Genomic DNA, 115,343 nt, shown 5'->3' on the forward strand with positions numbered 1-115,343 from the left:
GGAGGCCATCGACCCGCTGCCGGAGTCGCTGCGCGAGGGGCGCGGACTCGTCCCGCTGCCGGAGGCCCTGCTCAAGATCCACCGGCCGCACACCAAGAACGACATCGAAGAGGCCCGTGCCCGTCTCAAGTGGGACGAGGCGTTCGTCCTCCAAGTCGCCCTCGCCCGGCGCCGGTTCGCGGACACCCAGCTGACCGCCGTCGCGCGCGTGCCGCAGCCCGACGGCCTCCTCACAGCCTTCGACGCGAAGCTCCCGTTCACGCTCACCGACGGCCAGCGGAAGGTCTCCAAGGAGATCTTCGACGACCTGGCCACCGAGCATCCGATGCACCGGCTGCTCCAGGGAGAGGTCGGCTCGGGCAAGACGATGGTCGCCCTGCGCGCCATGCTCGCCGTCGTCGACGCGGGCGGGCAGGCCGCGATGCTGGCGCCCACGGAGGTCCTCGCCCAGCAGCACCACCGCTCGATCACCGAGATGATGGGCGAGCTGGCCGAGGGCGGCATGCTCGGCGGCGCCGAGCACTCCACCAAGGTGGTGCTGCTCACCGGCTCCATGGGCACCGCCGCGCGCAAGCAGGCGCTGCTCGACCTCGTCACCGGTGAGGCCGGCATCGTCATCGGCACCCACGCGCTGATCGAGGACAAGGTGCAGTTCCACGACCTGGGCCTGGTCGTCGTGGACGAACAGCACCGGTTCGGTGTCGAGCAGCGCGACGCCCTGCGCTCCAAGGGCAAGCAGCCGCCGCACCTGCTCGTCATGACCGCGACGCCGATCCCGCGCACGGTCGCGATGACCGTCTTCGGCGACCTGGAGACGTCGGTCCTCGACCAGCTGCCGGCCGGACGTTCGCCCATCGCCAGCCACGTCGTGCCCGCCGCCGACAAGCCGCACTTCCTGGCGCGCGCGTGGGAGCGCGTACGCGAGGAGGTGGGCAACGGGCATCAGGCGTACGTCGTCTGTCCGCGCATCGGGGACGACGAGGACGAGAAGAAGAGCAAGACCAAGAAGAAGACCGCGGAGGACGAGGCCGAGAAGCGGCCTCCGCTCGCCGTGCTGGAGGTCGCGGAGGAGCTGGCGCGCGGGCCGCTCCAGGGGCTCAAGGTCGAGGTGCTGCACGGGCGGATGCACCCCGACGACAAGGATGCGGTGATGCGGCGGTTCGCCGCGGGCGAGACGGATGTGCTCGTCGCCACGACCGTCATCGAGGTCGGGGTGAACGTGCCCAACGCGACGGCGATGGTGATCATGGACGCCGACCGGTTCGGGGTCTCGCAGCTGCACCAGCTGCGCGGGCGCGTGGGGCGTGGTTCCGCGGCGGGGCTGTGTCTGCTGGTCACCGAGATGCCCGAGGCGAGTCCTGCGCGGGCGCGGCTCGGGGCCGTCGCCTCCACGCTCGACGGGTTCGAGCTGTCGCGGATCGACCTGGAGCAGCGGCGGGAGGGAGATGTGCTGGGGCAGGCGCAGTCCGGTGTGCGGTCCTCCTTGCGGATGCTGGCCGTGATCGAGGACGAGGAGATCATCGGGGAGGCGCGGGAGGAGGCGACCCGGGTGGTGGCCGCTGATCCGGACCTGGAGCGGTTGCCGGGGTTGCGTACGGCGTTGGACGCGTTGCTGGATGCGGAGCGGGAGCAGTACCTGGACAAGGGGTGAGCCCGGGCCGGCTCAGGGCGGGAACGGCTTTGGCCGGGGCCGGGGCCGGGGCCGGGGGCCGAGGCCGGGGCGGGGGCCGAGGTCGGGGCCGAGGTCGGGGCCGACTGGAGCGCTCGCCCCGCGCCGGGGGCCGCCTTGCCCACCCTGCCGCCCTTGGCGGCAGATTGCCCAAGGCGGGACGTGGCGGGGCGGCGGCTTGCCAAAGCGGTGGGGTCGGACAGTTGCCCGCGGCGCTGGCCCCGTGGTCGCCTGAGGCAGGCGGTGGGGCGGGCCGTTGCCCGCGGCGGTGGGCCCGGTGGTTGCCTGAGGCGGGTGGGGGGCGGGTGGTGGGTTGCTCAGTTTGCTTCGTTGCCCAGGGCGGCGGTCGTGCGCGCCCCCTGAGAGACTGGACCCCTACGAGTCAGTTCAGCCCCTCTGTGACAAGGACCGAGAACCGAGATGACCCGCGTGATCGCCGGGAAGGCCGGCGGACGCCGTCTGGCCGTGCCGCCGGGGAACGGCACCCGCCCCACCTCCGACCGGGCGCGCGAGGGCCTCTTCTCCACCTGGCAGGCGCTGCTCGGCACCCTCGACGGCACTCGCGTCGCCGACCTCTACGCGGGCTCCGGAGCCGTCGGCCTGGAGGCGCTCTCGCGCGGCTCCGCGCACGCGCTGCTCGTCGAGGCCGACGCCCGCGCGGCCCGCACGATCCGCGAGAACATCAAGGCCCTCGGCCTGCCCGGAGCGGAGGCACGTACCGGAAAAGCGGAACAAGTCGTCACCGGAGAGCCGCCGGCCACCCCCTACGACCTGGTCTTTCTCGACCCTCCGTACGCGGTCTCGGACGACGATCTTCGGGAGATCCTGCTCACACTCCGCACTCAGGGCTGGCTCGCGGACGAAGCGCTCGTCACCGTGGAGCGCAGCACCAGAGGCGGCGAATTCCGGTGGCCTGACGGTTTCGAGGGACTGAGGTCCCGTCGTTACGGCGAGGGCACGTTTTGGTACGGTCGCGCCGCCTTGAACACCACCCTCACGTGCGACGACGCACGATGACCGGACCGGAGAGCGAGGGACTTCCCGTGCGCCGCGCAGTCTGTCCGGGGTCGTTCGACCCCATCACCAACGGACACCTCGACATCATCGCCCGAGCCTCCAAGCTGTACGACGTGGTGCACGTCGCGGTGATGATCAACAAGTCCAAGCAGGGACTGTTCACCGTCGACGAGCGCATCGAGCTGATCCGCGAGGTCACCGCGGACTTCGGCAACGTGGAGGTGGAGTCCTTCCACGGCCTCCTCGTCGACTTCTGCAAGCAGCGCGACATCCCGGCCATCGTGAAGGGCCTGCGTGCCGTCAGCGACTTCGACTACGAGCTGCAGATGGCCCAGATGAACAACGGCCTCTCGGGGGTGGAGACCCTCTTCGTCCCCACCAACCCCACCTACAGCTTCCTGTCCTCCTCGCTCGTCAAGGAGGTCGCGGCCTGGGGCGGCGACGTGTCGCACCTGGTCCCGCCGCAGGTGCACGCGGCGCTGACCGAGCGCCTCCCCAAGAAGTGAAGCGCCCCCGGCCGCCCCTCAAGAAGTGACACGCACACACCAGTTGGGCATACAGTCGTCCCGTCCGTCTCCAACCCCCCTCACATCACTGTGAGCAGACGAGAGAGTGGCGAGCACACGGTGGACGTGCAGAAGAAGCTCGACGAGATCGTCGCCGCGGTCGGTAACGCCCGATCCATGCCCATGTCGGCCTCGTGCGTGGTCAACCGCGCCGACCTTCTCTCGATGCTCGAAGAGGTGCGCCAGGCGCTGCCCGGCTCCCTGGCCCAGGCTCAGGAGCTGATCGGCGGCCGGGAGCAGATGGTCGAGCAGGCCCGCGCCGAGGCCGAGCGGATCATCGAGACCGCGCACGCCGAGCGCGGCACCCTGATCTCCGACACGGAGATCGCCCGCCGCTCGCAGAACGAGGCTGACCGGATCCTCGCCGAGGCCCGTCAGGAGGCCGAGGAGGTGCGCGCGGAGGCCGACGACTACGTCGACTCCAAGCTCGCCAACTTCGAGGTCGTCCTCACCAAGACCCTCGGCTCCGTCGGCCGCGGCCGCGAGAAGCTGCTCGGCACCGGGCCCGGCGTCGACGAGCAGGGCTACGTGGACCCCGAACTGGACGACGCCCCCGAGCGCAGCCACGACCCCGAGACGCTGCGCCGCGACGCCGACGCGTACGTGGACACCAAGCTGGGCGCCTTCGAAGCGGTCCTCGCCAAGACGCTGGAGGCCGTCGGCAAGGGCCGCCAGAAGCTGCACGGCCGCATCGCCAGCGACGACCTGGGCCTGCTGCCCGGCGCGGACGGCGAGCCCCAGGCGCACACCAGCGACGCCGACTACCTGGCCGGACTCGCAGAGATCGGCAGCCAGGACGCCCAGGCCCACCAGGCGGCGTCCCAGGAGCCGGAGGCCCCGCAGATCCCGCAGATCCCGGCCCAGCAGCCCGTGTACGCGCAGGAAGCGCCGCAGCACGATCCCTACGCGGCGTACCAGCAGCCCTACGGCCAGCAGGACCCGTACGCGGCGCAGCAGCAGGATCCGTACGCGGCGTACCAGCAGCAGGACCCGTACGCGGCCCAGCAGCAGGATCCGTACGCGGCGCAGCAGCAGGCCGCCTACGGGTACGGCTATCCGCAGGACCCGCAGCAGCCCCAGGCCGCCGCACCCGCCGGTGCGCTCGACGAGACCAGCCTCTTCGACACCAGCATGATCAGCATGGATCAGGTGCGCGACTACGAACGGCAGTACGACCAGGGCCGCTGACCCGGTGCCGCAAGGGCTCCCGGGGGAGCGGGCCCAAGGTGGCCGGGACCGGATTGGGCCGAGAGTGAAACGTCCAGTATCCTGGCTCTTCGGTCGCGCGTACACGTGCGTTCCGAGCTGCCCGGAATAGCCGGAGCGGCTGCTCCCCACCGGAGCTTCTTCGCAAGCTTCGTAGATCGAAAGCAGGACCAGCCCTGAACACCCACCTCGACCACCGCAACCCCCTCGTGTTCGACACACACGAGTTGGGTCGGCGTCCTGGTGCCATGCAGCGGCTGTCCCGCACGATCGACGCTCCCAAGGACCTCGGTATCCAGGGAGTCATCGAGGTGCCGGAAGGCGCCCCGGTGGAGCTCGAGCTCCGTCTGGAGTCGGTCATGGAAGGGGTGCTTGTCACAGGCACCGCCCGTGCATCGGCCAAGGGGGAGTGCGTAAGGTGTCTGGAGCCGCTCGACCTCGAGGTCGACGCGGACTTCCAGGAGATGTTCTCGTACCCTGACGCCGACGACCGGGGCCGTCCCAAGGACGACGCCGGCGACGACGCCGAGGACGACGAGGACAGGCTCTTTCTCGAGGACGGCCTGTTCGACCTCGAGCCGGTGCTGCGTGATGCGGTGGTGCTCGCACTGCCGATGCAGCCGGTGTGCCAGGAGGACTGCGAGGGTCTGTGCTCCGAATGCGGAGTGCGGCTCTCGGACGAGCCCGGCCACCACCATGACGCCGTCGACATCCGTTGGGCGGCTTTGCAGGGACTCGCTGGCACCATCCAGGACGGCGAGAAGGACGAGATGAGCGGCGCCGAAGCGGAAGCGGGCGTCGACGAGAAGCAGGAGAAGTAGCCGTGGCTGTTCCGAAGCGGAAGATGTCGCGCAGCAACACGCGCCACCGCCGGTCGCAGTGGAAGGCTGCGGTCACCCCCCTGGTTGCGTGCGAGCGCTGCCACGAGCCCAAGCAGCAGCACATTGCGTGCCCGTCTTGCGGCACCTACAACAAGCGCCAGGTCCTCGAGGTCTGAGCGGCTGGTGAGAGGCACAGTGGCTAGCCATAAATCGGCGGATGACGCCAAGAAAAAGGCGGACACCACAGCCTCGTCCCACACGCTTCTGGAAGGGCGGCTCGGGTACAAGCTCGAGTCCGCCCTTCTGGTGCGTGCGCTGACGCATCGCTCGTACGCGTACGAGAACGGCGGACTGCCGACCAACGAGCGGCTGGAGTTCCTCGGGGACTCCGTGCTCGGTCTGGTCGTCACCGACACCCTCTATCGCACCCACCCCGACCTGCCCGAGGGCCAGCTGGCCAAGCTGCGGGCCGCGGTGGTCAATTCGCGTGCGCTTGCGGAGGTCAGTCGCGGGCTCGACCTGGGTTCCTTCATCCGGCTCGGCCGGGGTGAAGAGGGCACGGGCGGCCGGGACAAGGCGTCCATCCTCGCCGACACCCTTGAAGCGGTGATCGGCGCTGTGTATCTGGATCAGGGTCTGGACGCGGCGGGCGAACTCGTCCACCGTCTCTTCGACCCGTTGATCGAGAAGTCCTCGAATCTGGGTGCCGGCCTGGACTGGAAGACCAGTCTCCAGGAGCTCACGGCGACCGAGGGGCTCGGTGTTCCCGAGTACCTGGTCTCCGAGACCGGTCCCGACCACGAGAAGACCTTCACTGCTGCCGCCCGCGTCGGAGGCGTCTCGTACGGCACCGGCACCGGCCGCAGCAAGAAGGAAGCGGAGCAGCAGGCCGCGGAGTCCGCATGGCGCTCGATTCGCGCCGCCGCGGACGAGCGGGCCAAGGCTGCCGCGTCCGAGGGGGCCGGCGCCGACGGCGCCCCCGGGGCGTAGCCCTTCGTTTCCTGGCGCCCGCCCCCATCGATTCCGGTGGGGGCGGGCGTTTTTTCGCACGTCGGCCGCGCCCTGTCGTGGCGCGGTACTCTCGCCGCAGCCAAGAGATCCGGAGGACCCCGTGCCCGAGCTGCCCGAAGTCGAAGTCGTGCGACGTGGGCTCGCGCGGTGGGTGGCGCAGCGGACCGTCGCCGACGTCGAGGTGCTGCACCCGCGCGCGGTGCGCCGGCATCTCGCGGGCGGCGAGGATTTCGCGCACCGGCTCAAGGGAGAGCGGATCGGAGAGCCGAGCCGCCGCGGCAAGTACCTCTGGCTGCCGCTGGAGACGGCGCACACCGCCGTGCTCGCGCACCTCGGGATGAGCGGGCAGCTCCTGGTGCAGCCGCACGACGCCCCGGACGAGAAACATCTGCGCATCCGGGTCGGGTTCGCCGACGACCTCGGTACGGAACTGCGCTTCGTCGACCAGCGCACCTTCGGCGGTCTGTCGCTGCACGACACCGACAGCGCGGGGCTGCCGGACGTCATCGCGCACATCGCCCGTGACCCGCTCGACCCGCTCTTCGACGATGCCGCGTTCCACGACGCGCTGCGCCGCAAGCGCACCACCATCAAGCGCGCCCTGCTCGACCAGTCGCTCATCAGCGGGGTCGGCAACATCTATGCGGACGAGGCGCTGTGGCGCGCGCGGCTGCACTACGAGCGTCCCACGGCCACGTTCACGCGCCCGCGCACGGCCGAACTCCTCGGCCACGTCAGGGACGTGATGAACGCGGCGCTGGCGGTCGGCGGGACGAGTTTCGACTCCCTGTACGTGAACGTGAACGGGGAGTCCGGCTACTTCGACCGGTCCCTCGACGCGTACGGGCGTGAGGGCGAGCCCTGCCGACGGTGCGCCACACCGATGCGGCGCCGCGCCTGGATGAACCGGTCCAGCTACTTCTGCCCGCGCTGTCAGCGGGTCCCGCGCGTCTCGTCGTAACGCTCGCGCGCCACCAGGACGTCGTCCATGCTGCCCTCCACGAAGTGGATGAGCGTCAGCAGGCGTTCGGCCACCTCACGCCCCAGCGGCGTCAGTTCGTAGTCCACGCGCGGCGGGTTCGTCGGCTGCGCCTCGCGGTGCACCAGACCGTCGCGCTCCAGCGCGTGCAGCGTCTGCGACAGCATCTTCTCGCTCACGCCGTCCACGCGACGGCGCAGCTCGTTGAAGCGGAACGTGCCCTCGTGCAGCGCTCCGAGCGTGAGCGCGCCCCAGCGTCCCGTCACGTGCTCCAGCGTGCCGCGCGAGGGACATGCCTTGGCGAACACGTTGTAGGGGAGGTCGGCGGCTACGGCGCTGTCGGTGTCGGTCGTGGTCATGCCCCCAGAGTACTCCCGTGCAGCGCGCACCCATGGATTGCGCTAACTAGAAGTTAGTGCTTTCCTTAAGTCACTGTTTCCGACCTGGGGTGTCGCCCCGAGGAGTGCATTTCCATGGCCACGCATGCCGTCACGCCTGTTGTCTCCATCGCCTACCACTCGGGTTACGGCCACACCGCCGTGATCGCTGAGGCCGTCCGTGCCGGTGCCGTGCAGGCCGGGGCCGAGGCGCGCCTGATCGACGTCGACGGGATATCGGAGGAGGAGTGGGCGCAGCTCGACGCCTCGGACGCCATCGTCTTCGGATCGCCGACCTACATGGGTACGGCGTCGGGCGCCTTCCACGTGTTCGCGGAGGCTTCGTCGAAGCGCTGGTTCGGGCATGCCTGGCGCGACAAGCTCGCCGCCGGATTCACCAACTCGGCGTCCAAGAGCGGCGACAAGCTGCACACCCTGCAGTTCTTCCAGACGCTCGCCGCGCAGCACGGCATGACCTGGGTCAACCTCGGTCTGCACCCGGGCTGGAACGCCAGCACGGCGTCCGAGAACGACCTCAACCGCCTCGGCTTCTTCTCCGGCGCCGCCGCGCAGAGCAACAACGACCAGGGCCCCGAGGGTGTCCACAAGGCCGACATCGCCACGGCCGAGCACCTGGGGCGCCGGGTCGCCGAGACGGCGCGGGTGTTCGTCGCGGGGCGCGCCGCGGCCTGACCCGGCCCGCCCCCCGTACCGCTCCCGCTAGTAGCCGAAGTCCTGCGTCCACCACGGGCCGCCGGAACCGAAGTGCACACCGACGCCGAGGGTCTTGAAGTCGCAGTTGAGGATGTTCGCCTTGTGGCCCGCGCTGTTCATCCACGCGTCCATGACGGACTGGGCGTTGGCCTGGCCGCGGGCGATGTTCTCGCCGCCGAGGTCCGAGATGCCGGCCTTCTTGGCGCGGTCCCAGGGCGTCGCGCCGTCCGGGTCCGTGTGGTCGAAGAAGTCCCGCGCGGCCATGTCCTGGCTGAAGTCGCCCGCCAGCGCGGCCAGTCCGCTGTCCGCGGTCACGGGGGAGCAGCCGACCTTGGCGCGCTCCTGATTGACGAGGGCGAGGATCTGGGAGGCGGCGGCGCTCTCGTCCGAGGTGGTCGTGGCAGAACCGGCCGCGGGGGCCTTGGTCCTGGCGGGGGCGGACGCCGACGGGGTCGCGCTCCTCGTCTTCGTACCGTTGCCGGCGCTCTGCGTCTTCGCCGGGGCCGGGGTCTTGGAGGGCTCCGCGGACGGCGCGGCCGACGCGGACTTCGAGGGTGAGGCGGACGGCGAGGCCGAGCGCTGCTCGTCGCGGCTCGCGGCGGACTCCGAGGCACGGTCCTCGACCGCGCCGTCCGTGCCGCCCTGTGCCTCGATGCTGGGGGAGTCGGCGGCCTGCACCTTGTTGCCGCTGTCGCCGCCGAGCTTGAAGGAGTCGCCGCCCGGGATCAGCCCCGAGGCCACCGCGACCGCGCCGATCGCCACGGCGGCGGAGGCGCCGAGCAGCCCGGTGCGCAGCGGGACACCGTCGCGCTTCTTGCGGCGGTGGGGGCGCCCGCGCTGCGGGTCACCGGCCCCGCCGGCCGGCGAGATCGAGCCGTACAGGGCGGTGACGGTCTCGTCCTGCGAAGCGTCGTACGACGACAGGGGCGTGCGCGGGTACGAAGACGTCGGCGCGTCCATGGGCGTCGAGACGTACGCGGCGTGGGCGGAATGTGAGGGGTACGGGGAGGTCTGCTCCTCGTGCGCCCACGAATGATCAACGCCGTACTGTGCGCCGTATCCTTCGGTGTACCCGTCCTCGGAGTGATGTTCCGGGGTGCCCGCGGCGCGGCCTGTGGCGGCGCGGCCGGCGGCGGAGCGTCGGTGGCGTCCCATGTCCTGGCCTTCCTGATCTTCGCGGTCGTCAATGTGACTCACCCATACGGGTGAGGCTCATCGGTCCGCGACGGTACCCCAGAACGCAAGAGGACGAAGTGCTCCGAGTGCAATTGGCCGGTTAGCGTGCAGCCATGAATGAAGATGTGCGGCTGGTCGCGTGGGTGCGCGGACGCGTCCAACGTGTGGGTTTTCGCTGGTTCACGCGGGCCCGGGCCCTGGAGATCGGGTCCCTGAGTGGTTTTGCTCTCAATTTGGAGGACGGCCGCGTTCAAGTGGTCGCGGAGGGCCCCCGCGCGGCATGCCAGCAATTGCTCGACTGGCTGCACGGCGACGACACACCCGGACGCGTCGACGGAGTCACCGAGATCTGGGACACACCCCGCGGCGGCTACGACGGATTTGCCATTCGCTGAAACGTCTCCGCAGGCCGGGTCCCGCACCCGGCGCGCAGAGATGCCGCGGGCAACTGCTCCGGGCAGAAATGCCCTGGTGGTTGCCAACGCGGGGGAGTCGTGGGAGGCTCCCAGGGTACGGATGATCTCTACGCCCCCGGGGCCCCGAAGGTTAGGCCACGCCGCAAGATCCGCGGCGCAGAGCCCCCGGGTTGCCCGCCAATACGGGGCGTGATCGTGTTGACCGTCAAACTTTTTGGTGAGACTCTGGAAGCCCCGCGCACCTTAGCTGTTTGGCATGTGAGAACGGCCAGCAAGACAAGAAGTGCCAAGCACCGCGGGTGCGTTTTCCCTCACGACCCTCACGACCCACCATCGCTTCGGTCGGTCACTCAGTGTGGAGGACCATCCATCATGGCAAAGGCGCTTCTCGGTTACGTCGGCGGCAGCGACCCGCGACTCCTCGCCGAGATGCGACGGCTCCAGCAGCGTGTCCAGGACCTGGAATCCGAGCTTGTCCGGATCCAGGCGGAGAACGACGCGCTCGCGGCTGCCGCTTCTCACGACGCTCTCATCGAGGTCGACGTACCCCAGGCGGAGCCTGCGCTCACCTGATCACGCGGCAACGACGCACGTGATCGGCTGCTCGTAACCACCGCTTGAAGAGCAACGCTCCAGATAGGCACCAGATATGCAAGGGACGCTTCGGCGTCCCTTCTTTCTGCCCGTTCCGTTCCGCTTTCCGGGGCTCCCACTCCCGGGCTGCTCCGGCCTCTACGCCCCCGCGCACCGAAGCCCGTTCTTAACGTCTGATGTGCCCTGCACATTCATGGGTGAAACCGTGGGTTCATGGAGTGAGACAGGGGCGCCCGGTAGAGTCCGACGGCGTGCACCTCAAGGCTCTGACCCTGCGCGGGTTCAAATCGTTCGCCTCGGCCACCACGCTGCGGTTCGAGCCGGGCATCACCTGTGTCGTGGGTCCCAACGGCTCGGGGAAGTCCAACGTTGTCGACGCCCTGACCTGGGTGATGGGCGAGCACAGCGCCAAGTCGCTGCGCGGCGGCAAGATGGAGGACGTGATCTTCGCGGGCACCACCGGGCGCCCGCCGCTCGGCCGCGCCGAGGTCTCCCTCACGATCGACAACTCCGACGGCGCGCTGCCCATCGCGTACGCCGAGGTCACCATCACGCGGATCATGTTCCGCAACGGCGGCAGCGAATACCAGATCAACGGCGACACGTGCCGGCTCCTCGACATCCAGGAGCTGCTCTCCGACTCCGGCATCGGCCGCGAGATGCACGTCATCGTCGGGCAGGGCCAGCTCGACTCCGTCCTGCACGCCGACCCCATGGGCCGCCGCGCCTTCATCGAGGAGGCCGCGGGCGTCCTCAAGCACCGCAAGCGCAAGGAGAAGGCGCTGCGGAAGCTGGACGCGATGCAGGTCAACCTCTCCCGCGTACAGGACCTGACCGACGAGCTGCGGCGGCAGTTGAAGCCGCTGGGCCGACAGGCCGCCGTCGCCCGCCGGGCCGCCGTCATCCAGGCCGATCTGCGCGACGCGCGGCTGCGGCTGCTTGCCGACGATCTCGTACGGCTGCGGGAGGCGCTCAGCGCCGAGGTCGCCGACGAGGCCGAACTGAAGCGGCGCAAGGAGACCGCGGAGGAGGAGCTGAAGAAGGCGCTGCTGCGCGAGGGGCACCTGGAGGACGAAGTACGGCAGCTGACGCCCCGGCTGCAGCGGGCGCAGCAGACCTGGGTGGAGCTGTCGCAGCTCGCCGAGCGGGTGCGCGGCACGATCTCGCTCGCCGACGCGCGCGTGAAGAGCGCCACCTCCGCCCCGGCCGAGGAGCGGCGCGGCCGCGACCCCGAGGACCTGGAGCGCGAGGCGGCCCGGGTGCGTGAGCAGGAGGCCGAGCTGGAGGCCGCCCTCGAAGCGGCACAGATCGCCCTGGAGGAGACGGTCGCCCACCGCGCCGAGCTGGAACGCGAGCTGGCCGTCGAGGAGCGGCGCCTGAAGGACGTCGCGCGGGCCATCGCCGACCGCAGGGAAGGGCTCGCCCGGCTGCAGGGGCAGGTCAACGCCGCCCGGTCCCGGGCCGCCTCCGCGCAGGCCGAGATCGACCGGCTCGCCTCCGCGCGGGACGAGGCACAGCAGCGGGCCGTCGCCGCGCAGGAGGAGTACGAGCAGCTCAAGGCCGAGGTCGACGGGCTCGACGCCGGTGACGAGGAGCTCGTGGAGCAGCTGGAGGGCGCCAAGGAGGCGCTGCGCGAGGCCGAGTCCGCGCTGTCGGCCGCCCGGGAGGCCGCCACCTCCGCCGAGCGCAAGCGGGCCGCGGTCGCCGCCCGGCACGAGGCGCTCGCCCTCGGGCTGCGCCGCAAGGACGGCACGGGCGCGCTGCTCGGAGCGAAGGAGCGGCTGAACGGGCTGCTCGGTCCCGCCGCCGAGCTGCTGTCGGTGGCGCCGGGGTTCGAGGTGCCGGTCGCGGCCGCGTTCGGGGCCGCGGCCGACGCCATCGCCGTCACCTCGCCGAGCGCCGCTGCCGAAGCGATTCGCCTGCTGCGCAAGCAGGACGCGGGGCGCGCGGCCCTGCTCCTGGCGACGGAGACCGACCCGGCGCAGGAGGCGGCACGGCCGGGCAGCCCGCCGTACGCCGCCGAACTGGTGCGCGGACCGGCCGAGCTGATGCCGGCCGTCCGCAGGCTGCTGCGCGACATCGTGGTCGTGGGGACGCTGGAGGACGCCGAGGACCTCGTCTACGCGCGGCCCGAGCTGACCGCCGTGACCGCCGAGGGCGATCTGCTCGGCGCGCACTTCGCGCACGGCGGGTCCGCCGGGGCGCCCAGCCTCCTCGAAGTACAGGCATCCGTCGACGAGGCGGCGGCCGAGCTGGAGCAACTGGCCGCCCAGTGCGAGGAGTTGGCCGAGATCCAGTACACGGCCGGCGAGCGGCGCAAGGAATGCGCCGCGCTCGTCGAGGAGCTGGGGCAGCGCCAGCGCGCCATAGAGCGCGAGCGCTCGGGGCGGGCCCAGCAGCTCGGGCGGCTCGCCGGGCAGGCGCGCGGCGCCGTGGGCGAGGCCGAGCGCAGCGCGGCGGCCGCGGCCAAGGCGCAGGACGCGCTGGAGAAGGCCGCCATGGACGCCGAGGAGCTGGCCGAGCGGCTCGCCGTCGCCGAGGAGCAAGCCCCCTTCGGGGACGGAGGGGACGAGGAGCCGGACACCTCGGTACGCGACCGGCTGGGCGCCGACGGGGCCAACGCGCGCCAGACCGAGATGGAGGCGCGCCTCCAGGTGCGTACGCACGAGGAGCGGGTGAAGGGGCTCGCGGGACGGGCCGACTCGCTCGACCGGGCGGCCCGCGCCGAACGCGAGGCACGCGCGCGTGCCGAGCGGCAGCGGGCCCGTCTCCAGTACGAGGCCGCGGTCGCCGAGGCCGTGGCGTCCGGCGCCCGGCAGCTGCTCGCGCACGTCGAGGTGTCCATCGCGCGCGCCGACGAGGAGCGGGCCCTCGCCGAGCAGGCCAAGGCCGTACGGGAGCAGGAACTGGTCGCCGAGCGGACCCGTGGCCGCGATCTCAAGGCGGAACTCGACAAGCTGACTGATTCGGTTCACCGAGGCGAGGTACTAGGAGCGGAGAAGCGGCTGCGGATCGAGCAGCTGGAGACCAAGGCGCTGGAGGAACTCGGTGTCGAACCGGCGGGGCTCGTCGCGGACTACGGTCCCGACCGGCCCGTGCCGCCCTCGCTCCCCGCCGAGGGCGAGGAGCTGCCGGAGGACCCGGAGCACCCGCGCAACCAGCCGCGGCCGTTCGTCCGTTCGGAGCAGGAGAAGCGCCTGAAGTCCGCCGAGCGCGCCTACCAGCAGCTCGGCAAGGTCAATCCCCTTGCGCTGGAGGAGTTCGCGGCACTGGAGGAGCGCCACAAGTTCCTCAGTGAGCAGCTGGAGGACCTGAAGAAGACCCGCACCGACCTGCTTCAAGTGGTGAAGGAGGTCGACGAGCGCGTCGAGCAGGTCTTCACCGAGGCGTACCGGGACACCGCGAGGGAGTTCGAGGGCGTCTTCGGCCGGCTGTTCCCGGGGGGTGAGGGACGGCTGATCCTGACCGATCCCGACAACATGCTCACCACGGGCGTGGACGTCGAGGCACGGCCGCCGGGCAAGAAGGTCAAGCGGCTCAGCCTGCTCTCCGGCGGTGAGCGGTCGCTGACCGCCGTGGCGCTGCTCGTCTCCATCTTCAAGGCGCGGCCCAGCCCGTTCTACGTGATGGACGAGGTCGAGGCAGCCCTCGACGACACCAACCTGCAGCGGCTCATCCGCATCATGCAGGAGCTGCAGGAGGCCTCGCAGCTCATCGTGATCACGCACCAGAAGCGCACGATGGAGGTCGCCGACGCGCTGTACGGCGTCTCCATGCAGGGCGACGGGGTGTCGAAGGTGATCAGCCAGCGCCTCAGGTAGCTCCCGAGCGGGCTCCGGCGCGGTGGTCGACGTGCGTCAGCCGCATCTATCAATCTTCAAGAGTTGAACTCAAGGCGACACTCTCATGCGCAAAAACTAGAGGAGCCCCGCCTATTGACTTCGAAACTTGAACACATAGTCTCTGCAGCGTTGCTTTTACCTTCAGGTGGTGGGCGTCGTGAAGTTGTGCGCCACTGGAAGGGCTCGCCCCCACCCCCGGCAGCGAAGCCGGTGGCCCGAGGAGTACACGTGACCGACACAGCGCCACCTCAGTCCGGAGCCCGGCAAGCTCAGCCCGAGCACCTGGGGCATGTCATCTTCATCGCGGCGGCCGCGGCGATGGGCGGTTTCCTGTTCGGCTACGACAGTTCCGTGATCAACGGCGCTGTCGAGGCCATCCGCGACCGGTACGACATCGGTTCCGCCGCGCTCGCGCAGGTCATCGCCATCGCGCTGATCGGCTGTGCCATCGGTGCCGCGACCGCGGGACGGATCGCGGACCGTATCGGCCGTATCCGCTGCATGCAGATCGCGGCGGTCCTGTTCACCGTCAGCGCCGTGGGTTCGGCGCTGCCGTTCGCGCTGTGGGACCTGGCGTTCTGGCGGATCGTGGGTGGTTTCGCGATCGGTATGGCGTCGGTGATCGGCCCGGCCTACATCGCCGAGGTCGCCCCGCCCGCCTACCGCGGCCGGCTCGGCTCCTTCCAGCAGGCCGCGATCGTCGTCGGCATCGCCATCTCCCAGCTCGTCAACTGGGGTCTGCTGAACGCCGCGGGCGGTGACCAGCGCGGCCAGCTGATGGGCCTGGAGGCCTGGCAGGTCATGCTCGGCGTGATGGTCATCCCGGCCGCCCTGTACGGGCTGCTGTCCTTCGCGATCCCCGAGTCGCCGCGCTACCTGATCTCCGCCGGCAAGGTCGACAGGGCCAAGGAGGTCCTCGAAGAGGTCGAGGGCAAGGAGATCAACCTCGACGCGCGCGTGGCCGAGATCGAGCACGCCATGCGCAGCGAGCACAAGTCCACGTTCAAGGACCTGCTGGGCGGCAGCTTCTTCTTCAAGCCGATCGTCTGGATCGGTATCGGCCTCTCCGTCTTCCAGCAGTTCGTCGGCATCAACGTCGCGTTCTACTACTCCTCGACGCTGTGGCAGTCGGTCGGTGTCGACCCGACGGACTCGTTCTTCTACTCGTTCACGACGTCGATCATCAACATCATCGGTACCGTCGTCGCGATGATCTTCGTGGACCGGATCGGCCGCAAGCCGCTGGCCCTGATCGGTTCGGTCGGCATGGTGATCGGTCTGGCCCTGGAGGCCTGGGCGTTCAGCTACGACCTGGTGGACGGCAAGCTGCCGAGCACCCAGGGCTGGGTCGCCCTGGTCGCGGCGCACTTCTTCGTCTTCTTCTTCGCCATGTCGTGGGGTGTCGTCGTCTGGGTCTTCCTCGGCGAGATGTTCCCGAACAACATCCGCGCCGCGGCGCTCGGCGTGGCCGCCTCGGCCCAGTGGCTGGCCAACTGGGCGATCACCGCGAGCTTCCCGTCGCTGTCCGACTGGAACCTCTCCGCGACGTACATCATCTACACCGTCTTCGCCGCGCTCTCCATCCCCTTCGTGCTCAAGTTCGTCAAGGAGACCAAGGGCAAGGCACTGGAGGAGATGGGCTGACCCGCCCGAACTCCCCGCAGGACCCGGGGAGACGGCCTTCAGACCCCGCTGTCGTCTCCCCGATGACCCCGCCGCCCCCTCCCGCGAGGGGGCGGCGTCGTCGTTCCCCGGGACGCACCGGATCACGACGCCGCCACCGTTCCCGAGGCCGCCCGAGAAGATCACGTGGTCAGCCGGGGGACAGCGCGGGCAGTACCTGCTCCGCGAAGAGCCTGAGGCTGCGCCAGCCCTCCTCCACCGGCATCCCGCCCGACAAGGGGTGCAGTACGTAGTTGTCGAGGCCCTGCGCCACGCACTGCTCGGGCGTGAGGATCCGGTAGACGCCCTCGGCACGCAGCTCCTCGACCGTCGAGGCCCCGGACTTCACCGCCGACTTGATGTCCCCGGACTGCCAGGACGCGTACGTCCGCGCCTCGTGCAGGAAGTGCTCGCCGTACGCGGCCCAGGTGCGGTCCGGGTCCTCGGAGAGGTGGAGGAGCGGGGTGGTCTCGGCGGGCATCATGGTCCAGCCCTCGGTCCCGTACTCGATGAGCTTCTCCTTGTAGTACGCCTCCAGTTCGGGCAGGTGCGCGCTCGGGAAGAGGGGCAGACCGAGGCGGGCCGCACGGCGTGCGGCCGCCTGCGAGGAGCCGCCGACCAGGAGGAGGGGGTGGGGGCGGGTGAGCGGGCGCGGGGTGACCCGGACCGTGCGGCCCCGGTAGCTGAACTCCTCGCCGGTCCACGCCTGCAGAAGCGTTTCGAGCAGCTCGTCCTGGAGCCTGCCGCGCCGCTTCCACTCCACGTCGAACTGCGCGTACTCCTCGGGGCGGTAGCCGATCCCCGCCACCGTCACGAGCCGGCCGCCGCTGACGAGGTCGAGCACGGCGATGTCCTCGGCCAGGCGCAGCGGGTCGTGCAGCGGGCCGATGATGGCGGAGACGGTGACCGCGATGCGGCGGGTGGCGCCGAAGACCGCGCCCGCGAAGGTGAACGGGGACGGCAGCCAGTTGTTGGCGACGCCGTGGTGCTCCTCGGTCTGCACGGTGTCGATGCCGCGCTCGTCGGCGTACGCCGCCATCTCCACGGCCGCCCGGTAGCGGACGCTGAGCGACTCGGGCGAGCCGACGGGATCGACCAGGTTGAACCGTACGACGGAGACGGGCATGGAAAAGTCCCCCTTCACGCTGGCTCGGGATCGGGCTCGGGTGAAGGGGGACGGTAGCTGACGGAGCGTCAGACCGCTATGGCCTCGGGCTCCTGGGGCTCCGCGGCCGGAGCCTTCGTGGTGTCCGCCGGCTTCGGCAGCGCCAGGTACAGCAGGCCGGAGACGACGATCGTGACGACCCAGCCGAGGCCGTACTCACCGATGAAGTTGTTCGTGGCGAGCGGTCCGGTGAACCAGTCCGACGACGTGAACAGCAGGCCCGCGCCGAGGCCGACCGCCCAGGCGATCACGGCCGCGGGGGAGAAGCCGCCCTTGTACCAGTAGGCGCTGGTGCGGGTGGTGTCGAGCATGGCCGCGCCGTCGTAGTGCCTGCGCGTGAACATGTCCGCGCCGAAGACGCCGACCCAGGCGGAGAAGGCGACCGCGAGCAGCGACAGGAAGGCGATGAACGAGCCCATGAAGCTGGTCGCGACCAGCATCAGAATCGCGCCGAAGACCAGCGAGATGAGGGCGTTGATCGAGACGGCCCAGTGGCGCGGGATCTTGAAGCCGAGCGTCTGCGCGGTGAAGCCGGCCGAGTACATCGACATCGCGTTGATCAGCAGCATGCCGACCAGCGAGATCAGCAGGTACGGCACCGCGATCCAGGTCGGCAGCAGCTCGCCCAGGAAGGAGACCGGGTCGGAGGCCGAGGCCAGGTCCGGCGTGGAGACCGCCATGACGGCGCCCATCAGGACCATCGGGAGCACGACGATGCCCGCGCCGCCGATCGAGGTGCCGACGATCGCCTTGGAGGAGGCGGTGCGCGGCAGGTAGCGGGTGAAGTCGGGGGAGGACGGGATCCAGCTGACGCCGCCGGCGGCGATCATGCCGATGCCCGCGACCATCAGGGACGTCGAGCCGGCGGGCTGGTCGAAGACCTTCGACCAGTCGGTGTTGATGATCAGGTAGACCAGGACGAGCACCGAGAAGAGGCCGAAGAGGTACGTCGCGTACTTGTTGCACTTCTGCACGGCGTTGATGCCGAGGCCCGAGATCGCGAACGTGGCGACCACGAACGCGAACAGGGTGACGATCACCAGGGCGTTGTTCTTGCTGATGCCGAACAGGATGTCCAGGATGGTCAGGACCGCGTACGCACCCGTGACCGCGTTGATCGTCTCCCAGCCCCAGCGGGCGACCCAGATCAGCGAACCGGGCAGCAGGTTGCCGCGCTGGCCGAAGACCGCGCGGGACAGGGCCATGCCGGGAGCGCCGCCGCGCTTGCCCGCGATGCCGATCAGGCCGACCAGGCCGTACGACACGATGGGCGCCGCGATCGCGACGACGATCGCCTGCCAGAAGTTGAGCTTGTAGGCCACGACGAGGCTCGCGCCCATCGTGAGCAGCAGCACGCTGATGTTCGCGCCGACCCACGTCGGGAAGAGATCGCGGGTCTTGGCGGTGCGCTCGGAATCGGGAACGGGCTCGAGGCCGCGCGTTTCCAGTGCGCCTTCGGATTCGGCGGTCTTGGTCATAGCGGTGGGGTTCCGTGCCTCTCGCTCGGCTCAGACGTGGGGGACGGGAGAGCCGGTGGGGGTGGGGGCCTGTCGGACCTGCGGGGGTCCTGGTGGTGCCGGTCGTGTCGATCGCGTTGGACTCTACGCGCGTTGATGCAACCTCTTCCATCGTACTTTAGTCCGAGTCATACCCTCCAGTGACCTTTGTCCTTTGGAGGAAGCAACGAGAACGGCCCCGGCCGGGTCCCATGGCTGATACTGGACGAGTTATGGAAATCGTCATCCTTGCTGTAGTCATCGCCGTGGTCGTGATCGGCGCGGTCAGCGGGCTGGTGGTCAGCGGACGCAAGAAGAAGCAGCTTCCGCCGGCCCCTCCGTCGACGCCCGACATCACCGCCGCCCCGCCCGCCGAGCCGCATGTCGGCGACGAGGCCGAGACGCCGCGCGACGAAGCGCGGCGCACGATCGAGGAGGTGGATCTCCCGCTCGTCGAACCGTCGGCCTCGGCCCCGGTCGTCGTCGAGGAACCGCCGGCCCCGGCCGCTCCCGAGATCGAGGTCCCGGAGCCGACCGCGGGCCGCCTGGTGCGGCTGCGCGCCCGCCTCTCCCGCTCGCAGAACGCGCTCGGCAAGGGGCTGCTCACGCTCCTGTCGCGCGAGCACCTGGACGAGGACACCTGGGAGGAGATCGAGGACACCCTCCTCACCGCCGACGTCGGCGTCCAGCCCACCCAGGAGCTGGTCGAGAACCTGCGCGAGCGCGTGAAGGTGCTCGGCACCCGCACCCCCGAGGAACTGCGCGGCCTGCTCCGCGAGGAGCTGCTCAAGCTGCTCGTCCCCGAGTTCGACCGGTCCGTGAAGACGGACGGGAACATCGACGGGGCCACTCCGGGCATCGTCATGGTCGTCGGGGTCAACGGCACCGGCAAGACCACCACCACCGGCAAGCTCGCGCGCGTGCTCGTCGCCGACGGCAAGAACGTGGTGCTCGGCGCAGCAGATACGTTCCGCGCGGCCGCCGCCGACCAGCTGCAGACGTGGGGCGAGCGCGTCGGCGCCCGCACCGTGCGCGGCCCCGAGGGCGGCGACCCGGCGTCCATCGCCTTCGACGCCGTCAAGGAGGGCATCGAGGAGGGCGCGGACGTCGTCCTCATCGACACCGCGGGCCGGCTGCACACCAAGACCGGCCTGATGGACGAGCTCGGCAAGGTCAAGCGCGTCGTCGAGAAGCACGCCCCGCTCGACGAGGTGCTGCTCGTCCTCGACGCGACGACCGGGCAGAACGGCCTGGTTCAGGCCCGCGTCTTCGCCGAGGTCGTCGACATCAGCGGCATCGTGCTGACCAAGCTCGACGGCACGGCCAAGGGCGGCATCGTCATCGCCGTCCAGCGTGAGCTGGGCGTCCCGGTGAAGCTCGTGGGCCTGGGCGAGGGTCCCGACGACCTCGCGCCGTTCGAGCCCGAGGCATTCGTGGACGCGCTGATCGGGGACTGACACCGACGGCGACGCCGACAACGAAGAGTGCGGGGAACCTCCGGGTTCCCCGCACTTCGCTGTTTCGGTGGGCCTGCTCCGGGTGCGGCTATGCGCAGGGCGACCGGTGCGCCACGTACGCCAGGGCGCCGAGCAGCAGGCGTGCCTGCGGCGGCTGGGTCGCCGTGTCCAGGGACGGGGCGCGCAGCCACGTCGCGGGGCCGAGGCCCGCGCGGTCCGACGGTGGGGCCGTGATGTGGTCGCCGGGCCCGAGCGCGTGCAGGTCGAGCGAGGCGTCGTCCCAGCCCATGCGGTAGAGCAGCGTCGGGAGTTCGGCCGCGGCGCTGGGCGCCACGAAGAAGTGGGCGCGGCCCTCGGGGGTGGCGATCACCGGGCCGAGCGGGAGGCCCATGCGCTCCAGGCGGATCAGGGCGCGGCGGCCCGCCGCCTCCGGGACGTCCAGGATGTCGAAGGCGCGGCCCACGGGGAGCAGCACCGCGGCGCCGGGGAAGTGGCCCCAGGCCTCGGTCACCTCGTTCAGCGTCGCGCCGGCCGGGACCAGGGCCGTCGGGTCGAGCGGGTGGGCGCCCGGCGCCGGGCACTCCGCCTTGCCGCAGGAGCACACGCCGCCCGTGGCGCGGGCTCCCGGAATCACGTCCCAGCCCCACAGGCCCGTGAACTCCGCCACCGTGGTGCAGTCCGACGTACGGCCGGACGCGCGGCCGCGGCGCCGTGTGCCGGAGCGCATCTCGCGAATGCCGCCGATCGTGAAGCCCATGCCCCCTCCAACAGGTCCCGCGCGCCGGTGGTTACGCGGCGGCATCGGATCGTTACCCGATGTGCGCGCCGCCCGGTCGTGACGGCGCCGGGCCGCTCCGAGGGTGGTGCGCTCCGGTGTCGCGCGCCCCGGCGTGCTCCGCTCCGCCTACTTCCGGCTGTCCTATGTCAAGTGAATCGTGTGTGGCCCTCCCTGAGTTCATTCGAAGGGGTGGCGAATGGTGGCGTTTCAGGGTTCGCCCTCGCGGGAGGGGTGATCGTAGGATTACTTTCAGTGCACGGACCCTGTGGGTGCATGCACTCGTGGGTATGCCGGAGGCAACTCGGATTCCCGTTCGAGGAGTGACAACTGGCGGACGGGAAGCAGTAGTTGACGGCATTCTGGTAGGGCTTGCGGACACAGTGACCCGCACGGGGCTCGCTGACGAAGAGTGAGAGCGGCCGACAGGACTTGGGCGTTGAGCGTCTTGGGCAGCACGGATCGCGTAGATGGCTTCAGGGATGGGGGCGTTCCAGTGGGCGGCAGCGGTGGCAGCGTGACGAACGCTGAGAAGCGCCCGAATGAACTGCTCAACTCGTGGTTCATGCGCAGCGGCTGGTCGAAGGGCGAGCTGGCGCGTCAAGTGAACCGTCGGGCACGGCAGTTGGGTGCGAACCACATCTCGACCGACACCTCGCGGGTGCGGCGCTGGCTCGACGGGGAGAACCCGCGCGAGCCGATCCCCAGAATCCTCAGCGAGCTCTTCTCCGAGCGCTTCGGCTGCGTCGTCGCCGTCGAGGACCTGGGCCTGCGCGCCGCGCACCAGGCGCCCTCGGTCTCCGGCGTGGACCTCCCGTGGACCGGGCCGCAGACCGTCGCGCTCATCGGCGAGTTCTCGCGCAGCGACCTGATGCTGGCCCGCCGCGGCTTCCTCGGCAGCTCCCTCGCCCTCGCCGCGGGCCCGTCCCTCATCGAGCCGATGCAGCGCTGGCTGGTGCCGACGCCGGGCGCGGCCGCCCCGCCCGACCAGGACGCCGCGGCCCAGCGCCGGGGGAACAGGCTCTCGAAGCCGGAGCTGGACCTCCTGGAGTCCACCACCGTCATGTTCCGCCAGTGGGACGCCCAGTGCGGCGGCGGCCTGCGCCGCAAGGCGGTCGTGGGCCAGCTGCACGAGGTCACCGACCTCCTCCAGGAGCCGCAGCCCGAGTCCACCACCAGGCGCCTGTTCAAGGTCGCCGCCGAACTGGCGGAGCTGGCCGGGTGGATGAGCTACGACGTGGGCCTGCAGCCCACCGCCCAGAAGTACTTCGTGCTCGCCCTGCACGCCGCCAAGGAAGCGGGCGACAAGCCGCTGGGCTCGTACGTTCTCAGCAGCATGAGCCGGCAGATGATCCACCTCGGCCGCCCCGAGGACGCGCTCGAACTCATCCATCTCGCCCAGTACGGCAGCCGTGACTGCGCCAGCCCGCGCACCCAGGCCATGCTGTATGCGATGGAGGCCCGCGCGTACGCGAACATGGGGCAGCCCGGCAAGTGCAAGCGCGCCGTGCGGATGGCCGAGGACACCTTCACCGACGCCGACGACTGGGACGAGCCGGACCCCGACTGGATCCGCTTCTTCTCCGAGGCCGAACTGCACGGCGAGAACAGCCACTCGTTCCGCGATCTCGCCTATGTGGCCGGGCGCAGCCCCGCCTACGCGTCGATGGCCGAGCCCCTGATGCAGCGGGCCGTCGAGCTCTTCGGCAAGGACGCCGAGCACCAGCGTTCCTACGCGCTGAACCTGATCGGGATGGCCACCGTGCACCTCCTGCAGAAGGAGCCGGAGCAGGCGACCGTGATGGCCAAGGAGGCCCTCTCCATCGCCCGGAAGGTGCGCTCCGAGCGGGTCAACACCCGCATCCGCAAGACCGCGGACACCGCTGTCCGTGACTTCGGGGACCTCGCCGAGGTCATCGATCTGACCGACCAGCTCGCCGTCCATCTGCCCGAGACCGCCGAAGCGGCGGTCTGAAGCACGCTCGGACCCCGGCCGCGGCCGCCCCGTCCCGACACAGTCAGACTCGGCTCCCCCACGCCAGGTCATCGCGGACGGACGGTCGCGGTCGGCTGCTGTCCGGACGATCACCGTCGTCCGGTTGCGCCACGATAACGATCGGGCAACCCGCCATCCGGCAGTTCATGGACGCGTAACACCCACGACCTCTTCGTCACTGCGGCGAAACATCGAGGGGCACCCACGGAAACCGCGCTGCGCCAATGTCTTGGCGCATAACCGGCCCACCCCTCATGACGACCGCTTCAGGCTTCGCCCGCACGGGGCCGTACCAACGACGAGGAGACGCCGATGGCACCAGCCGCCATCACGCTCGCCGCGGAAGCTCCCAAGCTCTCCGCCGCGAACACAGGCTTCATGCTGATCTGTTCCGCCCTGGTGATGCTCATGACGCCGGGCCTGGCCTTCTTCTACGGAGGCATGGTCCGGGTGAAGTCCACCCTGAACATGCTGATGATGAGCTTCATCAGCCTCGGGATCATCACGATCCTGTGGGTGCTGTTCGGCTTCTCCGTCGCGTTCGGCACCGATCACGGCTCGCTCTTCGGCTGGGAGAACGACTTCCTCGGCCTCAGCGGCATCGGCAAGACCGAACTGTGGCCCGGGTACACCATCCCGATCTACGTCTTCGCCGTCTTCCAGCTGATGTTCGCGATCATCACGCCCGCCCTGATAAGCGGTGCCCTCGCGGACCGGGTGAAGTTCACGGCCTGGTCGCTGTTCATCGCGCTGTGGGCCACGATTGTCTACTTCCCGGTCGCGCACTGGGTGTGGGGGACCGGCGGCTGGGCCTTCGACCTCGGCGTGATCGACTTCGCCGGCGGTACGGCCGTGCACATCAACGCCGGCGCCGCGGCCCTCGGCGTGATCCTCGTCATCGGTAAGCGCGTCGGCTTCAAGAAGGACCCGATGCGGCCGCACTCGCTGCCGTGGACGATGCTCGGCGCCGGTCTGCTGTGGTTCGGCTGGTTCGGGTTCAACGCCGGCTCCTGGCTCGGCAACGACGACGGCGTCGGCGCGCTGATGTTCGTCAACACGCAGGTCGCCACCGCCGCCGCCATGATCGCCTGGCTCATCTACGAGAAGCTGCGCCACGGCGCGTTCACCTCGCTCGGCGCCGCCTCCGGTGCCGTCGCCGGTCTCGTCGCGATCACCCCGTCCGGCGGCTCCTGCTCGCCGCTCGGCGCGATCGCCATCGGCGCCATCGCCGGTGTGCTGTGCGCCATGGCCGTGGGCCTGAAGTACAAGTTCGGCTACGACGACTCGCTCGACGTCGTCGGTGTCCACCTGGTCGGCGGCGTCGTCGGCTCCCTGCTCATCGGCTTCTTCGCCACGGGCGGCGGTCAGTCCGACGCGGCCGGCCTGTTCTACGGCGACCACACGCTCGACCAGTTCTGGAAGCAGTGCGCCGGTGTCGGCGGTGTCCTCGCCTACTCGCTGATCGCCTCCGCGATCCTCGCCTTCCTCATCGACAAGACGATGGGCATGCGGGTCAGCGAGGACGACGAGGTCACCGGGATCGACCAGACCGAGCACGCCGAGACCGCATACGACTTCAGCGGGGCCGGCGGCGGAGCGGCGGCCCGCACGGCGGTTCCCGCCCCGGTCGCCACTGCTGCCACGGACACGAAGAAGGTCGACGCATGAAGCTCATCACCGCGGTCGTCAAGCCGCACCGGCTCGACGAGATCAAGGAAGCCCTCCAGGCCTTCGGCGTCCAGGGCCTGACCGTGACCGAGGCCAGCGGCTACGGCCGCCAGCGCGGACACACCGAGGTCTACCGTGGGGCCGAGTACACCGTCGACCTGGTGCCCAAGATCCGGATCGAGGTCCTGGTCGAGGACGACGACGCCGAGCAGCTGATCGACGTCGTCGTGAAGGCGGCGCGGACCGGCAAGATCGGTGACGGCAAGGTCTGGGCGGTCCCCGTCGAGACGGCCGTACGGGTCAGGACCGGCGAGCGCGGACCCGACGCGCTGTAACCGAACTGACCGGCAGAGGACGGGAGTCGCTGGGTGACGAGTGTGAACGACGTACGGACCGAGGCATCGGACGACCAGCCCAGCGGCTACGCGGCGGCCCGGCTGCGCCTTCTCCAAGGAGAGGCGCAGTCCGGGCCGCCGCGCCGTTCGGCCCTGGCGGAGCTCACCGACGACTGGCTCACCGACCTGTTCGGCACGGGGACGGCCGGGGTCTCCCTCATCGCCGTCGGCGGATACGGACGCGGTGAGCTGTCCCCGCGCAGCGACCTCGATCTGCTCCTGCTGCACGACGGCACCGCGGACCCCGGCGAGATCGCCTCCCTCGCCGACCGCATCTGGTACCCCGTCTGGGACCTGGGGCTCGCCCTCGACCACTCGGTGCGCACCCCGGCCGAGGCCCGCAAGACCGCGGGCGACGACCTCAAGGTGCACCTGGGCCTGCTCGACGCCCGGCACATCGCGGGCGACCTCGGCCTGACGGCGGGCCTGCGCACCGCGGTCCTCGCCGACTGGCGCAACCAGGCGCCCAAGCGGCTCCCCGAGCTGCGCGAGATGTGCGAGGAACGGGCCGAGCGGCAGGGCGAGTTGCAGTACCTGCTCGAACCCGATCTGAAGGAGGCGCGCGGCGGCCTGCGGGACGCGACCGCGCTGCGGGCCGTCGCCGCGTCCTGGCTGGCGGACGCGCCCCGCGAGGGCCTCGCCGACGCGCGGCGCCGGCTCCTCGACGTACGCGACGCCCTGCACCTGACGACCGGCCGGGCCACCGACCGGCTCGCCCTCCAGGAGCAGGACCAGGTCGCCGCGGAACTCGGTCTGCTGGACGCCGACACCCTGCTGCGCCAGGTCTACGAGGCCGCGCGCACCATCTCGTACGCCAGCGATGTCACCTGGCGCGAGGTGAGCCGGGTGCTCAAGTCCCGTGCGGTGCGGCCCCGGCTGCGCGCGATGCTGGGCGGCGGGAAGTCCGCGCCCGTGGAGCGCTCGCCGCTCGCCGAGGGCGTCGTCGAGATGGACGGCGAGGCCGTGCTGGCGCTCGCCGCGAAGCCCGAGCGCGACCCGGTGCTCCCGCTGCGCGCCGCCGCCGCTGCCGCCCAGGCCGGACTGCCGCTGTCGCTGCACGCGGTGCGCCGGATGGCCGCCGCGGCCCGCCCGCTGCCCACGCCCTGGCCCGCCGAGGCCCGCGAACAGCTGGTGACGCTGCTCGGCGCAGGGCGCCCGACCGTGGAGGTCTGGGAGGCGCTGGAGGCCGAGGGGCTCATCACGCGGCTGCTGCCGGACTGGGAGCGGGTGCGGTGCCGGCCGCAGCGCAACGCCGTACACACCTGGACCGTCGACCGGCACCTGGTCGAAACCGCCGTCCAGGCAAGCGAGTTGACGCGCCGCGTGGGCCGGCCCGACCTGCTCCTCGTGGCGGCGCTGCTGCACGACATCGGCAAGGGATGGCCCGGCGACCACTCGGTCGCGGGCGAGATCATCACGCGGGACGTGGCCGCGCGGATCGGCTTCGACCGCGGCGATGTGGCCGTGCTCTCCACCGTCGTACGCCATCACCTGCTGCTCATCGAGACCGCGACGCGCCGCGACCTGGAGGACCCGGCGACCGTGCGGGCCGTCGCGGACGCGGTCGGTTCGGTGGGCACCCTGGAACTGCTGCACGCGCTCACCGAGGCGGACGCGCTGGCCACCGGGCCCGCCGCCTGGTCGTCCTGGCGCGGCTCGCTCGTCGCCGACCTGGTCAAACGGGTCTCGGCGGTGCTCGCCGGGGACGAACCCGCCGCCGAGGAGGCGGCTGCCGCGGCCGAGCCCACGGCGGAGCAGGAACGGCTGGCCGTGGAGGCGTTCCGCACCGGCGGGCCCGTGCTCGCGCTGCGGGCGCAGACCGAGGCCGCCGCCGACCCGTCCGACGAGCCCGAGCCGCTCGGCGTGGAACTCCTGATCGCCGTACCGGACCAGCCGGGCGTGCTGCCCGCCGTGGCCGGGGTCCTGGCGATGCACCGGCTGACCGTGCGCACCGCCGAGCTGCGGTCGCTGTCGCTGCCGGAGGGCGTGGCGGGCGCCGTCCTGCTGCTGAACTGGCGGGTCGCCGCCGAGTACGGCTCCCTGCCGCAGGCCGCCCGGCTGCGCGCCGATCTCGTCCGCGCCCTCGACGGGTCGCTCGACATCGCGGCCCGGCTCGCCGAGCGGGACGCCGCCTATCCGCGGCGGCGCGGCGTGGTGGCGCCGCCGGCCCGGGTCGCCGTGGCCTCGGCCGGATCCCGGCGCGCGACTGTGATCGAGGTGCGGGCCCAGGACGCGCCGGGGCTGCTGTTCCGGATCGGGCGGGCGCTGGAGGCGTCCGGCGTGCGGGTGCGCTCCGCGCACGTGTCGACGCTGGGGGCCAACGCGGTGGACGCGTTCTATGTCACCGGGCCCGAAGGGGCGCCGCTGCCTTCCGAGGAGGCGGTGTCCGTGGCCAAGGGGTTGGAGGGGGCGCTGCGCTCTTAGCGCCTTTGGGAACGGGGGCGCGCGAAGGGTGGCGTGCGCCGCCGGAGGCGAGTTGCCCGCGCTCCGCGGCGGTGCCGTGAATCGATACGGTCCCGCGCCCCTGGCGGGGCCCTTCCGACCAGGCCGCTGACCATGTCCCCGGGGCCCGATACCCTGGAGGGCGACCTGTCCCTAAGCCCACCGACCCGAGGATTCGCGACCGCCGTGTTCGACACTCTTTCCGATCGCCTCGCAGCGACATTCAAGAACCTCCGCGGCAAAGGCCGGCTGAGCGAAGCGGACATCGACGCCACGGCCCGCGAGATCCGTATCGCGCTGCTCGAGGCCGACGTCGCCCTGCCCGTCGTCCGCGCCTTCATCAAGCAGGTCAAGGAGCGCGCCACCGGCGTCGAGGTCTCCCAGGCGCTGAACCCCGCCCAGCAGGTCATCAAGATCGTCAACGAGGAGCTCATCGGCATCCTCGGCGGCGAGACCCGCAGGCTGCGGTTCGCCAAGACCGGCCCGACCGTGATCATGCTCGCCGGTCTGCAGGGTGCCGGTAAGACCACCCTCGCCGGAAAGCTCGGTCTGTGGCTCAAGAGCCAGGGGCACTCGCCGCTGCTCGTCGCCTGTGACCTCCAGCGCCCGAACGCCGTGAACCAGCTGAGCGTCGTCGCCGAGCGCGCCGGCGTCGGCGTCTACGCGCCCCAGCCGGGCAACGGCGTGGGCGACCCGGTCCAGGTCGCCAAGGACTCCATCGAGTACGCCAAGTCCAAGGTGTACGACGTGGTCATCGTCGACACCGCCGGCCGTCTCGGCATCGACCAGGAGCTGATGCAGCAGGCCGCGGACATCCGCGACGCCGTCAGCCCCGACGAGGTCCTCTTCGTCGTCGACGCCATGATCGGTCAGGACGCGGTCAACACGGCCGAGGCGTTCCGCGACGGCGTCGGCTTCGACGGCGTGGTGCTCTCCAAGCTCGACGGTGACGCCCGTGGTGGTGCCGCCCTGTCGATCGCGCACGTCACCGGCCGCCAGATCATGTTCGCCTCGAACGGCGAGAAGCTGGACGACTTCGACGCGTTCCACCCGGACCGCATGGCGTCCCGCATCCTCGGCATGGGCGACATGCTCACGCTGATCGAGAAGGCCGAGCAGACCTTCTCGCAGCAGGAGGCCGAGAAGATGGCCTCCAAGCTGGCCTCCAAGAAGGGCCAGGACTTCACGCTCGACGACTTCCTGGCCCAGATGGAGCAGGTCAGGAAGATGGGCTCGATCTCGAAGCTGCTCGGGATGCTCCCGGGCATGAACCAGATCAAGGACCAGATCAACAACCTCGACGAGCGCGACGTCGACCGCACTGCCGCCATCATCAAGTCGATGACCCCGGCCGAGCGCCAGGAGCCGACGATCATCAACGGCTCGCGCCGGGCCCGTATCGCCAAGGGTTCCGGTGTCGAGGTCAGCGCGGTCAAGAACCTGGTCGAGCGGTTCTTCGAGGCCCGCAAGATGATGTCCCGCATGGCCCAGGGCGGCGGGATGCCGGGGATGCCCGGGATGCCGGGCATGGGCGGCGGTGCGGGGCGCACGAAGAAGCAGCCCAAGAAGGCCAAGGGCAAGCAGCGCTCCGGCAACCCGATGAAGCGCAAGCAGCAGGAGCAGGAGGAGGCCGCCCGCCGCGCGGCCGCCGCCGAGTCCGGTGGCGCGCTCGGCCTGCCCGGTGCGGGCCAGCAGCAGGCCAAGGACTTCGAGCTCCCCGACGAGTTCAAGAAGTTCATGGGCTGACCTGCGAGGACACGCCTGTCGTAGGCGGCTGAAGGGCCCGGAACCGGTTCGGTTCCGGGCCCTTCGCACTGCTCTTCCCGGGTGGCGAGGATGTCCGATCTGTGCGCTGATGGGCCCAAGGATCAAGGGACATCGGCAGTCTGCGGCAGGAGGACAGAGGCGTGGCGAACCCGGTACCCCCGCGCGATCGGACCGATCAGCCCTGGCGCTCGGAAGGGGCACCGCCCCCGCCGCCCTCGCAGCCGCCCAAGCGCCGGATGCCCGGCGGCTGGGGGAGCCTGATCCTGACGGCCCTGGTCGTCTACCTCATCGCCAACCTGGTCCTGTCCTTCTTCAACCGGGGCGACGAGCCGACGATCTCGTACACCGAGTTCAGCAAGCAGGTCGCCAACGACAACGTCACCAAGATCTACGCCAAGGGCGACGCGATCCAGGGCCAGCTCAAGAAGGAGCAGCCCACCCCGGACGACAGCGACAGCAGCAGCAAGAACTACACGAAGTTCACGACGCAGCGCCCGTCCTTCGCGGACGACGACCTCTGGGCGAACCTGGAGAAGCACGACGTCGTCGTCACGGCCGAACCGGTCGTCCAGGAGCGCAGCTTCCTCGCCAATCTGCTCATCTCGCTCGCCCCGATGCTGCTCCTCGTAGTGCTGTGGATCTTCATCGCGCGGCGGATGAGCCAGGGCATGGGCGGCGGCGCGGGCGGCATGCTCGGCCGCAAACAGCCGCCGAAACCGGTCGAGCTGGAACCCGGCAAGAAGCGCACGACGTTCGAGGACGTCGCCGGTATCGACGAGGTCGCGGGCGAGCTGGGCGACGTCGTGGACTTCCTGAAGAACCCCGACGAGTACCGCAAGATGGGCGCCAAGATGCCGCGCGGCGTGCTGCTCGCGGGCCCGCCCGGAACCGGTAAGACGCTGCTCGCGCGGGCGGTCGCGGGGGAGGCGGGCGTCCCGTTCTTCTCGGCCTCGGCCTCCGAGTTCATCGAGATGATCGTCGGCGTCGGCGCCTCGCGTGTGCGCGAACTGTTCGCCGAGGCCCGCAAGGTCGCGCCCTCGATCATCTTCATCGACGAGATCGACACCATCGGCCGGGCCCGCGGCGGCGGCTCCGGCATGGGCGGCCACGACGAGCGCGAGCAGACCCTGAACCAGATCCTCACCGAGATGGACGGCTTCTCCGGTTCCGAGGGCGTCATCGTCATCGCCGCCACCAACCGCGCCGACGTCCTCGACCCGGCGCTGACCCGGCCCGGCCGCTTCGACCGGATCGTCAATGTCTCGCCGCCCGACCGCGGCGGCCGCGAGGCGATCCTCAAGATCCACACGCGGGCGATCCCGCTCGCCGACGACGTGGACCTCGCGCAGGTGGCCCGTACGACACCGGGCATGACCGGCGCCGAACTCTCCAACCTCGCCAACGAGGCCGCCCTGCTCGCCGTCAAGCGCAAGCAGCAGGAGGTCACGCAGACCGATCTCTCCGAGGCGCTGGAGAAGGTCCAGCTGGGCGCCGAACGGCCGCTCGTCATGCCCGACGAGGAGCGCCGGCGCACCGCGTACCACGAGAGCGGGCACGCCCTGCTCGGCATGCTGCAGCCCGGCGCCGACCCGGTCCGCAAGATCACCATCGTGCCGCGCGGCCGCGCCCTCGGCGTCACGCTGTCCACGCCGGACTCCGACAAGTACGCGTACACGGAGGAGTACCTGCGCGGCCGCATCATCGGCGCCCTCGGCGGTATGGCGGCCGAGCAGGTCGTCTACGGGGTCATCACGACCGGAGCCGAGAACGACCTGGAGCAGGTGACGAACATCGCCCGCGGCATGGTCGGCCGCTGGGGCATGAGCGAGAAGGTCGGCCGTCTGTCGGCGCTGCCGAACGACGCCCAGCAGGCGTACGGACTCTCCGCCGCCCCCGACACCCTGGACACGATCGACGGCGAGATGCGCCGCATCGTGGACGAGTGCTACGACGAGGCGTGCCGCAAACTGCGCGACCACCGCGACCAGTTGGACGCACTGGCGGCCGCGCTCCTGGAGAACGAGACCCTGGAGGAGGCGGACGCCTACCGGGTCGCCGGCGTCACCCGGCTCACCAAGGACTGACCCGGCCGGCCCCGCCGCCGGTCAGACGGTGCGGGCGATCAGGTACCGGAACACATTGGGCATCCACACCGTGCCGTCCTGGCGCAGATACGGCTGCAGTGCCTCCGTCACCTCCTTGTCGACCTGCGTCGGATCCGTGGCGCCCACCGCCGCGTCGAACAGCCCGGTGGACAGCAGTCCCTTGACCGCGCTCTCCGTGTCCGCGTAGCCGAAGGGGCATGCCACCCGGCCCGAGCCGTCGGGGCGCAGCCCGGCCCGGTGGGCGACCTCCTCCAGGTCGTCGCGCAGCGCGGGCCGCCAGCTGCCCGCACTGCGCAGCGGGTCGGCCAGCTTGGTGGCCACGCGCAGGACGGACGACGTGGTGCAGCGCTCAGGCGGACCCCATCCGACGAGCACCACGGCGGCGCCCCGCTCGGCGAGCGGCGCGGCGCTCTCCAGGAGTGAGGAGAGCCCCTCCGCGTCACCGGCCGTGCAACCGATCGGCTGGAAGGCGGTGATGATGTCGTACGGGGTGGCGTCGGGCCCGGCCACGACGGCGTCGTCGCTGCCGTCGGTGAGCCGGACGGATGCGGTACGCGCCCGGGGGCGCTGCCCCTCCAAGGCGTCGGGCAGCAGACGCTCACGGGCGAGGGCGAGCCGCTCCGGTTCGACGGCCTCGACCCCGGTCACGGCCGCCCCGCGGGACGCGGCCATGAGCAGGGCGAGACCGGAACCGCAGCCGAGGCCCAGCAGACGGGTGCCGGGACCGACCTCGAGCCGCTCGTACACCGCTTCGTAGAGCGGGACCAGCATCCGTTCCTGGATCTCCGCCCAGTCACGCGCGCGTGCGCACAGGTCCGCGCGCGGCACGGACGCCGCGTGAGGAAGGTGTCGCTGCACGAGCGTAGGTGTCATCGAAAGTTCCCCAATTCACCGAGAGATGCCGAGAGTTGTCGCCGATGCGTATGGACCGTGTTCGCGCGCTCCTCGCACTCCCCCCGTATGCCAGAAAACTCCGCATCGTCCGCCGCGTCTAGGGGGTGTCGGGCAGGCGTACGCACAATGCGCGCGTGCCCCGTCGTGCGCCCCCCTGGGGTCATATGACGCGTGCACGCGGGGGCATACGGGCGAAAAGGATTCGAGTACTCCGCAGCCCGCGCCCTAGCATGCGCGCCATGGCCAAAGCCCCTGTACTCACGCCCCAGGCGGAAGATTTCCCGCGCTGGTACCAGGACCTGATCTCCAAGGCCGAACTGGCCGACAACGGGCCGGTGCGCGGCACGATGGTGATCCGACCGTACGGCTACGGCCTGTGGGAGCGGATGCAGCAGGACATGGACGCGCGTATCAAGGAGACGGGCACGCAGAACGCGTACTTCCCGCTCCTGATCCCGCAGTCGTACCTGGTGAAGGAGGCCGACCACGTCGAGGGCTTCGCGCCCGAGCTGGCCGTGGTCACCCACGGCGGCGGCAAGGAGCTGGAGGAGCCGGCCGTCGTCCGCCCCACCTCCGAGATGATCATCAACGCCTCCTTCGCGAAGTGGGTGCAGAGCTACCGAGATCTGCCGCTGCTCATCAACCAGTGGGCCAACGTGGTCCGCTGGGAACTGCGGCCGCGGCTCTTCCTGCGCACGACGGAATTCCTCTGGCAGGAGGGGCACACGGCGCACGCGACCTACGAGGAGGCGCGCGACTTCGCGGCGCGCATCCACCGGCACGTGTACGCGGACTTCATGGAGAACGTTCTCGCCATGGACGTCCTCCTGGGACGCAAGACGCCCAAGGAGCGCTTCGCGGGCGCCATCAACACCCTCACGCTGGAAGGGATGATGGGCGACGGCAAGGCCCTCCAGATGGGGACCAGCCATGAACTCGGCCAGAATTTCGCCAAGGCGTTCGGCACGCAGTACTTGTCGAAGGAGGGCAAGCAGGAGCTCGTCTGGCAGACCTCCTGGGGCTCGACGACCCGCATGATCGGCGCCCTGGTGATGATGCACGGCGACGACAACGGCCTCAGGGTCCCGCCGCGCCTCGCCCCCACCCAGGTCGTCGTGCTCGCCATCAAGGACGACGAGGCGGTGCTCGCCAAGGTGCGTGAGATCGGTGCCGCGCTCAAGGCGGCCGGGATCCGGGTCCAGGTCGACGACCGCACGGACACCCCCTTCGGGAGGCGGGCCGTCGACTGGGAGCTCAAGGGCGTCCCCGTCCGCGTGGAGATCGGCCCGCGCGACCTGGAGAGCGGCACCGCGATGCTGGCCCGGCGCATCCCCGGCGGCAAGGAGCCGGTCGCGATCGACGCGCTCGCCGGACTGCTGCCGGGCCTCCTCGAAGAGGACCAGGCCCTCCTCCTGAAGCAGTCGCGCGACCGCCGCACGTCCCGGACCAGCGACGTCGCCACCGTCGACGAGGCCGTCGAGGCGACCGCGGCCGGCGGCTGGGCGCGCATCCCGTGGGCCACGCTCGGCGAGGCGGGGGAGGCGCGGCTCGCCGAGCACGCGGTGTCCGTACGGTGTCTGCTCGCCGCGGACGGGTCGGTGCCGGAGGCCGACGACGCACCCGGTAACGTCGCCGTCGTGGCGCGCGCCTACTGAGGCCGAATGTGACCCTTGTACATCTGACGCCCCGGCGCGCGGTCCCGTCTACGCGCCGGGGCGTACGTGTTACTACGCACCACCTTGGTGTGAGCTGTGAGGCTTCTCCGCAGATCAGCGCACCCGCCCTCGTCAGGACGCATCAGCGGCAACTGACTGGTACGTGCAAATTATTTGGGATGCCCCGGAATAGGAACACGGAGGCACCCCGGCTCGTTGTCACGACGTGAGCACGACACCACCTGTTCTCGCCGCAGAGCTGGCAGGGGCGTGGGCCGACATTCAGCGGCACCACCCCGAACTGCCGGATCTTGCCGCGCCCGAATCCCTGATCGGGGAGTCGTCGTCCGCCTGCGGACACGAGCTCTCCTTCGAGCGACTCCTCCATGAGGCAGTCCACGGCATCGCAGCCGCGCGCGGAATCCGCGACACCTCGCGCGCCGGCCGGTACCACAACCGCAGATTCCTCGCCATCGCCGAGGAGCTCGGCCTCGACCATCCCGACGAGCCGCACCCCAGCAGCGGCTTCTCGCTGGTCACGCTGAACTCCGAGGCGAAGCAGCGCTACCGGCAGACGATCGAGCGGCTCCAGCGCGCGCTGAAGGCGCACACGGTGGCGACGGCCGCGGACACCAAGCGCAGCTTCCGCGGCCCGGCCGCGCGGCACGGCTCCTCCGGGGGCGGCGTCCGCGTCAAGGCCGTCTGCGACTGCGGCCGCAATGTCCGCGTCGTGCCCTCGGTGCTCGCCCAGGCGCCGATCGTGTGCGGTGGGTGCGGCAAGCCGTTCCGCATCCCGGAGGTCGTCGGCGCCGCCGCGAGCTGACCTCCTGGTAGGGCGGTCGGACGCGGGTTCGGCCGCCCCGTCGGGGTGTGGCACAATGGCTAGCTGTACTCGACAGTCGCACAGGACCCCTCTCTCCTCCGGCTGACGCGTCCATCGGGCACTCGGGTACCGCAACCCCACGCGGCAATCTCGCCGTGCCCACCCACGTCAAGACCAGGAGACACCACTCCCGTGGCAGTCAAGATCAAGCTGAAGCGTCTGGGCAAGATCCGTTCGCCTCACTACCGCATCGTCGTCGCCGACTCCCGTACCCGCCGTGACGGCCGGGCCATCGAGGAGATCGGTCTGTACCACCCGGTGCAGAACCCCTCGCGCATCGAGGTCGACTCGGAGCGCGCGCAGTACTGGCTGGGTGTCGGCGCGCAGCCGACCGAGCCGGTTCTCGCCATCCTGAAGCTCACCGGTGACTGGCAGAAGCACAAGGGTCTGCCGGCCCCGGAGCCGCTGAAGGTCGCCGAGCCGAAGGCCGCCCGCCCCTCCTTCGAGGCGCTGGCCACGGCCGACGAGCCCAAGGGTGAGGCCATCACCCAGAAGAAGAAGGCTGAGAAGAAGGACGAGGCCGCTGAGGCTGCGTCCGAGTCGACCGAGGCCTGAGCATGCTCGAGGAGGCTCTTGAGCACCTCGTGAAGGGCATTGTCGACAACCCCGACGATGTGCAGGTCGCCTCGCGCAACCTGCGCCGTGGGCGCGTGCTGGAGGTCCGGGTCCACCCCGACGACCTCGGCAAGGTGATCGGCCGCAACGGCCGCACCGCGCGTGCTCTGCGTACCGTCGTGGGCGCCATCGGCGGCCGCGGTGTCCGCGTCGACCTCGTCGACGTGGACCAGGTCCGCTGACAAAGTTGAACACCGGCTCGGGCCGGGGAGGGCCTCAGGGCCGTCCCCGGCCTTAGTCGTATGACAGGAGACACTGCACGTGCAGCTGGTAGTAGGGCGCATCGGCCGCGCCCACGGCATCAAGGGTGAAGTGACCATCGAGGTGCGCACCGACGAGCCGGAGCTGCGGCTCGGCCCCGGCGCCGTCCTCGCGACCGACCCCGCCGCCACGGGACCGCTCACCATCGAGACCGGCCGGGTGCACTCCGGCCGGCTGCTGCTGCGCTTCGAGGGCGTACGCGACCGGACCGCGGCCGAGGCGCTGCGCAACACCCTGCTGATCGCCGAGGTCGACCCGAACGAACTCCCCGAGGAAGAGGACGAGTTCTACGACCACCAGCTCATGGACCTCGACATCGTCACCACCGACGGCACCGAGGTCGGGCGCATCACGGAGATCTCGCACCTGCCCTCGCAGGACCTGTTCATCGTGGAGCGGCCCGACGGCAGCGAGGTCATGATCCCGTTCGTCGAGGAGATCGTCGTCGAGATCGACCTCGAGGAGCAGAAGGCCGTCATCGACCCGCCGCCCGGCCTCATCGACGACCGCGCCGAGACCGTCTCCTCCCGCGAGGACTCCGGGAAGGCCGACGACTGATGCGCCTCGATGTCGTCACGATCTTCCCCGAGTACCTGGAACCGCTGAACGTCTCGCTCGTCGGCAAGGCACGCGCGCGTGGTCAACTCGACGTCCACGTGCACGACTTGCGGCAGTGGACGCACGACCGGCACAACACGGTCGACGACACCCCCTACGGCGGCGGCCCCGGCATGGTCATGAAGACCGACCCGTGGGGCGACTGCCTCGACGACGTCCTCGCCGACGGGTACGAGGACGGGGCGCACGGCCCCGTCCTGGTCGTTCCCACGCCCTCCGGGCGCCCCTTCACCCAGGAACTCGCCGTCGAGCTCTCCGAGCGCCCCTGGCTGGTCTTCACGCCCGCGCGCTACGAGGGCATCGACCGGCGCGTCATCGACGAGTACGCGACCCGTATGCCGGTCTACGAGGTCTCCATCGGGGACTACGTGCTCGCGGGCGGGGAGGCCGCCGTTCTGGTCGTCACGGAGGCCGTGGCCCGCCTGCTGCCGGGTGTCCTCGGCAACGCGGCCTCGCACCAGGACGACTCCTTCGCGCCCGGCGCCATGGCGAACCTCCTCGAAGGGCCCGTCTACACCAAGCCGCCCGAGTGGCGCGGCCGGGACATCCCCGAGGTGCTGCTCAGCGGCCACCACGGCAAGATCGCCCGCTGGCGCAGGGACGAGGCGCTGCGCCGCACCACCCGCAACCGGCCCGACCTGATCGAGCGCACCGACCCCAAGGCCTTCGACAAGAAGGACCGCGAAATGCTCTCGATCCTGGGCTGGGGTCCGGGCCCCGACGGCCGATTTGGGCCCATGGCCCCGGCCATGGAAGAATAGGCCGCTGCTGTACGTCCAACCTGCGCCCCTGCCACAGGGGGACATGACGCAGGCCCGACGCGATCAGCTACCGAAACTCATCACTTATCTCCCGCCGATGACCTGTGGCATGGGCGAAGAAAGCAGACGATCATGTCTCACCTGCTCGACTCCGTCGACTCCGCGTCGCTGCGCAGCGACATCCCGGCCTTCCGCCCGGGTGACACCGTCAACGTCCACGTCCGCGTCATCGAGGGCAACCGCTCCCGTGTGCAGCAGTTCAAGGGCGTAGTCATCCGCCGCCAGGGCGCCGGTGTCCGCGAGACCTTCACGGTCCGCAAGGTCTCCTTCTCCGTCGGCGTCGAGCGCACCTTCCCGGTGCACACCCCGATCGTCGAGAAGATCGAGCTCGTCACCAAGGGTGACGTCCGTCGCGCCAAGCTGTACTACCTGCGCGAGCTGCGCGGCAAGGCTGCGAAGATCAAGGAGAAGCGCGAGAACTGATCTCGCGTTCGGAGTCACAGCGCCGCCGGATAGCATCTGGCCTCGATGGACACCGAAGCACAGCATGTGGAGCGCGACCGCTCCTCCCAGCCCGACGAGCACGCCTCGGAGGGCGAGGAGGACCGGTCGCGCTCCTCTTTGCTTTCCCGGGCCGTGGCCGCCGCGGCGGACTGGCTGCCCGGCGGCCGCATCACGCTCGCGCTGCTGACCGGCCTCGTGCTGCTGCTGGCCTTCAGCGTCTTCGTGATGCAGCCGTTCCAGATTCCCAGCGGCTCGATGGAGTCCACATTGAGGGTCGGGGACCGCGTTCTCGTAAATAAGTTGGCGTACCGTTTCGGTGCCGAGCCGAAGCGTGGGGACGTGGTCGTCTTCGACGGCGACGGGTACTTCGGTGACGCCGACTACATCAAGCGTGTCGTGGGCGTGGGGGGAGACCATGTGGTCTGCTGCGACAGCAAGGGGAGGATCGAGGTGAACGGGCAGTCCGTGGACGAGCGCTCCCTCCTGTACGCCGGGGACGCGCCTTCGGAGGCGGCGTTCGACATCAAGGTTCCCGACGGCACCCTCTTCCTCCTCGGTGACCACCGCAGCGACTCCCGTGACTCCCGGGACCTCATGGGCGCGCCCGGCGGCGGCTTCCTCCCGCTCGACCACGTGATCGGCAAGGCCGAGTGGGTCGCCTGGCCGTCGGGACACTGGCGCTCCCTGTCGCGTGCGGACGTCTACGCGCGCGTGCCCGCTCCCGGCGGCTTGCATGGGTAGGCGGGGCAAGGCCCGCACGGGCCACCGCACCGACGATCAGCTGCCCACGGGGAGCCGGCGCGCCGCGGGGCGCGCGCCCGCCAGCCGGGTCGAGCGGCGCAAGCTCGCCCGCAAGGTGAAGCGCAAGCGCAGGCGTTCCGCGCTCAAGGAGATCCCCCTCCTCATAGGCGTGGCCCTGCTCATAGCCCTGGTCCTCAAGACCTTCCTCGTCCAGGCCTTCGTGATCCCGTCCGGCTCCATGGAGCAGACGATCAAGATCGGCGACCGGGTTGTGGTCGACAAGCTCACCCCCTGGTTCGGTGCCGAGGTGCACCGCGGCGACGTCGTCGTCTTCAAGGACCCCGGTCAGTGGCTCTCGGCCGAGACGGGCGAGAAGAAGGACCCGCCGGTCGGCGTGAAGCAGATCAAGGAGGGGCTGACCTGGATCGGTCTGCTGCCCTCCGACAACGACCGCGACCTGATCAAGCGGGTCGTGGGCGTCGGCGGCGACACCGTGAAGTGCTGCGACAAGCAGGGCCGCGTCACCGTGAACGGGACGCCGCTGAACGAGACGTCGTACATCCACCCCGGCAACACCCCTTCCAAGTTCGATTTTTCGGTGAAGGTTCCCGAGGGCCGGCTGTTCGTGATGGGCGACCACCGCGCCAACTCGGCGGACTCCCGCTACCACCTCAGCGAGGCGTACCACGGCACCGTCTCCGAGGACTCGGTCGTCGGACGGGCCCGCGCCATCGTCTGGCCGATCGGCAACTGGACCACGCTCAAGGAGCCCGAGACGTTCTCGGCCGTGGCCGACGCGCAAGGCGACGGGTCGGCCTCCGCGTCCGGCGCGTCGCATAAGGTGGCCACCACGAACAGCGTCGTCACGGGTTCGAACACATCGGATTCGGACGGAATGATCCCCCTCCCGACCCCTGCGGAACTCCCGCTCGTTATGGGAGTGGTGGGCCTGTATCGCGCAGGGATCAGGCAGCGGCACGGAGTGAGGAGTGGATGTGGGGGACTTGGCGGTCGGCGCACGGTCAGGGCAGGGGCCCGAAGAGCAGCCCGAGCGATCCGACGACGCGGCGAGTCCGGCCGTGACGGACCAGGGGCCGGCCGACGGTGACGGCGCGGAGGCGGCCGCCGGGGACGGCGGCGAGAGCAAGCAGCAGAAGAAGCCCCGCTCCTTCTGGAAGGAGCTGCCGCTCCTCATCGGTATCGCGCTGGTTCTGGCCCTGCTGATCAAGACGTTCCTGGTCCAGGCGTTCTCCATCCCGTCCGCGTCGATGGAGAACACGCTGAAGATCGGCGACCGGGTGCTCGTCGACAAGCTCACGCCGTGGTTCGGGTCGAAGCCCGAGCGCGGCGAGGTGATCGTCTTCCACGACCCGGACGGCTGGCTCGAGGGCGAGCCGACCTCGGATCCGAACGCGGTGCAGCAGGTCCTGAGCTGGATCGGCCTGATGCCGTCCGCCGACGAGAAGGACCTCATCAAGCGCGTCATCGGCGTCGGGGGCGACACCGTCGAGTGCAACGGCACCGGCCCGCTCAAGGTCAACGGCAAGGCGCTGAACGAGCCGTACGTGTACCCGGGCAACACCCCGTGCACCGCTGACAACGGGGGCGGGACGTTCAAGGTGAAGGTACCCGCGGGCAAAGTTTGGGTCATGGGTGACCACCGTCAGGACTCGATGGACTCCCGTTACCACCAGAGCGACAAGAACAGCGGCTTCGTCCCGGTCGACAACGTAGTGGGCCGTGCCATCGTCGTCGCCTGGCCGCCCACGCACTGGTCCACGCTGCCGGTCCCGGACACCTTCGACCAGTCCGGTATCAACGCGGCGGCGAGCGCGGCTCCGGGTGCGCTCGGCCTGGCGGGCGCGGTGCCGCTGGTGCTGTGGCGCAGGCGCAAGATCAACAAGAGCCTTACCGAGGGAAACACCGGGGTTTCTGCGACCGGTACCGCCGGGTAGGGTGCCGTCCCAGATCGCCGATCTTCCGTGGTCCGAGCCATATCGGGGCCGGACCGCGAGATCGATTTCTCCGACGCGGGGAGCAACTGGGATGAGCAGGACGGGTCGTACGGACGAGGGCCGCGGCAAGGCCGGCAGTGTGCTGTCGGGCATAGCCGTGGCCCTCGGCTGTGTGCTGTTCCTCGGCGGATTCGTCTGGGGCGCGGTCGTGTACCAGCCGTACACGGTGCCCACCGACTCGATGACGCCGACGATCGGCGCGGGCGACCGGGTCCTCGCGCAGCGCATCGACGGCAGTGAGGTCAAGCGCGGCGATGTCGTCGTCTTCCAGGAGAAGACCTGGGGCGACATGCCGATGGTGAAGCGGGTCGTCGGTATCGGCGGAGACAAGATCGCCTGCTGCACCGACGGCAAGCTGACCGTCAACGGCAAGAAGATCGACGAACCGTATCTGCCGGCCGGCAAGAACGCCTCGCTCACCGGCATCAAGAACACGACCGTCCCCGAGGGCCGGCTCTTCCTGCTCGGTGACGAGCGCAGCGGCTCCCTGGACTCCAGCGTCCATCTCGGGGACTCGGAGAACGGCTCGGTGGAGCGCGGCGCCGTGCAGGCCCGGGTGGACGCGGTGGCCTGGCCGCTGGACGGCATGCTGGCCAAGCCCACCGGCTTCGAGGAGCTGCCCGGCGGGATCTCGCAGCCCGGACCGCTGAAGTGGATGGTGTACGCGGTCGTGGCCGGCGCCGTCCTGGTGCTCGGCGGCGCGGCGTACGGCCCCATCGCGAAGCGCTCGCGGCGCTCGCGGACCCGCGCGGCGGAGCCGGTCCGTGCCTGAACTCGGCGGCGAACTGCGCAAGGTGGCCCGGGTCGTCCTGCTCGACCCTGAGGGTCGCGTGCTGCTGCTGCACGGGCACGAGCCGGGAGACACGGCGGACGACTGGTGGTTCACCCCGGGCGGCGGCCTGGAGGGCGACGAGACGCGTGAGCAGGCGGCGCTGAGGGAACTCGCCGAGGAGACCGGCATCACGGACGTGGAGCTGGGCCCCGTGCTGTGGCAGCGTGTCTGCTCGTTCCCGTTCGACGGGCGCCGCTGGGACCAGGACGAGTGGTACTTCCTCGCCCGTACGACATCCACGGTGCCCGGAGCGGGCATCAACGAGTCGGGCCTGACCGACCTGGAACGACGCAGCGTCGCCGGAGCACGCTGGTGGACGTACCGGGAACTGGCCGAGGCGCATGAGACGGTGTATCCGACCAGACTCGCCGAGCTGCTGAACCGGCTGCTCGACGAAGGTCCCCCGAGCCGGCCGCTGGTCCTCGACACGGAAATCGTCTAGAGGCCCCAGGGACTGGCGCACAATAGGGGGACGCACGGCTGAAGGGGAACATGCCATGAGCGCCGAGGACCTCGAGAAGTACGAGACCGAGATGGAGCTGAAGCTCTACCGGGAGTACCGCGACGTCGTCGGTCTGTTCAAATACGTGATCGAGACCGAGCGTCGCTTCTACCTCACCAACGACTACGAGATGCAGGTGCACTCGGTCCAGGGCGAGGTGTTCTTCGAGGTGTCGATGGCGGACGCCTGGGTCTGGGACATGTACCGGCCCGCGCGGTTCGTGAAGCAGGTCCGCGTTCTCACGTTCAAGGACGTGAACATCGAGGAGCTGAACAAGAGCGACCTGGAGCTTCCGGGGAGCTGAGCCCGCCGGGCGGTCTCCTGCCTTGCGCTGGTGCGGGCGGTCCCCTGGGCGGGTGGGGTCCCTGGGTGGGTGCGGGCGGTCCCCTGGGTGGGTGACGGAGTTATCCACAACCCGTAGGTAGTTCACCAAGATCCACTTCTGGTGCGTCCCTGCGTCAGCGTGGGCGTCGGAGGTGGTGCCGACGTGAACGCAAAGAGCGCACTGGGCAAGTACGGCGAGACGCTGGCCGCGAGGCGGCTGACCGAGGCCGGGATGACGGTGATCGCGCGCAATTGGCGCGCGGGCCGCACGGGCGAGATCGACATCGTGGCGCGGGACGGCGACGCGATCGTCGTGTGCGAGGTCAAGACCCGCAGAGGAGCAGGAGGTCCGGGCGCCGCAGGAGCCTTCGAGGACCCGATGGCCGCGATCACCCCGGTCAAGGCCCGACGGCTGCGGGAGCTCGCCGAGCGGTGGGTGCACGAGCACGGCGGAGCGCCGCCCGGAGGCGTGCGCATCGATCTCGTCGGCGTCGTGCTTCCGGAGCGCGGAGCGCCCCGCGTCGAGCACGTGCGGGGGGTGTCCTGATGGGGTTCGCGCGTACGTGTTCGGTGGCGCTGGTGGGCGTCGAGGGCGTCGTCGTCGAGGTGCAGGCCGATCTGGAGCCGGGCATCGCGGCGTTCACGCTGGTGGGGCTGCCCGACAAGAGCCTGGTCGAGAGCCGGGACCGGGTCAGGGCCGCCGTGGTCAACTCCGGGGCGGACTGGCCGCAGAAGAAGCTCACCGTAGGGCTCAGCCCGGCCTCCGTGCCCAAGGGCGGCAGCGGCTTCGACCTGGCTGTGGCCTGCGCCGTGCTCGGCGCGGCCGAGCGGATCGATCCGCGGATCCTCGCCGACATCGTGATGATCGGGGAGCTGGGGCTCGACGGCCGGGTGCGGCCGGTGCGCGGGGTGCTGCCGGCCGTGCTCGCCGCCGCCGACGCGGGCTACGAGCAGGTCGTGGTCCCCGAGTCCACGGCGGGCGAGGCGGCGCTCGTGCCGGGCATCTCGGTGCTCGGGGTGCGCAGCCTGCGCCAGCTCATCGCGGTGCTCGCCGACGAGCCCGTGCCGGAGGAGCCGGCCGAGGAGCACGGCCGCCCCGACCCGATGCTCGCCGGGCTGAGCATGCCGGGCAGCGGGGCCGGCACCGGCCTCGGCGGCCCCCTGTACGACGGGCACGGACTCGATCTCGCCGACGTCGTGGGCCAGATGTCGGCCCGCACCGCGATCGAGGTCGCCGCGGCGGGCGGCCACCACGTGCTGCTCTCCGGGCCGCCGGGCGCGGGCAAGACCATGCTCGCCGAGCGGCTGCCGTCGGTCATGCCGCCCCTCACCCGCGAGGAGTCCCTGGAGGTCACGGCGATCCACTCGGTGGCGGGGATGCTGCCCCCGGGCCGGTCGATGATCGACACCGCGCCGTACTGCGCCCCGCACCACTCGGCGACCATGCAGTCCCTGGTCGGGGGCGGGCCCGGGGTGGCCAGGCCGGGAGCGGTCTCGCTGTCCCATCGCGGGGTGCTCTTCCTCGACGAGGCGCCGGAGTTCGGCGGGCAGGCGCTCGACGCCCTGCGCCAGCCCCTGGAGTCGGGGCACGTGGTCATCGCCCGCAGCGCGGGAGTGGTGCGGCTGCCCGCGCGGTTCCTGATGGCGCTCGCCGCGAACCCCTGCCCCTGCGGACAGTTCCGGGTGCACGGGGGCGAGTGCGACTGCCCGCCCGCCTCGGTCCGGCGCTACCAGGCCCGGCTCTCCGGGCCGCTGCTCGACCGGGTCGACCTGCGGGTCGAGGTGGACCCCGTCACCCGCGACCAGCTCGCCGGGTACGGGCCGCGCGGCGAGAGCACCGAGGTCGTCGCGGGGCGGGTGCGGGAGGCCAGGGAGCGGGCCACGGCCCGGTACGCGGACACCCCGTGGCGGACCAACAGCGAGGTGCCGGGGCACACGCTGCGGACCCGGTGGCCCGCGGCGCCGGGCGCGCTGGACGAGGCGGAGCTGGATCTGGAGCGCGGCTTCCTGACCGCGCGCGGGCTCGACCGGGTGCTCCGCGTGGCCTGGACCGTGGCGGACCTCGCCGGGCACGACCGGCCCTTCGCCCAGGACGTGGCGCTCGCGCTGCAACTGCGGACCGGGATCTCGCGCGGGGCGCCGATGACGATCGGGGCCGTCACATGACGGGGCCGGGCGCCCCGAACGCGGTGCGTCTCGCGCGGGCCCGGCTGACCCGGATCCTGGAGCCGGGGTGGGAGCCGGGCGGCCGGTGGCTGCGGGAGTTCGGGCCGGTGGAGACGGTCCGCAGGATCGACGAGGGGGCACAGGAGCCGGGGCTGCCCGGGGTGCGGGCCGAGCGCTGGGCGGGCATCGTCGAGCGGGCCCGTCAAGCGCCACCGACGGAGCGGGACCTGGAGCGGGCCGGGCGGTGCGGGGCGCGGTTCGTGTGCCCGGGGGACACCGAGTGGCCCGGCCAGCTCGACGACCTGGGGGACGCGCGGCCGCTCGGCCTGTGGGTGCGGGGCGGCCCCTCCCTGCGGATGTGGGCGCTGCGCTCGGTCGCCGTGGTGGGGGCGCGGGCCTGTACGGACTACGGGGTGCGGATGGGCGCGAGCCTCGGCGCCGGGCTCGCCGAGCGCGGCTGGGTCGTCGTCTCGGGGGGTGCCTACGGGATCGATGCCGCGGCCCATCGCGGGGCGCTCGGGGCCACCGGCGCCACCGTGGCCGTGCTCGCCTGCGGTATCGACCGCACCTATCCGCGCGGGCACGAGCAGTTGATCGACCGGGTCGCGGAACAGGGGCTGGTGGTGGGGGAGTTGCCACCGGGCGACCATCCCACGCCGAGCCGCTTCATCCAGCGGAACCGGGTGATCGCCGCACTCACCAGAGGAACTGTGGTCGTGGAGGCGGCCTACCGCAGCGGCGCGCTCGGCACGGCCCGCTGGGCGGTGCGCCTGGGGCGCCATGCGATGGGGGTGCCGGGGCCGGCGACCAGCAGTGTCTCCGCCGGTGTCCACGAACTGCTGCGCAAGGAGGGAGTGCTGGTCACGGACGCGGAGGAAGTCGTCGAGCTGGTCGGCGAGATGGGCGAGCTGGCGCCGGAGCGGCGCGGGCCCGTGCTGCCGAGGGATCTGCTGCCGCCCGCCGCGGCCCGCGTGCTCGCCGCGCTGCCCGCGCGCGGGAGGAGGACGGCCGCCGAGATCGGGAGGGACGCGGGCGCGAGCGACGACGAGACGACCGGGCGGTTGTACGAACTGCGCTCGTTGGGGTTCGTCGAACGACACGGCGACGGCTGGCAGTTGACACGCCAGGCGATCCAGTCGGTCTTTCCGGAGGGCGGGGTTCCCTGACGCACCGTGTTGCGCCGTCCGGATGACCCCCCGATGGCCTTGGCAATTCCGGCAGTTGGCGTTCCGCCCCGATCGCGTTCGGAGCCGGAAGCGTCTGCGCAAGTCCCCCAACGGAACGTATCTGCGCACGTACGATCCCCTACCCTTCGCACACCGCGACACTCCAGTCACGCTACGCTCACCAGGATTCGGGTTCGTCACCTCAATCCAGAATCAGGCAGGCAGCTCGGTACCAGTCATCACCAGACGGGCAACACGGCATCTACACCACCAAAAAGATCTCAGCGACCCCCGCGACCAGAACCACGATCGGTACGCAGCAGAACGGCACAAGGCGGCGCATGCCACAGCACACCTCCGGGTCCGACCGGGCGGCGGTACCACCCGCCGCCCGCGGCTCCAGCGTGCGGCCTCCGGCTCCCTCCTCCCTCGAGGAGCTGTGGAGGTCGTACAAGGCGACGGGCGACGAGCGGCTGCGCGAGCAGCTGATCCTGCACTACTCACCGCTCGTGAAATACGTCGCCGGCCGGGTGAGCGTCGGGCTGCCGCCCAATGTGGAGCAGGCGGACTTCGTCTCGTCGGGCGTGTTCGGGCTGATCGACGCGATCGAGAAGTTCGACATCGGCCGGGAGATCAAGTTCGAGACGTACGCGATCACCCGGATCCGCGGCGCGATGATCGACGAACTGCGGGCCCTGGACTGGATTCCCCGTTCCGTGCGACAGAAGGCGCGCAACGTGGAGCGGGCCTACGCCACGCTGGAGGCCAAGCTGCGGCGCACTCCCACGGAGAGCGAGGTCGCCGAGGAGATGGGTGTGGGCCTGGAGGAACTGCACGCCGTTTTCAGCCAGTTGTCGCTCGCGAACGTGGTGGCGCTGGAGGAGTTGCTGCACGTCGGGGGCGAGGGCGGCGACCGGCTCAGCCTCATGGACACCCTTGAGGACCACGCCGCGGACAATCCTGTGGAGGTCGCAGAGGACCGGGAGCTGCGGCGGTTCCTGGCGCGGGCGATCAACACGCTGCCCGAGCGGGAGAAGACCGTCGTCACGCTCTACTACTACGAGGGGCTGACACTCGCCGAGATCGGCAACGTGCTCGGTGTGACGGAGAGCCGGGTCAGCCAGATCCACACGAAATCGGTATTGCAGCTGCGCGCGAAGCTGGCGAGTTTCGGGCGCTGAGGGCGCGGGTTCCACCGGTGATGGTGAATCGTCCCTGCCGTCTGTGACGCTCCCGTGGCGGGCGGCGCGTCCGTACAGTGGACGTGTGCCAAGGATTCGAGCGGCCTCTGTGGCCGAGCACCGGTCGATGCAGCGCGCTGCCCTTCTGGACGCGGCGCGCTCCCTGCTGTCCGAGGGCGGGACGGAGGCACTGACGTTCCCCGCGCTCGCGCAGCGGACGGGGCTCGCGCGGTCTTCCGTGTACGAGTACTTCAAGTCCAGGGCGGCCGTGGTCGAGGAGCTGTGCGCCGTCGACTTCCCGGTGTGGGCCGCCGAGGTCGAGGCCGGGATGGCGCGGGCCGCGACGCCCGAGGGCAAGGTCGAGGCGTACGTGCGCGAGCAGCTGGCGCTGGTGGGGGACCGGCGGCACCGGGCCGTCGTCGCCATCTCCGCGAGTGAGCTGGACGCCGGGGCGCGGGAGAAGATCCGGGCCGCGCACGGCGGGCTCGTCGCGATGATCGTCGAGGCGCTCGGGGAGATGGGGCACGAGCAGCCCCGGCTCGCGGCGATGCTGGTGCAGGGGGTTGTGGATGCGGCGGTGCGGCGTATCGAGCTCGGGGTGGCCGAAGTGCCGGACTCGATCGTGGATGCCGCGGTGAGCATGGTGCTGCGGGGTGTTCAGGGCTGAGCTCTGCTCGCCCGGCCCGCGCCGCAGCCGCCCCCCCGTCGGAGCGCTCACCCCATCGGACCGCTCACCCCGCGCCGGAGTGCCGCCTTGCCCACCCTGCCGCCCATGGCGGCAGATCGCCCAAGGCGGAGGCGAAGGCTGCGGAGGCGAAGGCTGCCGGGACGAGGGCTGCGGGGGCGGGGATGTTCCATACCGGTAGCAGGCGTGCCGGGGGCCGGTGCAAGGCCGATGGGTCCAGCAGGGACAGCGGGTCCAGGTAGGTTGCGCCTCTGCGCAGGCCCCAGTGGAGGCACGACGGGGCGGTGGGCGGGCAGTGGCCCGTCGGGAGTTCCAGAGTGCCGATCACCTCGCCCGCCGTGACCTCGGCGCCGGCCTTCACCGTCGTCGTGACCGGCTCGTACGTCGTGCGCAGGGGCGGGTCCCCGGTGCCGGTCAGATCCACCGAGACGACCCCACGGCCGGCCACCTGGCCCGCGAAGACGATCCGGCCCGCGGCCACCGCACGCACCGGGGCGCCGATCGGGGCCGCGAGGTCCACGCCGCGGTGGCCGGGACCGTAGGGCGTCGCGGGCGGGGACCAGGCACGTACGACCGCGGGGCGGTCACCCACGGGCCAGAGATCGGCAGCGGCGGCAGCGGTGGCAGCGGCGGCCGGGGTGCCTGTGAACACCGCCAGTAACAGCATCACGCAGAGTAGTTGTCGCATGGCGGAAATGATCCGCGAACCGACCGTTCCCGGGGGATCTTGGCCGGGAAACGTGGACTACCGGGCGGTTGTGGACAGCGGCGTCACCCGGTACCTCCAGGGTCCCGTACACTTCATGTGGCGATCCGGGCCACCGGATCGACTTCGCACGCCCCGACACCGGACCCTCAGGTTCGTGTCAGCGCCTTTCGGTCCCGTGCTCACGCACGAGGCAGGCGCGCATCGGGGCGTCAGGAAACAACCGAGAACACTCAGAGGAGTACGGCCATGGCCGTCGTCACGATGCGGGAGCTGCTGGAGAGCGGCGTCCACTTCGGTCACCAGACCCGTCGTTGGAACCCGAAGATGAAGCGCTTCATCTTCACGGAGCGCAACGGCATCTACATCATCGACCTGCTCCAGTCGCTGTCGTACATCGACCGCGCCTACGAGTTCGTCAAGGAGACCGTCGCCCACGGCGGCACGGTCATGTTCGTCGGCACGAAGAAGCAGGCGCAGGAGGCCATCGCCGAGCAGGCGACCCGCGTCGGCATGCCCTACGTGAACCAGCGCTGGCTGGGCGGCATGCTCACCAACTTCTCGACCGTCTACAAGCGTCTGCAGCGCCTCAAGGAGCTTGAGCAGATCGACTTCGAGGACGTCGCCGCGTCCGGTCTCACCAAGAAGGAGCTTCTCGTGCTCTCGCGCGAGAAGGCCAAGCTGGAGAAGACCCTCGGCGGTATCCGCGAGATGTCCAAGGTTCCCAGCGCCGTCTGGATCGTGGACACCAAGAAGGAGCACATCGCTGTCGGCGAGGCCCGGAAGCTCAACATCCCGGTCGTCGCGATCCTCGACACGAACTGTGACCCCGACGAGGTCGACTACAAGATCCCGGGCAACGACGACGCGATCCGCTCCGTCACCCTGCTCACCCGCGTGATCGCCGACGCCGTCGCCGAGGGCCTCATCGCCCGCTCCGGCGTTGCCGCGGGCGACCAGAAGCCGGGCGAGAAGGCCCAGGGCGAGCCGCTCGCCGAGTGGGAGCGCGACCTGCTCGAGGGCGAGAAGAAGGCCGACGAGAAGGCTGAGGAGGCCCCGGCCGCTGCCGAGGCTCCCGCCGCCGAGGCTCCGGCCGCGGACGAGGCTCCCGCCGCCGAGGCGCCGGCCGCGGACGCCGAGCAGGCCTGACCCGTACGGGATTCGGTTGCGTGAGTGAGACGGCGGGGGCCCGGTCGGCCCCCGCCGTTCACCCGTGACCGTGCGTCGTCTCCGTACGACCGCGGCCCACGGTCGCGAGCATCGGCGGAGTCGTCAGTCACTTCAGACTTCGTAGAGAGAAAAACAGGATCATGGCGAACTACACCGCCGCTGACGTCAAGAAGCTCCGTGAGCTCACGGGCGCCGGCATGATGGACTGCAAGAAGGCGCTCGACGAGGCCGAGGGCAACGTCGACAAGGCCGTCGAGGCGCTGCGCATCAAGGGCCAGAAGGGCGTCGCCAAGCGCGAGGGCCGCTCCGCCGAGAACGGTGCCGTCGTCTCCCTGATCGCCGACGACAACACCTCCGGTGTCATCGTCGAGCTGAAGTGCGAGACGGACTTCGTCGCCAAGGGCGAGAAGTTCCAGGCCGTCGCGAACGAGATCGCCGCGCACATCGCCAAGACGTCGCCCGCCGACATCGAGGCCCTGCTCGCCTCCGAGATCGAGGCCGGCAAGACCGTCCAGGCGTACGTCGACGAGGCCAACGCCACCCTCGGCGAGAAGATCGTCCTGGACCGCTTCGCGCAGTTCGCCGACGGCTTCGTCTTCGCGTACATGCACCGCACCATGCCCGACCTGCCCCCGCAGATCGGTGTTCTGGTCGAGCTGGACAAGGCTGACGCCGACCTCGCCAAGGGTGTCGCGCAGCACATCGCCGCCTTCGCGCCGAAGTACCTCTCCCGTGAGGACGTCCCGGCCGAGGTCGTCGAGTCCGAGCGCCGCGTCGCCGAGGAGACCACCCGCGCCGAGGGCAAGCCGGAGGCCGCGCTCCCGAAGATCGTCGAGGGTCGCGTCAACGGCTTCTTCAAGGAGGCCACCCTCCTCGGCCAGCCGTACGCGCTGGACAACAAGAAGTCGGTCGAGAAGGTCCTCCAAGAGGCCGGTGTCACCCTGAAGCGCTTCTCGCGCATCAAGGTCGGCATCTGAGTCCGTACCGCGACCGACGCGAGACCCGGATAGGGTCGACAGCAGTCGTCCGGGTACGCGCGCGCGTACGCGCCGGACGGCCGCAGATGTGACGAGGAGGCCATTGCCGCGCAGGGATGCGAAACACCCCACCGGCAATGGCCTTCTTCGTATGTGTGCCGAGCAAGAAGAGGCGAGATTTCCATGACCAGCACCCAGGCAGCCGACAAGGGCGACAAGAGCGACGACGGCAAAGGCGCGGGGCGCTTTCTGCTGAAGCTTTCCGGCGAGGCGTTCGCCGGTGGCGGGGGGCTGGGTGTCGACCCCGACGTGGTGCACGCCATCGCCCGTGAGATCGCGGCCGTCGTGCGCGACGGGGCGCAGATCGCCGTCGTCATCGGCGGCGGCAACTTCTTCCGCGGGGCCGAGCTCCAGCAGCGCGGCATGGACCGGGCCCGCTCCGACTACATGGGCATGCTCGGCACCGTCATGAACTGCCTGGCCCTCCAGGACTTCCTGGAGAAGGAAGGCATCGACAGCCGCGTCCAGACCGCCATCACCATGGGCCAGGTCGCCGAGCCGTACATCCCGCTGCGCGCCGTGCGCCACCTGGAGAAAGGCCGCGTCGTCATTTTCGGCGCCGGTATGGGCATGCCGTACTTCTCCACCGACACCACCGCCGCGCAGCGCGCCCTGGAGATCGACGCCGAGGCGCTGCTCATGGGCAAGAACGGCGTGGACGGTGTCTACGACTCGGACCCGAAGACCAACTCCGAGGCCGTGAAGTTCGACGCGCTCAGCTACGGCGAGGTCATCACCCGCGACCTGAAGGTCGCCGACATGACCGCGATCACGCTGTGCCGCGACAACAAGCTCCCGATCCTCGTCTTCGAGCTTCTTGCGACGGGCAATATCGCGCGCGCCGTCAAGGGTGAGAAGATCGGGACGCTCGTCGGCGAGCAGGGCACCCGGGCCTGACCCGCAGCCTCGTACCGTCCGTCCAGGGATGACCCCGGAGGGATGGACAATGTCCTGCCGGTCGGACACCGTGCAGGAAGACACGCGACCTAGCCGACCGCGCCCCGTGCCCGGCCGGGCCTCACTCAAGACACGCAGGAGCAAGTGGTGATCGAAGAGACCCTCCTCGAGGCCGAGGAGAAGATGGAGAAGGCCGTCGTGGTCGCCAAGGAGGACTTCGCGGCGATCCGTACCGGTCGTGCGCACCCGGCCATGTTCAACAAGATCGTGGCCGACTACTACGGCGCGCTGACGCCGATCAACCAGCTGGCCTCGTTCTCGGTGCCCGAGCCGCGGATGGCCGTGGTGACCCCGTTCGACAAGAGCGCGCTGCGCAACATCGAGCAGGCGATCCGCGACTCCGACCTCGGCGTCAACCCGAGCAACGACGGCAGCATCATCCGAGTGGTCTTCCCGGAGCTGACCGAGGAGCGCCGCCGCGACTACATCAAGGTCGCCAAGACCAAGGCGGAGGACAGCAAGGTCTCGATCCGCTCGGTCCGCCGCAAGGCCAAGGACGCCATCGACAAGGCGATCAAGGACGGCGAGATCGGCGAGGACGAGGGTCGTCGTGGCGAGAAGGAGCTCGACGACACCACCGCCAAGTACGTGGCCCAGGTCGACGAGCTGCTCAAGCACAAGGAAGCCGAGCTGCTCGAAGTCTGAGCGAGCGCGGAAGATCGAGGTTCGAGGAATCCGTGAACGACTCTTCCTGGGGGGCGCCGCAGACCGGGCCCGGGTACTGGGGCCCCGCCGATCAGGGCCAGGCGCCCGCGTACGGTCAGGGCCCCTCGTACGACCAGGGGCGCGCTCCGGCGGGTCCCGCGTACGAACGGCACGCGGTTGAGGAGACTCGGCCCATGCCCATCGTGCCCGATATGCCCGACGTGCCCGCCGGTGGCGGTGACCACCAGGACGACCGGGGGGCTGCTCGGCTGAGCGGTCCCCTGTTCCGCGACGAGGCGACCCCGCAGCCGCCGGAGGTTCAGCAGCCGGCGGCGCAGACCCCGCAGGAGCCCATGACCGGCGCAGCGCCGCACCCCGAGCCCAAGCCCCAGAAGAAGAGCGCGGGCCGGGATCTCGGGGCGGCCATAGGAGTCGGTGTCGGGCTCGGCGCGGTCATCATCGCGTCCCTGTTCATCGTCAAGGCCGTGTTCGTCGGCGTGATAGCGGTCGCCGTCGTGGTGGGCCTGTGGGAGCTGACCTCGCGACTCGACGAGCGCAAGGGCATCAAGGCGCCGCTCGTGCCGCTCGCCGTCGGCGGCGCGGCGATGGTCGTCGCCGGGTACGTCCGCGGGCCCGAGGGCGCCTGGGTTGCGATGGCGCTCACCGCGCTCGCGGTCCTGGTGTGGCGGATGACCGAGCCGCCCGAGGGCTATCTGAAGGACGTCACGGCAGGCGTCTTCGCGGCCTTCTACGTGCCCTTCCTCGCCACGTTCGTCGCCATGATGCTCACCGCGGACGACGGGGCCTGGCGGGTCCTGACGTTCCTGATCCTGACCGTGGTCAGCGACACGGGCGCGTACGCGATCGGCTGGCGGTTCGGCAAGCACAAGCTCGCGCCGCGCATCAGCCCCGGCAAGACCCGCGAGGGTCTGCTCGGCGCGGTGCTGTTCGCGATGGTGGCGGGCGTGCTGTGCATGCAGTTCCTGATCGACGACGGGACCTGGTGGCAGGGCCTGGTGATGGGTGCCTGTGTCGCCGCGTCCGCGACGCTCGGCGACCTCGGCGAGTCGATGATCAAGCGGGACCTGGGCATCAAGGACATGGGCACGCTGCTGCCCGGTCACGGCGGCATCATGGACCGGCTCGACTCGCTGCTGCCGACGGCGCCGGTCGTGTGGCTGCTGCTGGTGCTGTTCGTCGGCTCCGGCTGATCTTTCTGTTCCGGGCAGATTTTGCCGGTCACGTACGGGCCTTCGCCTCCTGGGCGGGGGCCCGTCGCCGTATCGTCTGGCCCATGGGGCGGGCGAGGCTGGAGAAGGACGGCACCTACAGCGGTGATCTGCCGTGCAAGTGGTGCGATGTGCTCATCGACCAGGGCGGGCGGCGCAGACCGCGGCTGTACTGCCGGTGGACGCACCGCTGGAAGAAGTACGGGTCCAATGTCGTCGTGATGATTGCGGCGATCCTCGACTGAGCGGGGACGTGGAGGGGGAGTCGTGACCGCGATCCTCAGTACGGAATGGGACAGCGTCCGGCAGCGGGACCGGCTCGGCGCCGGGGCGCACGGAACCGTGGGCCCGCGGGAGCGGCTGCCGGAGACCGAGCGCGCGGAGCTGCTCGGGCGGCTGCGCTGGGAGGTCGTCCAGGGCCGGTCCCTGTTCCTCACCTACCCACAGCTCCTCGACGGCGCGGCCTTCGCCGCACTGCGGCCCGCCGAACTCCTGGACGAGCTGGCGGTCCGTGCGATCGGCGGGGGCGGCGTGCTGCCGTTACGCGTGAACGCCCGTGACGCCGATCTGTCCGGACAACTCATCGCGATGCTGTCGACCGGCTTCCTCTTCTCCTCGCTGCCCCTGCCCGAGCAGTACGGCCTGCGCCTCCAACGCGAGCTGGCCGCACGCGCCGACCGCGCGGCCGCGACGGAACTGCTCGCCGCGGAGGGCCCCGCCGGGGCGGCTGACCGGCTGCTGGCCGCGACGGGGGTGCTGGCCGCCCCGCTGCGCCGGCGCATCGTCGCCCGCTGGCGCGACTGGCTCGAGGCCGCCGACCGGGGCCTCCTCGACGTCAGCCTGCTGGTGCCCGCCGACTTCACCACCGCGTACGCCCTGCGCCCGCCACCGGCACCGCAGGTGCTGGCCAGCGCGGCAGGCCGTACGGTCCTGACCTCCTGGACCTCCGGAGTGTTCGACCGGGCCGGGCTGCCCAACCGCAGCAGCCTGTACGACGCCCTCGACCCGCTGGCGCGATCCGATGCGCCCGAGGTGCGCGCGGACGCGCGGCTGTTGCGGGACGCGTTCGACGAGACGTACTACCGGGCCATAGCGGTGAGCGAGGGCTGCGCGCTCGGGATTTCCGCGCCCCGGCGCGGGCTGCGCCGCAGGGAGGTCGCGGCGCTCCCCGCGTCGACGCCGGTGGTGCGCTTCCCGACCCGGTTCGAGCTGCGGCTCGGGCTGCTCACCGCGGCTCAGTGGCAGCGGTACACGGACGACGCCGCGGACGCCCTCGCCGGGTGGTGGCAGAGCCGCGACCTGGCCGCGCTGCAGGAGGTCGGGGACCTGCTCGCGGGCCGGACGAAGGAGCCGCCGGCCGACACCGCCGACGAGCTCCAGGTGACGCGCCTGCAGCAGTTCGTCCAGCAGGCCCGCGGGGTCACGGCCCAGATGGTGGCGGGCGGCGGCATGAGCCTGGCGGCCGGGCTCCTGGGAGCCGGCGCACCGGGCGCGTTCGCCGGCGGCGCGGGCGGGGCGCTAGCACCGGTGGTCGTGGCGGCGGTGGCGGCCGGGGCCCAGCGGCTGACGGACTTCCGGGGGCGTTACGACGTGATCGAACTGGCCCGGGAGAGCGCGGCCCCGCAGCCCGTAAGTGCAGGTCAGGGGCGCTGAAGGGGCGGTCGGCGCCGGGAGGACCGGAAAGGTCGGCGCGCGGGGCCGACGGAACCGGGTAACGTCCTTGTCATGTTCTTCCAGACGCCGATGTACGAGTGAGAGCGTGACGGGCCCCTGTCGGCATCCTTCGGCATCACCGCCCGTCCCCCACCGATGAATCCGTAGTTCACTTCACATCACCCCGGGAGAACCCGTGACCGACAGCAAGAACATCAACAACCCCGTGGGCCAGGGCGGCGGACAGCGCAAGAAGCAGTCCCGCGCCGAACGGCAGAACAACGGTCCGCACCGCAACCTCGACCGCAAGCGCGCAGCCGACCAGAAGGCGGAGCTGCTGCGCAAGATGCGCGAGAAGACCGCCGCGGCCGACGGCACGGGCCAGACGGGCGACGACACCGCGCAGAGCTGACGCACCCCTGCCGCAGCGCTCCTCCGCGGCGGACGTCAGGGCGCGCTGCCCCGCAGGCCCGCCGCCACGCCCCCGGGTCACCCGCCAGCCATCGGGGACACCGGTGCCGCAGTGGCGGTCCGCGACGACGGCCGACTCCTGGCGATCCGCCGCGCGGACGAGGGCCATGGGGAGCTCCCCGGCGGCGTCTCGAACTCGTCGCCGTCGTCCCCGCAACGACGCCAGCGGCCTCCTGGACGCAGGCCCTGGTTCCAGTAGCTAGGCCCTCTCTGAGCCCTTTCCGGGCCGTCCCTGGGCCGTCCGAGGCCGCTCAACAGTGACCAGCGTCGACCGGCAGTGACAGGGCCCCAACCCGACGACCCCGGGTCACCGTGTTCCATCTGCGACACTGGTACAGCCATGCCTAAGCCCGGAGAACTCACTTTTGTCGCGCCGCGCGGAGCCAAGAAGCCGCCGCGGCACCTTGCCGACCTGACGCCCGCCGAGCGGAAGGAAGCTGTTGCCGCGATCGGTGAGAAGCCGTTTCGCGCCAAGCAGCTGTCCACGCACTACTTCGCGCGGTACGCGCACGACCCGGCGGAGTGGACCGACATCCCCGCGGGTTCGCGCGAGAAGCTGCGGGAGGCGTTGCTGCCCGAGCTGATGAGTGTCGTGCGGCATCTGTCGACCGACAACGACACGACCCGCAAGACGCTGTGGCGGCTGTTCGACGGGACGCTCGTCGAGTCCGTGCTCATGCGGTACCCGGACCGGGTGACGATGTGCATCTCGTCGCAGGCCGGATGCGGGATGAACTGCCCGTTCTGCGCCACCGGACAGGCCGGGCTCGACCGGAACCTGTCGACCGGCGAGATCGTGCACCAGATCGTCGACGGGATGCGGGCCCTGCGGGACGGGGAGATCCCCGGCGGCCCCGCCCGGCTCAGCAACATCGTCTTCATGGGGATGGGCGAGCCGCTCGCCAACTACAAGCGGGTCGTGCAGGCGATCCGTGCGCTCACCGATCCCGAGCCGGACGGGCTCGGGCTCAGCCAGCGCGGGATCACCGTGTCGACCGTCGGGCTCGTGCCCGCCATCCACCGGTTCGCCGACGAGGGCTTCAAGTGCCGGCTCGCCATCTCGCTGCACGCCCCTGACGACGAGCTCCGCGACACCCTCGTACCGGTCAATACGCGGTGGAAGGTGCGGGAGGTGCTGGATGCGGGGTGGGAGTACGCCGCCAAGTCCGGGCGTCGCCTGTCCATCGAGTACGCGCTGATCCGGGACATCAACGACCAGGCGTGGCGTGGGGACCGGCTCGGGCGGCTGCTCAGGGGCAAGCCCGTGCATGTCAATCTCATTCCGCTGAACCCGACTCCCGGGTCGAAGTGGACCGCGTCGCGGCCCGAGGACGAGAAGGCGTTCGTCGAGGCCATCGCCGCGCACGGCGTGCCGGTGACCGTCCGGGACACCCGTGGCCAGGAGATCGACGGGGCGTGTGGTCAGCTCGCCGCCACCGAGCGGTAGCCTGGGGCCCGTCCCATCAACTTCATATTCCGACAGGGGAGCGCCACAGCGCTGAGAGTGCGGCAGCCGGAGACCGGTGGGCCGCAGACCCTCTGAACCTTGCCCAGGTCATTCTGGGTAGGAAGTTCGGTCATCACTCAAGCTGTTGCGCCCTGCCCGCAGACCGTCCGAGGTCCGCGGGCAGGGCCGCGTCTCTTCCTGGACCCCCCAGGAGGAAAATCAGTGAACACCACCGTGAGCAACAGGACGGCCTGCGTGGCCCTGGCCGTCGGGCTCGGGCTCGTCACGCTGTCCGCGTGCGGGTCGTCGTCCGACACGTCGTCCGGGTCCGGTTCCAAGACCGTCACCCTCGTCAGCCATGACTCATGGGCCGTCTCGAAGAGCGTGCTCGCCGACTTCGAGAAGAAGTCCGGCTACAAGGTGAAGGTCCTCAAGGACGGCGACGCGGGAGAGGCCGTCAACAAGGCCATCCTCTCCAAGGGCAACCCGCAGGGCGACGTCTTCTTCGGCGTCGACAACACCCTGCTGTCCCGCGCGCTCGACAACGGCATCTTCACCTCGTACAAGGCCAAGGGGCTGAGCGAGGTGAAGAGTCAGTATCAGCTCGATGCCGCGAAGAACCGCGTCACGCCCATCGACACCGGCTCCATCTGCGTCAACTACGACAAGAAGTACTTCACGGAGCACCACCTCACCCCGCCGTCGTCCTTCGCCGATCTGACCAAGAGCGCGTACAAGAACCTGCTCGTCACCGAGAACGCCTCGACGTCCTCGCCGGGGCTCGGGTTCCTGCTCGGGACCGCCGCGCAGTACGGCGACGACGGCTGGCAGGCGTACTGGAAGCAGCTCAAGGCCAACGGCGTGAAGGTCGTCGACGGCTGGGACCAGGCGTACAACGAGGAGTTCAGCGGCAGCTCCGGCGGCAAGAAGGCCGGCGGTGAGCGGCCCCTCGTCGTGTCGTACGCGTCGTCGCCGCCCGCCGAGGCCATCTACTCCGACCCGCAGCCCAAGACCTCGCCGGTCGGGGTCGCGACCGGAACCTGCTTCCAGCAGATCGAGTTCGCCGGGCTGCTCGACGGAGCGAAGAACGAGAAGGGCGGACAGGAGCTCATCGACTTCCTGGTCTCCCAGGAGTTCCAGCAGGACATGCCGCTCAACATGTTCGTCGACCCGGTGACCAAGAACGCCACCGCGCCCGCCGACTACACCAAGTACGCGGTCCAGGTCGCGGATCCCGAGACGATGGCGCCGCGCAAGATCGCGGACAACCGTGACGAGTGGGTCAAGTCGTGGACGTCGCTCGTACTGAAGTAGTCCGCAAGCAGCGGGTGCGCCGGGGGAGCGCGGCGCGGCTCGGTCTGATGGCCGTGCCCGTCGCGTTCTTCGCGGTGTTCTTCGCCTACCCGGTCGTCTCGATCGTCGAGCGCGGGCTGCACGTCGACGGGGCGTGGCAGTTCGGGCGGATCCTCGACGTGCTCGGGCAGTCCGACATCCGGCACGTGCTGTGGTTCACGGTGTGGCAGGCGCTCGCGTCGACCGCGCTGACCCTGCTGATCGCGCTGCCGGGCGCCTATGTCTTCGCGCGGCTCGACTTTCCCGGCAAGCAGGTGCTGCGGGCGGTCGTGACCGTGCCGTTCGTGCTGCCGACCGTGGTGGTGGGCACCGCGTTTCTCGCGCTGCTCGGGCAGGGCGGGCTGCTGGACCACCTGTGGGGCGTGCGGCTCGACACGACGGTGTGGGCGATTCTGCTCGCGCACGTCTTCTTCAACTACGCCGTCGTGGTGCGGACCGTCGGCGGCCTGTGGGCGCAGCTCGACCCCCGGCAGGAGGAGGCCGCGCGGATGCTCGGCGCCTCGCGCCTCGCGGCGTGGCGCACGGTGACGCTGCCGGCGCTCGGGCCCGCCGTCGCGGCGGCCGCGCTGATGGTCTTCCTGTTCACCTTCACGTCGTTCGGCGTCGTGCAGATCCTCGGCGGACCGGGCTTCTCGACGCTTGAGGTCGAGATCTACCGGCAGACCGCGCAGATCTTCGACCTGTCGACCGCCGCCGTGCTGACCATCGTGCAGTTCGTCGCCGTCGGGCTGATCCTGTGCGTCCACGCGTGGACCGTGCGACGCCGGGAGAGCGCGCTGCGGCTGGTCGACGCGGCGGGGACGGCGCGACGGCCCCGCGGAGCCGGCCAGTGGGCGCTCCTTGCCGGCGTGCTGGCGAGCGTCGCGGTGCTGATCCTGTTGCCGCTCGGCGTGCTCGTGCAGCGGTCGCTCGACACACCGGGCGGCATCGGGTTCGCCTACTACCGCGAGCTGACCTCGGCCGACGGCGGCACCTTCCTCGTACCGCCGATCGACGCCGTCCGGAACTCCCTGGAGTACGCGCTCGCCGCCACGGCCGTCGCGCTGCTGATCGGCGGGCTCGCCGCGGCCGCGCTGACCCGGCGGGCCGGGCGGCTCGTACGCGGCTTCGACGCGCTGCTGATGCTGCCGCTCGGGGTGTCGGCGGTGACCGTCGGGTTCGGGTTCCTGATCACCCTCGACAAGCCGCCGCTCGATCTGCGCCAGTCGTGGTGGCTGGTGCCGCTCGCCCAGGCGCTGGTCGGTGTCCCCTTCGTCGTACGGACCATGCTGCCCGTCCTGCGCGCCGTCGACGGACGCCTCCGGGAGGCCGCCGCCGTGCTCGGCGCCTCGCCGCTGCGGGCGTGGCGCGAGGTCGATCTGCCGATGGTGCGGCGGGCGCTGCTGATCGCCGCAGGGTTCGCGTTCGCCGTGTCGCTCGGCGAGTTCGGGGCGACCGTGTTCATCGCGCGGCCAGACAACCCGACCCTGCCGGTCGCCGTGGCGCGTCTGCTCGGCCGGGCGGGCGACCTCAACTACGGGCAGGCGATGGCCCTTTCGACGATCCTCATGGTCGTCTGCGCCGTCTCGCTGCTCCTGCTGGAACGACTGCGGCCCGCGAAGGCCGCGACCGGGGAGTTCTGATGGTGCCGATGCTGGAGCTGGCCGACGCGACCGTACGGTTCGGTGGGCGCGCCGCGCTCGACGCGGTGGACCTGGACGTCGCCGAGCACGAGATCGTGTGCGTGCTCGGGCCGAGCGGCAGCGGCAAGTCGACGCTGCTGCGGGTCGTCGCCGGGCTGCAGGACCTCGACGGCGGGCGAGTGCTGCTCGGCGGCCGTGACCAGCGCGGGGTGCCCGCGCACAAGCGGGGCGTGGGCCTGATGTTCCAGGACCACCAGCTGTTCCCGCAGCGGGACGTGGGCGCCAACGTCGCCTTCGGGCTGCGCATGCACGGCGCGTCGAAGGGCGAACAGGCCGACAGAGTGGGGGAGTTGCTGTCCCTCGTCGGGCTGCCCGGCGCCGAGCGGCGGGCCGTCGCGGCGCTCTCCGGCGGCGAGCAGCAGCGCGTCGCCCTCGCCCGCGCGCTGGCACCGCGGCCCCGGCTGCTGATGCTGGACGAACCGCTCGGCCAGCTCGACCGCTCCCTGCGCGAACGCCTGGTCGTCGAACTGAGGGAACTCTTCGGCGAGTTGGGGACCACCGTGCTCGCCGTCACGCACGACCAGGGCGAGGCCTTCGCGCTCGCCGACCGGGTCGTGGTGATGCGCGACGGACGCATCGCCCAGTCCGGCACGCCCCTTGAGGTGTGGCAGCACCCCGCGGACGAGTTCGTGGCCCGTTTCCTCGGCTTCGACAACGTCGTGGAGGCGACCGTCTCCGGCGAGGCCGCCGACACCCCGTGGGGCAAGGTCCCGGTGCCCGCCGGCGCCGTGCACGGCCCCGGCCGGATCCTCGTACGACCGGCCGGTGTACGTCTCGTCGACGCCGCCGAAGCCCAGCTGACCTGCACCGTCGCCGCCCGCACCTTCCGCGGCACCCACGTCGCCCTGCAGCTCGCGCCCGAGGGCGCGCCCCGCCTCGAAGCGGCGTGCGCGCTGCGCGAGGCGCCGGAGGTGGGGGACGCGGTGGGCGTCGTGTTCGACGCTGCGGAGATCGTGGTGCTCGGCCGGGGCGCGGCCCCGGACGGGGCAGGGCGGCCCGCCGACGGGTGACCACGGCCACCACCCGCACCACGTACGGCAGTTCGCCGCGCCCGCCCGCAGCCGTGCCCGTCCGAACAAAGCCGTACGGGACGGCCCCCGGCCTGCTCGGCCGGTGACCGCCCCGTACGACCGCGAGAGGAGCGTCAGCTCTTGGCGCCGCCGCGCTTGCGCAGCGCGAAGACCACGCCGCCGCCCGCGACGACGAGGGCCGCCGCGATGCCCGCGATCAGGCCGGTGTTCGAGCTGGCGCCGGTCTCGGCCAGGTTCGAGTCACCCGCGGGCGAGGCCGAGTTGGCCGGGGCCGGGGCCGCGGCCGAGGACGTCGGGGCCGACGGGGTCGGGGTCGCCGACTTCGTGGGCGCCGAGGCGCTGGGCGTGGGCTTCGGCGTCGTGGACTGCGACGGGGTCGACGTCGACGTCGCGGCGCACGCCTTGTCCGGCGTCGTCAGGTCCGGCTTGATGTCTTCGTCGACCTTGTCGGACGCCTTGACGCGGACCCGGAACTGCGTGCCGGGCGCCCAGTCGTAGGCGAAGTCGACGCTCACACCCTCACCCGTCGGGTGGTCGATGTGCTTCGTGCCGATGGTGCGGTCTTCCTCGCCGCTCCCGGCGCTCATCTTGATGTACAGCGTGATGTCGGCGGGCGTGCCCGAGGCGTCCTTGTCCGTGACACGGATGATGCCGTGGCCGTCGGAGGTGCAGGTCGCCTCGGCGCTGAAGTCACGGATGCTGCAGGCCGAAGCCGTACCGGCGACACCCAGGGTGAGAGCCGTCGCGGCGCACGCGGCGCCGGCGAGACGCACGGCGCGTGCGGATATGCGGGGGGTTGGGGACACGGTTGTCCTTCACGTGATCATGTACGGGGAGAGGGGTGGCGCGCGAAGCTGACCGCTTCCTTCTCGGCACCCCCACGGTCCCCTCACGTTTACAAGCGCCCGTGACGCAGCGTCAATACACTGCGGAACCCCAGGATCAGTCTTGACCGGTCCTTGACCCCTCGATCCGTTTCAGTGCCTCCCCGGCCTCCTCCACGGTGTCGACGAGCGCGATCCTCGACTCCATCGAACGGCCCCGGGCGAGGGACTGCAGGAGCGGCCACGTCGGCAGCCGCTCGGTCCAGTGGGCGCGGTCGACGAGGACCATCGGCGTCGGCTCGCCGCGCGACTCGTAGTAGTTGGGCGTGGCGTTGTCGAAGATCTCCTGCACCGTGCCCGCCGCGCCCGGCAGGAAGATCACGCCCGCGGTGGAGCGGGCCAGCAGGCCGTCCTCGCGGGTGGCGTTCGCGAAGTACTTGGCGAGGTGGGACGCGAACGCGTTCGGCGGCTCGTGGCCGTAGAACCAGGTGGGGATGCCGACCGAGGCCCCGCCGCCGGGCCAGCGCCCGCGCACGTCGAACGCGGCCGCCGCCCAGTCCGTGACCGACGGCGTGAACGACGGTGCCTTCGCGAGGAGTTGGAGCGCCTCGTCCAGCATCGAGTCGTCGTGCGGCGCGGCGTACGCGCCCAGGTTCGCCGCCTCCATCGCGCCGGGGCCGCCGCCCGTCGCCACCGTGAACCCGGCGCGCGCCAGCGTCCGTCCCAGGGCCGCCGCGCCCGCGTACGCCTCCGTGCCGCGGGCCATCGCATGGCCGCCCATCACGCCCACCACCCGCGCCCCGGCGAGGAGTTCGTCCAGCGCGTCGGAGATCGAGTCGTCGTGCACGGCCCGCAGCATCGAGGCGAAGACGTCGCCGTCGGCCTTGGTCTGCTGGAACCAGGTGTACGCGCCGGCGTCCGGCGTCGCCTCGTACCCCTCGGCCAGCCCCTCGAACAGCTCGTCGGGCGTGTAGAGGTGGCCGCGGTACGGGTCGAAGGGCAGGCCCGGCACGGGCGGGAAGACGAGCGCGCCGCGGGCCCTGACCGAGGCCGCCGTCTCCGGCTCCATGGGGCAGCCGAGGAATATGGCGCCCTCGACCTCGGTGGCGAGCAGAAGCTCGGTGCGGTCCGTCAGGTCGACGGACTGCACCCGGTGCCCGGCGAGGCTGCCGCGGGCGGCAGCCTCGTCGAACTCGGTGAGCGTCTCGATCTCGCGATCGGACGTGGTGCTGGGCAGGGCGGGATCATGGGGTGTCGGCTGCACACGCCCATGCTAAACACCCGGGCCCGCACCGGGAGTTGGTCAGCCCTCGATGACCGACGGATCCATCCAGGCGACCTCGATGGAGTGCCCGTCCAGGTCGTCGAAGGCGCGGCCGTACATGAAGCCGTGGTCCTGCTTCTCGCCGTGCTCGGTGCCGCCCGCCGCGATGGCCCGCTCGACCAGCTCGTCGACCTTCTCCCGGCTCTCGGCGCTGAGGCAGACCAGGACCTCGCTGCTGATGCGCGAGTCGACGATGGTCTTGTGGGTGAAGCCCGCGTACTTCTCCTTGGTCATCAGCATCAGGATGATGGTGTCGCTGATCACGACGGAGGACGCGGTCTCGTCCGTGAACTGCTGGTTGATGGAGAAGCCGAGCTCCGTGAAGAACTTCTTGGAGGCGTCCAGGTCGCTCACGGCCAGGTTCACGAAGATCATCTGCTGGTACTGAGTGGTCATGACGGGACCGTCGCCTTCTGTATCGGATGCTGTCGTGTCGTTCGTACGCTGGGTTAGACGCACGGGAGCACCGAAAGTCATCGCGGAATCAGCGGAATTGCCGAAAGTTCCGCGACGGCCCAGGTCAGCGGCGCGAAGACGGCGAACAGAGCGCCCACGCGCAGCGCCGCCGCACCGCGCAGCATCGTCGCGGGGGCGCCGAGCCGCAGCAGCGCCGCCGTGGTGTGCCTGCGCGTCTGGCGGGCCTCGACGGCCGCCGTCAGCAGGGTGGCGACGGTGCAGCCGACGACCAGGGCCGCGCCGAGCGCGGTCAGCGGGCCGAGGCCGGGGTCGGCGCCCGCGTACAGGACGACCGCCGCGTACGTCCCCGAGGCGACCGCGCACACCACGCCGAGCGGGTGGCCGATGCGCCGCGCCTCCTCCTGGAGCACGCGCCCGGCGAGCAGCCGCACCGCCCCGGGCCGCACCGCCTGCAGGGCGCGCCCGCACTGGTAGGTCAGACCGGGACCGGCGAGGGCGAGGCCGATCGCGGTGAGCGCCCAGCCGGCCAGCACCCCGGCGGAGGAGCCCGCGAGCCCGCCCGGCATGCGGAAGCCGCCGGCGCCGCGGGCGTGCGAGGCGTAGGTCTCCACGGCGAGCCCGGCGGCGAGCAGCGCGATGCCCCACGGCAGCCCGGTCGGTGCGGGGGTCGGCAGCGGTGTGTCCTCGGCGCTGGAGCCGCTCGCCGCAGCGGACCGGCCGGAACCGCTCGACGCGCCGGCCTTCGCGGTCTTCTGCGGGCGCAGCACGACGGCGGACGACACCGACGCCACCAGCGGCACGAACGTCAGCAGGGTCAGCGCGGCGGCCAGCGGCAACGGCCGGTCGGCGGCGAGGAGTCCACGGGCCGCGCCGTCGAACGGCAGCCCCGACAGATCGCCCCGCAGGTGCAGGAAGAACAGCAGCGCCAGCATGGAGCCCAGCGTGCAGGCGATGGCGGTGGAGATCGCCGAGAGCAGGGTCAGCCGGGCCGGGCCGAGGCCCACCGCCGACAGGCCCGCGCGCGGCTTCGTACCGGGATCGGAGCGGGCCACGGCGACCGCGAAGTAGACGGTGGCCGCCAGCGGGACGGCGCACCAGGCGAGCCGGAGACGGGAGTCGGCCGGGGCGGCGGGGTGGCCCATCGCATGGCCGAGCGTGCACAGCAGCAGGAACCCGGTGCCGGCCGACGCGGCGGCCACCAGGAGTCTGCGGACCTGGACGAGGGGATGGGCGCCGCGGGCTAGACGGAGACTGAGCACGCGGCCCGGCCCTCCGCGTCGGTGAGCCCGGCCGTCGGCAGATGCACCGTGGTGACCCGGCGGCCGTCGAGCAGCGCCACCGTGCGGTCGGCGAGCGCGCTGACCTCGCTGTCGTGCGTGGCGAGCACGACCGTGATGGCGTGCGAGCGGGCCGCCGCCGTCAGCGTGCGCAGCACGTGCGCGCGGTCGGCACGGTGCAGGACGGCCGTGGGCTCGTCGGCGAAGACCACGTTCGGGCCGTGCACCAGGGCGCGGGCGATGGCGACGCGCTGCCGCTCCGCCATCACCAGGGAGTGCGGGCGCTTGCGGGCGAGGTGGCCGACGTCGAGCCGGTCGAGCCACTCGTGCGCGGCGGTCTTCGCGGCGCGCCGGCCGGTGCCGCGCAGCATCAGGGGGAGCGCGGTGTTCTCCCAGACGTTCAGCTCGGGGACGAGGGCCGGCTCGGGGTCGATCCAGCCGAAACGGTCCCTCCGCAGCCGCTCGCGGGTCAGCTGGCCCATGGTGTGGACGGGGGCGCTGTTGAACCAGACCTCCCCGCCCTTCTCGGGCAGCAGCTGGCCCGAGAGGCACCGCAGGAGCGTCGTCTTGCCGGCGCCGCGCGGACCGGTGACGGCGAGGATCTCGCCCTCGCGGACGCCGAGGGAGACTCCGGAGAGCGCGGGCGAGCCGCTGTGGGAGAAGTGCAGGGCGCGTGCCCAGAGCACGTCGTTGTCCGGCGGGGCCACCATGGCGTACACCTCGGTTCAGATCAGATATGCCGGGAGATTCCCGTCACCCGTAGGAGGGAACGAAGTTGGAGGCCGATCGGTCACGAGGGCTCGGCTGGTACGTTCGCGCTGTGCGTGGCGAGAACCAAGCGCGCACGGGCAGTCACCTCGCTTGCGGGGCAACCGGGCTGGTTTGGACCCGGCTGGTGTTGATCGCGGTAAGACCTGATGGGCCGCTGGCTCGTCGGGCGGCGTGAGCCAGGAAGCCCCTTCTCCGGAAGGGGCGGATTCAATGGCACGCTAGGGATCCGACACGCGAGCCGGAGAAAAAGACACGGCCCGGCCGCCCCATCTCACTCGGATGGGGCAACCGGGCCGTCGTGCACCGCAGTCGGGGCGGGTGGGCTCAGATCTTCGTCCAGGCCTCGGTGAGCACCTGGCGGATGATGCCCTCGATCTCGTCGAACGTGGACTGGTCCGAGATCAGCGGCGGGGAGAGCTGGATGACCGGGTCGCCACGGTCGTCGGCGCGGCAGTACAGGCCGTACTCGAAGAGCTTCTTCGAGACGTAGCCGTACAGGATCCGCTCGGACTCCTCGTCGGTGAAGGACTCCTTGGTGGCCTTGTCCTTCACGAGCTCGATGCCGTAGAAGAAGCCGTTGCCGCGGACGTCGCCGACGATCGGCAGGTCGTTGAGCTTCTGCAGCGTGTTGAGGAAGTTCGCCTCGTTGTCGAGCACGTGCTGGTTGAGGCCCTCGCGCTCGAAGATGTCGAGGTTGGCGAGACCGACCGCGGCGGACACCGGGTGACCACCGAAGGTGTAGCCGTGCAGGAAGGTGTTGTCGCCCTTGTAGAACGGCTCGGCGATGCGGTCCGAGACGATCGCGGCGCCGATCGGGGAGTAGCCCGAGGTCATGCCCTTGGCGCAGGTGATGATGTCCGGGACGTAGCCGAACTTGTCACAGGCGAACATCGTGCCGAGACGGCCGAAGGCGCAGATGACCTCGTCCGAGACGAGCAGCACGTCGTACTGGTCGCAGATCTCGCGGACGCGCTGGAAGTAGCCGGGCGGCGGCGGGAAGCAGCCACCGGCGTTCTGCACCGGCTCCAGGAAGACGGCGGCGACCGTCTCCGGGCCCTCGAACAGGATCTCCTGCTCGATCTGGTCGGCGCACCAGCGGCCGAAGGCCTCCGGGTCGTCGCCGTGGATCGGGGCGCGGTAGATGTTCGTGTTCGGAACCTTGTGGGCACCGGGGACCAGCGGCTCGAAGGGGGCCTTCAGGGCCGGCAGGCCGGTGATCGACAGGGCGCCCTGCGGGGTGCCGTGGTAGGCGACCGCACGCGAGATGACCTTGTACTTCGTGTGGTTGCCGTTGAGCTTGTGGTACTGCTTCGCCAGCTTCCACGCGGTCTCGACGGCCTCGCCGCCACCGGTGGTGAAGAAGACCTTGTTGAGGTCGCCCGGCGCGTAGTGGGCCAGGCGCTCGGCCAGCTCCACGGCCTTGGGGTGGGCGTACGACCAGATCGGGAAGAAGGCCAGCTCGGCCGCCTGCTTGGCGGCGACCTCGGCGAGCTCCTGGCGGCCGTGGCCGGCCTGGACCACGAACAGGCCCGCGAGGCCGTCGAGGTACTTCTTGCCCTTGTCGTCGTAGATGTAGGTGCCCTCGCCACGCACGATGGTGGGAACGGGCGCGTTCTCGTACGACGACATGCGGGTGAAGTGCATCCACAGGTGGTCGTACGCGCTCTGGCTGAGGTCCTTGGTGCTCACGGCTATCGGGTTCCCCACATATAGGTCTGCTTCTTGAGCTTGAGGTAGACGAAGCTCTCGGTGGAGCGCACGCCGGGCAGGGCCCGGATGCGTTTGTTGATGACGTTCAGAAGGTGGTCGTCGTCCTCGCAGACGACCTCCACCATCAGGTCGAACGAGCCTGCCGTCATCACGACGTACTCGCACTCGCTCATGGCCGTCAGCGCATCCGCCACGGGATCCAGGTCGCCCTCGACGTTGATGCCGACCATCGCCTGCCGCCGGAAACCCACGGTGAGCGGGTCGGTGACGGCGACGATCTGCATCACACCCTGGTCGAGCAGCTTCTGGACGCGCTGGCGCACGGCCGCCTCGGACAGGCCCACGGCCTTGCCGATGGCGGCGTACGGACGCCTGCCGTCCTCCTGAAGTTGTTCGATGATGGCGAGGGAGACGGCGTCCAGCGACGGTGTGCTCCCGCCGTTCTTCGAACTGGGTCCCTTGGGGTCTGCGCTGCGACTGGCCACGAACCTCACTGTGCACGAGGGGTCGTCTGTTTCGCAACCCCGGATCGATGAAATTCGTTGTTTGCGTCTCCGCTGCGCACGGATTTCGTAGGTCGAGGGCAGTGGGGGGTGTCGAAAACGTCGGTATGGGGATTAGTGTGGGTGTCTCAAGCCTTGGACAGCCACACCCACAGCTACTTCAGGAGGCCCGGCAGTGAGCACCAGTGAACTGCGTCGTCTGCGGAACTACATCGACGGTGAGTTCCGGGACGCCGCCGACGGACGGACCACCGAGGTGGTCAACCCGGCCACGGGCGACGCGTACGCGACCGCGCCGCTGTCCGGGCAGGCCGACGTGGACGCCGCCATGGCCGCCGCCGACGCCGCGTTCCCGGCCTGGCGGGACCTGACGCCCGCCGAGCGCCAGAAGTACCTGCTCAAGATCGCGGACGCGTTCGAGGAGCGGGCCGAGGAGCTCATCGCGGCCGAGGTGGAGAACACGGGCAAGCCGATCGGGCTCACCCGCTCCGAAGAGATCCCGCCGATGGTCGACCAGATCCGGTTCTTCGCGGGCGCCGCGCGCATGCTGGAGGGCCGCTCCGCCGGTGAGTACATGGAGGGCCTGACCTCCATCATCCGCCGCGAGCCGATCGGCGTCTGCGCGCAGGTCGCGCCGTGGAACTACCCGATGATGATGGGCGTGTGGAAGTTCGCCCCGGCGCTCGCCGCGGGCAACACCGTCGTCCTGAAGCCGTCGGACACGACCCCGGCGTCGACCGTCCTGATGGCCGAGATCATCGGCTCCATCGTCCCCAAGGGCGTCTTCAACGTGGTCTGCGGCGACCGGGACACCGGCCGCGCCATGGTCGAGCACCCGACCCCGGCGATGGCGTCCATCACGGGCTCCGTGCGCGCCGGCATGCAGGTCGCCGAGTCCGCCTCCAAGGACCTCAAGCGCGTCCACCTGGAGCTGGGCGGCAAGGCTCCGGTCGTCGTCTTCGAGGACACCGACATCGCCAAGGCCGTCGAGGACATCTCGGTCGCGGGCTTCTTCAACGCCGGCCAGGACTGCACCGCCGCCACCCGCGTCCTCGTCCAGGAGTCCATCCACGACGAGTTCGTCGCCGCGCTCGCCAAGGCCGCCGCCGACACCAAGACCGGCATGCCCGACGACGAGGACGTGCTGTACGGCCCGCTCAACAACCCGAACCAGCTCAAGCAGGTCTCCGGGTTCATCGAGCGCCTCCCGGCCCACGCCAAGGTCGAGGCCGGCGGCCACCGCGTCGGCGAGAAGGGCTTCTTCTACGCCCCGACCGTCGTCTCCGGCCTCAAGCAGGACGACGAGATCATCCAGAACGAGGTCTTCGGCCCGGTCATCACCGTCCAGTCCTTCACGGACGAGGCGCAGGCCGTCTCGTACGCGAACGGCGTCGACTACGCCCTCGCCTCCTCGGTGTGGACCAAGGACCACGCGCGCGCGATGCGCATGTCCAAGGTCCTCGACTTCGGCTGCGTGTGGATCAACACCCACATCCCGCTCGTCGCCGAGATGCCGCACGGCGGCTTCAAGAAGTCCGGCTACGGCAAGGACCTGTCGGCGTACGGCTTCGACGACTACACGCGCATCAAGCACGTGATGACGTCGCTGGACGCGTGAGCCTCACCTACGCAGAGGTCGGTGCGACCCTGACGGCCGGTCGACTGCCGTCGGGGTACGCCCACGTGGACCGCCGCGTCCGCCTCGGCTCGGGCACCTCGTGCTTCGAGCGGGCGGGCGCGGCGGTCCTCTCGTGGGGCGCGCAGCGCGGCGCCGGGCTGACCGTGTCGCCGCCCGGTCCCGTCGAGGAGGGCGCGGACGTTGTGCTGCGGGCGCTCGGCGTACGGATCCCCTGCCGGGTGATCCGGGTGGTCGAGGCCGCGGACCGGACGGGGTTCGTGTACGGGACGCTGGCCGGGCACCCCGAGTGCGGCGAGGAGGCGTTCCTCGTCGAGCGGGACGCGGACGGCTCCGTGTGGTTCCGGGTACGGGCGTTCTCGCGGCCCGCGTGGTGGGTCGCCCGGCTGGGCGGGCCGGTGTCGCGGGCCGTGCAGTTGTGGGTGACCCGCAGGTATCTGCGGGCGGTCGTACGGGCGTCCGCGACCCCGGCTTGATGGCCAAATTGCCGTGCGCCGGGTCCGTGGTCCTGCCTACAGTGGGCTCGCGGGGGCGGCTCCGCGGCGTGCTTCCTTCTCAGTCTCTTTTGCAAAAAGATCCGTAGTGCGCCCACTTCCCGCCCCCGCTTCGCCATGACCGCACGGGGGTGAGCATGGAGCGGGAGCTCGCCGCGCTGATGGTGCGACGGCGGCAGCTGGTGCACGTGGACGCCGGGGCGGGACCAAGTGCCCCCGTCGAGGCGGGCGTCGCCGTGCTCGAAGCCGAACTCGGCTCCCTGGGGCACCTGTTGAGCGGTCCGCTGCGCCGCGCCCTGGTCGCTCTCGACGTGGACGGGCTGGCCCGTGCCGGGACCGCGCTGCTCGCCGACGTCGCCGCCCTGACCGGCGCCGACCGGCACCACGCCCCGCTGTTCAAGGGCTTCCCCGGCGACGTCCCGTACCAGCGGGCGCACGCCTTCTTCACCACGACCGTCCTGGCCGCGCTCGCCGCGCAGCCCCACCAGCCGTGCATGGAGTGCGGGCGCACCGGCGGCGAGGTGCTGCCCGTCGCGCCCTGCGCGCACCTGCTGTGCCGGGAGTGCGCGGGCGCCGACGCCTACGGCTGCTGCGTGGACTGCTGCACCTGGTACGCCTGCCCTGTCTGCGAGACCCGCTACGACACCGACGGGCGCCCCGGGCGGCGTTGGCTCGACGTGCCCGCCGCCGAGGGTGACCGGGACGTGCTGCGCACGCTCGGCCTGGGCACGGCCTTCGCCGACGACGCCGCCGCCGAACTGCGCGCGCTGCTCGGACGGCGCACGCCGCTCGGCCCGCAGGACCACGACGACCTGGTCCTGCTGCTCAACTCCCTGGCCCCGCAGGTACTTTCGGCGCTGCCCGCCGACATTCCCGTACGCGAGTCCAAGGCGCTCGTGCTCGCGCTGCTGGCCGAGCACGACCCTGACGCGCTCGGCCGGTACGTGGACCGTGCGACCGATGTGCTGCGGCTGCTCGTGGTGCGCTCCGGCGGGGATCCCGACCTGCTCGCGCCGGTGCGGCTGCGGAGCGTGCCCCGGGCGCTGCGGCGTCGACTCCTCGCGGCGATCGACCGGTTGGACGTCGTGCGCGTCGCCGAGGAGATGGAGCGCCGCCCCGGGGCGTTCAAGCGCCTCGGCGAGCTGCTGCACCCCTTCGAGCACGCCCGCCGGTATCCGCGGGCCGCGCTCGCCTTCGCGATCCTGCGGGGCACACGGATCACCGACGAGGACGAGGAGGGCCTCGGCCGGACGCTCCTGCACGCGGCCCTTGGGCAGGGCGACGCCGTCCGGCTCGCCGGGGACGACCGGCCGCGCGCGGTGACCTGGGCGCACCGGGTGGAGAGCGCCCTGGCGTACTGGGACATCGAGCGGGCCTGCGAGCTGCTCACCGCCCGCCCCGGTGAACTGCTGCGCCGCCTCGACGTGTTGCTGTCGCGCTCGGTGGTCGAGGGCACGCCCGACCTGGTCGCCGTCGCCCTCGCCGAGGCGCTGCCGGACGCCGGCGCGGGACCGCTGCTCGGCGCCTGGGGGAAGCTCGCCGTGCGCACCGTGCCCGGGCACCGCCGGGTGTTCTTCCCGCGCGGGCGCGTCACCACGGCGTACGCGGTCGACGACCACCGGCCGCCGCTGCCGCGCCGCGGCGCCGAACAGGCCGCCGAGCTCATCGAGGCCGAGGCCGTACGGCGGATCGGCGCGACCGGTGCCGAGCGGTACGACATCGCCGTACTGGACGCACGCCTCGCCGACCTCCCGGTGCCCTACGCCGAGCGGGCGTCCGCCGCCTCGCTGGTCGCCGTGCCGCGCGGCGGCGCGCTGCGGGTGCCCGCGCCGCAGGACGGGCGGGTGCTGCGGCTCTTCCTGCACTGGATGCAGAACAAGGGGCAGCGGGTCGACCTCGACCTGTCCGTCGCGTTCTACGACGACCAGTGGCGGTTCGTCGGGCTGTGCGACTACACCCGCCTGGAGTGGGGCGGCGAGGCCGCGCTGCACTCCGGTGATCTGACCTCCGCGCCGCCGCCGCACGGCGCCACCGAGTACGTCGACCTGGACCTCGGGCGGCTGCGCGAGGGCGGCGTGCGGTTCGCGGTGCCCGTCGTGTTCTCGTACAACGACGTGCCGTTCGACCGACTCCCGGACGCCTTCGCCGGGTTCATGGGGGTCCAGCGGGGAGCGCGTGCCGCGTTCGACGCGCGGGCCGTGCGGCAGCGCTTCGATCTCGCCGGGGACGCCAAGGCGATGATGCCGATGATCGTCGATCTGCGGACGCTGCGCGCCTGGTGGGCCGATGTGACGCTGGCGACCGGGGACGGCACCCGGCACACCGTGTGGGGGCACCGGGAGCGGGTGCGCCGGGCCGCGCGCGATCTGCTCGACGCCTTTCGGGCCGGGGGCCGGGCGACGCTCTGGGATCTGGCGTGCTGGGTCGCGGCCGCGCGCACCGACGGAGACGTCCTCGTACGGGAATCGGGGCGGGCCCATCGGGTGTACCGCCGGGGCCCGGGGGAGCCTCGTGCCGAGTTCGCGTTGCGGATGCGGGAGGGGTGGGAGGCGGACGGGGTGTCCGCGGGGGTGGAGGTGGTGGGGCGGCGGGTTTTTGCCGCGCTGGAGTATGCGGAGTGTGTGGAGCTGGCGGAGGCCGGGGCCGGGGCTGGGGGCGGGTCCGTTTCCGGCACGCTGTACCGGTTGTTCCCGGGGGCGGTCGACGGTGTCGGGCTTGAGCGGGTGACGGCCGGGGATCTGGTGGCGTGGCTGGAGCCGGGGGTGGGGTGACGGTGCCGGGTGGCCGGGTGGCCGGGGCGCCGGGTGGCTGCTCGGGGCTGTGGCTCGGGGCCCGGGTCGTGGGCGGGCGCCTGCCTGAGCGCCTGCCCGGCGCTGGGGTGCCGCCTTGCCCACCCTGCCGCCCTTGGCGGCAGATTGCCCAAGGCGGCCGGGCGGGGCGGCAGATTGCCCAAGGCGGGTGGGGGTGGGCGGCGGATTGCCCAAGGCGGTCGTGGTGGGCGGTGGTTTGGCCGAGGTGGGCGGGGTGGGCGGTGGTTTGGCCGAGGCAGTCATGGTGGGCGGCGGATTGCCCAAGGCGGGTGGGGTGGGCGGTGGTTTGGCCGAGGTGGTGGCGGTGCGTGCGTGTTACTCCAGGTGGGTCAGGTCCTCCGCGGTCAGTTCCAGGCTCGCGGCGCGCGCCCAGTCCGCCACCTGCTCCGGGCCGCGCGCGCCGGCGATCGCCCCGGTCACCCCGCGCTGGGCGAGCGCCCAGGCGATGGCGGTGGCGCCCACGGACGCTCCGTGGCGCTCGGCCACCGTGCGAAGCCGCTCCACCACCGCCAGATTCCGGTCCAGGTCCCGGGTGAAGTCCGGGTGGGTGCGGCGCCAATCGCCGGGGGCGAGTGAGTCCACCCGCTCCTTGGAGAACGTGCCGGACAGCAGCCCTGAATGCAGCGGCTGATACACGATCACGCCGGTGCCGTGGTCCGCCGCCCAGTCGATCTCGGGCCGCGCGGCACGGTTGAGCAGCGACAGCGGCGGCTGGATCGCGTCGACCGGGGCCACCGCGGCGGCCGCCGCGAGCTGCGCCGGGTCGTGGTTCGACAGGCCGATGGCGCGGATCTTTCCTTCCCTGCGCAGGTCGGCCATGGTCTGCCAGTACTCCTCAAGGGGCTTGGCCCGGACGGCCGTTCCCGCCTCCTTGCCGTCACCGTCCCAGTCGAGTGGCGCACCGGTGTCGGGCCAGTGCACCTGGTACAGGTCGATCGCCTCGACACCGAGCCGGCGCAGCGAGTCCTCCAGTTCGCGGCGCACGCTGTCGGGCCGCATGATCCGGCGCGGGGCGGCGGACGGGTTCGCCGGGTCCCACACCAGGCCGACCTTGGTGAAGACGAACGGACGCTCCGCCTGGGGGAGTTGGGCGATGGCCTTGCCGATGACCTCCTCCGAGTGCCCGAGCCCGTACACGGCCGCCGTGTCGATCCAGTTGACGCCCTGCGCCACGGCGGCGTGCACGGTCGCGATGGAGCGGGCGTCGTCCTGACCGCCCCACGAGAAGCGCCAGCCTTCCCCGCCGAACGCCCAGCTGCCCAGGCCGATGGCGGACAACTCCATCCCGGTGCTGCCGAGTTCGCGGTGCGGGAGCGAGGGGGTGCTGCTGAAAGTCATCGTCGTACGTCCTTCATCGGAAAGGGGTGGTGGTGCTGACGGAGATGACTTTGCGCCCCGCACCACACCCCCTGACAGGCACAGCTGAAAGGGGGGAAAGACGTGCCCACCCACGCAGGGCGCGTTGTGGGGATACTCGGACCATGGACTCAGCCGTCGAACGCCGCTCCGAGCTGCGCCAGTTCCTGCGCTCGCGCAGGGCCCGTCTGCAACCCGCCGATGTGGGTCTCGTCTCCTACGGGCCGCGCCGGGTGCCGGGCCTGCGCCGCGAGGAGCTGGCGCAGCTCGCAGGCGTCAGCGTCGAGTACTACGTACGCCTGGAACAGGGCCGCAACCCGCACGTCTCGGACGGCGTCCTCGACGCCGTCGGCCGCGCCCTGCGCCTGGACGCCGCCGAACAGGACCATCTGCGCAGCCTCGCCCGCCCCGACCGGGCCCGGCCCACCGCCGCCGCCCGCGAGGTGCCGCGCCCCGGGCCCGTGCGCCCCGCCTTGCAGCGGCTCCTCGACGGGCAGCCGGGGCCCGCCTATGTGACCGGGCCGCGCACCGATGTCGTCGCCTGGAACGCGCAGGCCGCCGCGGTCTTCGGCGACTTCGGTGAACTCCCGCCCCAGCAGCGGAACTTCGCGTACCTGACCTTCCTCGACGAGACGTACCGGGCGCTGTTCGCCGACAGCTGGCAGGCGAAGGCCGAGTCGACCGTGGCATTTCTTCGGGTCGGCGTGGGCCGTCACCCCGACGACGCGGACCTGGCCTCCCTTCTCGGTCTGCTCACCATGAAGAGTCCGGAGTTCGCCGCGCTCTGGGCCCGCCAGGACGTCCGCGACAAGAGCGCGGGACGGTATCTGCTGCGGCACGCGGTGGTCGGCCCCCTCGACCTCGACTTCGAGATCCTGCACCTGCCCGAGGCCGGGCAGGTCCTGGTCAGCTATGTGCCCGTACCCGACACAGAGGCCGGACAGAACCTGGCGCTGCTGGCCAGCTGGACGGGCTGACGCCGGGAGACCGGGATCGACAGGGTGTCGGCTGCGGCCCGCCCCGCTCGACGCAGCGTCCATTGCCGCGGCCCGTGCCCCGGCGACATCCTGCGCTGGTGCGAGCGAACATCCCCACCCCCCAAGTCACCCGTCGATCCCTGCTGCGCGCCCTCGGCGGCGGTGCCACGGCCGCGGCGGTCGGCGCGCTGGCCACCGGCTGCGGGGTGCCCGCCGCGTACGTGGAGCCCGGTGACCGCGGCGCGCAGGATCTGTCCTCCTCCGACCACCGGCTCACCTGGGCGAACTGGCCGCTCTACATCGACGTGGACGACGACGACCCGTCCAAGCGGCCGACGCTCGACGCGTTCGAGAAGCAGACCGGCATCCAGGTCAAGTACACCGAAGAGATCAACGACAACGACGAGTTCTTCGGCAAGATCAGCCCGTCGCTGATGAACCACCAGAGCACCGGCCGCGACCTCGTCGTCATCTCGGACTGGATGTGCTCGCGGTTCGTGCGGCTCGGCTGGGTCCAGGAGATGGACCGCGCCACGCAGCCGCACGTCACCAAGTACCTCGACCCGCTGCTGCGCTCTCCGCACTTCGACCCGGGCCGCAAGTACACCGTGCCGTGGCAGTCCGGGATCACCGGCATCGCGTACAACAAGCGGCGGCTCGGCCGCGAGATCAGGCACGTGTCGGACCTGTGGGCCGACGACCTGAAGGGCCGGGTCACCCTCCTGTCCGGCCTCGACGAGTCCTTCGCCCTCCTGATGCAGGGCAACGGCGTCGACATCACCCGGTGGACCGCCGCCGACTTCGACCAGATCTGCGACCAGGTCGACAAGCTCGTCCGCAGCCAGCACATCCGCCGCTTCACCGGCAACGACTACATCAAGGACCTCTCCAGCGGCGACGTCCTCGCCTGCCAGGCCTACAGCGGCGACATCATCCAGCTCCAGGCCGACGACCCGGACATCGAGTTCGTCGTCCCGGAGGAGGGCGCGGAGCTGTGGGCCGAGTCGCTGATGATCCCCAACCTCGCCGACCACAAGGCCCACGCCGAGCAGCTGATCGACTACTACTACCGGCCCGAGGTCGCCGCCGAGCTGGCCGCGTGGGTCAACTACGTCTGCCCGGTCCCCGCGGCCCAGGAGATCCTCGCCTCCTCCAAGGACAAGGAGACCGCCGCGCTCGCCGAGGACCCGCTGATCTTCCCGGACGACAAGATGCGCTCGCGACTCGCGATCGCCCGGGACATCACGTCGTCGGAACGGACGGAGTTCGCGAAGCGCTGGAACGCGATCGCGGGGCTGTAGGGCCTGCCGTCAGTGCTGGAAGGCCAGGATCGCAGAACTCGGCCGCCATGTCGGCGACCTCGTGCTGGACGGCCTGGAGCGCCGGCAGCGGCTGTCCGCCCGCGACCTTGCGGGTCCGGGTGCGTTCCAGCGGCAGGGCGAGCGGGCGGCGGGTGGAGGCGGTGAACCGGGGCTTGTCCCTCTCCTGTTCGCCGCTGCCCGCCATGCGCGCGACGACGATCGTGAAGTCGGCGAACGGTCCCGCGGGGGAGAACACCTTGTGCCCGGTCGGCCGGAAGCCGTCGCCGTCGGGCAGGGCGACCGTCCGCATGGAGCGCACGTCGGAGCCCGCGTCGGTCTCGGTCGGGGTGAAGCAGCAGGCCCGCCCGCCGCGGATCAGCGGCAGCAGGTGCTTCTCCCACTGCGCCTCGCCGGGACGGCCTTCGGTGACGCCCGCGTGCAGGACCTGCCGCGCATGGGTACACAGGTCAGCTGTGCCGGCCGCCCCCCACGACAAGTCCATCGAGGCGCAGGGCCACTTCGCGGCGTCGCACCCAAGTCCTGCGCCGGGTCACCGGATCGACCACGGCGGACTTCTCGGCGAACTGCTCCGGAGCGGTTCGGCGGGATCCCTGGGCAGCGGCTTCGTCTCCCTCTCGTGCCGGCGTTCCACAGGCTGGGCGTCCACCTCGCCCGGGGCGCGGTCGGCTGAGCGGGCCGGATGCCCGGACGTCCCCGCTCAGGCCAGTTCGGGCTGCGGCTTGGCCGGGGGCGTCTGCCGGGGCGCCGGCGCCTCCGGCTCCGGGTCCCACGAGCGGGTCGTGCGGACGTACAGGAGGACCACCGAGCCCATCGCGAGCAGGAGCAGCGGACCGAACAGCCACGGCAGGTCCGCGAGATGCCGCGGCAGATAGCGGTACGCGGTCAGGAGCGCGGCGAAGACGACCGCGCCGTACCCGATCAGGACCGTCGCCGGGCGGTCCCAGCCGCGGGCGAACGCGCGCATCGCCGTCTCGACGGTGAGGGCGAAGACGACACCGGCGACGAGGTCCACGCCGTAGTGGTACCCGAAGCCCAGCGTCGCGGTGAGCGTCGCCACCAGCCAGAAGGTGCCCGCCCAGCGCATCCACCGCGCCCCCTTGCGGGAGTGCACGAACAGCGTGACGGCCCAGGCCGTGTGCAGGCTCGGCATGCAGTTGCGCGGGGTGATCTCGTCGAACGGGATCGGGTGCGCCGTGCCGATCAGCGGCAGCGTGTCCGGCCACACGTTGGCCGCCGCCCACGCGCCGCCCTCGGTGCCGTACGCGTAGACCGGGCCGACCACCGGGAAGATCATGTAGATCGCCGGGCCGAGCAGTCCTATGACCAGGAACGTACGGACCAGGTGGTGGGCGGGGAAGCGCCGTTCCACGCCCACGTTGCGCAGCTGGTAGAGGCCGACGAGGGCCGCCGCGAGCGGGAGTTGGCCGTAGACCACGTGCAGCAGGTTGTCGCCGACGGGGCTCGACGCCTCGACGATCCGGCCGACCACCCACGAGGGGTTGCCGAGGGCGTGGTCGGCGAGGGCGACGTACGGGTCGAGTACCAGAGGGTGCGACTTCGCCGTGATGAGCAGCCAGGTGTCACCGGTGCGGTGGCCGAGGACCAGCAGCAGACCGAGGGCGACGCCCTTGAGCAGCAGGGCGCGCTCGGCGCCCGTGCGGCGGGTGACGGCGACGACCGCGCAGCCCAGGGTCACCCACAGCGCGCCGTTGCCGAAGCTCAGCCCGCCGCCCGCGATCAGGCGCCCGAGGAAGAAGACGACGTCGATGCCGATCGCGGCCGCCGCCGCGATCGCCCGCTCCCGCCAGGTGAGGACCACCATCGTCAGCGCCAGGCCCGCGTACAGCAGCGGCCCCGAGTCGGGGGCGAGGACCAGATCGCTCGCCACGGCGGTGATCGGTCCGGGCTCGCCGTAACCGCGCGCCGCGAACTCCAGGGCGATCAGGAAACCGAGGGTCGCGACGCCGGCCGCGGTCCACAGCATCGTGCGAGGCTGGCGCGGGGCTATTCGAGGTGGTGTGGTCTTCAACTGTCCGGCTCTTGAGTGGGTTCAGTGCACGCGGGTGCGGGGGACGCTCGATGCCATGAGTTTCTGGTGAACAAAGGGTGGCGAGGGTGGTCCTGACAAGCTCGAACATGCTAACGGCAGGCACGCTCGGCAGATAGGGGGCCCTCAGATGACGAACAGCGGCACACCAGGAAGAGGACAGCGGCGACCCGGCGGTTCCACGGCGTACGAGACCGATGGCGGCGTCGGCCCCGCCGTCACCCTGGGCCTGTTCCTCGCCTGGGCGCTGCAGGACACCGAGGAGGTGCTCGCCGGGCCGCGCTGGCTGCGCGCGCACCTGCCCGAGCTGCGGGAGCGCTGGCCCCAGGTGCCCGAGCGGGTGTGGCGGGCCGTCGAAGGCGTCGACGAGCGGGAGTTCACGGTGGCCGTCGGGGTGATGGCCGCGATCGTGGGGACCGCCGCGGTCGCGGGGCGGGTCAGCGGTGGCCGCTCGGCGACGTACCAGACCGTCCTCAACGGGTTCGGGTTGCACGGTCTGCTGCACGTGGGACAGGCGCTCGCCGTCCGCGGCTACACGCCCGGAGTCGCCACGTCGCCCGCGCTCGTCGTGCCGTTCACGCTGTGGGCCCGGCGGCGGCTGAAGCGGGCCGGGGTGCTGCGGCCCGCCGGGGGCCGGGACGCCGTCGCCGGGATCGCGGGGGCGGTCGCGGCGACGGCGGTGGCGCACGTGGTCGCCCGGCGAGTCATCCGTCGCTGACGGCGGCCCCGACGATGCGCGCGGCGACCGGGTTCATCTCCTCGCCCTTGGCGTCGGTCGCGTTGACCGAGTAGACGAGGGTGCGGGACAGATCGCGGGTGGCGGCGAGCGCGGCGCTGTAGCCGTAGCGAGCGCCCGACTTGCCCCAGAACGTACGGTCGCCGAGGTCGATCCGCTGCAGGCCCGCGCTCATCGTCGCGCCGTCGATCCCGGCCGGGACCGTGAACATCTCCCGCAGCTGCGGCGCGGGCACGAGCCGGCCGCGGAAGAGGGAGAAGAGCAGCCGCTCCAGGTCGGCGGTCGTGGAGATCATGTCGCCGGCCGCGAACCGGTCGGTCTGCACCCACCGCGTCACGTCCACGAACGCGCCGTCCACCAGCTGGTACCCGTGGTTGTGCGGCCCGCGGACGTCGGGGTCGCTGCCGGGGAAGTACGTGGCGCGCATCCCGGCCGGACGCAGCACGAGCCGCGTCGCCACGTCCGCGAACGGCTCGCCCGTGACCCGCTCGGCCAGAAGACCGAGGAGCGTGTAGTTGATGTTGAGGTAGTCCTGCTGCTCGCCCGGGGCGAACGCGGGCCCCTTGGCGAGCGCCGACGCCACGACACGGCTGACGGGGAGGACGTCGAAGCGGTGCGCGTACTGGTCGGCGAACGCGTCGCCCCAGCCGTCGCCCGACCGGATGCCGCTGGTGTGGTTGAGCAAGTGCCGTACGGAGATCGGGCGGTGGAACGCCGTGCTGCGGAAGAGCCGGGGAAGGTAGTGCTGGACGGGGGCGTCCAGGTCGATGCGGCGGGCCGCGGCGAGCCGCAGCACCGTCGCCGCCGTGACCACCTTCGTCGTCGAGCCCGCCCGGAACCGGGCGCCGGGCAGGGCCGCGCGGCCGGACGCCAGATCGTGCACACCGCCCGCGCCGTGCCAGGTGCCGTCCGTGCCGCCGACTCTGACCAGGGCGGCGGTCGCGTCGTCGTCCGGCAGCCCGGCGAGGGCCGCGCGCAGCGCGGCGGTGTCGAGGCCGCCGGTGGTGCGTGGCGCGGCGGCCACCGCAGTGCCCGAGAGGACCGGGGCGGCGGCGAGGGCGGTGGACAGGGCGAGGAAGGCGCGTCGCTTCAACTCGGGCTCCAGGGAAGGGGGTCGGCTCGGCCGGATGCAGTTGATCCTTCCGTCCGGCGCCGCGTCCGCCATCCTGTCCGGGGACGAGGCCCACCCGGGTTCGCGCCCCGGGGGAGCCCCTAAGGGGCGCTGTCGCCGCCGTCGCCGTTGCCGCCGCGCAGGGCGACCAGGGCATCGATGCGGTTGGTGGTGATCGAGTCGACGCCGATGTCGAGCAGCTTGCGCATCGACGCCTTCGTGTCCGGGGTCCACACCGAGACCAGGTGGCCGTCGCGGTGGACGCGGGCCGCGAGGTCCCGGTTCACCAGCGAGAAGCGGTAGTTGAGCCAGCGCGGCCGGACCGCGGCGAGCAGCGCGGGGCGCGGCGGGGCCAGCGTCGTCCAGGTCAGGGCGATCTCGGCGGCCGGGTCCGCGGCGCGGACCATGAGCATCGCCTCGGCGCCCGCGCAGTAGTAGACGCGGTCCGCGGCGCCCGCGTCCCGGATCGCGCCGACCACCGTGCGGACCGCCCGCGGTGTCGCGCCCGGCAGATCGACCATGACCCGGGCGTCGGCGAGCGCGTCGAGCGCCTCGGCGAGCGTGGGCACTGCGCCCGAGGTCACCTCGCGCACCTCCGCCGCGGGCAGCGCGGACAGCGGACGGTCGTGCCGCCACAGCCGCTTGAGCGTCGAGTCGTGCAGGAGGACCGGTACGCCGTCACGGGTCAGGCGTACGTCGATCTCCACCGCGTCCGCGCCCCGTTCCAGCGCGGAGCGCAGGGACGGGAGGGTGTTCTCGCGGACGCGGTAGGGGTCGCCTCGATGGGCCACGGCAGTCACGGTGCGCATGGCCCCATTGTGGTGGGAGCCGTCAGACCGCCGGGCCCGACAGCCAGTTCCGCGTGTACGTGTCGATCTCGTCGGCGATCCGGTCCTGGCCCGCCGCGTCCAGGAACGAGGCCCGCACCGCGTTCTTGGCGAGCTCGGCGACGCCCCGCTCGTCGAGGTCGAGGAGGCGGGCGGCGACCGCGTACTCGTGGTTGAGGTCGGTGGCGAACATCGGCGGGTCGTCCGAGTTGATGGTGACGGTCACGCCCGCGTCCACGAACTGCTTCAGCGGGTGCTCGTCGAGGGTGCGCACGGCCCGCGTCGCGATGTTCGACGTCGGGCAGACCTCCAGCGGGATGCCGTGCTCGGCCAGGTGCGCGAGGAGCTTCGGGTCCCGCGCGGACGACGTGCCGTGACCGATGCGCTCGGCGCGCAGCTCGGTCAGCGCGTCCCAGACCGTCTCCGGGCCCGTCGTCTCACCGGCGTGCGGCACCGACCGCAGGCCGGCCGCGATGGCGCGGTCGAAGTACGGCTTGAACTGCGGGCGCGGGACGCCGATCTCGGGCCCGCCGAGCCCGAACGAGACCAGGCCCTCCGGGCGCAGCGCGTCGTCCGTCGCGAGCCGCGTCGTCACCTCGGCCGACTCCAGGCCCGCCTCGCCGGGGATGTCGAAGCACCAGCGCAGCACGGTGCCGAACTCCGCCTCGGCCGCCTTGCGGGCGTCCTCGATCGCCTCCATGAAGCCGCGCTCGTCGATGCCGACGGACGGCTTCACCGAGGAGTACGGGGTGAGGGTCAGCTCCGCGTACCGCACGTTCTGCCGGGCCATGTCGCGGGCCACCTCGAACGTGAGCAGCCGGACGTCCTCCGGCGTGCGGATCAGGTCGACGACGGCCAGGTAGACCTGGATGAAGTGCGCGAAGTCCTTGAAGGTGAAGAACTCCGTGAGCTTCTCGATGTCGGCCGGGACCTTCGAGTCGGGGTGCCGTGCGGCCAGCTCCGCCACGATCCTGGGTGAGGCCGACCCCACGTGGTGGACGTGGAGTTCTGCCTTCGGCAGTCCGGCGATGAAGGTCTCAAGGCTCTGGCTCACGGATTCCTCCCCAGGAACTTGGGCGATCGGCTGATCAGGGTCCCGGTCATCGTATGTGCGGCTTAGCATCGGCTGATGACCGAGTACGACCCGTACGCGTCGTACGGCTACACCAACCCGTACGCGCCGCCCGGCGAGCCCGTGCCGCCGCCGCCCGTCGGGCCCGAGGGCCCCGGTGTCCTCCCGTACCCGGCGTACGCCTGGGCCGGACACGCGCCGGGCGCCCCCGGCAACGGCTTCGGCGTCGCGTCCCTGGTGCTCGGCATCCTCACCGCCGTCGGCTTCCTGCTCTGGCCTCCGGCGATCGTGACCGGTGTGCTCGCCGTCGTCCTCGGCGTCCTGGGCCGCCGCCGCGCCAACCGCTCCGAGGCGACCAACGGGGGCCAGGCCCTCGCCGGTTTCATCTGCGGCCTGGGCGGGCTGATCCTCGCGGTGCTGATGGGTGTGGTGTTCGTGGCGGCGTAGGGCGCGGCGTCGGTGGGGCGGGGCGCGCAGTTCCCCGCACCTCTGAGATGCGCACCTGCGGAGCGGCATCTCATCGGGGAAGGCGCGGCGGGGCCGCCTGCCTTCAGGGGCGCGGAGCCGCATGTCCTCAGGCGCGGCGCGGCCACACGTCTTCAGGGGCGCGGACCGCCTGCCTTCAGGGGCGCGGAGCCGCATGTCCTCAGGCGCGGCGCGGCCGCACGTCTTCAGGGGCGCGGACCGCCTGCCCTCAGGGGCGAGGGCCCGCATCGATAGGCGGCTCCGCCGCGGGGCGTGACCAGCCACACGCGACCCGCGGCGCCCGCACCCGCCTACGCATCAGCAACTCCGCAGACGGTCCCGCGCCTCCATCAGGGCAAAACCCAGCAAATTGGGCCCCCGCCACCGATCCGGGTCCAGCGCCCCCGGAGCATCCGCCGCGAGGCCGGTCCCCCACACCCGGTCCAGCGGGCTGGCCTCCACCAGCACTCGCTCCCCGGTCCTGAGGAGAAACTCCCGCAGCGCCGGGTCCGACGCGAACTTGTGCACGCTGCCCTCGACGACGATGCCGAACCGCTCGCGCGCCCATGCCGAGTCGTCGAAGCCGCGCACCAGGCGCCCCGCCTTCTTGGCCTCGGCCGGGTGCCCGGCGGCCAGCGCAAGCCGCTCGGCCTCCGCGTCACCGAAGAGGCGGGCCTTCGCCGCCATCATCCAGTGCTCCGCCGTCGCGTACCGGACCCCGTCCACCACGAACGGTGACGGCCACCACTGACTCAGGCAGCTCGCCCCCAACTCCCCGTCGGCCCGCGGGGTGTGCCCCCAGAACGGGAGATACTTCACGCGTGCCCCCGCCGCCAGGGCCGCGACCAGCGATTCTCTGCTCGTGATCCTGCTGTCGATCTCCATGCACGCGAGTCTGGCACGCACCACTGACACTCCGTCCTGGGTTTTCCAGGCTGACTCGACACCTGGTCGACAGATTCCGTCGCGTAACCAAAAGGCAACAACGGAATCACTTGTTGGAGTACAGGTGCTCTGTCAGGATCGGCACTCAAATCGAGCTGGAGCCACGCCGACGCCCCGCGGGACGGGATCTCGGCGGAGGAGAGCGAGAGCGAGCACTCATGCACAACCCCACCTCGGCCAACCCCCTCTCGGCCACGTCCGTCACAGCCTCCGTACAGGAACGGTTCGCCGACGGCGCGAACTTCATCGCGGGCCGCCTGACGAAGGGCACATCGGGCCGCACCCACGCGGTCGTCGACCCGGCGACCGGCGCGGACGTCTACACGTACGAGCTGGCGGGCACCGCCGACGTGGACGCCGCCGTCGCCGCCGCCCGCGCCGCCTTCCCCGGCTGGGCGGGCCGCACCCCGGGCGAGCGCTCCGACGCGATGCACAAGTTCGCCGGCGTGCTCGACGCGTGGGCCGAGGACTTCGCGCGCCTGGAGTCCCTGCAGTGCGGCAAGCCGATCAAGCTGAGCCGCGAGTTCGACGTGCCCGGCACCGTCGACAACACCGCCTTCTTCGCGGGCGCCGCCCGCCACCTCCAGGGGCAGTCCGCGGGCGAGTACAGCGGCGACCACACCTCGTACGTACGCCGTGAACCGATCGGCGTCGTCGGCTCCATCGCACCCTGGAACTACCCGCTCCAGATGGCCGCCTGGAAGGTCCTGCCGGCGATCGCCGCGGGCAACACCATCGTGCTCAAGCCCGCCGAGCTCACCCCGCTCACCTCGCTGCTGTTCGCGCAGGCCGCGACCGAGGCCGGCCTCCCCGACGGTGTCGTCAACGTCGTCACGGGCGCGGGCCGGGACGCCGGCGAGCACCTCGTGGGGCACCCGGACGTCGCCATGACCTCCTTCACCGGCTCCACCGGCGTCGGCAAGCGCGTCGCCGAGATCGCCACCGCCACCGTCAAGCGGCTCCACCTGGAGCTCGGCGGCAAGGCACCCTTCGTCGTCTTCGACGACGCCGACCTGGACGCCGCCGTGCACGGCGCGGTCGCCGGAGCGCTCATCAACACCGGGCAGGACTGCACCGCCGCCACGCGCGCGTACGTGCAGCGTCCCCTCTACGACGCGTTCGTCGAGAAGACGGCCGCGCTCATGGAGACCGTCCGGCTCGGCGACCCGTTCGCCGACGACACCGACCTCGGCCCGCTCATCTCGCACGCCCAGCGCGACCGCGTCGCCGGTTTCGTCGACCGGGCGCGCGGCTACGCGCGCGTGGTGACCGGCGGCGAGGCCCTGGACCACCCGGGCGCCTACTACAGGCCGACCCTGATCGCCGACGCCGCGCAGGACAGCGAGATCGTGCAGTCGGAGATCTTCGGCCCGGTGCTCGTCGTGCTCCCCTTCGACAGCGACGACGAGGGCATCGAGCTGGCCAACGACACCCCGTACGGGCTCGCCGCCTCCGCCTGGTCCACCAACGTCTTCCGCGCCAACCGTGCCACCCGCGAGATCAAGGCCGGCTGCGTCTGGGTCAACGACCACATCCCGATCCTCAGCGAGATGCCGCACGGCGGCTACAAGGCGTCCGGCTTCGGCAAGGACATGTCTGCCTACTCCTTCGAGGAGTACACGCAGATCAAGCACGTCATGTTCGACAACACCGCGGTGGTCCGCAAGGACTGGCACCGCACGATCTTCGGGGACCGATAACCACCGGGCCGCCTGACCCGCGGCCTCCTCCACCTCCCGTAAGGGACTCCCGAAAGGGCAACCACGCGCATGGAGCAGTACGAGCCCGACCGCCTGACGCCGCTCAGCAAGGCCCAGCTGGCCGCGATGCGGCGCAGTTTCCGCAGCGGCAGGGCCGCAGCATCAATGTCTCGCCGGTCGCTGCTGCGCGCCTCGGCGGGCGGTGCGCTCGCCGTTGGCGGGCTCTCCACGCTGTCCGCCTGCGGCATCCCCGCGGCGAGCAAGTCCCAGGGCGGCATCTCGTCCGAGGACCACTCGGCCAAGGAGAAGACGATCAACTTCTCCAACTGGACCGAGTACATCGACATGAGCGACGACGAGAAGCACCGCCCATCCCTGGAGGCGTTCACCAAACGCACCGGGATCCAGGTCAAGTACACGGAGGACATCAACGACAACGTCGAGTTCTTCGGCAAGATCAAGCCGCAGCTCGCCGCGGGCCAGGACACCGGGCGCGACATCATCGTGCTCACCGACTGGCTCGCCGCCCGCCTGATTCGCTACGGCTGGGTGCAGAAGCTCGACGCCGCCAACCTGCCGCACGCGTACACCAACCTGGCCACCCAGTTCCGCAACCCCGACTGGGACCCGGGCCGCGCCTACTCCTACCCCTGGCAGGGCATCGCCACGGTCATCGCGTACAACACCGAGGCCACCGGCGGCAAGGAGGTCACCTCCGTCTCGCAGCTGCTCGACGACCCCAAGCTCAAGGGCAAGGTCGGCCTGCTCTCCGAGATGCGCGACACCGTCGGCATGACCCTGCTCGACATGGGCAAGGACCCGCGCGACTTCAAGGCGGACGACTTCGACGCGGCCATCGCGCGCGTGCAGAAGGCCGTCGACAGGAAGCAGGTCCGCCGCTTCACCGGCAACGACTACATATCCGACCTCAGCAAGGGCGACCTCGCGGCCTGCCTCGCCTGGGCCGGTGACGTCGTCCAGCTCCAGGCGGACAACCCGCACGTCAAGTTCGCGATCCCGGACGCCGGTTACCTCTCGTCGACCGACAACATGCTGATCCCGAACAAGGCACGTCACAAGACGAACGCCGAGAAGCTCATGGACTACTACTACGAGCCGGCGGTCGGCGCCGAGCTCGCGGCCTGGATCAACTACGTCACCCCGTTGGAGAGCTCGGTCATCAAGCCGGAGCTTGCCAAGATCGACAAGGACGTCGCGAACGACCCGCTGATCGTCCCCGACAAGGCCCAGGCGGCCAAGGCGCACGGCTTCCGGTCCCTGACCGCCAAGGAAGAGACGTCGTTCGAGGAGAAGTTCGCCCAGCTCACCGGCGGCTGACCCGGACCTTCTCGCCACGCACCCCTTCCTCCGGCTTCCTCCTGACTCCCTGGACTCACGATGACGACTTCCGACACGACCGACAACAGCGGCGACGTCCGTCTCACCGGCATCAGCAAGACGTACGACAACGGCTTCACGGCCGTCCAGCCGCTCGACCTCACCGTCCCGCAGGGCTCCTTCTTCGCCCTGCTCGGCGCCTCCGGCTGCGGCAAGACCACCACGCTCCGCATGATCGCGGGCCTGGAGGAGCCGACCACCGGCACCGTGATGCTCGGCGACCAGGACGTCACGAACCTGCCGCCGTACAAGCGCCCGGTGAACACCGTCTTCCAGTCGTACGCGCTCTTCCCGCACCTGGACATCTTCGAGAACGTCGCCTTCGGCCTGCGCCGGCGCGGCATCAAGTCGGTGAAGAAGCAGGTCGAGGAGATGCTCGACCTCGTCCAGCTCGGCGAGCACGCGCGCAAGAAGCCGCACCAGCTCTCCGGTGGCCAGCAGCAGCGGGTCGCCGTCGCCCGCGCGCTCATCAACCACCCCAAGGTGCTGCTGCTCGACGAGCCGCTCGGCGCCCTCGACCTCAAGCTGCGCCGCCAGATGCAGCTGGAGCTCAAGCGCATCCAGACCGAGGTCGGCATCACCTTCGTCCACGTCACGCACGACCAGGAGGAGGCCATGACCATGGCCGACACCGTCGCCGTGATGAACGCGGGCCGCGTCGAACAGCTCGGCGCCCCCACCGACCTGTACGAGAACCCGGGCTCGACGTTCGTCGCCAACTTCCTCGGCACCTCGAACTTCGTCCAGGCCGAGATCTCGGGCACCGCCGGCGACGACATCGCCCTGCGTCTGCCGTCCTCCGACGGCAAGCTGCTGCTGCCCGCCGCCCGCTGTTCCGCCCCCACCACCACCGGCGGCAAGGTCCTGCTCGGCGTCCGCCCCGAGAAGGTCTCGCTCACCCACGCCGACGACGCGGCCGAGATAGCCGACGGCCGCAACCGCGTCACCGGCCGCATCAAGGAGTCCAGCTTCATCGGCGTCTCCACGCAGTACGTGGTCGACAGCCCGGTCGGCGACGCCTTCGAGGTCTATGTGCAGAACGTCGAGCGCGACAGCCGCCTGGCCCCCGGCGCCGAGGTCGTCCTGCACTGGAACCCGGCGCACACCTTCGGCCTCGACGCGGCGCAGGATGCCGACGCGGGCGTGGAGAAGGTCGCGGAGGACGTAAAGGGCGCGGTCGCATGAGCACGACACTCACCGAAGCGCCCGCACCCGCGCCCGCGGCCCAGAAGCCGCCGCGCAAGGTGCGCAGGCGCGGCCGCCTCGTCCCGTACTGGCTGCTGCTGCCCGGCATCCTCTGGCTGGTCGTCTTCTTCGCCCTGCCGATGATCTACCAGGCCTCGACCTCCGTACAGCAGGGGTCCCTGGAGAACGGGTACACCGTCACCTGGCACTTCGCCACGTACTGGGACGCGCTGTCCGAGTACTGGCCGCAGTTCCTGCGGTCGGTCCTCTACGCCGGCCTGGCGACGATCCTGTGCCTGCTGCTCGGCTATCCGCTGGCGTATCTCATCGCCTTCCGCGCGGGCCGCTGGCGCAACTTCATCATGATCCTGGTGATCGCCCCGTTCTTCACCAGCTTCCTGATCCGCACGCTCGCCTGGAAGACGATCCTCGCGGACAACGGCGTCGTGGTCAGCACACTGAACTCGCTGCACGTCCTCGACGTCACCAGCTGGCTCGGCATGACCGACGGCGACCGGGTGCTCGCCACCCCGCTCGCGGTGGTCTGCGGTCTGACGTACAACTTCCTGCCGTTCATGATCCTGCCGCTCTACACCTCCCTGGAGCGGATCGACGGCCGGCTGCACGAGGCGGCGGGCGACCTGTACGCGTCCCCGGCCACCACCTTCCGCAAGGTGACGTTCCCGCTCTCGATGCCCGGCGTGGTCTCGGGCACCCTGCTCACCTTCATCCCCGCGGCCGGTGACTACGTCAACGCGGACCTGCTCGGCTCCACCGACACCCGCATGGTCGGCAACGTCATCCAGACGCAGTTCCTGCGCATCCTCGACTACCCGACGGCGGCCGCGCTCTCCTTCATCCTCATGGCGGCCATTCTCGTCATGGTCACCGTCTACATTCGCCGTTCCGGAACGGAGGACCTGGTCTGATGGCCTTCGTACGCTGGATACGCCGCAATCTGGTGGTGATGGCGGGCCTGCTCACGCTCGCCTATCTCCTCCTGCCGAACGTCATCGTGACGGCCTTCTCCTTCAACAAGCCGAAGGGCCGCTTCAATTACGAGTGGCAGGACTTCTCGCTCGACGCCTGGAAGAACCCGTGCGGGGTCGCCGACATGTGCGGCTCGCTCGGCCTGAGCCTGCAGATCGCCCTGTGGGCGACGATCGGGGCCACGGTCCTCGGCACGATGATCGCGTTCGCCCTCGTCCGCTACCGGTTCCGGGCGCGCGGCGCGGTGAACTCGCTCATCTTCCTGCCCATGGCGATGCCGGAGGTCGTGATGGCGGCCTCGCTGCTCACGCTCTTCCTCAACATGGGCGCCCAGCTGGGCTTCTGGACGATCCTCATCGCCCACATCATGTTCTGCCTCAGCTTCGTCGTCACGGCGGTGAAGGCGCGTGTGATGTCGATGGACCCGCGCCTGGAGCAGGCTGCGCAGGACCTCTACGCCGGCCCGGTGCAGACGTTCCTGCGCGTCACCCTGCCGATCGCGGCCCCCGGTATCGCGGCGGGCGCGCTGCTCGCCTTCGCGCTCTCCTTCGACGATTTCATCATCACCAATTTCAACGCGGGCTCGACCGTCACCTTCCCCATGTTCGTGTGGGGTTCGGCGCAGCGCGGTACGCCCGTTCAGATCAATGTCATCGGCACGGCGATGTTCCTGGTCGCCGTGGTGTGCGTGCTGGTCGGAATGATGGCCGGCAAGCGCAAGAACAAGGCTGCCTGAATCACAGGCACCTGCTGAATTCCTGAGGGAGTTGGAATCATGGCCGCACGCGCCATGAATCGCTGGACCCGTTCACTGGCCGACGCTCGGCCCCTCGCGTACTGGCTCGACGACCCCGGACGCCCCGAGGCCAGCCCCGCCCTGACCGGCGACGAGCGCTGCGACCTGCTGGTCGTGGGCGGCGGGTACAGCGGCCTGTGGACGGCCCTGCTCGCCAAGGAGCGGGACCCCGGCCGGGACGTCGTCCTCGTCGAGGGCAAGGAGATCGGCTGGGCCGCCTCCGGGCGCAACGGCGGGTTCTGCGCCGCCTCCCTCACGCACGGCACGGCCAACGGGCTCGCCCGCTGGCCGAAGGAGATCAAGAAGCTGGAGGAGTTGGGCGCCGCCAACCTCGACGCGATCGAGGCGGCGGTCGCCCGCTACTCCATCGACTGCGACTTCGAGCGCACCGGCGAGCTGGACGTGGCCACGCAGCCGCATCAGGTCACCGAACTGCGCGAGTTCTACGAGGAGTTGGGCGAGGCCGGGCTCGCGGACGGCCTGGAACTCCTGGACGCGGACCAGACCCGCGAGCAGGTCGCGTCGCCGACCTTCCTCGGCGCCCTGTACGACCGCCACGGCGTCGCCATGCTGCACCCGGCGAAGCTCGCCTGGGGCCTCAAGCGGGCCTGCCTCGACCTCGGCGTACGCATCTACGAGCACACCCCGGCGACGGAGCTGGTCTCCCACGCCGGCGGGGTCGCGGTCCGCACCCCCTACGGCCGCGTCTTCGCCGACCACGCCGCGCTCGGCACCAACGTCTTCCCGTCCCTGGTCAAGCGCGTCCGCTCATACACCGTCCCGGTCTACGACTACGCGCTGATGACGGAACCGCTGTCGGCGGACCAGCTGTCGTCGATCGGTTGGAAGAACCGTCAGGGCCTCGGCGACTGCGCCAACCAGTTCCACTACTTCCGGCTGTCCGCCGACCACCGCATCCTGTGGGGCGGCTACGACGCGATCTATCCGTACGGGGGCCGGGTCCGCGCCGAGTACGACCACCGCCCCGAGACGTACGCGCGACTCGCCGCCCACTTCTTCACCTGCTTCCCGCAGCTGGAGGGCCTCAACTTCACGCACGCGTGGGGCGGCGCGATCGACACCTGCTCGCGCTTCTCGGCGTTCTTCGGCACGGCGCACAAGGGCCGGGTGGCGTACGCGGCCGGGTACACGGGTCTGGGCGTCGGGGCGACCCGGTTCGGCGCGGACGTCATGCTCGATCTGCTCTCGGGCGAGCGCACGGAGCGTACAGACCTGGAGATGGTCCGCTCCAAGCCCCTTCCGTTCCCGCCCGAGCCGTTCGCGTCGGTCGGCATCGGCCTGACGAAGTGGTCCCTGGCCCGCGCCGACGACAACGGCGGCCGCCGCAACCTGTGGCTCCGCGCCATGGACACCGCGGGCCTGGGCTTCGACAGCTGACAGCCCCGGCGGGCTACCGCGCCCTCGCCTCCGGCTGCCGCACCGCCTGGCGCTTTCCCGCCCCGGTCGGTTGCCGCGCCGCCTGGGGCTTTCCCGCCCCGGTCGGTTGCCGCGCCGCCTGGGGCTTTCCCGCCCAGGGCGCCCGCCGCGCCGCCTCGGGCTTTCCTGCCCCGGGCGCCCGCCGCGCCGCCTTGGGCAATCTGCCGCCATGGGCGGCAGGGTGGGCAAGGCGGCACCCCGGCGCGGGGTGAGCGCTCCAACCGGCCTCCAGCTCGGTCCCGGCCGCGCCATCGCCGGGTGCAGCGCCGTCTCGGCTGGTCGCGCAGTTCCCCGCGCCCCTGCGGGGCACGACCACTGCCGGTCGCGCCCGCGCGGCGGAGCCGCAGATCGATACAGTCCCGCGCCCCTACGGGGCACGACCACCATCGGCGGAGCCGCAGATCGATACAGCCCCGCGCCCCGGACGGGGCACGACCACCGCCGGTCGGGCCCGCGCGGCGGAACCGCAGCGCGCCCCTACGCCCCCGTCGGCGTCCCCTGATGGAAGTACATCCGCCACACGCCGTCGACCCCCCGCCGCCACAACGAACTACGCCACACCCGACGCCCATGATCCGCAGAGCGATACGTCAGGTGCACGACCCCGGGGGCGAGCAGCGTGCCCGCCATCTCCGTGACGACCGCCGGGTCCTCGGCGGAGATGCCGCCCGAGCCCGTCACCTCCAGGATCGTCTCGCGGTCCCAGCGCCGCCCCGAAGCCCCGAACTCGAAGTACTCCGGGTCGAGCAGCGCCGTGACGGCCTCGTCGGACGCCCGCACCGCGGGGTCGAGCATGCGCAGCTCCCCGTCGATCGCCGCCTGGATCTGAGCCTGCTCGTCCTCGTTCATGCGCCGAAAGTAGGCGATCACGCCACCCTTGACCAACCGGCGTACGCCCAGGTCGCACGGTGTGACCCGGTTCACTACCAACAAGTAGCCCGAACCCGCGTAATGCTCGGGCCGCAACCCCCTCTCGCTTGTGACGAACACAGTCCGAGCGAAAAGGGAGGTCCCGCCATGACTGGCTCAGGGGCGGCTAAGTCGGCGGTCGAATGGCTGGTGTCGGTGGCGCCGGATCCGGAGGCCTGCCGCTGGGAGTGGGAACGCAATCCGCTCGGGGTGGCCCTGCTGCCCGCGGGCAAACAGTGGGACGTGCTGATCCTGCCGGGTGAGCTCGGTTACCCCACGCTCGACGTCCTCACCCGCGTCATCGACCGCCCGGGCCCGGTCCTCGCGGACTTCGGCGACGCCCGGATGGGCTTCTTCGTCCCGGCGGGCACGGTCGCACGCTGGCTCGGCACGGGCGTACGCGGGGCGGGCCGAGGCACCTGGATCGTGGTCCCGTACCCCGGCCGCTCCACCGGGGGAGTCCGCTGGCTGGTGCCGCCGGACGGCCAGGGCACGCTCACCGACCCGGCGCTCCTGGAACTCGCGATGCACGAGGCGGCGGCCCAACTGGCCAGGGACGCGGGGGAGTAGCCGGCACCGGAACCCTTGACAACTCAATTGGTCTGGACCAAGTTGGGCGCGCTCCACCGCACCGTGCCCCCTTCCCCCGCCACGCCCGGAGGCAGCCATGTCCCGCACCGGACCACCCCGCAGACTTCTGACCGCCGTGACGGCGGCGGCCCTCGCCGCCGCCGGGCTCGCCGCGGTGTCGCCCACCCCTGCCCACGCGGCCGACACGGACCTGGCCCGCAACGGCGGCTTCGAGTCGGGCCTGGACGGCTGGACGTGCTCGGCCGGAACCGGCGCGACGGTGAACTCGCCCGTCCACAGCGGTACTTCGGCCCTCCAGGCGACCCCGACCGCAGGCGACAACGCCCAGTGCGCGCAGACGGTGACGGTCAAGCCGGACTCGACGTACACGCTCTCGGGCTATGTCCGCGGCTCCTACGTCTACCTGGGCGCGAGCGGCACCGGCACCACCGACGTCTCGACGTGGACCCAGTCCGCCCCGGACTGGCAGCAGTTGACGACGACGTTCCGCACCGGCCCGTCGACGACGAAGGTCACGATCTACACCCACGGCTGGTACGGCACCCCCGCCTACCAGGCCGACGACCTCTCCCTGCTCGGCCCCGGCGCCACCGCCCCCGTACCCCCGGCCGCCCCCACCGGCGTGCGAACAGGCGCGATCACCACCACCAGCATCGCCCTGTCCTGGCCCGCGGTCGCCGACGCGACGTCGTACGCGCTCTACGTCAACGGCACCAAGTCCCGCACGGTGACCGGCACTTCGGCCACCCTCACCGGCCTCACGCCCGCGACGGCGTACAGCCTCCAGGTCACGGCGGTCAACGACGAGGGCGAGTCGGCGAAGTCGACCCCGGTGACGGCGACGACGGCAACGGGCACCGGCGGCGGCTCCACCGGCCTGCCCGCCCACGCCCTGGTCGGCTACCTCCACGCGAGCTTCGCCAACGGCTCCGGCTACACCCGCCTCGCCGACGTCCCCGACAGCTGGGACGTCATCGACCTGGCCTTCGGTGAACCCACCTCCGCGACCTCCGGCGACATCCGCTTCAACCGCTGCCCGGTGACGGAGTGCCCGAACGTCGAGTCGGACGCCGACTTCAAGGCGGCCATCAAGGCCAAGCAGGCCGCGGGCAAGAAGGTGCTGATCTCGATAGGCGGCCAGAACGGCCAGGTCCAGCTCACCACGACAGCGGCCCGCGACGCCTTCGTCACCTCGGTCTCGAAGATCATCGACGAGTACGGCCTGGACGGCCTCGACATCGACTTCGAGGGCCACTCCCTCTCCCTCGACACCGGCGACACCGACTTCAAGAACCCGACCACCCCGGTGATCGTGAACCTGATCTCGGCGCTGAAGACCCTGAAGGCCAGGTACGGCCAGGACTTCGTCCTCTCCATGGCCCCGGAGACCTTCTTCGTCCAGAACGGCTACCAGTTCTACGGCTCCGGCAAGTGGGGCGGCCAGGACCCGCGCTGCGGCGCGTACCTCCCGGTCATCCACGCGATGCGCGACGACCTGACCCTGCTGCACGTCCAGGACTACAACTCGGGCCCGATCATGGGCCTCGACGGCCAGTACCACTCCATGGGCGGCGCCGACTTCCACATCGCGATGACCGACATGCTCCTCACCGGCTTCCCGGTCGCGGGCGACGCCACCAACGTCTTCCCGCCACTGCGCCCCGACCAGATCGCCATCGGCATGCCCGCCTCCACGAACGCGGGCAACGGCTACGTCGCCCCGGCCGAGGTCACCAAGACCCTGAACTGCCTGACGAAGGGCACCGACTGCGGCACGTACCCGACCCACGGCACCTGGCCGGCACTGCGCGGCCTGATGACGTGGTCGGTGAACTGGGACCGGTTCACCGGCTGGGAGTTCCAGAAGAACTTCGACGCGTACTTCGGCTGATCGCGTACGCGGCCGCGTACAGCAGCACCACCGAAAGACACCAGCTCCCCACCACGTCGACCGGCCAGTGATACCCCTGCCGGACGAGCCCCAGGCCTACGGCCGCGTTCAGTGCGACGCAGCCGTAGGCCGCTGAGCGTCGGTGCGCGAGGAGGGCGCACAGGCCGTACGCGACCGCTGCCGTGGCCGCGTGGCCCGAGGGGTAGAAGCCGGTCTCGGGGGACATCGGGGGTGGGCCGGGGCGGGCCAGGAGGGACTGGAGGGGGCCGACCAGGGCCGGGACCAGGGCCATGGTGACGACGGCGACGAGCGTCGGGAACCAGGTGCGGGTGCGCCAGGTGAGGTAGGCGAGGGTGGCCGCCAGGACCGGGAGGGCCACCTGGAGGTTGCCGAGGTCCGCGAGGAATTCGGCCGGGCCCGCGGGGATCGCGCTCGTGCGGAGCGCGTCGCCGAGGCGTTCGTCGGGGGTGAGGAGGGGGCCGTCCGCCGCCACCTGCCACGTGAGGAGCGCGAAGAGGAGGGCCGCGCAGAGAGTGAGAAAAGTGGCCGGGCGCCCCGGAGCAGGGGGGGTAGCTCCGAGGCGCCCGATCTGATCGGCGTGCCGCGCGCCCCGGGGGGTTTGGGGCGGGCGACCGTCCGATCGGTGAGGAGTTCCGGAGCCGGAAGCTCCGGGTGTGTGCGCGAGGGCACGACCAGGGCGGGGCTGGGGAGGCTCCGTCCCGGATTCGCCCGCAGTCCCCTGCGGGCGGGGTGTTTCTCTCATCTGCAGAAACCGTACGTCAGGGGTCGGGGGCGCGACAGCCGGTTCGGCAAGCTGCCATGGGGCCCCCACACCTTCTTCACACGGCCCGACCGTCGTGCCAGGTCAGCGGAATGGTTCCCTCTTCAACCGGCATCGTCGGACCGTGTGACTCCAGTGTCCCGCTGTGCTCAGAGAGCCGCGAAGGCACTCTCGATGATGTCGAGGCCCTCGTTGAGCAGGTCCTGGCCGATGACCAGCGGGGGCAGGAAGCGCAGCACGTTGCCGTAGGTGCCACAGGTGAGGACGAGCAGGCCCTCGGCGTGGCAGGCCTTCGCGAGCGCGGCGGCGGCCTCCGGGTGCGGCTCCTTGGTCGCCGGGTCCTTGACGAGCTCGATGGCGATCATCGCGCCGCGGCCACGGATGTCACCGATGGCCGGGAACTTCTCCTGCATGGCGGAGAGCCGGGTCTTCATCGTCGACTCGATCTCCTTCGCCTTGGCGTTGAGGTCGAGCTCCTTCATCGTCTCGATGGCGCCGAGCGCACCGGCGCAGGCCACCGGGTTGCCGCCGTAGGTGCCGCCGAGGCCGCCCGCGTGCGCGGCGTCCATGATCTCGGCCTTGCCGGTCACCGCGGCGAGCGGGAGACCGCCCGCGATGCCCTTGGCGGTCGTGATCAGGTCCGGGACGATGCCCTCGTCCTCGCACGCGAACCACTGGCCGGTGCGGCAGAAGCCGGACTGGATCTCGTCCGCGACGAAGACGATGCCGTTGTCGGACGCGAACTGGCGGATGGCGGGCAGGAAGCCCTTCGCCGGCTCGATGAAGCCGCCCTCGCCGAGGACCGGCTCGATGATGATCGCGGCCACGTTGTCGGCGCCGACCTGCTTGGTGATCTGGTCGATCGCGGCGGCGGCGGCCTCGGGGCCGGCGTTCTCCGGGCCGGTCGGCCAGCGGTAGCCGTAGGCGACCGGGACGCGGTAGACCTCGGGGGCGAACGGGCCGAAGCCGTGCTTGTACGGCATGTTCTTCGACGTGAGGGCCATCGTCAGGTTCGTACGGCCGTGGTAGCCGTGGTCGAAGACGACGACCGCCTGGCGCTTGGTGTACGCGCGGGCGATCTTGACGGCGTTCTCGACGGCCTCGGCGCCCGAGTTGAACAGGGCCGACTTCTTGGCGTGGTCGCCCGGGGTCAGCTCGGCGAGCGCCTCGGCGACCTCCACGTAACCCTCGTACGGCGTGACCATGAAGCAGGTGTGGGTGAACTCCTGCAGCTGGGCGGAGGCGCGGCGGACCACGGCCTCGGCGGACGCGCCGACGCTGGTCACGGCGATACCGGAGCCGAAGTCGATCAGACGGTTGCCGTCGACGTCCTCGATGATGCCGCGGTCCACGCGCGCGGTGAACACGGGCAGCGTGGAGCCCACACCGGCGGCGACGGCGGCGAGACGGCGCTGCTGCAGCTCCTGCGACTTCGGGCCGGGGATGGCGGTGACGACGCGGCGCTCCTGCGGGATGTCGCTCATGCGGGGCTCCTGGTTCTGGCTCAGGGGGCGGCACCGGGTTCCGGTCCGGGTTCGCCGGGGGGTTTCGGGGGTTTCTCGCAGGTTAGGGCGGGGAGAGGGGGCCGGTCATGCTCCATTGGGGCGGGGTTGTGGGGCAGGGTTGTCCGAGGTGGACAGGTCGGAGTGCGAGCGAAGGAGGGGCGGCGTGCGGGAGCGCGAGCTGGAGGAGATCGAGGAGATGTGTGCCGCGGCCACGCCGGGGCCCTGGTTCGTCAGACAGCTGGACGACGAGTGGGCCATGGGGCTGGTGGCGGTGAGCACCGTGCCTGACACCGGCCGGGGCGAGCGGTGGCCCGGCTTCGACCACGGGGACCTGGTGGCCGCGACGCTCGTGCAGCAGCCGCGGTACGTCGACTCGGCGGACGCGCGCTGGGAGGAGAACGCCGCCTTCATCGCCATGGCCCGCGACGTCGTACCGCGGCTCGTCGGGGAAGTGCGCCGGCTGCGCGAGCGACTGGCCGCCGACGGCGGGTGAGCCCGTGGGGCCGGTGGGCCCGCGCGGGACGACCGCCGCGCCCGGAGCAATGGGTCAACTCCCCATGTGCGGCGGTTAGATTGAACAGGTTCGGCGCCCGTGCGCCGGCCCGACCGACCGGAGCTGACAAGGCGCAGGGAGCACGTGCATGGAGACCGAGGGCACGCAGGGCACGCACGAACCGGGCAGTGGGCGGCGCTCCGCCCCCGTGCCGCGGCCCGCGCGGCCGGCACGTCCCGCCGTGCCGCCGATGCCCCGGCAGGCGCCGGCGGGACCGGGGGCCGCGGTCGCCCAGTGGCTGTCGACGCGCAGGCCGCGCACCGAGCCGGGGGTGTGGCGGTACGGGTTCGTGCCGCGGGCGCCCCGGCGCGACGAGACGGTGATCGGCCGCAAGCTGCTGGTGTGGATGGTCGCCTCGTTCCTCGCCGGGATCCTGCTGTGGAGCCTGTGGCGGCACGGCACGCTCCCGTACCAGTGGGTGCCGCTCAAGATCGTGACCCCGGACGCCTGGTGGTGGCCCGGCACGACGTCCCCGCGCGACGCGAAGGCGAACGAGGCCCTCGTCGTCTATCAGGGGGTGGCCTTCGGCGTGCTCGTCTTCCTCGTCGGGCGGTTCGGGGCGTGGGGCGAGGGCATCCGGCACTTCGTGGTGCGCCGGCCCCAGCCGGCCCGCGCGCTGATCGCCTCCGTCGCCGCCGTCGGCGTCCTCGTCTTCGTCTGGCCCGCCGCGCTCGGCCTCGACTGGCGGCCGCTGCCGATCGCCGAACCCGTGCTGTCCCTCGTCGTGCTGATCACCGGCGGCTACGGCTTCTTCACGATCCCCGCGCTCGCGTACACCCTCTACGGCCTCATCACCCTGGCCGTGCTCTACCCCTTCGCCCGCCTCGGCGGCTGGCTGGAGGCGTGGTCGGGGCTGCGCGCCCGCAAGACCCCGCCGAAGCCCGCCGCCCCGCCGCGCGCCCGCGCCGAATGGGCCGAGCTGCGGGCCGCGGGACAGGACAAGGCCGCCGACGTCCTCGCCCTCGAAGTGGCCGGCGGCCGGATGAACGACGTCGACTGCGTCCGCGTCGCCCGCGCCTGGAAGGCCGCCGCCCGCCGCGCCGACGGGCCCGCCGAGTTCACCGACACCGTGGTCCGCCAGGGCGGCGCCGCCTGGACGCACCCCTCCAAGCAGCGCGACCTGCCCGTCCGCACCGCCACCCACGACCTGCTCGTCGGCCAGGTCCGCATCGGCCGCTTCGCGCGCGACGAGCGCAACCCGTACCCGCTGCAGGGCGCCGGCGCCGCCCTCGACCCGAGCGCGCTCGGCACCTCGCTGCTCGCCGTCGGCCCCTCCGGCGCGGGCAAGACCGCCGGGGTGATCCGGCCCGTCGTGGAGTCGCTGGCGCTCCAGGCGCTCACCGGACGGGCCGCGGTCATCGCCGTCTGCGCCGCCGGCACCCCGCTGGGCCCCGACGACGCGTACGACGTCGTGGTCCGCCCCGGCGACCCCGCCTCCGTGTACGACCTCGACCTGTACGCGGACGCCACCGACCCCGACGAGGCCGCCTCGTTCCTCGCCGAAGGGCTGGTCGGCGACCTCGAAGGGGTCGACACGCGCCGCGCGGCCACCGCGCTCGCGCAGCTCCTCGGCCCCTACCGCACCGCGCACGGCCACTTCCCTTCGGTGCCCGTGCTGCGCGAACTCCTGGAGGGCGACGCGGCCGCCCTCGCCGATCTGCGGTCCCGGCTCTCTCCGGACGCCGACGCGGCGATGCGTCGCGAACTCGACGCCCGCCAGCGGCAGTCCGGCACCGCGGGCGACCCGGGGCCGGTGCTCGCCGACCGGCTCGCGGTGCTCGACCGGCCCGTGTTCGCCGGGTTCTTCGACACGAGCGGCGCCGGCCGCCCGTTCTCCGTACGGTCCGTCACCGGGCATCCGCTGCGGGTCCGTGTCGACCTTCCCGAGCAGGGCCACGAGGAGGCGTCGCGGCTGCTGGCCCGGCTGCTGCTCGCCCAGTTCGCGTCGGTGGTGCGCGGCCGCGGCGAGGACGCGCCGTTCGCCTGCCTGGTCCTGGACGACGCGGCGCGCACGGTGACCGCCGAGACGGTCCGCGCCATCCAGCGGCTGCGTTCCGCGCGCGCCGGGGTCGTCCTCGGGCTGCGTACCGTCGGCGAGGTCGCCGAACCTCTGCAGGGCCCGCTGTACGCGGCCGTCGGCTGCCGTATGGCCTTCTCCGGGGTCTCCACCTGGGACGGCCGCCGGTTCGCCGAGGCCTGGGGCACCGAGTGGGTGGAGCGCGAGGAGGTCGCCCAGCACACGGTGTACGCCAACCAGCCGCTGACCCGCGCCCTGCACAGCCTGCGCAAGATGGTCACCGGCAAGGCCGTCACCACCGACGCGGTCACCGTCCGCCAGGTCGAGCGCGAACGCTGGTCGGCGTCCGACCTCGCGCACGCCGTCCCGCCCGGTCACGCCGTGCTCTCCCTGACCACCGTGCGCGGCGAGCACGCTCCGCCGCTGCTCGTGGACCTGCGCGCCTGAAGAGTGGCTGAGGATCCCGGGGCGGGGCGCCAGCGGTACGTACGGTGAGGCAGAATCGGCACGGGGCGTTCATACGGAGCGTCCAAAAGCTTCACAAGCCACGTCCGTACGCCCAGCACAGCCGGTCCTCCGCCCGGTACACCCAGCACACCTGAAGGCCGTCATGCCGCCCACGCTCGCCTCGCTCGTCCACCACTCGGCTCTCAAGCTCACCGTGCGTGCGGGCGAGGCGCACCTGGACACCCCGGTCAGGTGGGCGCACGTGAGCGAGCTCGCCGACCCCGTGCCGTACATGGAGGGCGGGGAGCTGCTCCTGATCACGGCGCTGAAGCTGGACGCCGAGGACCCGGAGGCCATGCGCCGCTACGTGAAGCGGCTCGTCGGCGCGGGCGTCGTCGGGCTCGGCTTCGCGGTCGGCGTCAACTACGACGCCGTGCCGGACGCACTCGTGCAGGCGGCGCAGGGCGAGGGTCTTCCGCTCCTCGAAGTCCCGCCGCGCACGCCGTTCATCGCCATCAGCAAGGCGGTCTCCGCGGCCATCGCCGCAGACCAGTACCGGGCCGTGACCTCCGGGTTCGCCGCCCAGCGCGAGCTGACCAAGCAGGCCCTGAACGACGGCCCCGAAGGGCTGCTCGCCGTCCTCGCCGCGCAGGTCGACGGGTGGGCCGCGCTCTACGACGCCTCGGGCGCCGTCGTCGCCACCGCCCCGGAGTGGGCCGGACGTCGGGCGGCCCGGCTCACCCCCGACGTGGAGCGGCTGCGGGAGCGGCCCGCGCCCGCCAGCGCCGTGGTCGCGGGCGGCGCCGACGACCGGGTCGAGCTGCATTCGATCGGTACGGGACGCAGGCCGCGGGCCGCTCTCGCCGTCGGCACGGCCGCGGCCCTCGGCACCGCCGAGCGGTACGCGCTGCACTCCGCCATCGCCCTGCTCACCCTGACCACCGAGCGCTCCCGGGCCCTGTACGCGGCCGAACAGCGGATCGGCTCCGCGGTGCTGCGGATGCTGCTCGCCGCCGAGCCGGACCATGCACGGGCCGTCGCCGGTGATCTCTACGGGGCGCTGCTCGACGCGCCGTTCCGGATGGTGCTCGCCGAGGCCGTGGCGCCGCCGCCCAGCGGGGTCGCGCCGAGCGGCGGCCGGGCCACGGGCACCGCGCTGCTGCTCGCCGAGGCGATCACCGGCGCGGGCGGCCCGGCCGGTGACCCGGTCTCGGTCCTCGTCGACGTCGTCGAGTCCGCCGCCGCGCGGGCCGGCGAGGCCGTGCTCGTCGTCCCGGACGGGGAGCGCGTCGTGCTGCTCGTGGTCGACGGGGGCGCGGCCGGGGAGGCCTGCGTGCAGTACGCGGAGGCGCTGGAGGCGACGCGGGCCGCGTCCTCGGGCGGCGCCGGCGGTGACGAGCTCGTCGTCGGGTTCTCGGCTCCGGCCGGGCCGATCGCGGCGGCGACCGCCTTCAAGCAGGCCGAGCAGGCGCTGTCCGTCGCGCGGCGGCGCGGGCGGGTCCTGGTCGAGCACGAGGACGTCGTCGCCGGGTCCGTGCTGCCACTGCTCGGTGACGACGCGGTGCGGGCGTTCGCGGACGGGCTGCTGCGGGCGCTGCGCGATCATGACGCGACGGGCCGGGGCGACCTGGTCGCCTCGCTGCAGGCGTGGCTGTCGCGGCACGGGCAGTGGGATGCCGCTGCCGCGGATCTCGGGGTTCATCGGCACACGCTGCGGTACCGGATGCGCAGGGTCGAGGAGATCCTGGGGCGCTCGCTGGACGATCCCGATGTGCGGATGGAGCTGTGGCTGGCGTTGAAGGCGACCGGGGCCTGAGGGGATGGTCTCGTGGTCGGCTGACGGCCGGTGGGGGCTGGGCGCGCAGTTCCCCGCGCCCCTAGAAGCATGCGCTGCGCGCAGCTTCCCCTGAAGGCCGCAGGCCTTTCAGGGGCGCGGGGAACTGCGCGCCCAGCCCCCACCGGGCCGCACCTGACGAACCGGCCAACAAAGCCCCCCGAACACTCCAGCCCGGCCAAACCCAATCGCCCGGCACCCACCTAACGTGGAGCTCGCAAAGCCCACGTACACGGAGAGGCCGGTAGAAGACACATGACCGCCACCCACGCCTTCTGGCTCGCCGGCCGCCAGGCCACCGGAGACGAGACCTTCGAGGTCCACAACTCCTACGACGGGCGTCTCGTCGGCACCGTCGCCGTCCCGACTGAGGCCCAGGTCGAGGAGGCCGTCGCCGCCGCCCACGCCGTGGTGGACGAGTTCGCCGCGACCCCGGCGCACGTACGGGCGAAGGCGCTGAACCACGTCGCCGACCGCCTCACCGAGCGCACCGAGGAGATCGCCCGGCTGATCTCCGCCGAGAACGGCAAGCCGATCAAGTGGGCCCGCGGCGAGGTCGGCCGCGCCGTCTCCGTGTTCCGGTTCGCCGCCGAGGAGGCCCGCCGCTGGAACAGCGGTGAGGCGCAGCGCCTCGACACCGACCAGGGCGGCACGGGCCGTCTCGCGCTGACCCGCCGCATCCCCAAGGGCGTCGTCCTCGGCATCGCGCCGTTCAACTTCCCGCTGAACCTGAGCGCTCACAAGGTCGCCCCGGCCATCGCGGTGGGCGCGCCCATCATCCTGAAGCCGGCGCCCGCGACCCCGATCTCCTCCCTGATCCTGGGCGAGCTGCTCGCCGAGACGGACCTCCCGGCCGGTTCCTGGTCGGTCCTCACCGTGCCGAACGACCGGATGCCCGCCCTCGTCCAGGACGAGCGCCTCCCCGTCATCTCCTTCACCGGCTCCGGCCCGGTCGGCTACGCGATCATGGACAGCGTGCCGCGCAAGCACTGCACCCTGGAGCTCGGCGGCAACGGCGCGGCGGTCGTCCTCGCCGACTGGGCCTCCGAGCAGGACCTCGACTGGGCCGCGACCCGCATCGCGACCTTCTCGAACTACCAGGGCGGCCAGTCCTGCATCTCGGTGCAGCGTGTCATCGCCGACGCCGCCGTCTACGACCGGCTGCTCCCGAAGATCGTCGCCGCCGTCGAGGCGCAGGTCACCGGCGACCCGGCCGACGACGCGACCGACGTGGGCCCGCTGGTCAGCGAGGACGCCGCCCAGCGTGTGGAGGCGTGGGTGAACGAGGCCGTCACCGCCGGTGCGTCCCTCCTCGCCGGCGGCAAGCGCGACGGCGCCACCTACGCGCCGACCGTCCTCGCCGACGTGCCCGCCGACGTGACGATCTCCTGCGAGGAGGTCTTCGGCCCGGTCCTCACCGTCAAGAAGGTCGACGGCGAGACCGAGGCGTTCGCCGCGGTCAACGACTCCAAGTACGGCCTCCAGGCGGGTGTGTTCACGCACGACCTGCAGACGGCCTTCCGCGCCCACCGCGAGCTGGAGGTCGGCGGTGTCGTCGTCGGCGACGTGCCCTCCTACCGCGCCGACCAGATGCCGTACGGCGGCGCCAAGCAGTCCGGCGTCGGCCGCGAGGGCGTGCGCTACGCGATGGACGACTACACGTACGAGCGCGTCCTGGTCCTGACCGGTCTCGCGCTGTAACGTCCTTCGACCCGACGGCCGGAGCCCACTGTGCGGGGGCTCCGGCCGTCGTTCGTTCTGCATGCTCCGGCCTGCACAGGTGCGGTGCATCTGGCTGAATCGCACGCGGACCGGTCCCATCTGTCCACGCCGATGGACTCGCTCGTCCACGTCATGCGCGGAGTCTCCGAGGATCCCGACGCCTACGCGACGATGGACAAGGCCGAGACCCGCTACATCAACGCCGAGCTGGACAAGCTGCCGCAGGGCGCTTCCGGGTACTCCGAGAGCAACCCCCTCGCGAAGTCCGGTGCGGCACTCGGCGCCTTCGACGCGATCAGCCCCCGACCCCGCTCCTCGCTATGACTCCGACCCCGCCGGACACATCCGCGGCACCTGGGCGGCCCAACTGAGCACCGTCGCAACGAAAACCGTCCCGAAGGACCTCACCGAACAAGGGGCTCAGCTGCTCGACATCTGGGCCGAGGGACGCGCCGACGGCTTCAAGCCCGCGGAGGACCTCCGCAAGAACTGCCTCAACAGCCAGTCCGAGAGGTACGGGGCCGTCCTGGACGATCTGAAGAGGCAAGCGCAAGGGGACTGACTCCGGCAACGGGGAGCTCCCTGACTCCCTCGGCGTCCTCCCGCTCGGCGCCTGACGGCAGGGAGGCCCATCCCGGACAACTCCACGGTGACCGTCGGTTATCGGCCCGCGAGGGGTGGTCGACATGCCCGTTATCAGGTACATACGATCGAGTAGCACCGGTCGGTAACGGGCCGGCCCTGTGCACCCGACGCGCGGCGAGGTGAACCTCATGTCCGCAACACCCCAGCAGCAGGCGAAGGTCTCCGAACGGGAGGCCCGGCAGGTCGCCGAGGCCGCACGTGAGCAGGACTGGCGCAAGCCCAGTTTCGCCAAGGAGCTGTTCCTCGGCCGGTTCAGGATCGATCTGATCCACCCCCATCCGCTGCCCGCGGACGAGGACGCGCAGCGTGGCGAGGAGTTCCTCGCCACACTGCGCGACTTCTGCGAGACGAAGATCGACTCGGCGCGGATCGAGCGCGAGTCGAAGATCCCCGACGAGACGATCGACGGACTCAAGGAGCTCGGCGCGCTCGGCATGAAGATCGACACGAAGTACGGCGGCCTCGGCCTCACGCAGGTCTACTACAACAAGGCGCTGGCGCTGGTCGGCTCGGCCTCCCCGGCGATCGGCGCGCTGCTCTCCGCGCACCAGTCCATCGGCGTACCCCAGCCGCTCAAGCTCTTCGGCACCCAGGAGCAGAAGGACACATTCCTGCCGCGCTGCGCCCGCACCGACATCAGCGCGTTCCTGCTGACCGAGCCCGACGTCGGCTCCGACCCGGCGCGCCTGGCCACCATGGCGGTGCCGGACGGCGACTCCTACGTCCTGGACGGCGTGAAGCTGTGGACGACGAACGGAGTCGTCGCCGACCTGCTGGTGGTCATGGCGCGGGTGCCGAAGTCGGAGGGGCACAAGGGCGGCATCACCGCGTTCGTGGTGGAGGCGGACTCGCCGGGCATCACCGTCGAGAACCGCAACGCGTTCATGGGACTGCGCGGTCTGGAGAACGGCGTCACCCGCTTCCACCAGGTCAGGGTCCCGGCCGCGCACCGCATCGGCCCCGAGGGGGCGGGCCTGAAGATCGCCCTCACCACCCTCAACACCGGCCGGCTCTCGCTGCCCGCGATGTGCGTGGGCGCGGGCAAGTGGGCCCTGAAGATCGCCCGCGAGTGGTCGGCGGCGCGCGAGCAGTGGGGCAAGCCGGTCGCGTTCCACGAGGCCGTCGGCTCGAAGATCAGCTTCATCGCGGCGACCACGTTCGCCCTCGAAGCCGTCGTCGACCTCTCCTCCCAGATGGCCGACGAGGACCGCAACGACATCCGCATCGAGGCCGCCCTCGCCAAGCTCTACGGCTCCGAGATGGGCTGTCTGATCGCCGACGAACTCGTCCAGATCCGCGGCGGCCGCGGCTTCGAGACCGCCGAGTCCCTCGCGGCGCGCGGCGAGCGGGCCGTCCCCGCCGAGCAGATCCTGCGCGACCTGCGCATCAACCGTATCTTCGAGGGCTCGACGGAGATCATGCATCTGCTGATCGCCCGCGAGGCGGTCGACGCCCACCTGTCGGTCGCGGGCGACCTCATCGACCCCGACAAGTCCCTCGCCGACAAGGCGAAGGCAGGCGCCAGGGCGGGCGGCTTCTACGCCCGCTGGCTGCCGAAACTCGTCGCGGGCCCGGGCCAACTCCCGCGCTCGTACGCCGAGTTCCATCCCGCGGGCCACCGCGACCTCTCCGGCCACCTGCGCTACGTGGAACGCTCGGCCCGCAAGCTCGCCCGCTCCACCTTCTACGCCATGTCCCGCTGGCAGGGCCGCATGGAGACCAAGCAGGGCTTCCTCGGCCGGATCGTCGACATCGGCGCCGAACTGTTCGCGATGAGCGCGGCGTGCGTGCGCGCCGAACTCCTGCGCACCACCGAGGAGTACGGCCGCGAGGCGTACCAGCTCGCCGACGCGTTCTGCGAGCAGTCGCGGATCCGCGTCGACGAACTCTTCGACCGCCTGTGGACCAACACCGACGACCTGGACCGCAAGGTCGTCAAGGGCGTCCTCGGCGGCACGTACACCTGGCTGGAGCAGGGCGTCGTCGACCCGAGCGGCGAGGGCCCGTGGATCGCCGACGCGACACCGGGCCCGAGTAAACGGGAGAACGTGCACCGGCCGATCCGCTAGGGCCCGTGCGGCGGGTCGGGCCGCATCCCGGTGGCCCGTGCAGTCCGTTGCCGGTGAGCCGGAGACCGCGCCCGTGACAGGGCCCGCCGGACAGGCCCTGGCTCACTGCGGCGCGGGCCCGGTCAGGCGGGCCCGCGCCACGGAGCGGAACTCCGCCACGAGCCGGCCGGTGTCGTCCGCTCGGGACGCAAGGACGACATGGCTGGGCTCGACGCCCTCCAGGGGCACCTCGACGATGTCCGGACGCAGGCTCGCCGCGCGGATCCCCAGCGCGGCGACCGCCAACGACCGTCCCTCGGCGACCAGTTCGAGCTTGTCCTCCATCGCCCGGATCAGCGGCCCGTCCGGCACCCGGCTGCCGTCGGGCCGCGGGTCGATCCGCCAGAACGCGTTCCACGCCGGGTCGTCCGGCACCCGCGGCAGCGGTTCGCCCGCGATGTCGTCGAGGGTGACGGACGCCCGGTCGGCGAGCCGGTGCCCGCGCGGCACGAGCAGGGAGCGCGGCTCGTCGTACAGGAGCGTCACGTCCAACTCGTCGGTGGCGAACGGCATGCGGGCCACCACGACGTCCACCCGGTGGGCGAGCAGCGCGGGCCGCGGCTCGTTCCAGGACAACTGCACCACCCGCACCTCGGCGTCCGGTCTGCGGCGGCGCAGCTCGCGCACCTCCGGCGTGACGAACAGCCCCGCGAGATGTCCCACGACCAGCCGGCCGGGCTCGGCCGCGGCCCGGGTCTCGGCCGCCGCCCGCTCGGCCGACCGCAGCAGTGCCCTGGCCCGCGGCAGGAACACCTCACCGGCCTCGGTGAGCGTGGAGCCCCGCGGCGTCCGGTCGAGCAGCCGCGCCCCCAACTGCCGCTCCAGACGGCGGATCTGCCGGCTCAGCGAGGGCTGCGTGGTGAGCAGCGCCTCGGCGGCCCGGCCGAAGTGGCGGTGCTCGGCCACGGCCGTGAAGTAGCGCACGAGGCGCAGATCCAGATCGGGCGCGAGCTCAGCCATGCCCTCAGCGTAGGCGCCGGCCTGCGGTGATGCCCATTCCGTATCGCGCCATGCGCAACAGGCTTTGGACGGGCCCGGGGCCGCGGCCGGAGGGTGGAAGCCACTTCCCGCACCGGAACCAGAGGGGGCGCACCATGCGCGTATTCGTCACCGGAGCCACCGGCTGGGTCGGCTCCGCCGTCACCCGCGAGCTCCTCGCTCACGGCCACGAGGTCGTCGGCCTGGCCCGCTCGGACCGGGCCGTCACCGCACTGACCGAGGCCGGCGCCACCCCGTACCGCGGTTCGCTCGCCGACCCCGACGGCCTCGCCGCCGCGGCCAAGGACGCCGACGGCGTCCTGCACCTCGCCTTCGACCACTCGTTCGCCGACTACCAGGGCGCGGGCGCCGCCGACCTGCGCGCCGTCGAGGCGATGGGCGCGGCCCTGGAGGGCACCGGCACACCCCTCGTCGTCACCTCGGGCCTGGTCTTCGAGCCCGGCATCCGCGGCACCGAGGACGACCCGGGCTGCACGGCGTCGGCCGGCTCGGTCCGCGTCGCCTCCGAGAACGCCACGCTCGCCCTCGCCGACCGCGGCGTCCGCGCGATCGTCCTGCGCCTCGCGGCGTCCGTGCACGGCGCGGGTGACCCCGGGTTCGTGGCCCGGCTCGTCGCGGTCGCCCGCGAGAAGGGCGCTGCCGCGGTCGTCGGCGAGGGCGCCAACACCTGGCCCGCCGTGCACCGTTCGGACGCGGCCCGCCTCTACCGGCTCGCCCTGGAGTCGGCGCCGGCCGGGATCCGCCTGCACGCCGTCGCCGAGGAGGGCATCGCCCAGCGCGACATCGCCGCCGTCATCGGCCGCCACCTGGACGTACCCGTCGTGCACCTGACGCCCGAACAGGCCCGCGACCACTTCGGCTGGTTCGCCTCGTTCGCCGGCGACTTCGACGCGCGGGCGGACAGCGCCCGCACCCGCGCACTCCTCGGCTGGCACCCCACCGGACAGCCGCTCCTCACCGACCTGGAGGAGGGCCACTACTTCGCCTGACCGCCCCCACCGGTAGGGTCCGGGCGTTCGCCATGACCACGACGACCGGGGGCCTCGGATGAGAGACGAGACGCAGTACCGCGACGACCTGGAACGCCGCTTCCTCGACGAGACGGCACGGCAGCGCGGCCGCGGCCTGGTCTGCCTCTGGATCGCCGGACTGCTGTGGGCCTACGTCGCCCTGCGCCTCGTCGTGTCGTGGAAGATCCTCGGCGCCGACCCGGACTGCGACGCCCCGCTCTTCTCACAGGTCGACCCCGACTACGCGTACGAGTCGGCGACCGCCTGCGCGGTCAATCCCTGGCCCACCCTGCTCGGCGTCCTGGCGCTCTCCGTCCCGTTCTCGGCCGTCGGAGCCGCCCTGTACGTACGCGGCATGGTCGGTGCCAACCTCATCCACTACGTCCGCTCGATGACGCGATGACACCGCGATGAACCAGGGCCTGTCCGGCTCACGGCATCGACACGCAAGAATGGGGGGATGACCGACAGCTCCGTCAGCCCATCCCCCCTCGCGGACCCGCACCTCGTCTTCGACCCGGCCCCTGCCGAAGCCCCCCGGGACATCGTCGTCCTGGGCTCGACGGGCTCGATCGGCACCCAGGCGATCGACCTGGTCCTGCGCAACCCCGACCGCTTCCGCGTCACCGCGCTGAGCGCCGCGGGCGGCCGCGTGGAACTCCTCGCCGAGCAGGCCCGCCGCCTGGGCGTGCGCACGGTCGCCGTGGCCCGCGAGGACGCCGTCCCCGCGCTGCGCGAGGCGCTCGCCGCGCAGTACGGCGCGGGGGAGAAGCTCCCCGAGATCCTCGCCGGACCGGACGCGGCCACCGAACTGGCCCGGTCGGCCTGCCACACCGTCCTCAACGGCATCACCGGTTCCATCGGTCTGGCCCCCACGCTCGCCGCCCTCGAAGCGGGCCGCACCCTGGCCCTCGCCAACAAGGAGTCGCTGATCGTCGGCGGCCCCCTGGTGAAGGCCGTCGCCAAGCCCGGCCAGATCATCCCGGTCGACTCCGAGCACGCCGCGCTCTTCCAGGCGCTCGCCTCCGGCACCCGCGCGGACGTGCGCAAGCTGGTCGTCACCGCGTCCGGCGGCCCGTTCCGTGGACGCACCAGGGCCGACCTCGCGAACGTGACGGTCGAGGACGCCCTCGCGCATCCCACCTGGGCGATGGGCCCGGTCATCACGATCAACAGCGCGACGCTCGTGAACAAGGGCCTGGAGGTCATCGAGGCGCACCTCCTCTACGACATCCCCTTCGACCGCATCGAGGTCGTCGTCCACCCGCAGTCGTACGTGCACTCCATGGTCGAGTTCACCGACGGCTCCACGCTCGCCCAGGCCACCCCGCCCGACATGCGGGGCCCGATCGCCATCGGTATCGGCTGGCCCGAGCGGGTGCCCGACGCGGCGCCCGCCTTCGACTGGTCGAAGGCCTCCAGCTGGGAGTTCTTCCCCCTCGACAACGACGCGTTTCCGTCGGTGGGGCTCGCCCGGCACGTGGGGGAGCTCGCGGGGACGGCTCCGGCGGTGTTCAATGCCGCCAACGAGGAGTGCGTGGACGCGTTCCTGAAGGGCGCCCTGCCCTTCAACGGGATCATGGACACGGTGACGAAGGTCGTCGAGGACTGCATCGCTGAGAAGCGCGGCACATCCGGAACGGGAACTTCGCTCACCGTCACGGACGTCCTCGAAGCGGAGACCTGGGCACGCGCCCGGGCCCGTGAACTGACGAAGACGATGGACCGGACAGCCGCGGAGGCTCGTGCATGACGACCTTGATGATGATCCTCGGCATAGTCGTCTTCGTGGTGGGCCTGCTCGTCTCCATCGCCTGGCACGAGCTGGGCCACCTGTCGACGGCGAAGCTCTTCGGCATCCGCGTGCCCCAGTACATGGTCGGCTTCGGCCCGACGATCTGGTCGCGGAAGAAGGGCGAGACCGAGTACGGCATCAAGGCGGTCCCGCTCGGCGGCTACATCCGCATGATCGGCATGTTCCCGCCCGGCAAGGACGGCAGGATCGAGGCCCGCTCGACCTCGCCGTTCCGCTCGATGGTGGAGGACGCGCGCGCCGCGGCCTTCGAGGAGCTCAAGCCCGGCGACGAGACCCGGCTCTTCTACACGCGCAAGCCGTGGAAGAGGGTCATCGTCATGTTCGCCGGCCCCTTCATGAACCTGATCCTGGCGGTCGGGCTGTTCCTCACGGTCCTCATGGGCTTCGGCGTCACGCAGCAGACGAACGTCGTCTCGTCCGTCTCTCCCTGTGTCATCCAGGCCAGTGAGAATCGCGACACCTGCAAGAAGACCGACCAGGAGTCCCCGGCGAAGGCGGCCGGCCTGCAGCCCAAGGACAAGATCGTCTCGTTCGACGGGGTGACGACGGACAAGTGGAACACCCTGTCCGACGAGATCCGCGAGAGCGCGGGCAAGACCGTCCCGATCGTCGTCGAGCGCGACGGCAAGCAGCAGACCCTGACCGCGAAGATCGCCACGAACCAGGTCGCGAAGAAGGACTCCAGCGGCCAGATCGTCGACGGGTACGTCAACGCGGGCTTCCTCGGCTTCACCGCGGCCACCGGCGTCGTGAAGCAGGACTTCGGCGACTCGGTGTCCTGGATGACCGACCGCGTCGGTGACGCCGTCGACTCCATCGTGGCGCTCCCGTCGAAGATCCCGGCCCTGTGGGACGCCGCGTTCGGCGACGGCCCGCGCGAGCAGGACTCCCCGATGGGCGTGGTCGGCGCGGCCCGCGTCGGCGGCGAGATCTTCACCATGGACATCCCGGCGACCCAGCAGCTGGCGATGGCCCTGATGCTGGTCGCGGGCTTCAACCTGTCGCTGTTCCTCTTCAACATGCTGCCGCTGCTGCCGCTGGACGGCGGGCACATCGCGGGCGCCCTGTGGGAGTCCCTGCGGCGGAACCTGGCGCGGGTGCTGCGCCGCCCGGACCCGGGCCCGTTCGACGTGGCGAAGCTGATGCCCGTGGCGTACGTCGTGGCCGGGATCTTCGTCTGCTTCACCCTGCTCGTGCTGGTGGCGGACGTGGTCAATCCGGTCAAGCTCACCTAGCCGGGGCAGCCTCGGCGGGGCGGTGCCCGGGACGGTGGTCCGTCCCGGGCACCGCCCGTTTCCGGCCGTGGGTCCGCCATGAACCCCGGATGACCCCCAAGGAGTGGTTTCGCCCGATACGGGATCCTGGGTGTGCTCGGGTCGCACCCGGTGACGTAACCTCGGTGGCCGAGCCCGTCACCTGGCCGGCGGGACCTGTATCAGACCTTGGGGTTGCAGCACTGATGACCGGTATCTCTCTCGGAATGCCCGATGTTCCCGCGAGGCTCGCGGTGCGGCGCAAGAGCCGTCAGATCCAGGTCGGCACCGTGGCGGTCGGCGGTGACGCACCGGTCTCCGTGCAGTCCATGACGACGACGCGTACGTCCGACATCGGTGCCACCCTGCAGCAGATCGCCGAGCTGACCGCGTCCGGCTGCCAGATCGTGCGCGTCGCCTGTCCGACGCAGGACGACGCCGACGCGCTGCCGGTCATCGCCAAGAAGTCGCAGATCCCGGTGATCGCCGACATCCACTTCCAGCCGAAGTACGTCTTCGCCGCCATCGAGGCGGGCTGCGCCGCCGTCCGCGTGAACCCGGGCAACATCAAGCAGTTCGACGACAAGGTCAAGGAGATCGCCCAGGCGGCGAAGGACCACGGCACCCCGATCCGCATCGGTGTGAACGCGGGCTCCCTGGACCGTCGCCTGCTCCAGAAGTACGGCAAGGCCACCCCCGAGGCCCTCGTCGAGTCGGCCCTGTGGGAGGCGTCCCTCTTCGAGGAGCACGGCTTCCAGGACATCAAGATCTCGGTGAAGCACAACGACCCGGTCGTGATGGTCAACGCCTACCGGCTGCTCGCCGAGAAGTGCGACTACCCCCTCCACCTCGGCGTCACCGAGGCAGGCCCCGCCTTCCAGGGCACGATCAAGTCGGCGGTCGCCTTCGGCGCGCTGCTCTCCGAGGGCATCGGCGACACGATCCGCGTCTCCCTGTCGGCCCCGCCGGTCGAGGAGATCAAGGTCGGCAACCAGATCCTGGAGTCGCTGAACCTCAAGCCGCGCCGCCTGGAGATCGTCTCCTGCCCGTCCTGCGGCCGCGCCCAGGTCGACGTCTACAAGCTCGCCGAGGAGGTCACGGCCGGCCTCGACGGCATGGAGGTCCCGCTCCGCGTCGCCGTCATGGGCTGCGTCGTCAACGGCCCGGGCGAGGCCCGCGAGGCCGACCTCGGCGTCGCCTCCGGCAACGGCAAGGGCCAGATCTTCGTCAAGGGCGAGGTCATCAAGACCGTCCCCGAGTCGAAGATCGTGGAGACCCTCATCGAGGAGGCGCTGAAGATCGCCGAGCAGATGGAGAAGGACGGGGTGCCCTCCGGGGAGCCGTCGGTCGCCGTCGCCGGCTGATCAGGACGCGGGCCGCTGTCCTTCGCGCGCGCTCGTCCGCCGGGTCTCGCCCGGCGGGCGGGCGCGCGTCTCGTTGTGGCCGGCCGCGCCCCGCGGCGCAGCCGCTGATGGATACAGCCCCGCGCCCCCGGAGATGCGGACGCCAAGGCACCCCAAAGCACCGCCAGGTACAGTGCGGAGATCAGCAGCCCAGCCAAAAAGGCCCGTACGTGTTGACTCAGACCACCACCCGGGTCCTCGAACCGAGCGACCTGGACGCCGCGCTCGCGGTACTCGACCGCGAGCCGGTCGCCAATGCCTTCGTGACGGCCCGCGTCCGCATCGCGGGCCTCGACCCGTGGCGGCTCGGCGGCGAGATGTGGGGCTGGTACCAGGACGGGATGCTGGAGTCGCTCTGCTACGCGGGCGCCAACCTCGTCCCGATCTGCGCCACCGACCGCGCCGTACGCGGCTTCGCCGACCGCGCCCGGCGGGCCGGCCGCCGGTGCTCGTCCATCGTCGGCCCCGCGCAGGCCACGGCCCTGCTGTGGCGCCTCCTGGAGCCCTCCTGGGGCCCGGCCCGCGAGGTCCGCGCCCATCAGCCGCTGATGGTCACGGACCGGATGCCGGTGGACGTCGTCCCGGACCCGTACGTCCGTCGCATCCGCAAGGACGAGATGGACACGATCATGCCGGCGTGCGTGGCCATGTTCACCGAGGAGGTCGGCGTCTCCCCGCTGGCCGGTGACGGCGGCCTGCTCTACCAGGCGCGGGTGGCCGAACTGGTCGGCTCGGGCCGCTCGTTCGCCCGCCTCGACGAGCACGGCAACGTGATCTTCAAGGCGGAGATCGGCGCCGCGACCCCCGACGCCTGCCAGATCCAGGGCGTGTGGGTGGCCCCCGAGTACCGCGGCAGGGGCCTCGCGGCCCCGGGCATGGCGGCGGTGGTCCGCTACGCGCTGGCGGACGTGGCCCCGGTCGTCAGCCTCTACGTCAACGACTTCAACACCCCGGCGCGCGCGGCGTACCGCAGGGTCGGCTTCGAAGAGGTCGGCGCTTTCATGAGCGTCCTGTTCTGACCCCCACCCCACCCCCTCGCACAATCCCCCGCCCGCCCCCGCCCCGCCTTGGGTGTTCGGCGGCCCGCCCCGCCCGCCTCGGGTGTTCGGCGGCCCGCCCCTGCCCGCCTCGGACAATCCGCCGCCCACCCGCACCCGCCTTGGGCAATCTGCCGCCAAGGGCGGCAGGGTGGGCAAGGCGGCACCCCAGCGCCGGGCAGGCGCTGCCGCAGGCCCCCGCCCACGGCCCCGCTGCGGCACCCCGATCACCGGGCGAGCGTCCGGCAAGGCGCGGCCCCGCTGCGGCACCCCGATCACCGGGCGAGCGCCCGACAAGCCACCGCCCCGGCACCGACCCGCCCACCCCGTACAGCCCGGCCCCGCCCCGGGGTACCCTCCGGGACATGCCGCACCGCAGCCGCACGGACGACACCCCCGTCACCATCGGCCCCCTCGACCTGCGCGCCCACGTGGACGAAGCCCTCGCGGTCCAGGCCCACGCCTTCGGCCTCAGCGACGACGAGATCGCCGTCCGCCGCCAGATCGTGCTGCGGCACATGACGTACCCGGGAGCCCGCGCGCTCGGCGCCACCACCGACACCGGCCGCCTCGTCGGCTTCGTCTACGGGATGCCCAACGACCGCACCCACTGGTGGTCCACCGTCGTCGAGCCCTACCTGCGCGCCCGCGGCACCGACCACTGGCTCGACGACTCGTTCGTCATCACGGAGCTGCACGTCCACCCCGGCTACCAGAACCGCGGCATCGGCCGCACCCTCATCACCACGATCACCGACTCCGCGGTTCAGCCCCGCTCGATCCTCTCCGCGATCGACTTCGAGAGCCCGGCCCGCGGCCTGTACCGCTCCCTCGGCTACGACGACCTGGCCCGCCAGGTGCTCTTCCCCAGCGCCCCGAAGCCGTACGCCGTGATGGGCGCCCCGCTGCCGCTGCTCAGGCGCATCGCGTAACCGATTTCCGGCCGCGCCCGCCCCCCGGCTAACCTCCTGGGACCACCCTTTCGCAGCAGGAGTCAAGAATCATGGCCAAGGCCCAGGTCCAGCGCATGTCCCGGTTGATGGTGAAGACCTTGCGCGACGACCCGGCGGACGCCGAGGTGCTCAGCCACAAGCTCCTCGTGCGCGCCGGTTACGTGCGCCGCACCGCCGCGGGCGTCTGGTCCTGGCTGCCGCTCGGCAAGAAGGTCCTGGCCAACGTCGAGCGCGTCGTGCGCGAGGAGATGGACGCCATGGGCGGCCAGGAGGTCACCCTCCCCGCCCTGCTGCCCAAGGAGCCCTACGAGGCGACGAACCGCTGGACCGAGTACGGCGCCGAGCTGTTCCGCCTCAACGACCGCAAGGGCGGCGACTACCTCCTCGGCCCCACCCACGAGGAGATCTTCACCCTCCTGGTCAAGGACCAGTGCACGTCCTACAAGGACCTGCCGGTCATCCTGTACCAGATCCAGACGAAGTACCGCGACGAGGCCCGCCCCCGCGCCGGCATCCTGCGCGGCCGCGAGTTCCTGATGAAGGACTCGTACTCCTTCGACCTGGAGGACGAGGGCCTCGCCCGGTCCTACGCGCTGCACCGCGCCGCGTACCAGAAGATCTTCGAGCGCCTCGGCCTCGACTACCGCATCTGCGCCGCCACCGCCGGCGCCATGGGCGGCTCGAAGTCGGAGGAGTTCCTCGCCCCGGCCGCCGCCGGTGAGGACACCTTCGCCGACTGCCCCAACTGCGACTACGCGGCGAACACCGAGGCCGTCTCCTTCGCCCTCAAGCCGGTCGACGCCGAGGGCGTCGCCGCGCTGGAGGAGATCCCCACCCCCGACACCCCGACCATCGAGACGCTCGCCGCGCACCTCGGTGTCCAGGCCTCGGAGACCCTCAAGAACCTCCTGGTGAAGGTCGACGGCGAGATCGTCGCCATCGGCGTCCCCGGTGACCGCGAGGTCGACATGGACAAGGTCGAGGCGCACTTCGCCCCGGCCGCCGTCGAGCTGGTCACGGCCGAGGACTTCGAGGGCCGCGACGACCTGGTCCGCGGCTACGTCGGCCCGCAGGGCCTGGAGAAGGTCCAGTACATCGCCGACCCGCGCGTCGCCCCCGGCACCGCCTGGATCACCGGCGCCAACAAGGACGGCGTGCACGCCAAGAACGTCGTCGCGGGCCGTGACTTCGAGGTCGACGCGTACGTCGACGTCGTCGTGGTCCAGGAGGGGGACCCCT

At 71.2% G+C, this 115,343-nt stretch carries 104 protein-coding genes and 1 riboswitch (2 of these 105 cut by a window edge); of the genes, 79 read left to right on the forward strand and 25 right to left on the reverse strand.

All coding sequences use genetic code 11. From position 1 onward, the window contains the following. From recG to mutM, 8 genes are all read left to right on the forward strand, one after another. Window positions 1-1,651: the 3' portion of an ATP-dependent DNA helicase RecG gene (recG, locus tag J3486_RS32275; protein WP_207826755.1), read on the forward strand. The gene continues 554 nt to the left of window position 1, outside the view; 1,651 of the gene's 2,205 nt are visible here — the last part of the coding sequence; its start codon lies beyond the left edge, outside the window; its stop codon occupies window positions 1,649-1,651. Window positions 1,652-2,089: 438 nt separating this feature from the next. Next, complete coding sequence (gene rsmD / locus J3486_RS32280; protein WP_207826764.1) at window positions 2,090-2,686, forward strand: 16S rRNA (guanine(966)-N(2))-methyltransferase RsmD; 597 nt, start codon at window positions 2,090-2,092, stop codon at window positions 2,684-2,686. A gap of 26 nt (window positions 2,687-2,712) precedes the next feature. After that, window positions 2,713-3,192, forward strand: a complete 480-nt coding sequence (gene coaD, locus J3486_RS32285; protein ID WP_207826765.1) for a pantetheine-phosphate adenylyltransferase — start codon at window positions 2,713-2,715, stop codon at window positions 3,190-3,192. A gap of 120 nt (window positions 3,193-3,312) precedes the next feature. Continuing rightward, on the forward strand, window positions 3,313-4,440 hold the full coding sequence (locus J3486_RS32290) for an ATP synthase F0 subunit B (protein ID WP_207827125.1): 1,128 nt from the start codon (window positions 3,313-3,315) through the stop codon (window positions 4,438-4,440). A 194-nt stretch (window positions 4,441-4,634) separates the two neighbouring features. After that, window positions 4,635-5,279 carry a DUF177 domain-containing protein gene (locus J3486_RS32295; RefSeq protein WP_207827127.1) on the forward strand — a complete coding sequence of 215 codons (645 nt, stop codon included), beginning with the start codon at window positions 4,635-4,637 and terminating at the stop codon, window positions 5,277-5,279. A 2-nt stretch (window positions 5,280-5,281) separates the two neighbouring features. Then, complete coding sequence (gene rpmF / locus J3486_RS32300) at window positions 5,282-5,455, forward strand: 50S ribosomal protein L32 (RefSeq protein ID WP_015657589.1); 174 nt, start codon at window positions 5,282-5,284, stop codon at window positions 5,453-5,455. 7 nt (window positions 5,456-5,462) lie between these two features. Beyond that, window positions 5,463-6,269 (forward strand): ribonuclease III, encoded by an 807-nt coding sequence (gene rnc, locus J3486_RS32305; RefSeq protein WP_207826767.1) that lies wholly within the window; start codon window positions 5,463-5,465, stop codon window positions 6,267-6,269. 121 nt (window positions 6,270-6,390) lie between these two features. Beyond that, a complete protein-coding gene (mutM, locus tag J3486_RS32310; protein WP_207826769.1) occupies window positions 6,391-7,251 on the forward strand; it encodes a bifunctional DNA-formamidopyrimidine glycosylase/DNA-(apurinic or apyrimidinic site) lyase in 861 nt (286 codons plus the stop codon). On the opposite strand, the gene J3486_RS32315 is transcribed toward mutM, so the two are convergent. After that, complete coding sequence (locus J3486_RS32315) at window positions 7,224-7,628, reverse strand: helix-turn-helix domain-containing protein (RefSeq protein WP_207826771.1); 405 nt, start codon at window positions 7,626-7,628, stop codon at window positions 7,224-7,226. The genes mutM and J3486_RS32315 overlap by 28 nt on opposite strands. Window positions 7,629-7,742: 114 nt before the next feature. On the opposite strand from J3486_RS32315, the gene J3486_RS32320 reads away from it, so the two are divergent. Next, complete coding sequence (locus tag J3486_RS32320) at window positions 7,743-8,339, forward strand: flavodoxin family protein (protein ID WP_207826773.1); 597 nt, start codon at window positions 7,743-7,745, stop codon at window positions 8,337-8,339. 27 nt (window positions 8,340-8,366) lie between these two features. Here J3486_RS32320 and J3486_RS32325 read toward each other — a convergent pair whose 3' ends face one another. Next, window positions 8,367-9,320 carry a CAP domain-containing protein gene (locus J3486_RS32325; RefSeq protein ID WP_307805024.1) on the reverse strand — a complete coding sequence of 318 codons (954 nt, stop codon included), beginning with the start codon at window positions 9,318-9,320 and terminating at the stop codon, window positions 8,367-8,369. Between the two features lie 329 nt (window positions 9,321-9,649). Between J3486_RS32325 and J3486_RS32330 the strand changes: the two genes are divergently transcribed. The 4 genes from J3486_RS32330 to J3486_RS32345 all read left to right on the forward strand — a co-directional run bounded on the left by J3486_RS32330 (window position 9,650) and on the right by J3486_RS32345 (window position 16,032). Continuing rightward, entirely contained in the window at window positions 9,650-9,931 is a 282-nt protein-coding gene (locus tag J3486_RS32330; protein WP_207826776.1) for an acylphosphatase, read from the forward strand. Window positions 9,932-10,324: 393 nt separating this feature from the next. Next, window positions 10,325-10,525, forward strand: coding sequence for a hypothetical protein (locus J3486_RS32335; protein ID WP_207826778.1), 201 nt, complete (start codon window positions 10,325-10,327; stop codon window positions 10,523-10,525). A gap of 272 nt (window positions 10,526-10,797) precedes the next feature. Further along, complete coding sequence (gene smc / locus J3486_RS32340) at window positions 10,798-14,367, forward strand: chromosome segregation protein SMC (protein WP_207826789.1); 3,570 nt, start codon at window positions 10,798-10,800, stop codon at window positions 14,365-14,367. Window positions 14,368-14,616: 249 nt separating this feature from the next. After that, a complete protein-coding gene (locus tag J3486_RS32345) occupies window positions 14,617-16,032 on the forward strand; it encodes a sugar porter family MFS transporter (RefSeq protein WP_207826792.1) in 1,416 nt (471 codons plus the stop codon). Between the two features lie 169 nt (window positions 16,033-16,201). On the opposite strand, the gene J3486_RS32350 is transcribed toward J3486_RS32345, so the two are convergent. Both J3486_RS32350 and J3486_RS32355 read right to left on the reverse strand, forming a co-directional pair. Next, complete coding sequence (locus J3486_RS32350; protein ID WP_207826794.1) at window positions 16,202-17,176, reverse strand: LLM class flavin-dependent oxidoreductase; 975 nt, start codon at window positions 17,174-17,176, stop codon at window positions 16,202-16,204. Between the two features lie 68 nt (window positions 17,177-17,244). After that, window positions 17,245-18,693: a cytosine permease gene (locus tag J3486_RS32355; RefSeq protein ID WP_207826796.1), complete on the reverse strand. Its 1,449-nt coding sequence runs from the start codon at window positions 18,691-18,693 to the stop codon at window positions 17,245-17,247. Between the two features lie 251 nt (window positions 18,694-18,944). Between J3486_RS32355 and ftsY the strand changes: the two genes are divergently transcribed. After that, window positions 18,945-20,168, forward strand: a complete 1,224-nt coding sequence (ftsY, locus tag J3486_RS32360; RefSeq protein WP_207826805.1) for a signal recognition particle-docking protein FtsY — start codon at window positions 18,945-18,947, stop codon at window positions 20,166-20,168. An 88-nt stretch (window positions 20,169-20,256) separates the two neighbouring features. On the opposite strand, the gene J3486_RS32365 is transcribed toward ftsY, so the two are convergent. Further along, complete coding sequence (locus J3486_RS32365) at window positions 20,257-20,925, reverse strand: bifunctional DNA primase/polymerase (RefSeq protein WP_207826807.1); 669 nt, start codon at window positions 20,923-20,925, stop codon at window positions 20,257-20,259. Window positions 20,926-21,439: 514 nt separating this feature from the next. Between J3486_RS32365 and J3486_RS32370 the strand changes: the two genes are divergently transcribed. The 6 genes from J3486_RS32370 to ftsH all read left to right on the forward strand — a co-directional run bounded on the left by J3486_RS32370 (window position 21,440) and on the right by ftsH (window position 31,295). Next, window positions 21,440-22,918, forward strand: coding sequence for a hypothetical protein (locus J3486_RS32370; protein ID WP_207826809.1), 1,479 nt, complete (start codon window positions 21,440-21,442; stop codon window positions 22,916-22,918). Between the two features lie 333 nt (window positions 22,919-23,251). After that, window positions 23,252-24,607 carry an ammonium transporter gene (locus J3486_RS32375; RefSeq protein WP_207826811.1) on the forward strand — a complete coding sequence of 452 codons (1,356 nt, stop codon included), beginning with the start codon at window positions 23,252-23,254 and terminating at the stop codon, window positions 24,605-24,607. Continuing rightward, window positions 24,604-24,942 carry a P-II family nitrogen regulator gene (locus J3486_RS32380; RefSeq protein ID WP_116509391.1) on the forward strand — a complete coding sequence of 113 codons (339 nt, stop codon included), beginning with the start codon at window positions 24,604-24,606 and terminating at the stop codon, window positions 24,940-24,942. The genes J3486_RS32375 and J3486_RS32380 overlap by 4 nt, the downstream gene beginning before the upstream one ends. Window positions 24,943-24,975: 33 nt before the next feature. Further along, window positions 24,976-27,426 (forward strand): [protein-PII] uridylyltransferase, encoded by a 2,451-nt coding sequence (locus tag J3486_RS32385; protein ID WP_207826813.1) that lies wholly within the window; start codon window positions 24,976-24,978, stop codon window positions 27,424-27,426. A 204-nt stretch (window positions 27,427-27,630) separates the two neighbouring features. Continuing rightward, window positions 27,631-29,190, forward strand: a complete 1,560-nt coding sequence (ffh, locus tag J3486_RS32390) for a signal recognition particle protein (RefSeq protein WP_207826815.1) — start codon at window positions 27,631-27,633, stop codon at window positions 29,188-29,190. 161 nt (window positions 29,191-29,351) lie between these two features. Then, window positions 29,352-31,295: an ATP-dependent zinc metalloprotease FtsH gene (ftsH, locus tag J3486_RS32395; RefSeq protein ID WP_207826817.1), complete on the forward strand. Its 1,944-nt coding sequence runs from the start codon at window positions 29,352-29,354 to the stop codon at window positions 31,293-31,295. Between the two features lie 21 nt (window positions 31,296-31,316). On the opposite strand, the gene J3486_RS32400 is transcribed toward ftsH, so the two are convergent. Further along, on the reverse strand, window positions 31,317-32,189 hold the full coding sequence (locus tag J3486_RS32400; RefSeq protein ID WP_207826819.1) for an SAM-dependent methyltransferase: 873 nt from the start codon (window positions 32,187-32,189) through the stop codon (window positions 31,317-31,319). A gap of 260 nt (window positions 32,190-32,449) precedes the next feature. On the opposite strand from J3486_RS32400, the gene proS reads away from it, so the two are divergent. From proS to J3486_RS32490, 18 genes are all read left to right on the forward strand, one after another. After that, entirely contained in the window at window positions 32,450-33,865 is a 1,416-nt protein-coding gene (proS, locus tag J3486_RS32405) for a proline--tRNA ligase (protein ID WP_207826821.1), read from the forward strand. Between the two features lie 226 nt (window positions 33,866-34,091). Beyond that, a complete protein-coding gene (locus J3486_RS32410; RefSeq protein ID WP_207826823.1) occupies window positions 34,092-34,688 on the forward strand; it encodes a hypothetical protein in 597 nt (198 codons plus the stop codon). A 192-nt stretch (window positions 34,689-34,880) separates the two neighbouring features. Beyond that, the gene (gene rpsP / locus J3486_RS32415; RefSeq protein ID WP_207826826.1) at window positions 34,881-35,303 is read left to right on the forward strand and encodes a 30S ribosomal protein S16; all 423 of its coding nucleotides are present in this window, start codon (window positions 34,881-34,883) and stop codon (window positions 35,301-35,303) included. A gap of 2 nt (window positions 35,304-35,305) precedes the next feature. After that, window positions 35,306-35,545 carry an RNA-binding protein gene (locus J3486_RS32420; RefSeq protein WP_014176063.1) on the forward strand — a complete coding sequence of 80 codons (240 nt, stop codon included), beginning with the start codon at window positions 35,306-35,308 and terminating at the stop codon, window positions 35,543-35,545. 79 nt (window positions 35,546-35,624) lie between these two features. Continuing rightward, a complete protein-coding gene (gene rimM / locus J3486_RS32425; RefSeq protein ID WP_207826828.1) occupies window positions 35,625-36,182 on the forward strand; it encodes a ribosome maturation factor RimM in 558 nt (185 codons plus the stop codon). Then, window positions 36,182-37,003 carry a tRNA (guanosine(37)-N1)-methyltransferase TrmD gene (gene trmD, locus J3486_RS32430; RefSeq protein ID WP_207826830.1) on the forward strand — a complete coding sequence of 274 codons (822 nt, stop codon included), beginning with the start codon at window positions 36,182-36,184 and terminating at the stop codon, window positions 37,001-37,003. The genes rimM and trmD overlap by 1 nt, the downstream gene beginning before the upstream one ends. A gap of 132 nt (window positions 37,004-37,135) precedes the next feature. After that, window positions 37,136-37,486 carry a 50S ribosomal protein L19 gene (gene rplS / locus J3486_RS32435; RefSeq protein ID WP_037886451.1) on the forward strand — a complete coding sequence of 117 codons (351 nt, stop codon included), beginning with the start codon at window positions 37,136-37,138 and terminating at the stop codon, window positions 37,484-37,486. A gap of 45 nt (window positions 37,487-37,531) precedes the next feature. After that, window positions 37,532-38,248: a signal peptidase I gene (gene lepB / locus J3486_RS32440; protein WP_207826833.1), complete on the forward strand. Its 717-nt coding sequence runs from the start codon at window positions 37,532-37,534 to the stop codon at window positions 38,246-38,248. Next, window positions 38,241-39,356 (forward strand): signal peptidase I, encoded by a 1,116-nt coding sequence (gene lepB / locus J3486_RS32445; protein ID WP_207826835.1) that lies wholly within the window; start codon window positions 38,241-38,243, stop codon window positions 39,354-39,356. The genes lepB (J3486_RS32440) and lepB (J3486_RS32445) overlap by 8 nt, the downstream gene beginning before the upstream one ends. Next, entirely contained in the window at window positions 39,244-40,203 is a 960-nt protein-coding gene (gene lepB, locus J3486_RS32450) for a signal peptidase I (RefSeq protein WP_207826837.1), read from the forward strand. The genes lepB (J3486_RS32445) and lepB (J3486_RS32450) overlap by 113 nt, the downstream gene beginning before the upstream one ends. Window positions 40,204-40,294: 91 nt before the next feature. Continuing rightward, window positions 40,295-41,035 carry a signal peptidase I gene (lepB, locus tag J3486_RS32455; RefSeq protein ID WP_207826839.1) on the forward strand — a complete coding sequence of 247 codons (741 nt, stop codon included), beginning with the start codon at window positions 40,295-40,297 and terminating at the stop codon, window positions 41,033-41,035. Next, window positions 41,028-41,537, forward strand: coding sequence for an NUDIX hydrolase (locus J3486_RS32460; protein WP_207826841.1), 510 nt, complete (start codon window positions 41,028-41,030; stop codon window positions 41,535-41,537). The genes lepB (J3486_RS32455) and J3486_RS32460 overlap by 8 nt, the downstream gene beginning before the upstream one ends. 55 nt (window positions 41,538-41,592) lie before the next feature. Continuing rightward, window positions 41,593-41,901 carry a DUF2469 domain-containing protein gene (locus J3486_RS32465; protein WP_005311352.1) on the forward strand — a complete coding sequence of 103 codons (309 nt, stop codon included), beginning with the start codon at window positions 41,593-41,595 and terminating at the stop codon, window positions 41,899-41,901. A 183-nt stretch (window positions 41,902-42,084) separates the two neighbouring features. Then, a complete protein-coding gene (locus J3486_RS32470; protein WP_307805025.1) occupies window positions 42,085-42,468 on the forward strand; it encodes a YraN family protein in 384 nt (127 codons plus the stop codon). Further along, on the forward strand, window positions 42,468-44,087 hold the full coding sequence (locus tag J3486_RS32475) for a YifB family Mg chelatase-like AAA ATPase (protein WP_207826846.1): 1,620 nt from the start codon (window positions 42,468-42,470) through the stop codon (window positions 44,085-44,087). Before J3486_RS32470 ends, J3486_RS32475 begins: the two co-directional genes overlap by 1 nt. Continuing rightward, window positions 44,084-45,253, forward strand: a complete 1,170-nt coding sequence (dprA, locus tag J3486_RS32480; protein WP_207826854.1) for a DNA-processing protein DprA — start codon at window positions 44,084-44,086, stop codon at window positions 45,251-45,253. Before J3486_RS32475 ends, dprA begins: the two co-directional genes overlap by 4 nt. Window positions 45,254-45,594: 341 nt before the next feature. Beyond that, window positions 45,595-46,434 carry an RNA polymerase sigma factor WhiG gene (gene whiG / locus J3486_RS32485; RefSeq protein WP_207826857.1) on the forward strand — a complete coding sequence of 280 codons (840 nt, stop codon included), beginning with the start codon at window positions 45,595-45,597 and terminating at the stop codon, window positions 46,432-46,434. 109 nt (window positions 46,435-46,543) lie between these two features. Further along, a complete protein-coding gene (locus tag J3486_RS32490; RefSeq protein ID WP_207827131.1) occupies window positions 46,544-47,101 on the forward strand; it encodes a TetR/AcrR family transcriptional regulator in 558 nt (185 codons plus the stop codon). Window positions 47,102-47,165: 64 nt separating this feature from the next. Here the strand turns inward: J3486_RS32490 and J3486_RS32495 are convergent, their stop codons facing one another. After that, window positions 47,166-47,786 carry a murein hydrolase activator EnvC gene (locus J3486_RS32495; RefSeq protein ID WP_374194798.1) on the reverse strand — a complete coding sequence of 207 codons (621 nt, stop codon included), beginning with the start codon at window positions 47,784-47,786 and terminating at the stop codon, window positions 47,166-47,168. 288 nt (window positions 47,787-48,074) lie between these two features. Between J3486_RS32495 and rpsB the strand changes: the two genes are divergently transcribed. From rpsB to J3486_RS32555, 12 genes are all read left to right on the forward strand, one after another. Continuing rightward, window positions 48,075-48,974: a 30S ribosomal protein S2 gene (gene rpsB, locus J3486_RS32500; RefSeq protein ID WP_207826861.1), complete on the forward strand. Its 900-nt coding sequence runs from the start codon at window positions 48,075-48,077 to the stop codon at window positions 48,972-48,974. Between the two features lie 161 nt (window positions 48,975-49,135). After that, window positions 49,136-49,972: a translation elongation factor Ts gene (tsf, locus tag J3486_RS32505; protein ID WP_207826863.1), complete on the forward strand. Its 837-nt coding sequence runs from the start codon at window positions 49,136-49,138 to the stop codon at window positions 49,970-49,972. 183 nt (window positions 49,973-50,155) lie between these two features. Continuing rightward, entirely contained in the window at window positions 50,156-50,929 is a 774-nt protein-coding gene (gene pyrH / locus J3486_RS32510) for a UMP kinase (RefSeq protein WP_207826865.1), read from the forward strand. 147 nt (window positions 50,930-51,076) lie between these two features. Next, window positions 51,077-51,634 carry a ribosome recycling factor gene (gene frr / locus J3486_RS32515; protein WP_207826867.1) on the forward strand — a complete coding sequence of 186 codons (558 nt, stop codon included), beginning with the start codon at window positions 51,077-51,079 and terminating at the stop codon, window positions 51,632-51,634. A gap of 32 nt (window positions 51,635-51,666) precedes the next feature. After that, complete coding sequence (locus J3486_RS32520) at window positions 51,667-52,845, forward strand: phosphatidate cytidylyltransferase (protein WP_207826874.1); 1,179 nt, start codon at window positions 51,667-51,669, stop codon at window positions 52,843-52,845. Between the two features lie 83 nt (window positions 52,846-52,928). Continuing rightward, on the forward strand, window positions 52,929-53,108 hold the full coding sequence (locus tag J3486_RS32525) for a hypothetical protein (RefSeq protein ID WP_207826877.1): 180 nt from the start codon (window positions 52,929-52,931) through the stop codon (window positions 53,106-53,108). 22 nt (window positions 53,109-53,130) lie between these two features. Then, entirely contained in the window at window positions 53,131-54,516 is a 1,386-nt protein-coding gene (locus J3486_RS32530; RefSeq protein ID WP_207826879.1) for a hypothetical protein, read from the forward strand. A 196-nt stretch (window positions 54,517-54,712) separates the two neighbouring features. Next, window positions 54,713-54,928, forward strand: coding sequence for a DUF6243 family protein (locus J3486_RS32535; protein WP_207826881.1), 216 nt, complete (start codon window positions 54,713-54,715; stop codon window positions 54,926-54,928). A 399-nt stretch (window positions 54,929-55,327) separates the two neighbouring features. Beyond that, window positions 55,328-56,434, forward strand: a complete 1,107-nt coding sequence (gene rlmN, locus J3486_RS32540; RefSeq protein WP_207826883.1) for a 23S rRNA (adenine(2503)-C(2))-methyltransferase RlmN — start codon at window positions 55,328-55,330, stop codon at window positions 56,432-56,434. Window positions 56,435-56,458: 24 nt separating this feature from the next. Continuing rightward, window positions 56,459-56,576: riboswitch (TPP riboswitch) on the forward strand. Between the two features lie 80 nt (window positions 56,577-56,656). Further along, window positions 56,657-57,748 carry a thiamine ABC transporter substrate-binding protein gene (locus J3486_RS32545; protein ID WP_307805026.1) on the forward strand — a complete coding sequence of 364 codons (1,092 nt, stop codon included), beginning with the start codon at window positions 56,657-56,659 and terminating at the stop codon, window positions 57,746-57,748. Continuing rightward, on the forward strand, window positions 57,724-59,409 hold the full coding sequence (locus J3486_RS32550) for an iron ABC transporter permease (protein ID WP_207826885.1): 1,686 nt from the start codon (window positions 57,724-57,726) through the stop codon (window positions 59,407-59,409). Before J3486_RS32545 ends, J3486_RS32550 begins: the two co-directional genes overlap by 25 nt. Beyond that, entirely contained in the window at window positions 59,409-60,479 is a 1,071-nt protein-coding gene (locus J3486_RS32555; protein WP_207826887.1) for an ABC transporter ATP-binding protein, read from the forward strand. Before J3486_RS32550 ends, J3486_RS32555 begins: the two co-directional genes overlap by 1 nt. 134 nt (window positions 60,480-60,613) lie before the next feature. On the opposite strand, the gene J3486_RS32560 is transcribed toward J3486_RS32555, so the two are convergent. The 7 genes from J3486_RS32560 to J3486_RS32590 form a co-directional block, all read right to left on the reverse strand. Then, a complete protein-coding gene (locus tag J3486_RS32560; RefSeq protein ID WP_207826889.1) occupies window positions 60,614-61,306 on the reverse strand; it encodes an LAETG motif-containing sortase-dependent surface protein in 693 nt (230 codons plus the stop codon). Between the two features lie 136 nt (window positions 61,307-61,442). Continuing rightward, entirely contained in the window at window positions 61,443-62,588 is a 1,146-nt protein-coding gene (locus tag J3486_RS32565; RefSeq protein WP_307805028.1) for an LOG family protein, read from the reverse strand. A gap of 39 nt (window positions 62,589-62,627) precedes the next feature. Beyond that, window positions 62,628-63,044, reverse strand: a complete 417-nt coding sequence (locus J3486_RS32570) for a VOC family protein (RefSeq protein ID WP_207826892.1) — start codon at window positions 63,042-63,044, stop codon at window positions 62,628-62,630. A gap of 77 nt (window positions 63,045-63,121) precedes the next feature. After that, the gene (locus tag J3486_RS32575) at window positions 63,122-64,324 is read right to left on the reverse strand and encodes a hypothetical protein (RefSeq protein ID WP_207826894.1); all 1,203 of its coding nucleotides are present in this window, start codon (window positions 64,322-64,324) and stop codon (window positions 63,122-63,124) included. Further along, on the reverse strand, window positions 64,306-65,052 hold the full coding sequence (locus J3486_RS32580; protein WP_207826903.1) for an ABC transporter ATP-binding protein: 747 nt from the start codon (window positions 65,050-65,052) through the stop codon (window positions 64,306-64,308). The genes J3486_RS32575 and J3486_RS32580 overlap by 19 nt, the downstream gene beginning before the upstream one ends. Before the next feature lie 385 nt (window positions 65,053-65,437). Continuing rightward, window positions 65,438-66,820 carry an aspartate aminotransferase family protein gene (locus J3486_RS32585; RefSeq protein WP_207826904.1) on the reverse strand — a complete coding sequence of 461 codons (1,383 nt, stop codon included), beginning with the start codon at window positions 66,818-66,820 and terminating at the stop codon, window positions 65,438-65,440. After that, a complete protein-coding gene (locus tag J3486_RS32590) occupies window positions 66,805-67,308 on the reverse strand; it encodes an Lrp/AsnC family transcriptional regulator (protein WP_207826907.1) in 504 nt (167 codons plus the stop codon). The genes J3486_RS32585 and J3486_RS32590 overlap by 16 nt, the downstream gene beginning before the upstream one ends. Window positions 67,309-67,501: 193 nt before the next feature. Here J3486_RS32590 and J3486_RS32595 point away from each other — a divergent pair, with 193 nt between their 5' ends. The 3 genes from J3486_RS32595 (at window position 67,502) to J3486_RS32605 (ending at window position 72,227) form a co-directional block, all read left to right on the forward strand. Continuing rightward, a complete protein-coding gene (locus tag J3486_RS32595) occupies window positions 67,502-68,944 on the forward strand; it encodes a gamma-aminobutyraldehyde dehydrogenase (protein WP_207826909.1) in 1,443 nt (480 codons plus the stop codon). Continuing rightward, window positions 68,941-69,438 (forward strand): DUF1990 family protein, encoded by a 498-nt coding sequence (locus J3486_RS32600; protein WP_207826911.1) that lies wholly within the window; start codon window positions 68,941-68,943, stop codon window positions 69,436-69,438. Before J3486_RS32595 ends, J3486_RS32600 begins: the two co-directional genes overlap by 4 nt. A 155-nt stretch (window positions 69,439-69,593) precedes the next feature. Continuing rightward, window positions 69,594-72,227, forward strand: a complete 2,634-nt coding sequence (locus J3486_RS32605) for an MXAN_6230/SCO0854 family RING domain-containing protein (RefSeq protein WP_207826913.1) — start codon at window positions 69,594-69,596, stop codon at window positions 72,225-72,227. 354 nt (window positions 72,228-72,581) lie between these two features. On the opposite strand, the gene J3486_RS32610 is transcribed toward J3486_RS32605, so the two are convergent. Next, the gene (locus tag J3486_RS32610) at window positions 72,582-73,604 is read right to left on the reverse strand and encodes an aldo/keto reductase (protein WP_207826915.1); all 1,023 of its coding nucleotides are present in this window, start codon (window positions 73,602-73,604) and stop codon (window positions 72,582-72,584) included. Window positions 73,605-73,747: 143 nt separating this feature from the next. Between J3486_RS32610 and J3486_RS32615 the strand changes: the two genes are divergently transcribed. Together J3486_RS32615 and J3486_RS32620 are read left to right on the forward strand one after the other, a co-directional pair. Then, complete coding sequence (locus tag J3486_RS32615) at window positions 73,748-74,599, forward strand: helix-turn-helix transcriptional regulator (RefSeq protein WP_207826917.1); 852 nt, start codon at window positions 73,748-73,750, stop codon at window positions 74,597-74,599. Window positions 74,600-74,694: 95 nt separating this feature from the next. Next, entirely contained in the window at window positions 74,695-75,900 is a 1,206-nt protein-coding gene (locus J3486_RS32620; RefSeq protein WP_207827137.1) for a spermidine/putrescine ABC transporter substrate-binding protein, read from the forward strand. Here the strand turns inward: J3486_RS32620 and J3486_RS32625 are convergent. Further along, complete coding sequence (locus tag J3486_RS32625) at window positions 75,842-76,402, reverse strand: acyl-CoA dehydrogenase family protein (protein ID WP_207826919.1); 561 nt, start codon at window positions 76,400-76,402, stop codon at window positions 75,842-75,844. The two genes, J3486_RS32620 and J3486_RS32625, sit on opposite strands and share 59 nt — an antisense overlap. 216 nt (window positions 76,403-76,618) lie before the next feature. Further along, complete coding sequence (locus J3486_RS32630; RefSeq protein ID WP_207826921.1) at window positions 76,619-77,905, reverse strand: phosphatase PAP2 family protein; 1,287 nt, start codon at window positions 77,903-77,905, stop codon at window positions 76,619-76,621. Window positions 77,906-78,098: 193 nt separating this feature from the next. Between J3486_RS32630 and J3486_RS32635 the strand changes: the two genes are divergently transcribed. After that, the gene (locus tag J3486_RS32635) at window positions 78,099-78,686 is read left to right on the forward strand and encodes an HXXEE domain-containing protein (RefSeq protein WP_207826922.1); all 588 of its coding nucleotides are present in this window, start codon (window positions 78,099-78,101) and stop codon (window positions 78,684-78,686) included. Here the strand turns inward: J3486_RS32635 and J3486_RS32640 are convergent. From J3486_RS32640 to J3486_RS32650, 3 genes are all read right to left on the reverse strand, one after another. Beyond that, window positions 78,673-79,797 carry a serine hydrolase gene (locus tag J3486_RS32640; protein ID WP_229378959.1) on the reverse strand — a complete coding sequence of 375 codons (1,125 nt, stop codon included), beginning with the start codon at window positions 79,795-79,797 and terminating at the stop codon, window positions 78,673-78,675. The genes J3486_RS32635 and J3486_RS32640 overlap by 14 nt on opposite strands. A 119-nt stretch (window positions 79,798-79,916) precedes the next feature. Beyond that, the gene (locus J3486_RS32645; RefSeq protein ID WP_207826926.1) at window positions 79,917-80,624 is read right to left on the reverse strand and encodes a glycerophosphodiester phosphodiesterase; all 708 of its coding nucleotides are present in this window, start codon (window positions 80,622-80,624) and stop codon (window positions 79,917-79,919) included. Between the two features lie 22 nt (window positions 80,625-80,646). Further along, window positions 80,647-81,696 carry an adenosine deaminase gene (locus J3486_RS32650; protein ID WP_307805030.1) on the reverse strand — a complete coding sequence of 350 codons (1,050 nt, stop codon included), beginning with the start codon at window positions 81,694-81,696 and terminating at the stop codon, window positions 80,647-80,649. Window positions 81,697-81,771: 75 nt separating this feature from the next. Between J3486_RS32650 and J3486_RS32655 the strand changes: the two genes are divergently transcribed. Further along, complete coding sequence (locus J3486_RS32655) at window positions 81,772-82,161, forward strand: DUF4190 domain-containing protein (RefSeq protein WP_229378960.1); 390 nt, start codon at window positions 81,772-81,774, stop codon at window positions 82,159-82,161. 336 nt (window positions 82,162-82,497) lie between these two features. Here J3486_RS32655 and J3486_RS32660 read toward each other — a convergent pair whose 3' ends face one another. Continuing rightward, entirely contained in the window at window positions 82,498-83,064 is a 567-nt protein-coding gene (locus J3486_RS32660) for an NADAR family protein (RefSeq protein ID WP_207826929.1), read from the reverse strand. 218 nt (window positions 83,065-83,282) lie between these two features. On the opposite strand from J3486_RS32660, the gene J3486_RS32665 reads away from it, so the two are divergent. The 6 genes from J3486_RS32665 (at window position 83,283) to J3486_RS32690 (ending at window position 90,591) form a co-directional block, all read left to right on the forward strand. Continuing rightward, a complete protein-coding gene (locus tag J3486_RS32665) occupies window positions 83,283-84,824 on the forward strand; it encodes a gamma-aminobutyraldehyde dehydrogenase (RefSeq protein WP_207826931.1) in 1,542 nt (513 codons plus the stop codon). Between the two features lie 69 nt (window positions 84,825-84,893). Next, window positions 84,894-86,162: a spermidine/putrescine ABC transporter substrate-binding protein gene (locus J3486_RS32670; RefSeq protein ID WP_207826933.1), complete on the forward strand. Its 1,269-nt coding sequence runs from the start codon at window positions 84,894-84,896 to the stop codon at window positions 86,160-86,162. Between the two features lie 60 nt (window positions 86,163-86,222). Beyond that, window positions 86,223-87,407: an ABC transporter ATP-binding protein gene (locus J3486_RS32675; RefSeq protein ID WP_207826935.1), complete on the forward strand. Its 1,185-nt coding sequence runs from the start codon at window positions 86,223-86,225 to the stop codon at window positions 87,405-87,407. Further along, complete coding sequence (locus J3486_RS32680; protein WP_207826937.1) at window positions 87,404-88,336, forward strand: ABC transporter permease; 933 nt, start codon at window positions 87,404-87,406, stop codon at window positions 88,334-88,336. Before J3486_RS32675 ends, J3486_RS32680 begins: the two co-directional genes overlap by 4 nt. Further along, window positions 88,336-89,133, forward strand: coding sequence for an ABC transporter permease (locus J3486_RS32685; RefSeq protein ID WP_207826939.1), 798 nt, complete (start codon window positions 88,336-88,338; stop codon window positions 89,131-89,133). Before J3486_RS32680 ends, J3486_RS32685 begins: the two co-directional genes overlap by 1 nt. Window positions 89,134-89,172: 39 nt before the next feature. Beyond that, window positions 89,173-90,591 carry an FAD-binding oxidoreductase gene (locus J3486_RS32690; protein ID WP_207826941.1) on the forward strand — a complete coding sequence of 473 codons (1,419 nt, stop codon included), beginning with the start codon at window positions 89,173-89,175 and terminating at the stop codon, window positions 90,589-90,591. Window positions 90,592-91,107: 516 nt separating this feature from the next. Here the strand turns inward: J3486_RS32690 and J3486_RS32695 are convergent. Continuing rightward, window positions 91,108-91,479 (reverse strand): DUF4440 domain-containing protein, encoded by a 372-nt coding sequence (locus J3486_RS32695; protein WP_207826943.1) that lies wholly within the window; start codon window positions 91,477-91,479, stop codon window positions 91,108-91,110. Between the two features lie 168 nt (window positions 91,480-91,647). Between J3486_RS32695 and J3486_RS32700 the strand changes: the two genes are divergently transcribed. Next, complete coding sequence (locus J3486_RS32700; protein WP_207826944.1) at window positions 91,648-92,109, forward strand: hypothetical protein; 462 nt, start codon at window positions 91,648-91,650, stop codon at window positions 92,107-92,109. A 97-nt stretch (window positions 92,110-92,206) separates the two neighbouring features. Continuing rightward, complete coding sequence (locus J3486_RS32705) at window positions 92,207-94,021, forward strand: chitinase (protein ID WP_207826946.1); 1,815 nt, start codon at window positions 92,207-92,209, stop codon at window positions 94,019-94,021. Here the strand turns inward: J3486_RS32705 and J3486_RS32710 are convergent. Beyond that, entirely contained in the window at window positions 93,975-94,514 is a 540-nt protein-coding gene (locus tag J3486_RS32710; RefSeq protein WP_307805031.1) for a phosphatase PAP2 family protein, read from the reverse strand. The two genes, J3486_RS32705 and J3486_RS32710, sit on opposite strands and share 47 nt — an antisense overlap. A 437-nt stretch (window positions 94,515-94,951) precedes the next feature. Continuing rightward, a complete protein-coding gene (gabT, locus tag J3486_RS32715) occupies window positions 94,952-96,286 on the reverse strand; it encodes a 4-aminobutyrate--2-oxoglutarate transaminase (protein ID WP_207826951.1) in 1,335 nt (444 codons plus the stop codon). 184 nt (window positions 96,287-96,470) lie between these two features. Here gabT and J3486_RS32720 point away from each other — a divergent pair, with 184 nt between their 5' ends. The 6 genes from J3486_RS32720 (at window position 96,471) to J3486_RS32745 (ending at window position 105,594) form a co-directional block, all read left to right on the forward strand. After that, the gene (locus J3486_RS32720; RefSeq protein ID WP_307805032.1) at window positions 96,471-96,800 is read left to right on the forward strand and encodes a hypothetical protein; all 330 of its coding nucleotides are present in this window, start codon (window positions 96,471-96,473) and stop codon (window positions 96,798-96,800) included. A 148-nt stretch (window positions 96,801-96,948) separates the two neighbouring features. Beyond that, complete coding sequence (locus tag J3486_RS32725; RefSeq protein ID WP_207826953.1) at window positions 96,949-99,324, forward strand: ATP/GTP-binding protein; 2,376 nt, start codon at window positions 96,949-96,951, stop codon at window positions 99,322-99,324. Window positions 99,325-99,487: 163 nt separating this feature from the next. After that, window positions 99,488-101,140, forward strand: coding sequence for a PucR family transcriptional regulator (locus tag J3486_RS32730; protein ID WP_207826955.1), 1,653 nt, complete (start codon window positions 99,488-99,490; stop codon window positions 101,138-101,140). A gap of 273 nt (window positions 101,141-101,413) precedes the next feature. Continuing rightward, the gene (locus J3486_RS32735) at window positions 101,414-102,859 is read left to right on the forward strand and encodes an aldehyde dehydrogenase family protein (RefSeq protein WP_207826957.1); all 1,446 of its coding nucleotides are present in this window, start codon (window positions 101,414-101,416) and stop codon (window positions 102,857-102,859) included. 84 nt (window positions 102,860-102,943) lie between these two features. Further along, window positions 102,944-103,204, forward strand: coding sequence for a hypothetical protein (locus J3486_RS32740; RefSeq protein WP_207826960.1), 261 nt, complete (start codon window positions 102,944-102,946; stop codon window positions 103,202-103,204). Between the two features lie 449 nt (window positions 103,205-103,653). Next, the gene (locus tag J3486_RS32745) at window positions 103,654-105,594 is read left to right on the forward strand and encodes an acyl-CoA dehydrogenase family protein (RefSeq protein WP_207826962.1); all 1,941 of its coding nucleotides are present in this window, start codon (window positions 103,654-103,656) and stop codon (window positions 105,592-105,594) included. Between the two features lie 102 nt (window positions 105,595-105,696). Here J3486_RS32745 and J3486_RS32750 read toward each other — a convergent pair whose 3' ends face one another. After that, entirely contained in the window at window positions 105,697-106,593 is an 897-nt protein-coding gene (locus J3486_RS32750) for a LysR substrate-binding domain-containing protein (protein WP_207826964.1), read from the reverse strand. Between the two features lie 134 nt (window positions 106,594-106,727). Between J3486_RS32750 and J3486_RS32755 the strand changes: the two genes are divergently transcribed. The 8 genes from J3486_RS32755 to J3486_RS32790 all read left to right on the forward strand — a co-directional run. After that, complete coding sequence (locus tag J3486_RS32755; RefSeq protein WP_207826966.1) at window positions 106,728-107,621, forward strand: SDR family oxidoreductase; 894 nt, start codon at window positions 106,728-106,730, stop codon at window positions 107,619-107,621. A 58-nt stretch (window positions 107,622-107,679) separates the two neighbouring features. Continuing rightward, on the forward strand, window positions 107,680-108,045 hold the full coding sequence (locus J3486_RS32760; RefSeq protein ID WP_207826968.1) for a hypothetical protein: 366 nt from the start codon (window positions 107,680-107,682) through the stop codon (window positions 108,043-108,045). A gap of 57 nt (window positions 108,046-108,102) precedes the next feature. Next, window positions 108,103-109,395: a 1-deoxy-D-xylulose-5-phosphate reductoisomerase gene (dxr, locus tag J3486_RS32765; protein ID WP_207826970.1), complete on the forward strand. Its 1,293-nt coding sequence runs from the start codon at window positions 108,103-108,105 to the stop codon at window positions 109,393-109,395. After that, window positions 109,392-110,693 carry an RIP metalloprotease gene (locus J3486_RS32770; RefSeq protein WP_207826972.1) on the forward strand — a complete coding sequence of 434 codons (1,302 nt, stop codon included), beginning with the start codon at window positions 109,392-109,394 and terminating at the stop codon, window positions 110,691-110,693. The genes dxr and J3486_RS32770 overlap by 4 nt, the downstream gene beginning before the upstream one ends. A gap of 224 nt (window positions 110,694-110,917) precedes the next feature. Further along, a complete protein-coding gene (gene ispG / locus J3486_RS32775) occupies window positions 110,918-112,075 on the forward strand; it encodes a flavodoxin-dependent (E)-4-hydroxy-3-methylbut-2-enyl-diphosphate synthase (protein ID WP_207826974.1) in 1,158 nt (385 codons plus the stop codon). A gap of 209 nt (window positions 112,076-112,284) precedes the next feature. Further along, a complete protein-coding gene (locus J3486_RS32780) occupies window positions 112,285-113,133 on the forward strand; it encodes a GNAT family N-acetyltransferase (protein WP_207826977.1) in 849 nt (282 codons plus the stop codon). A 383-nt stretch (window positions 113,134-113,516) separates the two neighbouring features. Then, window positions 113,517-114,083 carry a GNAT family N-acetyltransferase gene (locus J3486_RS32785; RefSeq protein WP_207826979.1) on the forward strand — a complete coding sequence of 189 codons (567 nt, stop codon included), beginning with the start codon at window positions 113,517-113,519 and terminating at the stop codon, window positions 114,081-114,083. Between the two features lie 71 nt (window positions 114,084-114,154). Continuing rightward, a protein-coding gene (locus J3486_RS32790; protein ID WP_207826981.1) for a proline--tRNA ligase crosses the window boundary here: on the forward strand, window positions 114,155-115,343 show its 5' portion. It continues 512 nt past the right edge of the window; the window shows 1,189 of its 1,701 coding nt (coding positions 1-1,189); the start codon lies at window positions 114,155-114,157; its stop codon lies beyond the right edge, outside the window.

The sequence above is a fragment of the Streptomyces sp. VRA16 Mangrove soil genome (assembly GCF_017377775.1).
Taxonomy (GTDB): Bacteria; Actinomycetota; Actinomycetes; order Streptomycetales; family Streptomycetaceae; genus Streptomyces.

Excerpts from the sequence above, each read along its gene's own strand:
- J3486_RS32365 (WP_207826807.1), bottom strand. The coding sequence starts at position 20,925 with ATGGGCTTCACGATCGGCGGCATTCGCGAGATGCGCTCCGGCACACGG.
- J3486_RS32355 (WP_207826796.1), bottom strand. The coding sequence starts at position 18,693 with ATGACCAAGACCGCCGAATCCGAAGGCGCACTGGAAACGCGCGGCCTC.
- J3486_RS32315 (WP_207826771.1), bottom strand. The coding sequence starts at position 7,628 with ATGACCACGACCGACACCGACAGCGCCGTAGCCGCCGACCTCCCCTAC.
- J3486_RS32350 (WP_207826794.1), bottom strand. The coding sequence starts at position 17,176 with ATGCCCGTCTCCGTCGTACGGTTCAACCTGGTCGATCCCGTCGGCTCG.
- rsmD (WP_207826764.1), top strand. The coding sequence starts at position 2,090 with ATGACCCGCGTGATCGCCGGGAAGGCCGGCGGACGCCGTCTGGCCGTG.
- J3486_RS32670 (WP_207826933.1), top strand. The coding sequence starts at position 84,894 with ATGGAGCAGTACGAGCCCGACCGCCTGACGCCGCTCAGCAAGGCCCAG.
- rpsB (WP_207826861.1), top strand. The coding sequence starts at position 48,075 with ATGGCCGTCGTCACGATGCGGGAGCTGCTGGAGAGCGGCGTCCACTTC.
- J3486_RS32785 (WP_207826979.1), top strand. The coding sequence starts at position 113,517 with ATGCCGCACCGCAGCCGCACGGACGACACCCCCGTCACCATCGGCCCC.
- gabT (WP_207826951.1), bottom strand. The coding sequence starts at position 96,286 with ATGAGCGACATCCCGCAGGAGCGCCGCGTCGTCACCGCCATCCCCGGC.
- J3486_RS32630 (WP_207826921.1), bottom strand. The coding sequence starts at position 77,905 with ATGCTGTGGACCGCGGCCGGCGTCGCGACCCTCGGTTTCCTGATCGCC.
- J3486_RS32335 (WP_207826778.1), top strand. The coding sequence starts at position 10,325 with ATGGCAAAGGCGCTTCTCGGTTACGTCGGCGGCAGCGACCCGCGACTC.
- ftsY (WP_207826805.1), top strand. The coding sequence starts at position 18,945 with ATGGAAATCGTCATCCTTGCTGTAGTCATCGCCGTGGTCGTGATCGGC.
- J3486_RS32325 (WP_307805024.1), bottom strand. The coding sequence starts at position 9,320 with ATGGACGCGCCGACGTCTTCGTACCCGCGCACGCCCCTGTCGTCGTAC.
- J3486_RS32725 (WP_207826953.1), top strand. The coding sequence starts at position 96,949 with ATGGAGACCGAGGGCACGCAGGGCACGCACGAACCGGGCAGTGGGCGG.
- J3486_RS32605 (WP_207826913.1), top strand. The coding sequence starts at position 69,594 with ATGGAGCGGGAGCTCGCCGCGCTGATGGTGCGACGGCGGCAGCTGGTG.
- J3486_RS32475 (WP_207826846.1), top strand. The coding sequence starts at position 42,468 with ATGGGGTTCGCGCGTACGTGTTCGGTGGCGCTGGTGGGCGTCGAGGGC.
- dxr (WP_207826970.1), top strand. The coding sequence starts at position 108,103 with ATGACCGACAGCTCCGTCAGCCCATCCCCCCTCGCGGACCCGCACCTC.
- J3486_RS32635 (WP_207826922.1), top strand. The coding sequence starts at position 78,099 with ATGACGAACAGCGGCACACCAGGAAGAGGACAGCGGCGACCCGGCGGT.
- lepB (WP_207826833.1), top strand. The coding sequence starts at position 37,532 with ATGGACACCGAAGCACAGCATGTGGAGCGCGACCGCTCCTCCCAGCCC.
- J3486_RS32655 (WP_229378960.1), top strand. The coding sequence starts at position 81,772 with ATGACCGAGTACGACCCGTACGCGTCGTACGGCTACACCAACCCGTAC.
- J3486_RS32645 (WP_207826926.1), bottom strand. The coding sequence starts at position 80,624 with ATGCGCACCGTGACTGCCGTGGCCCATCGAGGCGACCCCTACCGCGTC.
- J3486_RS32420 (WP_014176063.1), top strand. The coding sequence starts at position 35,306 with ATGCTCGAGGAGGCTCTTGAGCACCTCGTGAAGGGCATTGTCGACAAC.
- J3486_RS32495 (WP_374194798.1), bottom strand. The coding sequence starts at position 47,786 with ATGCTGTTACTGGCGGTGTTCACAGGCACCCCGGCCGCCGCTGCCACC.
- J3486_RS32700 (WP_207826944.1), top strand. The coding sequence starts at position 91,648 with ATGACTGGCTCAGGGGCGGCTAAGTCGGCGGTCGAATGGCTGGTGTCG.
- J3486_RS32400 (WP_207826819.1), bottom strand. The coding sequence starts at position 32,189 with ATGACACCTACGCTCGTGCAGCGACACCTTCCTCACGCGGCGTCCGTG.
- pyrH (WP_207826865.1), top strand. The coding sequence starts at position 50,156 with ATGACCAGCACCCAGGCAGCCGACAAGGGCGACAAGAGCGACGACGGC.
- J3486_RS32610 (WP_207826915.1), bottom strand. The coding sequence starts at position 73,604 with ATGACTTTCAGCAGCACCCCCTCGCTCCCGCACCGCGAACTCGGCAGC.
- J3486_RS32755 (WP_207826966.1), top strand. The coding sequence starts at position 106,728 with ATGCGCGTATTCGTCACCGGAGCCACCGGCTGGGTCGGCTCCGCCGTC.
- J3486_RS32680 (WP_207826937.1), top strand. The coding sequence starts at position 87,404 with ATGAGCACGACACTCACCGAAGCGCCCGCACCCGCGCCCGCGGCCCAG.
- J3486_RS32320 (WP_207826773.1), top strand. The coding sequence starts at position 7,743 with ATGGCCACGCATGCCGTCACGCCTGTTGTCTCCATCGCCTACCACTCG.
- lepB (WP_207826835.1), top strand. The coding sequence starts at position 38,241 with ATGGGTAGGCGGGGCAAGGCCCGCACGGGCCACCGCACCGACGATCAG.
- J3486_RS32375 (WP_207826811.1), top strand. The coding sequence starts at position 23,252 with ATGGCACCAGCCGCCATCACGCTCGCCGCGGAAGCTCCCAAGCTCTCC.
- J3486_RS32735 (WP_207826957.1), top strand. The coding sequence starts at position 101,414 with ATGACCGCCACCCACGCCTTCTGGCTCGCCGGCCGCCAGGCCACCGGA.
- J3486_RS32330 (WP_207826776.1), top strand. The coding sequence starts at position 9,650 with ATGAATGAAGATGTGCGGCTGGTCGCGTGGGTGCGCGGACGCGTCCAA.
- J3486_RS32770 (WP_207826972.1), top strand. The coding sequence starts at position 109,392 with ATGACGACCTTGATGATGATCCTCGGCATAGTCGTCTTCGTGGTGGGC.
- J3486_RS32690 (WP_207826941.1), top strand. The coding sequence starts at position 89,173 with ATGGCCGCACGCGCCATGAATCGCTGGACCCGTTCACTGGCCGACGCT.
- lepB (WP_207826839.1), top strand. The coding sequence starts at position 40,295 with ATGAGCAGGACGGGTCGTACGGACGAGGGCCGCGGCAAGGCCGGCAGT.
- ispG (WP_207826974.1), top strand. The coding sequence starts at position 110,918 with ATGACCGGTATCTCTCTCGGAATGCCCGATGTTCCCGCGAGGCTCGCG.
- tsf (WP_207826863.1), top strand. The coding sequence starts at position 49,136 with ATGGCGAACTACACCGCCGCTGACGTCAAGAAGCTCCGTGAGCTCACG.
- J3486_RS32615 (WP_207826917.1), top strand. The coding sequence starts at position 73,748 with ATGGACTCAGCCGTCGAACGCCGCTCCGAGCTGCGCCAGTTCCTGCGC.
- proS (WP_207826821.1), top strand. The coding sequence starts at position 32,450 with ATGGCCAAAGCCCCTGTACTCACGCCCCAGGCGGAAGATTTCCCGCGC.
- dprA (WP_207826854.1), top strand. The coding sequence starts at position 44,084 with ATGACGGGGCCGGGCGCCCCGAACGCGGTGCGTCTCGCGCGGGCCCGG.
- rlmN (WP_207826883.1), top strand. The coding sequence starts at position 55,328 with ATGCCTAAGCCCGGAGAACTCACTTTTGTCGCGCCGCGCGGAGCCAAG.
- rplS (WP_037886451.1), top strand. The coding sequence starts at position 37,136 with ATGTCTCACCTGCTCGACTCCGTCGACTCCGCGTCGCTGCGCAGCGAC.
- J3486_RS32525 (WP_207826877.1), top strand. The coding sequence starts at position 52,929 with ATGGGGCGGGCGAGGCTGGAGAAGGACGGCACCTACAGCGGTGATCTG.
- J3486_RS32465 (WP_005311352.1), top strand. The coding sequence starts at position 41,593 with ATGAGCGCCGAGGACCTCGAGAAGTACGAGACCGAGATGGAGCTGAAG.
- whiG (WP_207826857.1), top strand. The coding sequence starts at position 45,595 with ATGCCACAGCACACCTCCGGGTCCGACCGGGCGGCGGTACCACCCGCC.
- J3486_RS32745 (WP_207826962.1), top strand. The coding sequence starts at position 103,654 with ATGTCCGCAACACCCCAGCAGCAGGCGAAGGTCTCCGAACGGGAGGCC.
- J3486_RS32570 (WP_207826892.1), bottom strand. The coding sequence starts at position 63,044 with ATGACCACTCAGTACCAGCAGATGATCTTCGTGAACCTGGCCGTGAGC.
- J3486_RS32750 (WP_207826964.1), bottom strand. The coding sequence starts at position 106,593 with ATGGCTGAGCTCGCGCCCGATCTGGATCTGCGCCTCGTGCGCTACTTC.
- J3486_RS32730 (WP_207826955.1), top strand. The coding sequence starts at position 99,488 with ATGCCGCCCACGCTCGCCTCGCTCGTCCACCACTCGGCTCTCAAGCTC.
- trmD (WP_207826830.1), top strand. The coding sequence starts at position 36,182 with ATGCGCCTCGATGTCGTCACGATCTTCCCCGAGTACCTGGAACCGCTG.
- J3486_RS32695 (WP_207826943.1), bottom strand. The coding sequence starts at position 91,479 with ATGAACGAGGACGAGCAGGCTCAGATCCAGGCGGCGATCGACGGGGAG.
- J3486_RS32660 (WP_207826929.1), bottom strand. The coding sequence starts at position 83,064 with ATGGAGATCGACAGCAGGATCACGAGCAGAGAATCGCTGGTCGCGGCC.
- J3486_RS32675 (WP_207826935.1), top strand. The coding sequence starts at position 86,223 with ATGACGACTTCCGACACGACCGACAACAGCGGCGACGTCCGTCTCACC.
- J3486_RS32685 (WP_207826939.1), top strand. The coding sequence starts at position 88,336 with ATGGCCTTCGTACGCTGGATACGCCGCAATCTGGTGGTGATGGCGGGC.
- J3486_RS32760 (WP_207826968.1), top strand. The coding sequence starts at position 107,680 with ATGAGAGACGAGACGCAGTACCGCGACGACCTGGAACGCCGCTTCCTC.
- J3486_RS32380 (WP_116509391.1), top strand. The coding sequence starts at position 24,604 with ATGAAGCTCATCACCGCGGTCGTCAAGCCGCACCGGCTCGACGAGATC.
- J3486_RS32625 (WP_207826919.1), bottom strand. The coding sequence starts at position 76,402 with ATGGACTTGTCGTGGGGGGCGGCCGGCACAGCTGACCTGTGTACCCAT.
- J3486_RS32580 (WP_207826903.1), bottom strand. The coding sequence starts at position 65,052 with ATGGTGGCCCCGCCGGACAACGACGTGCTCTGGGCACGCGCCCTGCAC.
- J3486_RS32665 (WP_207826931.1), top strand. The coding sequence starts at position 83,283 with ATGCACAACCCCACCTCGGCCAACCCCCTCTCGGCCACGTCCGTCACA.
- J3486_RS32555 (WP_207826887.1), top strand. The coding sequence starts at position 59,409 with ATGGTGCCGATGCTGGAGCTGGCCGACGCGACCGTACGGTTCGGTGGG.
- J3486_RS32705 (WP_207826946.1), top strand. The coding sequence starts at position 92,207 with ATGTCCCGCACCGGACCACCCCGCAGACTTCTGACCGCCGTGACGGCG.